78 protein-coding genes and 1 pseudogene (2 of these 79 cut by a window edge) are annotated in these 115343 nt (G+C 57.2%); 54 read left to right on the top strand and 25 right to left on the bottom strand.

What is annotated here, in order from left to right; translation table 11 throughout:
* Positions 1-48, top strand: partial view of a c-type cytochrome gene (locus GHO25_RS01730; protein WP_372240917.1) — the 3' end only. Its footprint begins 870 nt before the window's first position; only the last 48 of its 918 coding nucleotides appear in the window; its start codon lies off the left edge, out of view; it ends in the stop codon at positions 46-48.
* Between the two features lie 38 nt (positions 49-86).
* On the opposite strand, the gene GHO25_RS01725 is transcribed toward GHO25_RS01730, so the two are convergent.
* Positions 87-272: a hypothetical protein gene (locus tag GHO25_RS01725; RefSeq protein ID WP_082148795.1), complete on the bottom strand. Its 186-nt coding sequence runs from the start codon at positions 270-272 to the stop codon at positions 87-89.
* 283 nt (positions 273-555) lie between these two features.
* Here GHO25_RS01725 and galU point away from each other — a divergent pair, with 283 nt between their 5' ends.
* Entirely contained in the window at positions 556-1395 is an 840-nt protein-coding gene (gene galU, locus GHO25_RS01720) for a UTP--glucose-1-phosphate uridylyltransferase GalU (RefSeq protein ID WP_048373375.1), read from the top strand.
* Between the two features lie 135 nt (positions 1396-1530).
* Positions 1531-2889 (top strand): glutathione-disulfide reductase, encoded by a 1359-nt coding sequence (gene gorA / locus GHO25_RS01715; RefSeq protein WP_048373373.1) that lies wholly within the window; start codon positions 1531-1533, stop codon positions 2887-2889.
* Positions 2890-2974: 85 nt separating this feature from the next.
* Here gorA and metH read toward each other — a convergent pair whose 3' ends face one another.
* The gene (metH, locus tag GHO25_RS01710; RefSeq protein ID WP_153389701.1) at positions 2975-6685 is read right to left on the bottom strand and encodes a methionine synthase; all 3711 of its coding nucleotides are present in this window, start codon (positions 6683-6685) and stop codon (positions 2975-2977) included.
* A gap of 151 nt (positions 6686-6836) precedes the next feature.
* Between metH and GHO25_RS01705 the strand changes: the two genes are divergently transcribed.
* Complete coding sequence (locus GHO25_RS01705; protein WP_153373101.1) at positions 6837-9134, top strand: fatty acid cis/trans isomerase; 2298 nt, start codon at positions 6837-6839, stop codon at positions 9132-9134.
* 112 nt (positions 9135-9246) lie between these two features.
* Positions 9247-9831 carry a Fe-S biogenesis protein NfuA gene (nfuA, locus tag GHO25_RS01700; RefSeq protein ID WP_019409695.1) on the top strand — a complete coding sequence of 195 codons (585 nt, stop codon included), beginning with the start codon at positions 9247-9249 and terminating at the stop codon, positions 9829-9831.
* A gap of 156 nt (positions 9832-9987) precedes the next feature.
* On the opposite strand, the gene cobM is transcribed toward nfuA, so the two are convergent.
* The 3 genes from cobM to GHO25_RS01685 all read right to left on the bottom strand — a co-directional run bounded on the left by cobM (position 9988) and on the right by GHO25_RS01685 (position 11650).
* The gene (gene cobM, locus GHO25_RS01695) at positions 9988-10734 is read right to left on the bottom strand and encodes a precorrin-4 C(11)-methyltransferase (protein ID WP_153389700.1); all 747 of its coding nucleotides are present in this window, start codon (positions 10732-10734) and stop codon (positions 9988-9990) included.
* 63 nt (positions 10735-10797) lie between these two features.
* Positions 10798-11223: a cobalamin biosynthesis protein gene (locus tag GHO25_RS01690; RefSeq protein WP_153389699.1), complete on the bottom strand. Its 426-nt coding sequence runs from the start codon at positions 11221-11223 to the stop codon at positions 10798-10800.
* A 55-nt stretch (positions 11224-11278) separates the two neighbouring features.
* Positions 11279-11650 (bottom strand): response regulator, encoded by a 372-nt coding sequence (locus GHO25_RS01685; RefSeq protein ID WP_048389857.1) that lies wholly within the window; start codon positions 11648-11650, stop codon positions 11279-11281.
* Positions 11651-11838: 188 nt separating this feature from the next.
* Here GHO25_RS01685 and GHO25_RS01680 point away from each other — a divergent pair, with 188 nt between their 5' ends.
* The 5 genes from GHO25_RS01680 (at position 11839) to GHO25_RS01660 (ending at position 18366) form a co-directional block, all read left to right on the top strand.
* Positions 11839-15315 (top strand): response regulator, encoded by a 3477-nt coding sequence (locus GHO25_RS01680; protein ID WP_153389698.1) that lies wholly within the window; start codon positions 11839-11841, stop codon positions 15313-15315.
* Positions 15316-16131: a protein-glutamate O-methyltransferase CheR gene (locus GHO25_RS01675; RefSeq protein ID WP_178109939.1), complete on the top strand. Its 816-nt coding sequence runs from the start codon at positions 15316-15318 to the stop codon at positions 16129-16131. It abuts the gene before it with no gap.
* Positions 16128-16736 (top strand): chemotaxis protein CheB, encoded by a 609-nt coding sequence (locus GHO25_RS01670; RefSeq protein WP_048373359.1) that lies wholly within the window; start codon positions 16128-16130, stop codon positions 16734-16736. The genes GHO25_RS01675 and GHO25_RS01670 overlap by 4 nt, the downstream gene beginning before the upstream one ends.
* Positions 16727-17923 carry a hybrid sensor histidine kinase/response regulator gene (locus GHO25_RS01665; RefSeq protein WP_153389697.1) on the top strand — a complete coding sequence of 399 codons (1197 nt, stop codon included), beginning with the start codon at positions 16727-16729 and terminating at the stop codon, positions 17921-17923. The genes GHO25_RS01670 and GHO25_RS01665 overlap by 10 nt, the downstream gene beginning before the upstream one ends.
* 65 nt (positions 17924-17988) lie before the next feature.
* Positions 17989-18366 (top strand): response regulator, encoded by a 378-nt coding sequence (locus tag GHO25_RS01660; RefSeq protein ID WP_048373356.1) that lies wholly within the window; start codon positions 17989-17991, stop codon positions 18364-18366.
* 26 nt (positions 18367-18392) lie between these two features.
* Here GHO25_RS01660 and GHO25_RS01655 read toward each other — a convergent pair whose 3' ends face one another.
* The 4 genes from GHO25_RS01655 to mexE form a co-directional block, all read right to left on the bottom strand.
* Positions 18393-19451, bottom strand: a complete 1059-nt coding sequence (locus GHO25_RS01655) for a lipopolysaccharide assembly protein LapB (RefSeq protein WP_153389696.1) — start codon at positions 19449-19451, stop codon at positions 18393-18395.
* Between the two features lie 296 nt (positions 19452-19747).
* Positions 19748-21157: an efflux transporter outer membrane subunit gene (locus GHO25_RS01650; protein WP_048373352.1), complete on the bottom strand. Its 1410-nt coding sequence runs from the start codon at positions 21155-21157 to the stop codon at positions 19748-19750.
* Positions 21154-24333: an efflux RND transporter permease subunit gene (locus tag GHO25_RS01645; protein ID WP_048373350.1), complete on the bottom strand. Its 3180-nt coding sequence runs from the start codon at positions 24331-24333 to the stop codon at positions 21154-21156. Before GHO25_RS01645 ends, GHO25_RS01650 begins: the two co-directional genes overlap by 4 nt.
* 15 nt (positions 24334-24348) lie before the next feature.
* Complete coding sequence (gene mexE / locus GHO25_RS01640; RefSeq protein WP_048373348.1) at positions 24349-25593, bottom strand: multidrug efflux RND transporter periplasmic adaptor subunit MexE; 1245 nt, start codon at positions 25591-25593, stop codon at positions 24349-24351.
* A 371-nt stretch (positions 25594-25964) separates the two neighbouring features.
* Here mexE and GHO25_RS26445 point away from each other — a divergent pair, with 371 nt between their 5' ends.
* Both GHO25_RS26445 and GHO25_RS01635 read left to right on the top strand, forming a co-directional pair.
* Positions 25965-26768 carry a hypothetical protein gene (locus GHO25_RS26445; RefSeq protein WP_256677136.1) on the top strand — a complete coding sequence of 268 codons (804 nt, stop codon included), beginning with the start codon at positions 25965-25967 and terminating at the stop codon, positions 26766-26768.
* 126 nt (positions 26769-26894) lie between these two features.
* Positions 26895-28871, top strand: a complete 1977-nt coding sequence (locus tag GHO25_RS01635) for an RHS repeat-associated core domain-containing protein (RefSeq protein ID WP_372240914.1) — start codon at positions 26895-26897, stop codon at positions 28869-28871.
* Between the two features lie 85 nt (positions 28872-28956).
* Here the strand turns inward: GHO25_RS01635 and GHO25_RS01630 are convergent, their stop codons facing one another.
* From GHO25_RS01630 to GHO25_RS01620, 3 genes are read right to left on the bottom strand one after another with little or no spacing between them, the layout of a single operon-like run.
* A complete protein-coding gene (locus GHO25_RS01630; RefSeq protein WP_153389695.1) occupies positions 28957-33321 on the bottom strand; it encodes a SpvB/TcaC N-terminal domain-containing protein in 4365 nt (1454 codons plus the stop codon).
* Positions 33318-38132, bottom strand: coding sequence for a neuraminidase-like domain-containing protein (locus GHO25_RS01625; RefSeq protein WP_153389694.1), 4815 nt, complete (start codon positions 38130-38132; stop codon positions 33318-33320). The genes GHO25_RS01630 and GHO25_RS01625 overlap by 4 nt, the downstream gene beginning before the upstream one ends.
* A gap of 33 nt (positions 38133-38165) precedes the next feature.
* Positions 38166-41129 carry a Tc toxin subunit A gene (locus GHO25_RS01620; RefSeq protein ID WP_153389693.1) on the bottom strand — a complete coding sequence of 988 codons (2964 nt, stop codon included), beginning with the start codon at positions 41127-41129 and terminating at the stop codon, positions 38166-38168.
* A 341-nt stretch (positions 41130-41470) separates the two neighbouring features.
* Here GHO25_RS01620 and GHO25_RS01615 point away from each other — a divergent pair, with 341 nt between their 5' ends.
* Both GHO25_RS01615 and mtlD read left to right on the top strand, forming a co-directional pair.
* Positions 41471-42436, top strand: coding sequence for an alpha/beta fold hydrolase (locus tag GHO25_RS01615; RefSeq protein WP_256677144.1), 966 nt, complete (start codon positions 41471-41473; stop codon positions 42434-42436).
* 566 nt (positions 42437-43002) lie between these two features.
* Positions 43003-45129, top strand: coding sequence for a bifunctional mannitol-1-phosphate dehydrogenase/phosphatase (mtlD, locus tag GHO25_RS01610; RefSeq protein ID WP_153389691.1), 2127 nt, complete (start codon positions 43003-43005; stop codon positions 45127-45129).
* 132 nt (positions 45130-45261) lie between these two features.
* Here mtlD and GHO25_RS01605 read toward each other — a convergent pair whose 3' ends face one another.
* Both GHO25_RS01605 and GHO25_RS01600 read right to left on the bottom strand, forming a co-directional pair.
* Positions 45262-46650 (bottom strand): ATP-binding protein, encoded by a 1389-nt coding sequence (locus GHO25_RS01605; RefSeq protein WP_153389690.1) that lies wholly within the window; start codon positions 46648-46650, stop codon positions 45262-45264.
* On the bottom strand, positions 46647-47357 hold the full coding sequence (locus tag GHO25_RS01600) for a response regulator (protein ID WP_048371947.1): 711 nt from the start codon (positions 47355-47357) through the stop codon (positions 46647-46649). The genes GHO25_RS01605 and GHO25_RS01600 overlap by 4 nt, the downstream gene beginning before the upstream one ends.
* A gap of 189 nt (positions 47358-47546) precedes the next feature.
* Here GHO25_RS01600 and GHO25_RS01595 point away from each other — a divergent pair, with 189 nt between their 5' ends.
* Genes GHO25_RS01595 through GHO25_RS01575 form a run of 5 tightly spaced genes read left to right on the top strand, consistent with a single transcriptional unit; the run spans position 47547 to position 53597 of the window.
* Positions 47547-49925, top strand: a complete 2379-nt coding sequence (locus GHO25_RS01595; RefSeq protein WP_153389689.1) for a TonB-dependent siderophore receptor — start codon at positions 47547-47549, stop codon at positions 49923-49925.
* Positions 49926-49949: 24 nt separating this feature from the next.
* Entirely contained in the window at positions 49950-50630 is a 681-nt protein-coding gene (locus GHO25_RS01590) for a Fe2+-dependent dioxygenase (protein ID WP_153389688.1), read from the top strand.
* Positions 50631-50677: 47 nt separating this feature from the next.
* Positions 50678-51772, top strand: coding sequence for an ABC transporter substrate-binding protein (locus GHO25_RS01585; RefSeq protein WP_153389750.1), 1095 nt, complete (start codon positions 50678-50680; stop codon positions 51770-51772).
* Positions 51769-52830 (top strand): iron ABC transporter permease, encoded by a 1062-nt coding sequence (locus tag GHO25_RS01580; protein ID WP_153389687.1) that lies wholly within the window; start codon positions 51769-51771, stop codon positions 52828-52830. The genes GHO25_RS01585 and GHO25_RS01580 overlap by 4 nt, the downstream gene beginning before the upstream one ends.
* On the top strand, positions 52827-53597 hold the full coding sequence (locus GHO25_RS01575) for an ABC transporter ATP-binding protein (RefSeq protein WP_153389686.1): 771 nt from the start codon (positions 52827-52829) through the stop codon (positions 53595-53597). The genes GHO25_RS01580 and GHO25_RS01575 overlap by 4 nt, the downstream gene beginning before the upstream one ends.
* A 108-nt stretch (positions 53598-53705) precedes the next feature.
* Here GHO25_RS01575 and GHO25_RS01570 read toward each other — a convergent pair whose 3' ends face one another.
* A complete protein-coding gene (locus tag GHO25_RS01570) occupies positions 53706-54863 on the bottom strand; it encodes an MFS transporter (RefSeq protein WP_153389685.1) in 1158 nt (385 codons plus the stop codon).
* The gene (locus GHO25_RS01565; RefSeq protein WP_153389684.1) at positions 54860-55423 is read right to left on the bottom strand and encodes a serine hydrolase domain-containing protein; all 564 of its coding nucleotides are present in this window, start codon (positions 55421-55423) and stop codon (positions 54860-54862) included. Before GHO25_RS01565 ends, GHO25_RS01570 begins: the two co-directional genes overlap by 4 nt.
* 121 nt (positions 55424-55544) lie before the next feature.
* Between GHO25_RS01565 and GHO25_RS01560 the strand changes: the two genes are divergently transcribed.
* Positions 55545-56426, top strand: coding sequence for a LysR family transcriptional regulator (locus GHO25_RS01560; protein ID WP_153389683.1), 882 nt, complete (start codon positions 55545-55547; stop codon positions 56424-56426).
* Between the two features lie 248 nt (positions 56427-56674).
* On the opposite strand, the gene GHO25_RS01555 is transcribed toward GHO25_RS01560, so the two are convergent.
* Positions 56675-57451 (bottom strand): DeoR/GlpR family DNA-binding transcription regulator, encoded by a 777-nt coding sequence (locus GHO25_RS01555; RefSeq protein ID WP_256677135.1) that lies wholly within the window; start codon positions 57449-57451, stop codon positions 56675-56677.
* 119 nt (positions 57452-57570) lie between these two features.
* On the opposite strand from GHO25_RS01555, the gene GHO25_RS01550 reads away from it, so the two are divergent.
* The 18 genes and pseudogenes from GHO25_RS01550 to GHO25_RS01465 all read left to right on the top strand — a co-directional run bounded on the left by GHO25_RS01550 (position 57571) and on the right by GHO25_RS01465 (position 83342).
* A complete protein-coding gene (locus tag GHO25_RS01550; protein WP_153389682.1) occupies positions 57571-58590 on the top strand; it encodes a glycoside hydrolase family 3 N-terminal domain-containing protein in 1020 nt (339 codons plus the stop codon).
* A gap of 139 nt (positions 58591-58729) precedes the next feature.
* The gene (locus GHO25_RS01545; RefSeq protein WP_153389681.1) at positions 58730-64096 is read left to right on the top strand and encodes a dermonecrotic toxin domain-containing protein; all 5367 of its coding nucleotides are present in this window, start codon (positions 58730-58732) and stop codon (positions 64094-64096) included.
* Between the two features lie 283 nt (positions 64097-64379).
* Positions 64380-64889, top strand: a complete 510-nt coding sequence (locus tag GHO25_RS01540) for a sigma-70 family RNA polymerase sigma factor (RefSeq protein WP_123749284.1) — start codon at positions 64380-64382, stop codon at positions 64887-64889.
* 1 nt (position 64890) lies between these two features.
* A complete protein-coding gene (locus GHO25_RS01535; protein ID WP_153389680.1) occupies positions 64891-65850 on the top strand; it encodes a FecR domain-containing protein in 960 nt (319 codons plus the stop codon).
* 114 nt (positions 65851-65964) lie between these two features.
* On the top strand, positions 65965-68607 hold the full coding sequence (locus GHO25_RS01530; RefSeq protein ID WP_153389679.1) for a TonB-dependent receptor: 2643 nt from the start codon (positions 65965-65967) through the stop codon (positions 68605-68607).
* 318 nt (positions 68608-68925) lie between these two features.
* On the top strand, positions 68926-70224 hold the full coding sequence (locus GHO25_RS01525; RefSeq protein ID WP_178109938.1) for an FAD-binding oxidoreductase: 1299 nt from the start codon (positions 68926-68928) through the stop codon (positions 70222-70224).
* Between the two features lie 137 nt (positions 70225-70361).
* On the top strand, positions 70362-71393 hold the full coding sequence (locus GHO25_RS01520; RefSeq protein WP_123749281.1) for an ABC transporter substrate-binding protein: 1032 nt from the start codon (positions 70362-70364) through the stop codon (positions 71391-71393).
* Positions 71394-71406: 13 nt separating this feature from the next.
* Positions 71407-72441 (top strand): polyamine ABC transporter substrate-binding protein, encoded by a 1035-nt coding sequence (locus tag GHO25_RS01515; RefSeq protein ID WP_256677134.1) that lies wholly within the window; start codon positions 71407-71409, stop codon positions 72439-72441.
* A gap of 76 nt (positions 72442-72517) precedes the next feature.
* Complete coding sequence (locus GHO25_RS01510; protein WP_048371979.1) at positions 72518-73600, top strand: ABC transporter ATP-binding protein; 1083 nt, start codon at positions 72518-72520, stop codon at positions 73598-73600.
* Positions 73597-74478 (top strand): ABC transporter permease, encoded by an 882-nt coding sequence (locus GHO25_RS01505; RefSeq protein ID WP_048371981.1) that lies wholly within the window; start codon positions 73597-73599, stop codon positions 74476-74478. The genes GHO25_RS01510 and GHO25_RS01505 overlap by 4 nt, the downstream gene beginning before the upstream one ends.
* Before the next feature lie 4 nt (positions 74479-74482).
* On the top strand, positions 74483-75298 hold the full coding sequence (locus tag GHO25_RS01500; protein WP_048371983.1) for an ABC transporter permease: 816 nt from the start codon (positions 74483-74485) through the stop codon (positions 75296-75298).
* On the top strand, positions 75295-76776 hold the full coding sequence (locus GHO25_RS01495) for an FAD-dependent oxidoreductase (protein ID WP_153389677.1): 1482 nt from the start codon (positions 75295-75297) through the stop codon (positions 76774-76776). The genes GHO25_RS01500 and GHO25_RS01495 overlap by 4 nt, the downstream gene beginning before the upstream one ends.
* Positions 76773-77942, top strand: coding sequence for an FAD-binding oxidoreductase (locus tag GHO25_RS01490; RefSeq protein ID WP_153389676.1), 1170 nt, complete (start codon positions 76773-76775; stop codon positions 77940-77942). The genes GHO25_RS01495 and GHO25_RS01490 overlap by 4 nt, the downstream gene beginning before the upstream one ends.
* Before the next feature lie 81 nt (positions 77943-78023).
* Positions 78024-78815 carry an IclR family transcriptional regulator gene (locus GHO25_RS01485; protein ID WP_048371989.1) on the top strand — a complete coding sequence of 264 codons (792 nt, stop codon included), beginning with the start codon at positions 78024-78026 and terminating at the stop codon, positions 78813-78815.
* A gap of 103 nt (positions 78816-78918) precedes the next feature.
* Positions 78919-79953: pseudogene (locus GHO25_RS01480) on the top strand (zinc-dependent alcohol dehydrogenase).
* A 35-nt stretch (positions 79954-79988) separates the two neighbouring features.
* On the top strand, positions 79989-80348 hold the full coding sequence (locus GHO25_RS01475; RefSeq protein WP_048371995.1) for a RidA family protein: 360 nt from the start codon (positions 79989-79991) through the stop codon (positions 80346-80348).
* A gap of 52 nt (positions 80349-80400) precedes the next feature.
* Positions 80401-81900 (top strand): CoA-acylating methylmalonate-semialdehyde dehydrogenase, encoded by a 1500-nt coding sequence (locus tag GHO25_RS01470; RefSeq protein ID WP_123749276.1) that lies wholly within the window; start codon positions 80401-80403, stop codon positions 81898-81900.
* A 14-nt stretch (positions 81901-81914) separates the two neighbouring features.
* Positions 81915-83342: an aldehyde dehydrogenase family protein gene (locus tag GHO25_RS01465; RefSeq protein ID WP_153389675.1), complete on the top strand. Its 1428-nt coding sequence runs from the start codon at positions 81915-81917 to the stop codon at positions 83340-83342.
* A gap of 116 nt (positions 83343-83458) precedes the next feature.
* Here GHO25_RS01465 and GHO25_RS01460 read toward each other — a convergent pair whose 3' ends face one another.
* The 5 genes from GHO25_RS01460 to GHO25_RS01440 form a co-directional block, all read right to left on the bottom strand.
* Positions 83459-84082: a glutathione S-transferase family protein gene (locus tag GHO25_RS01460; RefSeq protein WP_153389674.1), complete on the bottom strand. Its 624-nt coding sequence runs from the start codon at positions 84080-84082 to the stop codon at positions 83459-83461.
* A gap of 604 nt (positions 84083-84686) precedes the next feature.
* Positions 84687-87083, bottom strand: a complete 2397-nt coding sequence (locus tag GHO25_RS01455; RefSeq protein ID WP_372240916.1) for a TonB-dependent siderophore receptor — start codon at positions 87081-87083, stop codon at positions 84687-84689.
* Between the two features lie 181 nt (positions 87084-87264).
* Positions 87265-88254 (bottom strand): FecR domain-containing protein, encoded by a 990-nt coding sequence (locus GHO25_RS01450; RefSeq protein WP_372240913.1) that lies wholly within the window; start codon positions 88252-88254, stop codon positions 87265-87267.
* Positions 88255-88259: 5 nt separating this feature from the next.
* Entirely contained in the window at positions 88260-88769 is a 510-nt protein-coding gene (locus tag GHO25_RS01445) for a sigma-70 family RNA polymerase sigma factor (RefSeq protein ID WP_153389672.1), read from the bottom strand.
* 127 nt (positions 88770-88896) lie between these two features.
* Complete coding sequence (locus tag GHO25_RS01440) at positions 88897-89838, bottom strand: LysR family transcriptional regulator (RefSeq protein WP_153389671.1); 942 nt, start codon at positions 89836-89838, stop codon at positions 88897-88899.
* Positions 89839-89937: 99 nt separating this feature from the next.
* On the opposite strand from GHO25_RS01440, the gene GHO25_RS01435 reads away from it, so the two are divergent.
* On the top strand, positions 89938-91122 hold the full coding sequence (locus GHO25_RS01435; protein WP_153389670.1) for an MFS transporter: 1185 nt from the start codon (positions 89938-89940) through the stop codon (positions 91120-91122).
* A gap of 66 nt (positions 91123-91188) precedes the next feature.
* On the opposite strand, the gene GHO25_RS01430 is transcribed toward GHO25_RS01435, so the two are convergent.
* Positions 91189-93849, bottom strand: a complete 2661-nt coding sequence (locus tag GHO25_RS01430; protein ID WP_153389669.1) for an RHS repeat domain-containing protein — start codon at positions 93847-93849, stop codon at positions 91189-91191.
* Between the two features lie 190 nt (positions 93850-94039).
* A complete protein-coding gene (locus GHO25_RS01425) occupies positions 94040-94684 on the bottom strand; it encodes a TetR/AcrR family transcriptional regulator (RefSeq protein ID WP_153389668.1) in 645 nt (214 codons plus the stop codon).
* A 190-nt stretch (positions 94685-94874) separates the two neighbouring features.
* Here GHO25_RS01425 and GHO25_RS01420 point away from each other — a divergent pair, with 190 nt between their 5' ends.
* The 9 genes from GHO25_RS01420 (at position 94875) to GHO25_RS01380 (ending at position 106235) form a co-directional block, all read left to right on the top strand.
* Positions 94875-96662, top strand: coding sequence for an ABC transporter ATP-binding protein (locus GHO25_RS01420; RefSeq protein WP_153389667.1), 1788 nt, complete (start codon positions 94875-94877; stop codon positions 96660-96662).
* Positions 96656-98422: an ABC transporter ATP-binding protein gene (locus GHO25_RS01415; RefSeq protein ID WP_153389666.1), complete on the top strand. Its 1767-nt coding sequence runs from the start codon at positions 96656-96658 to the stop codon at positions 98420-98422. Before GHO25_RS01420 ends, GHO25_RS01415 begins: the two co-directional genes overlap by 7 nt.
* On the top strand, positions 98422-99363 hold the full coding sequence (locus GHO25_RS01410) for an ABC transporter permease (protein WP_153389665.1): 942 nt from the start codon (positions 98422-98424) through the stop codon (positions 99361-99363). The genes GHO25_RS01415 and GHO25_RS01410 overlap by 1 nt, the downstream gene beginning before the upstream one ends.
* Positions 99360-100310, top strand: coding sequence for an iron chelate uptake ABC transporter family permease subunit (locus GHO25_RS01405; RefSeq protein ID WP_153389664.1), 951 nt, complete (start codon positions 99360-99362; stop codon positions 100308-100310). Before GHO25_RS01410 ends, GHO25_RS01405 begins: the two co-directional genes overlap by 4 nt.
* Positions 100307-101068, top strand: a complete 762-nt coding sequence (locus tag GHO25_RS01400; protein WP_153389663.1) for an ABC transporter ATP-binding protein — start codon at positions 100307-100309, stop codon at positions 101066-101068. Before GHO25_RS01405 ends, GHO25_RS01400 begins: the two co-directional genes overlap by 4 nt.
* Before the next feature lie 14 nt (positions 101069-101082).
* Positions 101083-102075 (top strand): siderophore ABC transporter substrate-binding protein, encoded by a 993-nt coding sequence (locus tag GHO25_RS01395; protein WP_153389662.1) that lies wholly within the window; start codon positions 101083-101085, stop codon positions 102073-102075.
* A 115-nt stretch (positions 102076-102190) separates the two neighbouring features.
* On the top strand, positions 102191-104407 hold the full coding sequence (locus GHO25_RS01390) for a TonB-dependent siderophore receptor (RefSeq protein ID WP_178109937.1): 2217 nt from the start codon (positions 102191-102193) through the stop codon (positions 104405-104407).
* Positions 104408-104665: 258 nt separating this feature from the next.
* Positions 104666-104983, top strand: a complete 318-nt coding sequence (locus GHO25_RS01385; protein WP_048372030.1) for a helix-turn-helix domain-containing protein — start codon at positions 104666-104668, stop codon at positions 104981-104983.
* On the top strand, positions 104976-106235 hold the full coding sequence (locus GHO25_RS01380; RefSeq protein WP_048372033.1) for a type II toxin-antitoxin system HipA family toxin: 1260 nt from the start codon (positions 104976-104978) through the stop codon (positions 106233-106235). Before GHO25_RS01385 ends, GHO25_RS01380 begins: the two co-directional genes overlap by 8 nt.
* A 56-nt stretch (positions 106236-106291) precedes the next feature.
* On the opposite strand, the gene GHO25_RS01375 is transcribed toward GHO25_RS01380, so the two are convergent.
* Entirely contained in the window at positions 106292-107206 is a 915-nt protein-coding gene (locus GHO25_RS01375; RefSeq protein ID WP_153355524.1) for a LysR family transcriptional regulator, read from the bottom strand.
* 289 nt (positions 107207-107495) lie between these two features.
* On the opposite strand from GHO25_RS01375, the gene GHO25_RS01370 reads away from it, so the two are divergent.
* The 6 genes from GHO25_RS01370 to GHO25_RS01345 all read left to right on the top strand — a co-directional run.
* Positions 107496-108512 (top strand): zinc-dependent alcohol dehydrogenase family protein, encoded by a 1017-nt coding sequence (locus tag GHO25_RS01370; protein ID WP_153389661.1) that lies wholly within the window; start codon positions 107496-107498, stop codon positions 108510-108512.
* A gap of 319 nt (positions 108513-108831) precedes the next feature.
* Entirely contained in the window at positions 108832-110274 is a 1443-nt protein-coding gene (locus GHO25_RS01365; RefSeq protein WP_153389660.1) for a hypothetical protein, read from the top strand.
* 156 nt (positions 110275-110430) lie between these two features.
* Entirely contained in the window at positions 110431-112080 is a 1650-nt protein-coding gene (locus GHO25_RS01360; RefSeq protein WP_178109944.1) for a VRR-NUC domain-containing protein, read from the top strand.
* Positions 112077-114329 (top strand): ATP-dependent DNA helicase, encoded by a 2253-nt coding sequence (locus GHO25_RS01355; protein WP_153389658.1) that lies wholly within the window; start codon positions 112077-112079, stop codon positions 114327-114329. Before GHO25_RS01360 ends, GHO25_RS01355 begins: the two co-directional genes overlap by 4 nt.
* A 51-nt stretch (positions 114330-114380) precedes the next feature.
* Positions 114381-114770, top strand: coding sequence for a RidA family protein (locus tag GHO25_RS01350; protein ID WP_048372043.1), 390 nt, complete (start codon positions 114381-114383; stop codon positions 114768-114770).
* Between the two features lie 16 nt (positions 114771-114786).
* A protein-coding gene (locus GHO25_RS01345; RefSeq protein WP_153389657.1) for an amino acid deaminase crosses the window boundary here: on the top strand, positions 114787-115343 show its start. It continues 655 nt past the right edge of the window; the window shows 557 of its 1212 coding nt (coding positions 1-557); its start codon is at positions 114787-114789; its stop codon lies off the right edge, out of view.

Below are 115343 nucleotides of genomic sequence, written 5' to 3'. Positions count from 1 at the left end.
TACGGGCAGACCCTTAATGGCGTGTTGATAGGTGTCGGTACCCAATAAACAAGGCTGCCGCCCTCAGGCGGCAGAAGCGTCTATGCTCAATCCTTGCTGCGCCCGCGAGGTGCTGGCCCAGCAAGGTCTTCAAAGACTTCGGCAACCTCGATTGCGGCTTTTTCCGAGGAAAATGGTCCCGCGACGTGTTCGCCTGATGGAGCGACCATCCACCATTCTTTTGAACTGACATTTTTTATCAGGTAACCGTTGACGCTTTTTGTGGCTGACATCGAAGCTGGGACCTTTAAGAATCGAAAACGGCGGCAATAATACCGCCAATCGAGGGCGTTGGCCTCGTGATATGGCGTTTGGCCGCAATCTGCCTGGAGCAGCTGCAGGCGTGTTAACCGCTTCACCCAGTCGATGAGTAGTTGAAAAATAAGTAATTAATGAACTTGTTGGCTAAAAATTCATCTAGGTTGGCATCAGTTTGCTATTCGGGGCATTGTAACGTCGATGCCGCCTGATTAGACTGCGCCAAAATTCGAACGTACAGCCCTTTTAAGGACTCATATGATCAAGAAATGCTTGTTCCCAGCAGCCGGTTACGGCACTCGCTTTTTGCCAGCGACCAAGGCCATGCCAAAAGAAATGCTGCCGGTGGTGAACAAGCCACTGATCCAGTACGGGGTTGAAGAAGCACTGGACGCTGGCTTGAATGAAATTTCTATCGTCACAGGACGTGGCAAACGCGCACTGGAAGACCACTTCGACATCAGCTATGAGCTGGAAAACCAGATCAAGGGCACTGACAAAGAAAAATACCTGGTAGGCATCCGTCGCCTGCTGGATCAGTGTTCGTTCTCGTACACCCGTCAAACCGAAATGAAAGGCCTGGGCCACGCCATTTTGACTGGCCGCCCGCTGATCGGCGACGAGCCGTTTGCCGTGGTACTGGCAGATGACCTGTGCGTAAACCTGGAAGGCGACGGCGTACTGACGCAGATGGTCAAACTGTACAACCAGTACCGTTGCACCATCATCGCGATCCAGGAAGTTGATCCGCAAGAAACCAACAAGTACGGCGTCATCGCTGGCGATCTGATTGGTGATGACCTGTACCGCGTGCGCAACATGGTTGAAAAACCAGCACCGGAAGACGCGCCATCGAACCTGGCCATCATCGGCCGCTACATCCTGACTCCGGACATCTTCGACCTGATCAAGCAGACCGAGCCGGGTAAAGGTGGCGAGATCCAGATCACCGACGCCCTGATGAAACAGGCGCAAAACGGTTGCGTGATTGCCTACAAATTCAAAGGCAAGCGTTTCGACTGCGGTGGTGCTGAAGGCTACATCGAAGCAACCAACTTCTGCTTCGAAAACTTCTACAAAACCGGCAAGGCTTACTAACAGAGCCTGCGTGTAGAACGTTGCAAGACAAAGCCACCTTCGGGTGGCTTTGTCGTTTATTTGCCTCGCGTTAACCGTCGGCGCTGGTCAATCGCGCTGGAGCGATTATGCTGATGGCCTGCCTAGGAGAGAGAAATGGCCTACGAATTTGATTTGTTTGTAATTGGTGCGGGTTCCGGTGGTGTGCGTGCTGCACGCTTTGCTGCGGGTTTTGGGGCCAAAGTGGCGGTAGCAGAAAGCCGTTATCTGGGCGGTACCTGCGTGAACGTGGGCTGCGTGCCGAAAAAGCTGCTGGTCTACGGTGCGCACTTCGCCGAAGACTTCGAGCAAGCGTCCGGCTTTGGCTGGAGCCTGGGTGAAGCGAATTTTGACTGGGCGACCCTGATCGCCAACAAAGATCGCGAAATCCACCGCCTCAACGGTATTTACCGCAACCTGCTGGTCAACAGTGGCGTCACCCTGATGGAAGGTCACGCAAAACTGACCGGACCGAATGAGGTTGAAGTCAATGGCCAGCGTCATACGGCCAAACATATCCTGATCGCAACGGGCGGCTGGCCGCAGATCCCGGAGATTCCGGGGCATGAGCTGGCAATCAGCTCCAACGAAGCGTTCTTCCTCAAAGAACTGCCCAAGCGCGTGCTGGTGGTGGGTGGCGGCTACATCGCCGTGGAGTTCGCCGGGATCTTCCACGGCCTGGGCGCCCAGACGTCGTTGTTGTACCGCGGTGACATGTTCCTGCGTGGCTTTGACGGCGCAGTGCGCAAACACCTGCATGAAGAGCTGACCAAGCGCGGCATGGACGTGCAGTTCAACGCAGACATTGCACGCATCGACAAGCAGGCAGATGGCAGCCTCAAGGCCACCCTTAAAGACGGCCGTGAGCTAGAAGCCGATTGCGTGTTCTACGCGACGGGGCGCCGTCCGATGCTCGACAACCTCGGGCTGGAAAATACCGGGGTCAAACTCGACAAGCGCGGCTTTGTGCAAGTCGATGACCTGTACCAGAGCACCGAACCGTCGATTCTGGCGATTGGTGACGTGATTGGCCGTGTGCAACTCACGCCAGTGGCTTTGGCCGAAGGCATGGCGGTTGCGCGTCGTCTGTTCAAGCCTGAGCAGTATCGCCCCGTGGATTACCGCATGATCCCGACGGCGGTGTTCAGCTTGCCGAACATCGGCACGGTGGGGCTGAGCGAAGAACAGGCCATTGAAGACGGGCACAAGGTGCAGATCTTCGAGAGCAGCTTCCGCCCAATGAAACTGACCCTGACCGAGTGTCAGGAGCGTACGTTGATGAAGCTGGTGGTCGATGCCGACACCGATAAAGTGCTGGGCTGCCACATGGTAGGGCCAGAGGCGGGGGAGATCGTGCAGGGATTGGCGATTGCCTTGAAAGCCGGTGCAACCAAACAGCATTTTGACGAAACCATCGGCGTCCACCCGACGGCGGCTGAAGAATTCGTCACCATGCGCACGCCAGTTAAACGGTAAATCCCTTTGTAGGCGCGAGCTTGCCTCGCGATCTTTTAAACACTCAAAAGATCGCGAGACAAGCTCGCTCCTACAGGGTTTTTACTTAGTTGTCGTAGCCAAGGTTAGGCGCCAGCCAGCGTTCGGTCACGTTCAGGTCCTGACCTTTACGCGCGGTGTAGCTGTCGATCTGGTCTTTATCGACTTTACCTACAGCAAAGTACTGCGCTTGCGGGTGCGCGAAGTACCAGCCGCTCACCGCAGCTGCCGGGAACATTGCGTAGTGCTCGGTCAGGAACACGCCGCTCTGGCCTGCACGCATTTCTTGTGCTTCTGGGTCCAGCAAGGCAAACAACGTCGCTTTTTCAGTGTGGTCCGGGCACGCCGGGTAGCCGGGAGCAGGGCGGATGCCGCTGTACTGCTCTTTGATCAACGCCTCGTTGTCCAGGTGCTCATCCTTGGCATAGCCCCAGTAGTTTGTCCGCACTTGTTGGTGCAGCCACTCGGCGCAAGCCTCGGCCAAACGGTCGGCCAGGGCCTTGACCATGATCGAGTTGTAGTCGTCGCCTGCATCCTGGTAGGCCTTGGCCACTTCTTCGGCGCCGATCCCCGCGGTGGTGATAAAGCCGCCCACGTAGTCGGTCACGCCGCTGTCTTTTGCCGCAACAAAGTCGGCCAGCGAGAAGTTTGGTTTGCCATCGGTCTTGATGATTTGTTGGCGCAGGTGATGCAGCTTGGCCAAAGGTTTGCCGTCGTCACCGTAGAGCTCCAGATCGTCATCGTTAACCTGGTTGGCAGGCCAGAAACCAAAGACCGCCCGCGCACTGATCAGCTTTTCATCAATCAGTTTTTTCAGCATCTCTTGCGCGTCGGCGTACAACGCTCTTGCCGCTTCGCCGACCACTTCGTCGTCGAGGATGCGCGGGAACTTGCCGGCCAGGTCCCAAGAGATAAAGAACGGCGTCCAGTCGATGTACTCAGCCAGCACCTTGAGGTCGATATTGTCCAGCACCTTGGCGCCCGTGAACGTCGGTTTGACGGGCTGGTAGGTGGCCCAGTCGAACTGCGGCTTCTTGGCAATCGATGCGGCATAGCTCAAGCGTTCGGTGCGGGCGCTGCGGTTTGCCGTGCGCTCGCGCACCTCAACGTACTCTTCGCGGGTTTTCTCGACAAAACCGGCCTTGAGTTCCTTGGACAGCAGCTGGGTAGCCACGCCCACGGCCCGCGAGGCGTCGGTGACGTAAACCACAGCATCATTTTGATACTTGGGTTCGATCTTGACCGCAGTGTGCGCCTTGGAAGTTGTGGCGCCGCCGATCATTAGCGGCAGATGGAAGTCCTGGCGCTGCATTTCACGGGCGACGTGCACCATTTCATCCAGTGACGGAGTAATCAGACCGGACAAGCCGATGATGTCGCATTTCTGTTCTTTGGCTACTTGCAGAATTTTTTCCGCAGGCACCATAACGCCCAGGTCAACGATGTCGTAGCCGTTACAACCCAGCACCACACCTACGATGTTCTTGCCGATGTCATGCACATCGCCTTTCACCGTGGCCATGAGGATCTTGCCTTTGGCTTCTGGCTTGTCGCCTTTTTCCAGTTCGATAAACGGGATCAGGTGGGCCACCGCCTGTTTCATCACGCGGGCGGACTTCACCACCTGCGGCAGGAACATTTTGCCCGCGCCAAACAGGTCGCCGACGATATTCATGCCCGACATCAGCGGGCCTTCAATCACCTCAATCGGGCGGCTGAAGGACAGGCGCGACTCTTCGGTGTCTTCGACGATATGGGTGGTGATGCCCTTGACCAGTGCGTGCTCCAGACGCTTGTTGACGTCCCAGCTGCGCCATTCTTCGGTCTCGGCCTCTTTGACGCTGCCATCGCCCTTGTACTTGTCGGCAATCGCCAACAGGTTGTCCGTGGCGTCCGGGGTGCGGTTGAGCACCACATCTTCGACGGCATCGCGCAGTTCAACCGGGATCTGGTCGTAGATTTCCAGTTGCCCGGCGTTAACGATACCCATGGTCAGGCCGCTGCGAATGGCGTACAGCAGGAACACCGAGTGGATCGCCTCACGCACCGGGTTGTTGCCACGGAACGAGAACGATACGTTGGACACACCGCCCGAGGTCAGGGCATACGGCAGTTCATCGCGGATGTAGGCGCAGGCGTTGATGAAGTCCACTGCATAGTTGTTGTGCTCTTCAATGCCGGTGGCCACGGCGAAGATGTTCGGGTCGAAGATGATGTCTTGCGGCGGGAAGCCGACTTCATTGACCAGAATGTCGTAGGAGCGTTTGCAGATCTCTTTTTTGCGTGCTTCGGTGTCAGCCTGGCCCGCTTCGTCAAATGCCATCACCACCACGGCAGCGCCATAGCGCTTGCACAGTTTGGCGTGGTGGATGAACTGCTCGACGCCTTCTTTCATGCTGATCGAGTTGACGATGCCTTTGCCCTGAATGCACTTGAGGCCCGCTTCAATCACGTCCCACTTGGAGGAGTCGATCATGATCGGTACGCGGGAGATATCCGGCTCGCCGGCAATCAGGTTGAGGAAGGTAATCATCGCCTTCTTCGAATCCAGCATGCCTTCGTCCATGTTGATGTCGATGATCTGCGCACCGGCTTCAACTTGTTGCAGGGCCACTTCGAGGGCTTCGGTGTAGTTGTCTTCACGGATCAGGCGGGCAAAGCGCGCAGAACCGGTGATGTTGGTACGTTCGCCGACGTTGACGAACAACGAACTGCGATCAATGGTGAACGGCTCAAGGCCCGACAGGCGGCAAGCCTTCGGGATGTCCGGGATCTGGCGCGGCGCGTAACCGGCCACGGCATTGGCGATGGCCTGGATGTGGCCCGGCGTGGTACCGCAGCAGCCGCCGACAATGTTCAAAAAACCGCTTTGGGCGAACTCTTCAATCACCTTGGCGGTTTGTGCAGGCAGTTCATCGTACTCGCCGAATTCGTTTGGCAAACCCGCGTTGGGGTGAGCCGAGACGTGGGTGTCGGCCTTGTTCGACAACTCTTCGAGGTAAGGACGCAGTTCGCTGGCGCCCAGTGCGCAGTTCAAACCCACCGAAATCGGCTTGGCATGGCTCACAGAGTTCCAGAACGCTTCGGTGGTCTGGCCCGACAGCGTGCGGCCGGAGGCGTCGGTGATGGTGCCGGAGATCATGATCGGCAACTCAAAGCCCAGCTCTTCGAACACGCCTTGCACGGCGAAGATCGCGGCCTTGGCATTCAAGGTGTCGAAAATGGTTTCGATCAGGATCAGGTCGGCGCCGCCTTCGATCAGGCCCTTGGTGGCCTCGGTGTAGTTTTCCACCAGTTCATCGAAGGTAACGTTGCGGTAGCCGGGGTTGTTGACGTCTGGCGACAGCGAACAGGTACGGCTGGTCGGACCGAGCACTCCCGCAACAAAACGCGGTTTGTCCGGGGTTTCAAGGGTCTTGGCGTCGGCCACCTTGCGCGCAAGGCGTGCGCCTTCTACGTTTAGCTCGTAGGCGAGGGCCTGCATGCCGTAGTCGGCCTGGGAAACTTGAGTGGCGTTAAAGGTGTTGGTTTCGAGAATGTCGGCACCGGCATCCAGGTAGGCTTTTTCAATCGAGCCAATGACATCCGGGCGGGTGATGACCAAAAGGTCGTTGTTGCCTTTGACATCGCTCGGCCAATCGGCAAAACGCGTGCCACGATAGTCGTGTTCCTCAAGGCGGTAGCTTTGGATCATAGTACCCATGCCGCCATCGAGAATCAGAATGCGCTCTTTGAGGGCTTGCTGAAGTGCTTGGATACGAGCGCTGCGGTCAGACATAGGACTACCTGTTAGAGCCATGCAAAAGATGGCAAATCATAACAAACCTGCGCCTAATTTGAGCGCCGGAAGATTTGCATGAATTCAGCTCATGTTGAAAGACGTGTAGCACGGGTAGAATCGCGACATTTCAATATCAGGACAATGGCACATGTTTTTTCGCCTACTCACCGGCGCCGTGACGCTGGTGGTGTGTAGTACAGCGCTGGGACAAGCCCCGCTGGCGAGTCCGGCTATATCCTACACACGGGACATACAGCCGATCCTTACCGAAAAATGCGTTGCTTGCCATGCGTGCAACGACGCCGCCTGCCAGCTCAATTTGGGCAGTGCCGAGGGCGCTACCCGTGGCGCCAGTAAAGTGCCTGTCTATAAAGGAGACCGCACTACACCGGTTGCACCCACGCGGATTTTCTACGATGCCAGCGGCCCGGATGAGTGGCGCCGCAAAGGTTTTTACTCGGTGCTCGATGCGCAAGGCGCGCAAGCGGCCTTGATGGAGCGGATGCTTGAGCTGGGCCATAACACCCCGCTGACGCCCAATGCCAAGTTGCCAGAAGAAATCGTCCTGGGGCTGAACCGAGATAACTCATGCCCCGCGCCGGGCGAGTTCGATGCCTACGCCCAAAAACACCCTAAAGAAGGCATGCCCCTGGCCGTCACCGGCCTCACCGACAAGCAATACCAAACCGTGCAGACCTGGCTCAAGCAAGGCGCACCGGTTGACCAGCATGCTATCAAGCCAAGCGCAGGTGAAGCGGCGCAGATTGCTGAATGGGAAGCGCTGCTCAATCGTCCGGGCTCAACAGAGGCGTTGGTCGGGCGCTGGCTGTTCGAACACTTGTTCCTCGCCCATACGTATTTTGACAACGGCGTGCCAGGGCATTTCTTCCAGTGGGTGCGTTCGCGCACGCCGAGCGGTCAGCCGATTGACCTGATCGCCACCCGCCGTCCAAATGATGATCCGGGCACCACGTTCTATTACCGGTTAATGCCGGTACAAGGCGTGATCGTGCACAAAACCCACATCACTTACCCGATGGGCAAGCAAAAACTTGAGCGGGTCAAGCAGCTGTTTTATAGCGGCGACTGGCATGCCACTTCGCTGCCGGGTTACGGGCCGCGCAGCCGCGCCAACCCGTTTGAAACCTTTGAAGCGATCCCGGCCGTGGCGCGTTATCAGTTCATGCTCGATAACGCCGAGTATTTTGTGCGCACCTTTATTCGCGGGCCGGTGTGCCGCGGGCAAATTGCCACGGACGTAATCCGTGACAACTTCTGGGCGCTGTTCCAGGAACCTGCCCACGACCGCTATATCACGGATGCCGCCTATCGGGGCGAAGCAACGCCATTGCTGGCGATGCCGGGGCAGAACGATGACGTCGGCAGTGTTCTTTCGCTGTGGCACAGCTTCCGTGACAAGCGCAATGAATACGTAAAACTGCGTCAAGATGCTTACGCCGACATGCCGCCTCCCAGCTGGGCAACTCTGTGGGCGGGCAATGACAATGCGCTGCTGACGATCTTTCGGCACTTTGACAGCGCCAGCGTCACCAAGGGCTTGATCGGTGAAGTGCCGCAGACGATGTGGCTGTTCGACTTTCCGTTGCTCGAGCGAACCTACTATCAGTTGGCGGTCAACTTTGATGTGTTCGGCAACGTTTCGCATCAGGCTCAGACGCGGTTGTACTTTGACTTGATCCGTAACGGTGCTGAGGCCAACTTTTTGCGCCTGATGCCGGCAGACTCGCGCGCCAGCATCCTCAGTGACTGGTACCAGAACAGCGGCAAGATCAAGATGTGGCTGGATTACGAAAAAATCGACACCAGCACGCCAACCGGCATGATCCTCGATCCGACTGATCCAAAGCGTGACTTTGCCCTCAAGTTAATTGACCGCGCTGGCACCTTGAATGCCAACCCGGATCCGATTAACCGTTGCACCGGCGCTTATTGCTCGCGACCTGATATTGCACAGGAGTTCCAGTTCGCCGAGCAATCACTCAGCCGTCTGACTGCGCGTCCGGCAGCGGGGCTGGCGGTCATCAATCAATTGCCGGAAGCGACCATGCTGCGCATTGAAGGCAACAACGGTGACCGCGAGATGTACAGCATGTTGCGCAACCGTGCCCACAGCAACGTGGCCTTTATGCTCGGCGAGGCCTACCGCCTGCAACCCGGGTTGGACACGCTGACTATTTTCCCGGGCGTGCTCAGCAGTTACCCGAACTTCATGTTCAACATTCCGGCGGCTGATGTTGAGGCGTTTGTCGAAGCGATGGAGCAATCCAAAGATCAGAAAAGCTTTGAGGCTATCGTCGAGCGGTGGGGCGTTCGCCGCAGCAACCCGCAGTTCTGGCAGTACTTCCATGATATTGGCGAGTACATCAATGAGACCGATCCGGTTGAAGCGGGTGTTTTGGACATGAATCGCTACGAAAACCTGTAATGCGGCCGGTAATAATTTAACAAGAGAGGGCAGATTGCCTGACAAAAACACTAGGACTTTGTCAGGCGCGCCGATTGGCGTAAACTGCCCCCCATGTCTGCGAGGAGATTCCATGAGCGCCATAACGATTACCGACGCCGCCCACGATTACCTGGCTGATCTGCTGTCCAAGCAGAACACCCCGGGTATCGGCATCCGCGTCTTTATCACCCAGCCGGGCACCCAGTACGCTGAAACTTGCATAGCCTACTGCAAGCCCAATGAAGTGAAGCCTGAAGATACTGCCATTGGCCTGAAGAGTTTCACGGCCTGGATCGATTCGTTCAGCGAAGCGTTCCTCGAAGATGCGGTGGTGGACTACGCCACAGACCGCATGGGTGGCCAGCTGACCATCAAGGCGCCGAACGCCAAAGTGCCAATGGTTAACGCTGATAGCCCGATCAACGAGCGTATCAACTACTACCTGCAAACCGAGATCAACCCCGGTTTGGCGAGCCACGGTGGTCAGGTCAGCCTGATTGAAGTGGTTGAAGACGGGATTGCCGTGCTCAAGTTCGGTGGTGGCTGCCAGGGCTGCGGCCAGGCAGACGTAACCCTGCGCGAAGGCATTGAGCGCACCTTGCTTGAGCGCGTGCCCGAGCTTAAGGGGGTGCGTGACGTGACCGACCACTCGCAGAAAGAAAACGCCTACTACTGAGTGATCAGTAACAGGGTGTTCGCTGCGATGTGAATAAAAAAACGGTGCCCCGTGAGCACCGTTTTTTATGCATTTTCTTTGTAGGAGCGAGCTTGCCTCGCGATCTGTTGATCTTAAAAGATCGCGAGGCAAGCTCGCTCCTACAGGTTTGGGTTCTTAGGGTCGATACAAATGCGCATGCCCGGCCCGGTATAGCGAGGACTCGGCAAAGCTGTCACTGGCCAGTACACGGCCGACCAAAATCAACGCGGTGCGCCTGAATCCCTTGGCCTGTACTTTGGCCTGAATGTCCTCAAGGGTGCCTTGTACCCAATCCTGGTCCGGCCAACTGGCGCGGTGAATCACGGCAATCGGGCAGTCGCTGCCGTAATGCGGCTGCAGTTCGCGAACGATGCTTTCAAGGTTTTTAACCCCCAGATGAATCGCCATGGTCGTGCCGTGCTGCGCCAGGCTGGCCAGTTCCTCACCGGGCGGCATTACGGTTTTTTCCGCGTAACGGGTCAGGATCACTGTTTGCGAGATGTCCGGCAGCGTCAGCTCGGCGCCCAGTATGGCTGCGCATGCTGCGGTGGCGGTCACGCCCGGAATGATTTCAAAGGCGATGCCCAGCTCACGCAGGCAGCGAATTTGCTCGCCAATGGCGCCATACAGGCTCGGATCACCCGAGTGCACGCGGGCCACGTCCTGACCTTTGGCGTCGGCGCTTTTTATCAGATCGATGATTTGCTCAAGGTGCAGTTCAGCGCTGTTGATGATCTGCTCAGCGCGATTGCCGTCCAGTACGGCAGTGGGCACCAGCGAGCCGGCATAAATAATCACCGGGCAGGTACGGATCAAACGCTGGCCTTTGACGGTAATCAGCTCTGGGTCGCCGGGCCCGGCACCGATGAAGTAAACAGTCATGGCAGTCTCTGAAAAGGTCGAAATAGAGCCGTTCGTGAAGAACGCTCATAGTGAGGCGGGGGATTATCGCGTTATTTGCCCTGTGCAGGCCAATGCAAAGGTTGCCACTGAGGACGCCTGGCGTGTCACAAGCAGTGTTGCGCCTGCGCCACCCAGCTGTTCGGCCAGTGCCAATGCGGCACTTTCGGCCACACCCCAGCACCCGGTTTGCTCGAAAACAACCTTGGAGCGCTGACTGAGCTGTGAGGCATAGGGGGCAAGCTGATCGGCGTTGAACACATTAAAAGGCAGGTTCAGCCGCCTGCAGAGTTCGATAAGTCCCGGTTCTTCTCGCTTGAGGTCGATGCTGGCGATGCCCTGGACAGCGCCTAATGTGAGCCCGGCCTTGTCGAGAGATTGCTCAACCAATGCCAATAAATCCTCGCAAGTGCACCCCTGGCGGCATCCCAGGCCAATAATCGCGCAAGCGGTGTGTGTGGCAGGCGGCATCACTGTTCCAGAGCCAAAACGAGGTGCGCAGTGTTGTTGAGGTGCGTTTAGCCTGTCAACTTTGCGTCTGGACCAACATGCTCTTTACCTTGACGCGCAACTGATCAATAGAGAAGGGCTTGCCAATGACGGCCATGCCCTCAGGCACAGTGAGGGTCTCGGCGTAGCCGCTGGCAAACAGAATCGGCAGTTGCTGGTACAGTTCACGGGCTTTGCAAGCCAGTGCATGGCCGTCCATGCCGGGTAGCCCGACATCGGTCATCATCAAGTCAATGCGCTGGCCTTTGTCTTCAAGAAACGCCATTGCGCACTCGCTGCCATCGGCTTCAAGCACGTTGAACTCCAACTCTTCAAGCACGTCAACGATCAGCATACGAACAATGGCGTCGTCTTCGACTACAAGAATGGTGGAGGGCGTTGCGGACATATTCATGATCTCGATAAAAATTTAAATCCAGGACCCTTCACACTGGCATCTGGCCGGTAAGAATAGCCTTGAGCACCAGCAAAGTACGGTTTTTTGTAAGAAAAATCCTACTAAGGTGCAAGAAAGCTGAACTATTTCGCGGTATTCCTTCAAACTCTCACTAATTTTTACGTCCACAGGCCAGACAAATGAACTCACCTGCATCCATTGACGAGCAAAGTTTTCGCAAACTGTTGAGTCGTAACGTTGGTTTGCCTTTGGCAGTCGGTGTGATGAGTGCAGTGCTGTTCGTGGTGATGATCAGCTATTTACTGTCAGTCCTTAAATGGGTCGAGCACAGCGATCGTGTCATCAGCAACACCAATGAAGCGATCAGGCTGACAGTTGATCTGGAAACCGGCATGCGCGGGTTTCTGATTACCGGCGATGAGCATTTTCTTGACCCTTACGCGGTGGCCAAACCGCAAGTACTTGCGCAGATCCAGGGGTTGCAAGAACTGGTCAGTGATAACCCCCAGCAAGTTGATCGTCTCAAGCGCATCGCGGCGCTGCAGAACGAATGGGCCTCTTATGCCCAGTCCATGGTCGATTTGCGCCGTCAGAGTGGCGATTATCGTGCAGCGGTGCAGTCTGGCAGGGGCAAAAGCCTGACTGACCAGATCCGTCAGGAATATGACGATTTCATCCAGCTGGAGCAACAGTTGAGGGTGGCTCGCAATAACGAAGCCAGTACGACTACCTTCGTCTGCGTCGGGCTTTATTTGCTGTTCGTGTTGGGCCTGAGCGGTTTTTTGGCATATGTCGGCCGAAGAGATTTACTCAATCTTTCAAAGAGTTACCAAAACAACTTCGAGTTGCAGGTTAAGGCTGCTGAGCGTCTTGAACGACAAGCCTGGCTGCGTAACGGGCAGACCGAACTGGCCGAGCAGGTGCTTGGCCGCCTCACGCTGAACATGCTGGGCCGCAATATCCTGCAGTTCTGCGCGCAGTACCTGGGCACGGTCGTTGCCGCAGTGTATGTGCGTGAAGATCACGGCGGCTTGCGCCGCATCGCCAGCTATGGATTCTCTCGTGAGCAAGAAGCGCGCAACGAGGTGATTCACAATGACGAAGGGATTGTCGGGCAAGCCGCGTTCCAGGATCAGTTGATCCGTCTGGACGATGTGCCGTCGGACTACTGCTTCAAAGTCAGCTCCGGGCTGGGTGAGGGCGCGCCTCGCAGTGTGCTGGTGGTGCCGACCAGCGACGATGACCGGGTTAACGGGGTGATTGAGCTGGGCTTTCTTCGCCCGCTGGAAGACCGTGACATCGAGCTGTTCGACTTGATCGCAGACAACATCGGCACCTCGATTGAGGCCGCGCGTTACCGTCAGCGCCTGCAAGAAGTGCTGGCAGAGACCCAGCAGCTCAATGAAGAACTGCAAGTGCAGCAAGAAGAACTCAAGACCGCCAACGAAGAGCTGGAAGAGCAGTCGCGCATTCTTAAAAAGTCGCAGACCAGCCTTGAGGCGCAGCAAGCAGAGCTCGAACAGACCAACGAGGCCCTGGCAGAGCAGCGTGATGCCATGGACCGCAAGAATACCGAGCTGAACCAGGCTCAGGAGCAGCTCGAAGAGCGTGCCGATGAGCTGATGCGTTCAAGCAAGTACAAGTCGGAATTCCTCGCCAACATGTCCCACGAGCTGCGCACACCGCTTAACAGCTCGCTGATTCTGGCCAAACTGTTGTCGGAGAACCCGCAGCAGAACCTCACGGGTGAGCAAGTCAAATTTGCCGAGTCGATCTATTCGGCAGGCAACGATTTGCTCAACCTGATCAATGACATTCTGGATATATCCAAGGTCGAGGCCGGCAAGCTTGAGGTGCGCCCCGAAAACACCAGCGTGGCGCGGATGCTCGATGGCATACGCGGGGTGTTCCAGCCGTTGGCCAGTGACAAGTCGCTGGAGTTGCGCGTCGACTTGCAGCCTGGCACCCCCGCGTTGATCTACACCGACAGCCAGCGCCTGGAGCAAATTCTCAAGAACCTGCTGTCCAACGCGGTCAAGTTCACCGAAAAAGGCCGGGTCAGCCTGACGGTGTCGCGTCATTCGGGCAATGCCATTGCATTTGCCGTTGAAGACTCCGGCATCGGCATTGCGGCCGAGCAGCAAGAGAGCATTTTTGAAGCGTTCCGTCAGGCAGATGGCACTACCAACCGCCGATATGGTGGCACCGGCCTTGGCTTGTCGATCTCGCGGGATCTGGCGACCTTGCTTGGCGGCTCTATCAGTGTCAGCAGCGAGCCGGGGCAGGGCAGCGTCTTCACCTTAATCATGCCCGTACAGTTCGTCGAAGACGCCGAACTGCCCGTAGAGGCTCCTGTCAATGCCCCGCGCGTGCCACAGACATTGCCTGCCAAGGCGTTGCCGGTACAGGCGCCGGATGTGCCGCTGAATATCCCGCGCTTCATGGACGACCGCGAACAAGCACCGTTCAGCACGCGCTGCATTCTGGTGATTGAAGATGAGCCTAATTTTGCGCACATCCTCTACGATCTGGCCCACGAACTGGGCTATCGCTGCCTGGTCGCCCACGGTGCTGACGAAGGCTTCAGCCTGGCGGCGCAGTTTATTCCCGACGCCATTCTGCTCGACATGCGCTTGCCCGATCACTCCGGGTTGACCGTACTGCAGCGCTTGAAAGCCCTGGCCGCCACCCGGCATATCCCGGTGCACGTGATCTCTGTCGAAGACCGGGTTGAAGCCGCCATGCACATGGGCGCCGTGGGCTACGCGGTCAAACCGACCACCCGCGAGGAACTCAAAGATGTCTTCGCCCGCCTTGAAGCCAAGCTCACGCAGAAGGTCAAACGGATATTGCTGGTCGAAGACGATGACCTGCAACGCGACAGTATTTCCCGCCTGATCGGCGACGATGACATTGAAATCACCGCCGTGGGTTTTGCTCAAGAGGCACTTGATCTGCTGCGCAGTAACATCTACGACTGCATGATCATCGACCTCAAGCTCCCGGACATGCTGGGCAACGACCTGCTCAAGCGTATGTCTACCGAAGACATCTGCTCGTTCCCGCCCGTCATTGTCTACACCGGGCGCAATCTGACCCGCGACGAAGAGGCCGAACTGCGCAAATACTCACGTTCGATCATCATCAAAGGCGCCCGTTCGCCTGAGCGTTTGCTGGACGAAGTGACATTATTTCTGCACAAAGTTGAATCTCAGTTGTCCCATGAGCGTCAAACGATGCTCAAGACGGCACGCAGCCGCGACAAAGTGTTCGAAGGGCGCAAGATTCTGCTGGTTGATGACGACGTGCGGAACATTTTCGCCCTCACCAGCGCGCTGGAGCACAAGGGCGCAATCGTCGTCATCGGGCGTAATGGCCGCGAGGCGATCGAGCGTTTGAATGAGGTCGACGACATCGACTTGGTGCTGATGGACGTGATGATGCCGGAGATGGATGGCTATGAGGCCACCATTGAAATTCGTAAGAACCCGCGCTGGCGCAAGCTGCCGATCATTGCGGTCACGGCCAAGGCGATGAAGGACGATCAGGAACGCTGCCTGCAAGCGGGTTCCAACGATTACCTGGCTAAACCGATTGATCTGGATCGACTGTTTTCGTTGATCCGGGTATGGCTACCGAAAATGGAACGACTCTAAGTGCTACGAAACACCGACATCGAGATACGGCTGCTGATTGAGGCGATCTACCTCAAGTACAGCTATGACTTTCGAGACTACTCCGGCGCATCGATCAAGCGCCGGGTGCTGCATGCAGTGCGCCAGTTCGACTGCAAGACCATCTCGGCCTTGCAGGAGCGGGTGCTGCATGACCCGGCCGTGTTCATGCAGTTGCTGCAACTGCTGACGATTCCGGTGAGTGAGATGTTTCGTGACCCTGAGCACTTTATGGCCATTCGCCAGGAGGTGGTGCCGATTCTCAAGACCTATCCGTCGCTGAAAATCTGGATCGCGGGGTGCAGTACCGGCGAAGAGGTGTACTCGATGGCGATCTTGCTGCGTGAGGAAGGGCTGCTCGATCGCACCATCATTTATGCCACTGACATCAACCCGCGCTCGCTTGAAAAAGCCAAGCAAGGGATCTTTTCCCTGGAAAACGTTCGTGCCTACACCCACAACTACCAAAAGGCCGGGGGGCAGCGCTCATTTGCCGATTACTACACGGCGGCTTATGACTACGCGATTTTTGACAAGAGCCTGCGTGAAAACGTGACCTTTGCTGATCACAGTCTGGCGACAGACAGTGTATTCTCAGAAACTAATTTAATTTCGTGTCGTAACGTATTGATTTACTTCAATAAAAATCTCCAAAACAGAGCCTTTGGTTTGTTCGCTGAGTCGCTCTGTCATCGGGGCTTCTTGATGCTGGGTAGCAAAGAAACCCTGGATTTTTCCGATTACAGCAAACAATTTTCGCCTTTGCTCAAGCAAGAACGGATCTATCGCAAGCTATGACAGTCCAAGACATCGCAATCACCGGACTGCGCCCTGTTCAGGCCATTGTTGTTGGGGCTTCTGCGGGGGGCGTCGAGGCGTTGCTGGCGATCTTTGCTGATTTGAAGCCCGGTTTCAGGCTACCGATCATCGTCGTCTTGCACATGCCCGACGAACGTCGCAGCCAGTTGGCTGCTGTGTTTGACCGACGTTTGGAGATACCGGTCAAGGAAGTAGAGGACAAAGAGCCGATTGCGTCGGGCACGTTGTATTTCGCGGCGCCGGGTTACCACGTGTCGGTGGAGCACGATCACAGTTTTTCATTGAGTCGAGAGGAGCGGGTGCATTATTCACGCCCCTCGATTGATTACCTTTTTGAATCCGCAGCCGATGTGTACCAAGACACCCTGGCTGCGATATTACTCACGGGCGCCAATCAGGATGGTGCGCAGGGGTTGGCCACAGTCAAACAGCTGGGCGGCCTGACGGTCGTCCAGGACCCTGAAGAAGCCTGGGTACCCACCATGCCGCTTGCGGCGCTGGAGCGTTGCCAACCGGACCGCATCCTGAGTTTGAAGGGTATTGCCCGTTTGCTTGTTGAGCTGGAACGAATCGAATGCCACTAAGTGATATTCAAGCCAAGCTGCTGATCGTCGACGATTTGCCAGAGAATCTGTTGGCGCTTGAAGCCTTGATCCAACGCGATGACCGAATCGTCTATAAAGCCTTGTCTGCGGACGAGGCGCTTTCGTTGTTGCTGCAACATGAGTTTGCAATGGCGATTCTGGACGTGCAGATGCCGGGCATGAACGGTTTTGAATTGGCCGAGATGATGCGCGGGACCGATCGCACCAAAAATATTCCGATTGTGTTCGTCAGTGCCGCCGGTCGGGAGATGAACTACGCGTTCAAGGGGTATGAGAGCGGGGCGGTCGACTTCTTGCATAAGCCTTTGGACATTCACGCGGTTAAAAGCAAGGTCAACGTATTTGTCGACCTGTACCGGCAAAGCAAAGCGGTGCAACGACAGGTCGAAGCGCTGGAGCGAAGCCGCCGCGAGCAAGAAGTGCTGCTCGCGCAATTGCAACAGACACAGGTTGAACTGGAGCATGCGGTGCGCATGCGTGACGACTTTATGTCGATTGTCTCCCATGAGGTCCGCACGCCGCTGAACGGGCTGATCCTCGAAACCCAGCTGCGCAAGATGCACCTGGCGCGGGACAACACGGCAGCGTTCACTAAGGACAAGCTGGCGGCCATGGTTGACCGCGACGAGCGGCAGATCCAAAGCCTGATCCGGCTGATTGAAGACATGCTGGACGTATCACGGATTCGCACAGGCAAGCTGTCAATCAGGCCGTCGGAATTCGATTTGTCACAGTTGGTTGCCAATTTGCTTGAGGTGTTTTCGCCCCAGATCAGTGCAGCGCAAGCGAGCATCAGCTTCAGTTCGGCGCAGCCGGTGGTGGGGCAGTGGGATGAATTCAGAATCGAGCAGGTGATTTCCAACTTGCTCACCAACGCCCTGCGTTATGGTGCACAGAAGCCAATTGATGTGGCGGTGTACCGCGAAGAGGGGTATGCCGTGGTGCAAGTACGTGATCAGGGTATTGGCATTAGCCAGGAGAATCAGCAGCGCATTTTCCAGCAGTTTGAACGGGTAGCTGGCAGCCATGTTGTTTCGGGCCTGGGGTTGGGCTTATTTATTTCGGAACAGATTGTTGCGGCCCACAGTGGCAAAATAGAAGTGAGCAGTGAGTTAGGTGAGGGCGCTTTGTTCAAAGTCTGCCTGCCGCTGGTACAAAAGACATAAATTGGTCGCAACCTATGGCCGTGGCTGCGGTCGTAATGGCAGCAAAGTTCGGATTAAGGTTTCCCATGAGTGAAGATGCGCAAGATGTTGTTTTGATTGTCGAGGACGATCCATCGATCCTGATGATCCTCAGTGCTTACCTGTCAGGCGAAGGCTACCGGGTATTGCAGGCCGAAAACGGCGAGCAGGCGTTTGCGATTTTAGCCACCAAACCGCACCTGGACCTTATGGTTACGGACTTCCGTTTGCCGGGCGGGATATCAGGCGTGCAGATTGCCGAGCCTGCAGTGAAGCTGCGACCGGACCTGAAGGTGATTTTTATCAGCGGTTATCCGGCAGAAATCCGTGACACCGGCAGCCCGATCACCCTCACTGCCCCGATTTTGGCCAAACCCTTCGACCTCGACACCTTGCAAGCACAAATCCAGAAACTGCTCGCCTAATTGCTTGCAGCTTGCGCGCAGCGCGCCTACAACCCTTGTTGCAGTGCTGGATCGTCAGGATTTAGCTGCTCCAGTTGCGCCAGCAGCACCTGTACATTCTGTAGTTGACCGGCCTCTTTCCAGTAGCGAATCAACAACAGACGCGCCTTGCGATTGGCGGGCTGGCGTTGCAGCAACTCTTCCAACTGACGCTGCGCCGGTTCCAGTTGCTCCAGCTCATGCAAGGCAATAGCGAGCTTATAGCGGTACTCGCTGTTGTCCGGCTCCAGCTCAACGGCTTTGGCCAGCCCCAACAACGCGTATTCGGTTTGCCCGTGATTAAGCAACCAAATCCCCAGTGCGTGTTGCAGATACGCCGAGTCGGGGTGGGCTTTAAGCTGATTGGCCAGCAGTTCACGGGCTTGATCGGTTTTGCCGCGTTTATCCAGCAGATCAATCTGCGCCACCACAGCCTTGAGATTCTCCGGGTCCAGCGCCAGGAATTTTTCCAGTGCTGCCTGCGCCTCGTCCAGTTGCCCTTCATGCAAATACAAACGTGCGAGCTGACCTTGGGCTTGCGGGTCGTCGGGTTGCGTCTTGAGCGTACGCTCGTACTCGTCGATGACTTGCTGCAGCGGGCCGAAATACAGACCTTGCTCATCAGGAGACAAGCCCAGCAGGGCGCTGGCGGCGGCAAAGCGAACGCTTTGCTCGGGGTCATCCAGCAGCGGGCCAAGCAGCAACGTGCGCTGAGCATTGGGCACCAGCCCCGAAATACTTTGTATCGCGGCCTTGCGCACCAGTGGTGACGGGTTTTGCAAGTCGGCATCGGCCAGCTTCAGTGCTTGCGGGCTCGGATAGTTAGGCAGCTCGGCATGCAGGCTGGCGCGGCGAATATCGGAAAGATCAGTGCGTGCCAGTTGCTGATACAGCACCCTGGCTGCCCCCGGCTGCCCGTTATGGGCTTGTTCCAGGGCGGACGAATAGCTGTGATTGATCGTGTTTGACGGCGCGGTGCCCGGAGCAGGGCGCATCCAATACCAAAGGCCCACTGCGATCAGAGCAGACAGGAGGCTTACAACCAGGTAACGGCGAGGCTGAGACATGCAAAATCCAGTAACAGTCGTGCGTATGAAGTGCAAGATTGGGACAGTAGAGGGCTTGAGTCAAACCAGAAGAGCAATTGACCTGAAAACTGTAGTCGCTGCCGCAGGCTGCGATAAGGTCCGCAGGAGCTTCGCTTTAGACTCAACAGCAGGGTCGCTGCGCAACCCATCGCAGCCTTCGTTCCTCGTCAGCTACTACAGTCAGGCGCACATGCAATACAAAAAAAAGCCCCGCGACCGAAAGAGCGCGGGGCTAAAAATTGGTTGGTTGCGGCCAACCAAAGGAGCTCTTTACTTCACTGCACGCTAGCGACGGTCTCGGCTTGCCAGCCACCGCCCAGGGCTTTGTAGATCGCCACTACACCGCGAAACTGATCAACTTCTGCCTGGGCCTGGCTGTCTTCAGCCGCCAGGCGCTCACGCTGGGCGTCCAGCAAGACCAGAAAATCCACCGTGCCTTCGCGGTAGCGAATCGCTGCCAGGTCGGCGGCGGTGCGGCTGGCTTCGCTTTGACGAATCAACGAGACCAAGCGCTGCTGACGTTTGCCGTAGTCACTGAACGCGTTTTCAGACTCTTCCAGAGCCAGCAACACTTGCTGCTCGTAGTTGGCCAGCGCGCCATCGGCCTCTGCGTTGGCACCACGCAAACGTGCCCGCACGCTGCCCAGGTTAAACGCAGGCCAGGTAATGCTCGGGCCCAAAGCCCAGGCATTGGCCGCCGCCGAACCGATCTGCGAACCACGCCCGGCGGTAAAGCCCAGGAAGCCGCTGAGGCTGACACGCGGGAACAAATCCGCCTTGGCCACGCCAATCCGGGCCGTAGCAGCTGCCAGCTTGCGTTCGGCGCTCAAAATGTCCGGGCGACGTTGCAGCAAGTCGCCGGGGTTGCCGATGTTCAAGGCCTTGGCGATGGCAGGCAGTTGCGCCGGGCTCAGATCAACGCTGAGGTTTTCAGGGCGCTCACCCAACAGCGTGGCGATACGGTTGCGCTCACGCACTTGTTCGGCCTGCAGTTGCGGCACGCTGGCCTCAACCGCCGCAAGCCGGGCATCGGCGCGCACCACGTCGAGTTCATCGCCGACGCCAGCATCACGCAGGCTGACAGTGATGGCCTTGGAGTCCTGCTGGTTTTTCAGGTTCTCCAGGGCGATATGTTCACGCAATTGTGCGCCGCGCAGTTCGCCGTAAGCGTCAACCAACTCGGCAATCATGGTCACTTGCAACTGATACAGGTCTGCTGCTGCGGCCTGTTCGTCGGCATCGCTGGCCTCCAGCTCACGCTGGATACGGCCAAACAGGTCGACTTCCCAGGCCATGTCCAGGCCCAAATCGTAGCGCTCACTGTTGACGCGCTTTTCAGTAGTGCCCGGCACTTGCCCCTTGCCTACATCGCTGCTGGCACGGCTGGTGATGGTCGGCATGGTTTCTGTGCTGACGTCATCACGAATGGCGCGGGCTGCCCGCAGACGGGCAAAGGCCACGCGCAACTCACGGTTGCCTGCCAGCGACTGAGCGACCAGCTTGTTCAGGGTCGGGTCGTCGAACTGCTGCCACCAGATCCCTTGAAAATGTGCCCGGTCAAAGCCCTTGAGGTTATCAGCGCTGATCTGTGCAGGCTCGGTGGCCGGGGTTTTGTAGTCCGGGCCAACGGCGCAAGCACTCAGGGCCAGCACCAGAAGGCTGGGAAGGAAAACTTTGAGGCTCATTGTTGCGACTCCAACTTGAGGTGCCGCGCCGCTTTGCGCGCTTCACTGCGCTCAACATAGTTGCGGATCAACACATAGAACACAGGTGTCAGCAGCAGGCCGAAGAAGGTCACACCGAGCATCCCGGAGAACACTGCAACACCCATCGCATGGCGCATTTCAGCACCCGCGCCAGTGGACAGCACCAGCGGCACCACACCCATGATGAAGGCGATGGAGGTCATCAGGATCGGACGCAGACGCAGACGGCAGGCTTCCAGCACCGCAGCCAGCGGGCTGAGGCCTTCGGCTTGTTTGTCCTTGGCAAATTCGACGATCAGAATCGCGTTTTTACACGCCAGGCCCACCAGTACGATCAAGCCGATCTGGGTAAAGATGTTGTTGTCACCCCCCGAGGCAATCACCCCGGTGATGGCCGACAGCAAGGTCATCGGTACGATCAGGATCACCGCCAGTGGCAGGCTCCAGCTTTCGTATTGAGCCGCCAGTACCAGGAAGGCCAGCAATACGCAGAGCGGGAACACGAACAGCGCGGTGTTGCCAGACAGGATCTGCTGATAGGTCAAGTCGGTCCATTCGTACGTCATGCCGTTCGGAAGTTCTTCCTTGAGCAGTTTGTCGATGGCTGCTTCAGCCTGACCCGAGCTGTAGCCTGGGGCCGCAGCACCGTTGATTTCGGCAGTGATAAAGCCGTTGTAGTGCATCACGCGGTCCGGGCCCGAGGTGTCGCTGACCTTGATGAAGGTCGCCAGCGGGATCATCTCGCCTTTGTTGTTACGCACTTTCAACTGGCCGATCTGGTCGGGTTCGAGGCGGAACTGTTGCTCGGCCTGAACGTTCACCTGATAGGTACGACCGAAGCGGTTGAAGTCGTTGGCATACAACGAACCCAGATACACCTGCAGGGTGTCGAAGATGTCGCTGACGGCCACGCCGTGGGTCTTGGCTTTATCACGATCGATTGCGGCGTCTACTTGCGGCACGTTCACGGTGTAGCTGGTGAACAGGCCGGCCAGTTCTGGCACGTTGTGGCTTTTGGCGATGACGTTCTGTACTTCTTTATAGAGCGCCTCATAGCCCAGACCACCACGGTCTTCGACTTGCAGACGGAAACCGCCAATGGTCCCCAGACCTTGCACAGGCGGCGGCGGGAAGATCGCAATGTAGGCTTCTTCAATGCCACCGAACTTGGCGTTCAGGGTTGCTGCAATGGCAGCAGCCGACTGGCTTGGGTCTTTGCGCTGGTCAAAGTCCTTGAGTGCCACGAACACGATGCCGCTGTTGGGGCTGTTGGTGAAACCGTTGATCGACAGACCCGGGAAGGCGATGGAGTTGGCAACGCCCGGTTCCTTGAGGGCAAAGTCGGACATGCGCTTGATCACATCTTCGGTACGGTCAAGGCTCGCCGCATCCGGCAGTTGAGCGAAGGCCACCAGGTACTGCTTGTCTTGCCCCGGCACGAAACCGGTCGGCGTATGGGCGAAGCCAAAGAAGGTCAGCACCATCAGCCCTGCGTACACCAGCAAGGCGATACCGCTGCTGCGGATAACCCGGGCAACAGTGCCAACATAGCCGTGGCTGGCACGTTCAAAGAACCGGTTGAACGGGCGGAACAACCAGCCACCGAATAGCTTGTCCAGAACCCGCGTGAAACGGTCTTTGGGCGCGTGATGGCCTTTAAGCAATACTGCTGCCAGTGCTGGCGACAGGGTCAGCGAGTTGAAGGCCGAGATGACCGTCGAGATGGCAATGGTCAACGCGAACTGTTTATAGAACTGCCCGGTCAGCCCGGAGATAAACGCAGCCGGAATAAACACGGCGCACAGTACCAGCGCTGTGGCGATGATCGGGCCGGTCACTTCGCGCATGGCGCGCTTGGTGGCTTCTACCGGTTCGAGCCCAAGCTCGATGTTTCGCTCCACGTTTTCCACCACCACAATGGCATCGTCGACCACGATACCGATGGCCAGTACCAAACCGAACAGCGACAGGGCATTCAGCGAGAAGCCGAACATGTGCATGACCGCAAAGGTACCGATCAACGACACCGGCACCGCCGCCAAGGGAATGATCGAGGCGCGCCAGGTCTGCAGGAACAGGATCACCACCAGCACCACGAGAATCAGTGCTTCGAACAGGGTGTGAATCACCGCCTCGATAGAACCACGAACGAAGATCGTCGGGTCATACACGATGCTGTAGTCCATGCCCTGCGGAAAGCTCTTCTTCAACTCGTCCATCTTCGCGCGAACTTCGTTCGAGATATCGATGGCGTTCGAGCCAGGACGCTGGAAAATCGGGATCGCGACTGCGGGCTGGTTATTGAGCAAGGAGCGCAAGGCGTACTGGCTTGAGCCCAATTCAACCCGGGCAATGTCCTTCAAACGAGTGATTTCACCGTCATCGCCTGCGCGAATGATGATGTTCTCAAACTCTTCCTCGGTCACCAGACGGCCTTGGGTGTTCACCGACAGCTGGAAGCTGGTGGCGTTCGGGGCAGGGGGCGCACCCAGTGCACCGGCTGCTACCTGGCGGTTCTGTTCGCGAATGGCGTTGACCACGTCAGTGGCGGTCAAATTGCGCGAAGCGGTTTTGTTCGGATCAAGCCACACACGCAACGAGTAATCGCCCATGCCGAACAACTGCACGTCACCCACACCGCCCAGACGGGCCAGCTCATCCTTGATGTTAAGGATCGCGTAGTTGGACAGGTAGAGCATGTCGTAGCGCTGATCCGGTGAGGTCAAGTGCACCACCATGGTCAGGTCGGGCGACGCTTTGTCTACCGTAATACCGATACGCGTCACTTCCTCGGGCAACTTGGGCTCGGTGCGGGTTACACGGTTTTGCACCTGCACCTGCGCGTTGTCCAGGTCAGTGCCCAGGGCGAAGGTAATGGTCAGCGTGAGTTTGCCGTCAGCGGTGGATTGCGAAGACATGTACAACATGTGTTCAACACCGGTGATGGCCTGCTCCAGTGGAGCCGCCACGGTCTCACCGATCACTTTAGGGTTGGCCCCCGGGAAGTTGGCGCGCACTACCACCGTTGGCGGTACGACCTCCGGGTATTCGCTGATCGGTAACTGGAACAGCGAAATGCCGCCCGCAATCAAAATCAACAGCGAAAGTACGGCAGCGAAAATCGGCCGTTGAATGAAGAACTGGGAAAAATTCATCGAAGTTGTCGTCCCTTAACCGCGAGGAGTCGCAACGCTGGCCAGCTTCGCCGCAGGGGTTGCGGGCGTTGCAGGTAACAGGTTGCTGGCTTCCAGGGCGTGTCGTTGTTGCGCCAGTGCGGCGAGGGTTTGTTCGTTGGCCATCGGGATGACTTCAGGGGTCACCGGCGAGCCAGGACGCACCCGTTGCAGGCCCTTGACGATAATGGTGTCGTCTTTGTTCAGACCGCTGCGGACAATGCGCAGGCCTTCGATTTTTGGCCCCAGGTCAATGGCCCGGTAGGTGGTGTTGTTATTACCGTCCATTACCAATACGAATTTTTTGCCCAAGTCGGTGCCGACTGCTTCGTCATTGATCAGCACGGCCTCGTAGGTGCCGCTACCGACCAGTTTGAGGCGCGCATACAGGCCCGGGGTGAAGCTGCCATCAGTGTTGTCGAACACCGCGCGACCACGAATGGTGCCGGTTTTAGGGTTGACCTGGTTGTCGACGAAGTTCATCTGACCCAAGTGCGGGTTACCTTCTTCGTTAGACAGCCCAAGATAAACCGGCGTGGTCTGGCCACGCTTGCCATCGCGTGCCAACTGGTTGTACTTGAGGAACACACGCTCGTCAGCATCGAAGTAGGCATACACCTTGTCGGTCGACACCACGCTAGTCAGTGGCGTCACATCCGCCGTGACGATGTTGCCGGCGGTGATGTCGGCACGGCTGACACGGCCAGTGATCGGCGAGGTGACGCGGGTAAAGCTCAGGTTGAGTTTGGCCAGATCCAGTTGCGCCTGGATAGCGGCGACGGCAGCGCGCGCGGCTTGGGAGGCGGTGCTGCGCGAGTCAGCCAGTTCAGCGGAAATCGCGTTGCTCTGACGCAGACGCTCGCCGCGCTGGGCTTCGTTTTCACTGCGGGTGGCATTGGCGCGAGCTTGCTGGAGTTCGGCTTCAAGTTGACGGACAGCCGCCTGGAACGGGCGCGGGTCGATCTGGAACAACAGATCGCCTTTTTTGACCAGGGCACCTTCAGTAAAGGCGACCTGATCAATTTGGCCCGACACACGCGGGCGGATTTCAACGGTTTCGGGTGCTTCCAGGCGACCGGTGAACTCGTCCCACTCGTTCACGGGTTGCTCTAGCACTTTGGCCACACTGACTTTTGCAGCAGGTGCAGGAGCAGTCGCTTGTGGAGTTTTACCGCATGCACTCATCACCACGATCGCCAGGGCCGCGAGTGGGAAGCGCAAATGTTTCAGTGACTGTTCCATGAGGGGGAGTCCGCCAATCTATTGAGATGGGCGGGATAATGCTGTCGCGCGCGCCGGGGCACGAATCGAACCCAGCGAAGGTTAATATCATTCAGAATGATACAAAGCTTATCCAAGCCCTCTAGCCTGCGCGTTTTATGAGTGAGCTATCAATTAAATTCGTATTGGAACAGGGTGAAAGTCCGCTGCATTACCGGAATGAGGATTGTTCGCTGTAGGCCAGCAGGGCTTTAACACGGTGCATTTGGTCGTGGCTCAGTAGCCAACATGACCGTAATCATTTAGACACATAAAGCTGGCTGTACGACCACCTTGGCACATGACCTGATCACTACGCTTTTTGAATCATTGTGTAAAACAGGTCATTTCTTATGTCTTCGTTACATCAGCACACACCGTCATTGACAGCCTTTGATCCCAGAGGTTTAACCCTGCGCACGGTGGCTTATCATCGCGCCCAAGCCCAGGATGAGCCCCAAGCGCGCGTGCATAGACAAACGTTTAGCGCCGGCGGCCAGTTGCAACAGCAGTGGGATGCGCGTTTGCACCGCCTGCATGAGACAGACCCTGCGGTGCAAGCCAATCAGCGCCTTCGGCACAGTTTGAGCGGGCGCGTCTTGCGCAGCCACAGTATCGATGCCGGGTGGCGTATTGCATTGAGCGGTATTGCGGGTCAGTTGTTATCGGTCTGGGATGCACGTGGCTCACTGCAGCGTTATGAATTTGACGCTGTTCTCAGGCCGGTTGCCGTGTATGAACAGGCCGACGATGACGCACGCGAGCGTTGCACCGAGCGGTTGGAATATGGCGCCATGAACACCCGGCATGCAGCGCGCAACCAGTGTGGCCGACTGATTCGTCACGATGATCCTGCCGGTAGCGTGTTGTACGAGCAATACGCGTTATCGGGAGCCATTGCCCAACAAGGCCGCCTGTTTTTACGGGCAGAGGAAGCGCTTGACTGGTCTGCGCAGCTCGATGTGCGCAAGGCGCAACTGGAGACTGAGTGTCATACCAGTGCGTGGCGCTACGATGCGTTGGGTGGTCTTGTGGAGCAAACGGATGCCAAGGGTAATCGCCAGCAATCGTTATACGGGCCTGAGGGCGAGTTTACCGGGGCCTCATTGGTGTTCAGCAGCGGCACGCGCAAGCGGTTGTTCGACTTGCGCACCTAGAACGCACAGGGCCAGGTTGAGTCAGAGTGTGCGGGCAACAATGTGCAGACCCTAGCCACCTACAGGCCCCACGATGGGCGTTTGCTAAGGCTGACAGCGCGCAAGCCGGGAAATACCCAGGCCATTGTGCAAGATCTGACCTACACCTATGACCGCGTCGGTAATGTGCTCAGTATCCGTGATGCGGCGCAACCCACGACGTGGGCCAGCAATACGAAAATCGACGCCACGGCCAGCTTTGAATACGACACGTTATACCAGTTGATCAAGGCGACAGGTCGCGAAAATGCGCAACATGCGATAGGTCCGGCGTTACCGGCCCTGGCGCAGTTTGGTTCAACCGATAGCAGCCTGATGCGTAACTACACCCGCCACTATCAGTACAACGAGGGCGGCAATCTTGTGCAGATGCAGCACGTGCCGTCCAGTGGCCAGGGCTACACCCAGCACATCAACACCGCCGCGCACAGTAATCACGGCGTACTCAATGGTTTGGATTCGGACGCTGACCCGCTCAAGGGTTTTGATAGAAACGGCAACCAGCAATTGCTCATGCGCGGCCAGGCCATGAGCTGGAATGCACGCAACCAACTGCAGCGGGTCACGCAAGTGGTTCGTGAGCAGGGGAGCAGTGACGACGAAATCTATGGCTATGATGGTGCAGGCCTGCGGGTATTCAAGAGGCGCTCAAGCCTGGCTAAAAACCGCCAGCACGTTGAGCAAGTGCGCTATTTGCCAGGCCTTGAGTTGCACAGTAATGAAGCCACAGGCGAGTCGTTCAATGTGCTGTCGATTGAGGCCGGATTCACACGCGTCAGGGCGTTGGTGTGGGAACACCAACGCCCTGCGGAGGTTGCAGACGAGCAACTGCGTTTCAGCCTTGTGGACGCGACAGCCAGCAGTACCCTTGAACTCGACGAGCAGGCGGCCTTGCTGAGCCAGGAAGGCTATTACCCGTTTGGCGGTACAGCCTGGTGGGCTGCAAAAAGTCAGGTCGAGGCCAGGTTCAAGACGGTGCGTTACTCTGGCAAAGAACGTGATGCAACCGGGCTTTACTATTACGGCTACCGGTATTACGCGCCTTGGCTGATGCGCTGGATCAGCCCCGACCCCGCAGGCGATGTAGGCAGCCTTAACCTGTATGCAATGGTCGGTAATAACCCCGTCACCTTCACTGACGCGGCGGGGCTGATGTCCAGTCAAGCTATTGGAAGAATAATAATTACAGGCGTACTGACCCTTATCGGGTATGCCTTGGGCTGGGCATCAGGCTATCCACGAGAGGGCGCAATGGTCGGTGCTGCGGTGGGTTTTGCGTTAGGTTTAATGAGTTGGCGCGCGGGTGGCACAGTTGAGCAATCGCAACCCACGGTTACAGGCGAGGAGAGATACGCCCAATTGGTCGCTGGTACCCTCCTGGAGTCTGCACAGCGAAGGGGGTTGAGCAGAGAAGAGACAAACAGGCTGGTTAATTTCATCTATACCCATCGTGTGGGTTACCAAGGGGAAGGGCTTGCTGTCGTTTACAGTCCTCCGGATAACGAAGGTATCTATGCGTATATTGGCTCCGCGTTGGCGATGCAAAATCTACAGGCACGTGATAGAGCGCGCGATCCTGCGCCAAGTGAATTAAGGCGAATGGGATTCAGGACTATTCAGCTTCGAGATTCGGAGCGTGCAAGCACTTCAGCGCCACCAGCCTCTCGTCCCTCGTCCGCTCAGGGCAGTGTCAGCCAGTTTGAAACTCAAGCGGCTACTCATCTGGCCAGAAAAAAACTGGGTAATAGACAGCAGCCAGCGCCCTCCGGTGAAAGCACTTCGCAAGAGACCGCAGCGTCTGAGCCCCGCTTTATTATTGACGAGTCGCAGATAACGCATTTAATGGAGGGCGCTGCAGGACGAAGCATTGGTATTACCCTGGGTCATTTGCAAGAGGGGCGTTTTGCAGCGGTTAACTGGCATCGTCATGCTGACAGACTGTGGTCTGCAGATTTACATGGTCATCCGGGGTCAACCAGGCGAGGCGCTGTACGGCTGATGCTTGAGCACACAGGTGGCCGTACTTACAGGGCAGTCGGTGTCCGCGATCCCCATCGGCGCTAATGAACCGAGCGGTATAATCCGCTGCCACGCGGGCTGCATAACCGTCGTACTGGTGGCTCACCCACCCAGTACGACGGGAACTCACCTAACTGTTTGAATCTGGCTCGTACGTATCGTTTTCGTCTTCGCTGATGGTGTACCAGGTGCAATAGGTCTGGCGGGTGAAATCACCGTTGGCATGCAGAGTCTTGATCACGCGCCCCAGTGGGTCGTAGAAGAGTTGGTCGCAGTAGCCGTTCGCGCGCAGTGACACGTCATTCAGGTAGCGGTACTGATCAGCAAAGTACGGTTGGTACTGACGGATAGCCTGACCTTTGTTGTTGTATTCGACCCGGCCGCTGACTCGCCAACGTTTGTCGCTTTGACTACTCACCGGTTTGTCGCTGCTGTCCAGTGTCAGAGCACCGTTCTTGTCGATTTGATAAGCAGGCCCTGGCACGGTCAGTTGTTTGTTTTGCAGAACCCGGCCGAACCCGTCGCTGCACGCCAGGCTGATACGGATGATCAGCTCAGCACTGTCCGCACTGGTGGGGTAGCGGTCGGCCTGCAGCACCGCAACATGCACGGGCTCACGGTTGTTCATCCAACTGAAGGGTTGGTAGAAACAGGCACTGGCAGCTTTCTGCAAAGCGCTGCCTGGATCGGCAATGGCGGCTTTCGGGCTGTCATCTTTGGGGCGGGCATATTTATCCAAGGGGTCAAACCCCACGGGCTTGCCGTCTTCTTCGCCGTAGAAGCTGGTGACCAGCAACTGACCAAATGCGTTATAGCGGGTCTCTTGCACGTTGTTTTGCGGGTCGGTGATCTTTATTGGTAGCAGGCAGCGATAGTCATGTTTAGCCTGGGTTGTGCAGCCATCCGGGGTTTTAACCGAGGTGACCAGGCAGTGGTAGCGGTCATGTTCAACCACAGTGACCCCATGGTCTTCTGTGGCGCGAAAATGATTGGCCCGGTAAAAATCGGCAAGACCGCTATAAATCGCAAAGCCTTGTTTGATTGCCCATAACGCGGTTTTGGCGGGTTTTTCAGACAGGTCTGGCTCTGGATCTGGCAGAAACGGAGTCATCGGGGTGTAGTGGGCTTCGGTCAGCGCCTTTTCCAGGTCGAAAGGTTCGGCTCCGGGCATGCGTGGTACGTCGTCATACACGGCTAATGCCTGTTCATCCAGTTCCGCATGTTCGCTGTGGTGCCCCAGCGCTTGAATAGAGGCCTGGCCTGCAGGCAGGTGGGTAGAACTTTGAGCAAGGCAGTAATAGTGCTCCGACATCCCCGCCAGCACGCGCTCGGCATTGACGCCTAGAGGGCTGTCAGGGGTCTCCGAAATGAAGTGCTCGTAGCTGATGCGTCCGTCGTCCAGGGTGTTTGCGCCTTTGCCTTTGGGTAACACTAATGCATTGCTGCGCTGACGATAGGGCAAGCCTAGACGCCAGCATTGAGGCTCGACCAAGTGAATGGCCTGGGCGCGGGCTTCTGTCAGGTAGTAGGCTTGTTGCGCTGAATCGTGGGTATCGCGCCACCATGTTTGCTGATGTGTGTCGGTGAACGGCGGCGTGTCGGTCGGGAGTTTACGCCGCGCGTAATTGATCGCCACACCGTGTTCCAGGCTACCGTACGCGTCTACACGCAGGTTAAGGGTATGGCTGCAGGCCGGATCAAGCGGCTCGCGCTCATAGCGCCAGGCAATCGACTCAATCGCCAGCAACAGGCACCCTGAGGGCTCCAGCATGCGGACCATGTAGCGTTGCTGGTTGACGGAGTAGGGCACTGCCGATTCTGCTGGATCGTTGGCGGCGTAGATCTCCTCGCGCAGCGCCGAGCCGCTGAGGGCCTTTTTCATTTCCCGGATCATCGAGTCCGAGCGAGTGGTGACCAGTGTGTCTTGAAGGCTGTCGGTGTCCAGACGGCTGAGCAACGTTAAACCTGGAGCTTCGGCGTTTTTGTCCTTGTCGTAGTAATCAGTGAGTGGCATGTCGATGTGTTTGCCGGTGTGAAACCACGACTTTCTCAGCAGTGCATCGCTATGTTCGGTACCTGAAGGTTCGCCGAGCAGGGTGGGCGTGTCAGTTTCAAGCAGTAAACCGTATCCCTGGAACGAGCGTTCCCGACTGTCATAAAACCCTTCCCGGTACTGGAACTGCTGGATCATCCGGTTGCCGCTGATCACGTCTTGTTGCTGCTGCTGGCTGACCAGATGCAACGGGAAAGGCAAACCGCTTACCAGGGGTTTGTTGGCTGCCTGACGTTCTTGTTTTTCATCCAGCCATTCCTGAGCGCTACTGCGATAGCTCAGGGTTGCCGTCGCACCCATATTGTTGCTGGCGCCGGTCAGCAAGTAGGGCTTACGACTGACAAAGTCATAGCGCCAATGACGGGGGGTGGGCTGCGTCGTCGTCAACACCAGGCTGGAGCAACCAATACCCTGCAAATCGGCAGTACTGACTTGGCAGAAGCGGTCATGACGAACGCCTTCAGGCCACTTTAAAAGGGTGGGTGACGATTGCAGGCCATTACCAAAACGGTTCATGAAAATCTGCACGTGATCGGTTTCTACATACAACAGATCGACCGCCCCGGAACCATCCAGGTCAGCGAGCAGAACCCGCGAAGGATCGAACGCTGTGTAACTGAAAGGCAGGTTGGCGAACACAAAACTTTTACCGAAGCGCCCGCGTCCCAGGTTTGGCCAGCAGGTGATCTGGTCATGGCGAATACGGATCAGATGCTGCTGACCACTGCCCAGCACATCACTGAACGCGACCAGTTCGCTGGCTGAGTTACCGGGTTGTGGCAGTGCGTCGGTGTCGGGATCATGGTCTATCTGCTGGGGTGCGGTAAACCCCGAGGTGCCCTGATTGATATACAGTCGAACACTTTGGCTACCGATCAGGGCAAGGTCCTGGATACCATTACCCATCAAATCGGCCAGTTGGCCCGCGGGGTGAAAAAACTCTTGGGGCAGTGCTGCGAACGGGGTAAAAGCTGACCAGCTTCTGTCGCCATTAAGGGTGAAAAAGCCGCTCATGCCGGGCTGTGCGAGCACCCAATCCAGTTGGCCATCGCCGTTTAGATCGCTCAGCGCTTGCAGGGTGGGTTGGCTCGAGTCCGCAACAGGCACACGAGGCAAAACGTGCGCCGGGCCATAGCTCACCGCGTCCTTGCCCTCGGACGGCGATGCTCTAAGCGGTTCCCGGTAAGTCCAGTTATGGTCGGAGCGGCTCAGCACCCCCGGCAGGCCATCGTTGTATAAATCCACTAGCTGATAGCCTGTCTGACTTAGGGGCACCTGCAAAGCGTCGAAAGGCCGGTAGTTTTCAGGTTCGGATTTCAACACAAAGGTGCTGTACCTCAACCTCAGCGGCGGCCATTCACCCGTGCTGTCTGATGCGTCATAGGCCTGGTTTTGCACCAAATGCAGCAAGTTGCAGCCCGTTTCAGTGAGCTGGTATTGCAACACCAGGCGCCGGACCAGCACTGGAGCCGTACCCATTTCCGGCTCATCAGGGAAGTAATGGAACATCAGGATTTGCTGACACAACCTTTGCGTGCCGAGTTCAAAGCCGTAGGTGTAATTGAAGAACGGATCCTGACGCTGTAACCAAGGTTTCTGTTCAGTGTAAGTGGGCTTTTCGGTCAGCCCGATTGCTCGTTCTCCATAGTCCAGTACCAGCTCAAAGTGCCACTGTATGTCTGCCGGAGCATGGCTATTCCACAGCACGAGATTCTTCAGTGCCTTGAGATTGGCATAGCAAACACGTACCAGATAACGCTGCGCCCGATAGTCATGGGGTTGGCTGGCATCTTGGGCGGCCGGCTCGCTTTTGTAGTCGTAGTAAATATGTTCGCCGTGGGGGCTCAAACTTTCTTCAAGCAGCCATTGCGCGACATGCTCGGGCGCATCGGGATCTGCACAGCGCGCCGCTTGGGTTTTGCCAAAAAAATGGATATTTCCATCGCCACTCTGTACCAACCAGAAACCCGACGTGTCTGCGCTGGTCGACCAATGTTCGATGCGGTCAAAAGTGCTTTCGATACGCGGAAAATAACGCACCACAGTGTGTGGCGCGCTGAGTTCTACACCGTTGTGCTCACTGACGGTGCTGGAGATGAGCGCCCCTTGTGCGGTTCGTTGGGCGAACATTTCCTCACCGCCAGCGCTGACAAAACCATCCTGCTCGGTGTAGGACGGTACGCCCTTGAGGGTATTACGAACAATGGCCCCGACCGATAAACCCCAGCCCATACCGAAAGGGCCATTGCCTAGCGTGCTGCGGTAACTGAGGCTCAGTGATGGGGCGAAAGCGCGACCGGGTGACAGCGGCAGCGGTATGTCAAACGATGCCTGCCCGGTCATGCCAACAGCGCCCCAACCGGTACCGATGCTCTGGATGGCACCCCCGCCCTTGGGCAGAGCAGGGGTGAGCACCTCATTATTGCCAGGTTGGCCGGTCATGCTCTGACTCCCGAATTTATTGCGGTGTAGCGCACGTGCACAATGATGTCGGTCAATGACCCCAGCAGGATGGCCTGATCTTTAGGGTTGGGAAATGCCAGTTGCCAGCGAGACACGGCGCCAGTGTATTCGAAGGGTAAGTAGCGCTCATCGTGATCGAAATTCAGAGTAAACAGGCCGTTGTCATTCAGGCCGGTAGAGAGGGCTATTTCTTCATGTACGTGCAGGTTTTCCTTGATGCTGTCTGGCGCTTCGGAAAACTGGATTTTGTTGTAAGTCTGGGTCAGGGTGGCCTTGATGTTCTCATAAGGCCCCAACGTTGCAGGAAGCGACACACTGATGCTTTTGATTCGGCGCAGATAGTGCCCCGGATAGTCAGCATCAAACAGTGCTTGAGTGAGTTCAAAGTCTACGGTGCCGTTGACCAGCAGATCAGTCTTAAGTGCGCTCCACTCTTGATTCAGCGTCGCATCGCTGTCTTTGCGGTGCAGTTGGCGCAGTGAAATGGTTTTACTGATTTCCAGCGCCCGCTGGTTGTGCTGCAGGTAGGCAGTGCTCATTTGCAGCAGATTGAGCTTAAGTGACTCGCCCGCTGCCAGGCCCCGGTATTGGTTGTTCCACAGGGTGTTCTGAATAAAGGTTCGGGTATAGTCAGCCTGCTCAAATTGCCAGCATGCTTGAGCGGCCAGGCACAGTGAATGAGCCATGTCATAGGCCTGGAAGTAAAACGTCGACAGTTGGTTGTTGAGCCACTGATAAAGTTGAACGCTGCAGAAGCGTTTGCTGAGTGTCTCGTAAGTCGCTTTGGCCTGTATCAGCGCCGTTTCAGTGTGTCTGAGTTGTAAGCGCGACACTCGGGTTTGTTCGGCATAAGTTTCAAGCTGGGCATCAATTTGACTGAGCTCAAGCTGGGCTTGCTCCAGTGCATAACCCCACTCTTGGTTGCGGCGGTTGAATTGCTCGGTGCGTTCAAGGTGCAGAGCGCTGGAGCGTTTTATGTGGGCTGCACTCTGGAGTGTTGCTTGTACTGCCTGCGCAGCGCCTTCGAATCGCATGCCACCATTTGAAGTGCCGAAAATATTTGGCAGTAACATGGCAATACCGGCAGCCGCCTGTGCGGCATAGGCGCCGATCTCCACCTTTGCACTTTCCTGATATTCCTGAGTGGCCCGGGTTTCACCCGGGTTGATACCTTCCAGCAATTGTTTTTCGAAGTACTTGGTGCGGGCTTCTACGACCCTGCGACCGGCGCGCAAAGCCAACTGATTTTTTTCATCAACGAGCAGTGCTTGAGCCTGCTGTTCTACAGCCACTGCGCTCAGGTCCCAAGCATGTGCATATTGCTGTGCGATCTGTTCTGTCTGCTCTTTTCGCTCGAGTAGCGACAGCAAGGTATTTCCAAATTGAATCAGGTTATCGACAGCCAGCATGGCCTGCGCATGCGTCACCTGGAAGCGATAATGGCCGGCCTGGATCTGCTGCTCGTGCAAGGCAGTGATGTGACTATTGCCTCCTTGAGCCGCTCTTGACAGTAGCGCATGAGGGGATAGCGGGCTGGCATACAAGGAAAGTTGCAACGGTTTACCCGCGAGGTCGAGATGGTGGCGCAAGTTATGCAGCCGACTGTCTATTTTGTCCCACCGTGCGGTCAAGGCCGGGTTCAAAGGTCGTAGAAAATGGGGTGTGTCTGCAGTGAGTGAGGACTGATTGTCGCGAGCGGGGCTATGACTTGGGGTCACTAATGCCACGTCTTTGAGGTTGACATTCGCTTCCGTTTTTCGCAGTTCACTGGACGTTGCCGCGCTGAAGTTTTTAAGAGTGATGTTTGTCCATGAGTCAACGGATGTGAGATCTGGACGTGGCCCGAGCAAACGTTTGGCGCGTACATACCAAAGTTTGGCTTCTGCCATGCTGTCGGCAGTCATTTGTCGGTAAGCGGCATCGCCTCGATTGATCAGAATAACCAAGTACAACTGATATAAGGCCTGACGAAAATGAACAGGCGCACTTAAAGCAATTTGATTTGGATCGTAAGGATTGTCGCGGGCATAACTGGGTTCGCTTATGGGGGCTGTGAGGACTTTAAGCCGCCAGACGCCGGAATTTTTATCCTCAGGGTTGGTTTTGCTACCAGGGTTGAAAAAATAATGCAGCCATTTTTGAGCCTCGGCATAGCGCTGTTCCATATTCAAGCGATAAGCAACCAGCCAAGGCAGATATAAAAAAAGCTCCCAGTAGTACTTGCCATGGGCACCATGAAAGTCAAGCGGCTGAGAGTTTCCATTTTCTGTTAATGGAGCTTCGAGCCATGAATCGGGAGGTAATGAGAAGAGCGCTTCGAGGCTGACATTAGCCGCTTTTGTCAATGTTTCGGCAAAACCGGTATTCATGCGAATAGGTTCACGGGGTTGTTTATTTTGTGACGAATCATTGAGTTCAATAATTGAACCGCTGAAGTCGATACATTCGGTTGTGCTATTGGTGTTTGATGTTATGCGTTTGAGTTTTGGAGCTAGGGGAATAATAGCTTTAGCGTTTTTGTCCAGCGTTACTGTCAGCGCCTTGAGTGCATACCCTAAAAGATAGGGTTGAGAGTACCTGACATTCACCTCAAGAATAGCGACACCGTGAAGGAAGGTGATTTCAGATTGCTCGGAGGGGATTGGTGATTGCGCTTTGTTTTCAGCATAGGGACGCAGAGAATCAACGTCGAGTCGTACTTGAGAGGTCGTTGACTGTTCCGACTTGAGTTCAATCGAGGTGGCTTTCAGGTAATGGCGAGGCTCATCATATTCCTCGCCAATAATTAGCGTGTTCAAGCGATTTATTTTTTGCGGCGTGGGTGTGTCTTTGTTTAGCGGGATAATGATGATCTGTTTGTAGGTGCGATTAAAAGCAGAGGTTGTTAAGTTATCAAAGGAAACAGTTTTATTAGGGGTTTCTATGTCGTCGGACACGATGTCAACACTGATTGAATACGACTCAGCGTTAGCGCTGTGCAATTGAGTAAATATATCTTTATCTATTTGAAAGCCTTTCAAGTCCAGTGTTACTTGGTTGTCTGCGGTGAGAAACTTGGCGAGTTTCTTTTCATCGGGAGAAGCAGAAAGTATGGAGGTTTTTTGGCGGTTTCTTGTATTGATGATGTCAATATTTTGTAAATGCTGTGCGGCGAACTCCTGTTGTTTAAAGGTGATCGAGGAACCGGGTTGCAGCTTTACACTGGGTTGCTCAATGTTGCTGAAGTCAACGACCAGTTCAAGCCACACCTCACTGGGGGTGTAATTGGAGATAAAGGACAATTTTTGATATTTTGGGAAATCTTTCTCGAGACCGGACTTGACTTCAAGAGCCCCTGTGGTGGCGTTGAATTGTAATTCGCTTTTATTTGAAATGTCTTTTATATATTCTTGTTTGTTTTCGAAATTCCAATGGTCTGAGGTCGTGTTGTGGCGTTCATTTTTATAGTGTTCGACTTCAATGATTTGACTGGAGGGGGCGTGAAAGTTGAAGTTGAGTTCGTTGTGGTCAGCGAAAATTGTTCCGTATTGTATGGCCACTTCACGGTGTTCCGGATAGGCAAAAAAGTCTAGCAGTGTCCCGGAAGAGTAAAGTGGCTTGATGCCGAACTGCAGGTCGAGTCTGACGGCTTGATAAAAGCCTTGAGCCAACTCTGTAGTTGTTTGATAGGTGCCGTTCTTCACGCCTTTAATGTGCAGTCCCAGAAACAGGGAAGGTGGGGAGGTTGTTGAATCCAGTGTAGCGATAGTGGTGGTCGCAGCATTAATACCCTCTGCACTTACCTTGAGGGTGTTGTACTCATCAATGCAAACTTGTGGCAGGCTCCAGCTGCCATCGTATTTCTGATATATAAAATTCAGGCTGATCTTTGAAAAGCGAGTTTTGAGGAAGGGTTCGGAGCGCGCTTTGTACTGTTGATAATCTTCGTCGGATTTCAAATCGGAAAGATGAGCAGGTTCACTGAGTGAGGGTGTGGGCTTTATCACCTGAGCCCAAATAATAAATAGCCGATTGTTGAAAAAAACCGGGCGTACACTTCTGTCCGGAATATTGTCTGATGCAGGTAGCGGAATTTTTTGCCAGTCCGACCAGGCAGAGGCTTCAGGTGTATCTTTTTTTCCCGTCCTTGTGCCGTCGTCGGATGGATGCATGGCACGTTTGGCCATGTCCAGTGACCGCCAATAATAGGTGTTCGCTGCTCTGGATTTTCCAACGAAGTAATAGGTGCTGTTGGCCATGTTAGTGATGTCGCCATCAATGTAGCCATTAAGGGTAGTCAGGTTGGCAATATCTTCGAAACGACCCAGATAACTTTGTACTGCAGACAAAACAGTATTTGATTGAATTCGACTTTGATTGATGTCGTTTTCAAGCTGCTGGAAGTTATCGGTTTTATTACTTCGTAACTCCGGGTTTAAAAAAGTAGAAGGGTAATACCGTAACTGCTGGTGGGCATGCCAAATTGAGTAGGTGTGCAGTGTGTCTTGCCAGGTTGTTAGTTGCGCTGGCGACATGCCCTCTGTTTCATAACCGGGCTCAAGACCCAGTGAAATTCCATTGATGTATTGCTGCAGGCTGGCAATGGCGCAAGCCACCCGACTGGTGGGTACGGCCTGACTGACAAGCACATCCAACAACCAGTGGGTATAAAGGTCTTCGGCTGTCTTGAGTGTTTGTGTCAGTCCAAGTTTTTTGAGTGCTGCGTCTTCGGGTAGTGCATGGGCTAAATAAAACGCAAGTTGTGCATCTCGCAATTTTTCATTGAGTTGCTGATCGAGAGTTTTAGGCATGGTCGTTCCTTGAGTTATTCGAAAAGAAAAACGTTATGGCTTATGCGCCGCGATGACGGCTTTGCCCACCAATTGCCATTCAGCACCGGAGATATGCGCGTTTAAATGGGTGGCTTCCAGCAGCAATTTGCTGGAAAGTCCAGTGATTGTGGCGATGTCATGACCACGCATCAGCCAGTCCAGTTCCTGCACTGAACGCACTCGCTTGTACCGCAAACGATTGACTAACCCTTCAATTTCTTTGGGGTCCCAATTGAGGATCGCTCCCAGTAATTTGTTGCAGCTTTGAGCCAGTTCGGCCGTATCACTTTTCACGGGTTCGGGGTTCGCGACCTCGAAATAATTCAGCAGGACGTCTTGCGTTACTGCGTAGGTGCTAATGCAGTGATTGAACTGTTGGAACAGATACAAAGTACTCAGCGTTAGCTTAAGCATTGATTTATGGTCGTTATTGTTGTCAAGCCAGTGCGGTTTTTGCAAAAACACCTGCAAGGCTTCCCGTGTTAGCGGTAGTTGCAGAGCACTGTCAGCATCGGGGAGTAGCAGTAACAAGTGCTTCAGACCATGACTATGTGGCCGTCCAATCGCGTTAACGAGCTGTCGGGTAGCGAATTTGAACCGCAGCTTTAGTAATAAGCTAGTGTCCGAGACATGCGAAGAATCCCTGAACAGCTGAGTAATGGGCTCCGCCACTGCTTGTAGACGCTGGTAGGCCGACAGTAGAAGGGGTTCAAGATCTTGTAAGACTTTGTCTCTCTGATGTTGATTGATTTTGATATCAGTATCGAACTCAACGTGATCAGAAATTACTTTCAAGAGACCTCGCTTAAGATCAGGAAGTCTGGGTACTGGCTCTAACTGTGGCTGGCCTCTCACTAACCCTAAGGCAATCAACTTGCTCCACGAGTGCGGCGCAAGCGTAACTTCGGGCTCAGGATTGGGTTTGGTCTTGGTATCGGTATCGGTATCGGTATCGGTATCGGATTTGGTTCTTGCCTTGGCCACGGGAAGGTTGAGCTCATCGATCTTTGTTTGTGGAATCAGTTGTTTCTGAATGTCATCACGTAATTCATTGAGTTTTTTCAACTGCTCGCTGATGAGCGAGTTTAGTGGTGTATGACTCAGAAGCAGTTGATGGCGCAATTGCTGCACAGTGCTGCCGTTACTCTTCAACCAATTGACGGCCCAGTCCATTTGCATAAGCACATCAAGAAAGTCCGCCGGCGTATTTGAACCTGACGCGCGCAAAACGGGTTTGACCCAGTGTTCAGAAGAGTTTGCAGCACCCAGCATATCGGCGAGATAAGCGCATTCCATAACGGTAAGCCCGAACAGGCTGGCAATCCGCGTTTGTCGGTAAAAAGCAGAAAGCGTTGTTAAGTCATTTTTTAGATCGCCGCTGATCTGTTGGGTACGTTTAGCCACAAAACCCAGCGACTCATCCGTATTGCTAAGGCCAAGTGCTGCACAAATCTGATACAGGGTGGTTTGTGTGGCTGCGTCTGTTGCATCCACGTTCAGAGGGCTGTCACCGAATTTCAGGGACTGTTCGTTTAATACCCCTCTGTTAAAAACTCGATCGAACAACGAATCACTGTTCCCCACTGCATGGACCGGCAGGCGGTACAGCAATGCTGAAAACTCTTCAGCCTGCAGGCCGTATCGACGGTTAAAGTAGCGGTAGACGCCTAATACACGCAGGGTGTTGTCATTAATAGCAAAAGTTTCTATCGGGCTGTCTTCACAACGCTTGGCGCTGAGAATCAGGGTATCCAGTTGTGTAAAAGATACTTCTAACCAGCGCTGCAAGCGGATCATGCGCTGCAGACGATCAAATTTTTCGGCCGTGGTGTTCAGCAGTTCAACCTGACCGTTAACATTGGTTTGAAGATCTAACCGTTTGCTTAAGTCGTCTTTTGTTGTGCCATTGACGAAGTAAGCGCCATAAAGACTGGCCATCGGTTCAGACAGCATATTTTTAGAGGGCCTAGGCAGGTACTTGCCTCGCGCTAGCAGTTGATCCATCTGTGCCGATGTCAGCCCGGTTTGCTGCATAAAATGAGCAAGCTTTTTCAGAGCTTTTTCATCGCTGCCATAGTGGGTATCGAAAGCGGATTTACTTTCTGTCCAAAACGGCTCGGTTAACAGGATTTGTTGTCCCGGACTTAACTCTGAAAGCAGTCGCTGGGCCACGAAGGCCTCTTGGAATACCTTGCCATAAGCGTTTGATGGCAATTGACCGAGCGGCAAACTCAGGCTCAATCGATAATTCAGCTCTCCCACCCCGGGCTTGTTACCGCTCAAGCCCAGCAAGCATTGTTGGTGCGCAAGGTCAAAAGGCAAATCAAAGGGATAGCGCGTAATCGCCAGCACCTCATTCACCGATTGGCTTCGGTATACTTCGCGGTTTTGGTCCAGGTGGTTTTGCAAATTCTCGTTCAAGGTTTCATTGACGATGGTCAGCATCGGTAGCTGCCTGAATACGCTTGAGTGGTCTATCTCCATTTTTTCAAGTGTGGGGCGTCGTATCGCGAGGGTATTTCGCTTGTCGATGTTTTTACCGGTTTTTTCGACCTGCTCAGCAAACAGGTATAAGGCCCGCAAGTAAGCTACTGGCGAGTCGAGTGCGGCGATTGATGATGCCTCGCAAAATGCACTCCAGTTTTCTTTAAACAAGGCTGCATAGGTCGGCCCGACTTGGGCTTCACTGTCAGGGCTGCGTTTGTGCCGGGTCTCGTCATCACCGAGCGACGCTTGCTCCCGGTGCAGGAACTCCAACTGCGCGGCGTACCCGCAGGCGTTGTCATAGGCCTGGCCGGCATCGTCATCGCAGTGTCGGGCCACTTGCTCGATAAATTCGGTTCTGGATAAGCGAATGATGTCGAAGACGGAGTGCAGATTGAGCACTGTCATGGTCTGTTTGAAGTCAAGCCTGCCATCGGCGGGTGGCGCTGAAGAATCGATTAACGAATGCAGCAGAGGGAGAGAATCGGGCATAGCAAGGCTACTCCTTAGGGCCAAATGGACGATCCTTTGGCCACCTCGAAGCTATCAAGGCACTCAGGTGTAGGCAGCCAGACCGGGCCCTTTGCAGGCTAGGAGATATCGCTTCTTGTTACAGATAAAGGCGTTTTGCTTGCCTGACTTAGGGGTGCGAATCAAAAGTCGAATGACGCATTAACTCTGGTTTAATCGCCCGGTGTGACGCTCCAGTGCCGTTGACGAGTGCGCGTTGCTTCTTTCAGCGTTGCGTCTGGCCCCAGCCCCATTAAGGAACCACTATGTCATTTATCAAGCGCTCATCCGCATGTCTGTTGGTCGCCTGCGCTTTACCGTTAATGGCCAATGCGGCGTCCGAACCCTCGACGCCAAGCTACGGTGAGGAGCTGCAAGGTTTTCAATACCCGTACCCGCTGCATCACTTTGCCTTCCACTCTCAGGGCCAAGCGCTACAGATGGGCTATATGGATGCAGCGCCGAGCGGCACCGCCAATGGCCATACGGCGGTGTTGCTGCATGGCAAAAACTTCTGCGCGGCGACCTGGGGTGACAGCATCAAAGCCTTGAGCGATGCGGGTTACCGGGTGGTGGCGCCGGACCAGATTGGTTTTTGCAGCTCAACTAAACCGGCAGACTACCAGTACAGTTTTCAACAGTTGTCAGCCAACACCCATGCTTTACTGGCCAGCCTTGGCATCGACAAAGCCGATGTGATCGGCCACTCCACCGGCGGTATGCTCGCCACGCGTTACGCGCTGATGTACGCGCCGCAGACCGAGAAGCTGGTGCTGGTCAACCCCATCGGTCTGGAAGACTGGAAGGCCCTGGGCGTGCCATGGCGCAGCGTTGATCAATGGTACGAGCGCGAATTGAAGCTGGACGCCAAAGGGATTCGTGCCTACGAACAGAACACCTACTATGCAGGGCAGTGGAAGCCTGAGTACGACCGCTGGGTCAATATGCTGGCCGGATTGAACAAAGGGCCGGGGCACAAGCGGGTAGCGTGGAACTCGGCGTTGATCTACGACATGATCTTTACCCAGCCGGTGTTCTATGAATTGCCCAACCTGAAAGTGCCGACGTTGTTGCTGATCGGTGATGCCGACACCACAGCCATCGGCAGTGATATTGCACCGCCCGAGGTCAAGGCCAGAATCGGGCATTACAAGGTCTTGGGCAAGCAAGCGGCCAAGCTGATCCCTGGCGCGCAACTCGTCGAGTTCCCCGGCATGGGCCATGCACCACAAATGGAAGATCCGGCGGGGTTCAATCGGGTGCTGATAGAGCGATTAAGCAGTTTGTAGTCGCTGCCGCAGGCTGCGATATTGCGGGCAAAAATCAAAAGATCGCAGCCTGCGGCAGCGACTACGGCGGGTTTATCTGCGTATCAAACCTTGATTTAGAGCGCTTACCTGCGTTATAGCTAAAAAGGTATTCAATAGTTTTACAGGAAATGACAAACACTTATGGACGGAAGCACACGTATCCATCGCCAGTTCGGCTCACATTTCGCCACCCTGATTGCGCAATGTGGGCCTCATCTAAAAGGCTGCGTTCGCGCAACCGCAGGGTGTCTCTCCCGCCTCCTGGCAAACCTCGCTTTACCCCACCTCAAACCCTGTTTTTCAGGGAGCAGCGCCAACTGGCGCCACTGTTACATCCCTCCGCCTGATTTTTTCTGATCGTTCGCCTAACCGGCGCGTTTACCGCACGTTTTTAACGGCGAGTACGGCTGCCCGGCTTTTTATCTGAACCTTTCATTGTTGACCTGCTGCGTCTACTGGACAGTGGTTTCAGGTCTCCATCAGCGCTTTGCTGGCCATCCAGAAACAGGCGGCCAAGCGCTCGCAGTACAAGGAACGACACCCCCATGATCTATTTCCAGGGCAAGAGAATCTTGAGCGCCATCTTTGATATGGATGGCACCATGTTTGACACCGAACGCCTGCGTTTCAAAACCCTCAAGCAAGCTGCCGTTGAGCTTCACGGCACGCCGCTGAGCGAAGAAACGCTTATTGGGTCATTAGGCTTGAGCGCGAAAAAGGCCGAAGCGCTGGCCAAGGCCAATCATGGCGAAGACTTCCCCTATGCCCAAGTGCGCAAGCGCGCGGATGAGCTGGAACTGGCCTATGTGCGTGACCATGGCGTACCGATCAAGGATGGCTTGCTCGAAGTGCTGGAACGCCTGCGCAAATACGGCCTGACCATGGCCGTTGCCACCTCCAGTCGGCGTGCGATTGCCGAGGAATACCTGATCAACGCTAATGTCCTGAAGTATTTCGATGTCACGGTGTGCGGTGACGAAGTGACCCAAGGCAAGCCACATCCAGAGATTTTCCTGACCGCAGCCAGTGCGCTGAATTGCCTGGCGCCGCATTGCCTGATGCTCGAAGACTCCGAAAATGGTTTGCTCTCGGCGATCCGCGCCGAAGGCCAGCCGATTCTCATCGAAGACATCAAAGCCCCCGCGCCCGAGGTCAAGGCCGGCGCTTTGAAGGCTTATCAGAACATGCACGAGTTTTTGGCTGACTTGAACGACTGCATGCCCGACCTGGGCACGCCGGAGCTGACCGAGAGCTTCCCGCAGGCGTTCAACCAGTTCAGCGTCGGGATTCATGGTTTTGGCGCCATGGGCGGCGGCTACCTGACGCAGATTTTCTCTCACTGGGATGGCTATACCCGGCCGTGTGAAATCATTGCCGCGACCCGCTCGCGGATGTTGCGCGACACCATCCAGGCATTTGGCCGCTACAGCGTGCGCTATGGCGCGACGTCATTCGACCAGACCATCGATAACCTGACCATGATCGACCTGGACGACGCCGAAGCTGTGATCCGCATGTACGACGTGGCGGAAATCATCGGGCTGAGCCTGCCCGAAACGGCCATTCGCAATCAGGCGCACGTGATTGCCAAGGGATTGATCCGCCGCTATGAGCGGCGCGGGCGTGAACTGACGATTTTGACGGTGCTGAATAAAGTGGGCGGGGCGGATTTTGTAAGGCGTCACGTGAAAACCCAGCTGGCTCAGCTAGTGTTGCCGGAGATTGCGCAAAAAATTCTTGATAACACCCATTTTGCAGAAACAGTGGTCAGTCGTATCGTCTCGAAAATTTCCAACGATGCACTGGTGCGGCAGTTACGCATCAAATCGAAGATTTTCCAGAACAGCCTGGACGAGCAGCCACAGCCCCGTAAAGCTTCACCCAAAGTGCCTGCACCAGAGTACGAGCGTTTGATCGCACGTTTTCGGCCCTTTGCCCAATCGAGCAATGCCCTTAGCCAGTTGCACCTTATTTTGTTTAACAGCGAATCGGACATGCCGCTGTATGCAGAGCGCAGCAGCAACTTGTTGGAACGTTTGCGTCAGGTCAAAACCGTGGAAGACATCAACCAGACTCAGGTCATGAAAAACCTGCTGTGGAACGGCCCGCACGCGATCATTGCCTGGTACGCCAGTGTGCTGGGTTACAACGTGTTGGGGCAGGGCATGGGCGATGCGCGGGTCAGCGCTCTGGCTGAGCGTTTGATTCACCAAGAGGTTGGCCCGGCACTGGTGGCTGAATACCCGCAGATGGCCGAGGCGGTGGCAGATTTTTCGAAAACCTTTTTGGAGCGCTGCAACACCTCGTTCAAAGACCCGTGTGCCCGCGTCGGGCGTGATCCGTTACGTAAACTGCAGCGCAACGAACGTATTTTTCGCAGCATTGATCTGGCCAGAAAGCACGGCATTGACAGCAGCGTCCTGGAGTTTGGCAGCGCACTGGCGTTGCATTACGCAGTGTATTGCGCCGACAGCAAAGACCCGGAAAGCCAGTTGATCCGCAGCGTGTATGAAGCGTCGGGGAACATTGAAGACGTACTGACCTACAGCGGCCCCTACAACGGCAAAGCTTATCCTGGGCTGGACCCGGTGGCAGATGCTGCGTTGGTGAAATCCATTAGCAAGCAGTTTGCTCGATTACACGAACAACTGCCTGCCGTCTGTGGCTTGTAGTCGCTGAGGAACGAAGCGAGGCTGCGATCGGTTGCGCAGCAGCCGTAAAATCCCATGACAGGGTATGCCTGAGACACCGCATTGCCCGCATTTACGACGACTGCGTCCTCGATCGCAGCCTCGCTCCGCTCGTCAGTGACTACAGATCTTTAACGTCAATACGGCATCCAGCCCGCCTTCGGGGCGGTTACGCAGCACCAACGTGCCGCCATGGGCAGTCGCTACGGTCTGGGCAATACTCAAACCCAGGCCGTAGCCGCCGGTGCTGCTGTTGCGTGAGGTGTCGAGGCGGTAAAAGGGCTCCAGCACTTGAGTCAGTTGCTCAGGCGCAATGCCGGGGCCGCTGTCGCGCACGGTAATGACTAATTGCTCAGGTTGCTCATCGACGATCACCTGCACGTCACGGGCGTAGCGCACGGCATTTTCCAGCAGGTTTTGCACACACCGCTTGAGGCTGCGGGCATAACCCGACACCGGGTGTTTGGCGCGGCCTGTCAGGGTGATGTGCTCGCCAATGTCTTGCAGGTCAGCCTGCAAGCTCTGCAACAAGGCGTTGATGTCGATGTTCTGCCGGGCTTCGTTGATTTCACCACTGCTGACAAACTCCAGCGTGGTCGACACCAACCCCTCCATGTCGGTCAGGTCTTTGCGAAAACGCTGCTTTTGTTGCTCGTCATCAAGCATTTCGGTGCGCAGGCGCAGGCGGGTGATTGGTGAACGCAGGTCATGGGACACCGCCGCCAAAAAACGTGTGCGTTCGGCCAGGCTGTGCAGCAGACGCTGTTGCATAAGATTGAAAGCCTCGGCGGCGCGGCGGACTTCCACCGGCCCTTCGACTTCCAGTGGCTTGCGGCGGATATCGTTGCCCAGCGCCTGGGCGGCCTGAGCCAGTTGGTTTAAAGGCCGAATGGCCAGGCGCACGGCAAACAGGGCGATGATCACCAGCACGATGATGCGCACCAGGTAGATACGCCAAAAGTAGTCGAGCATCACATCGGCAGGGGACAGGCTAGTCCAGCCTTGGTCTTCTTTGGCCTGCACCTGCAGCCAGCGCCCGTCGGGCAGTTGCAACTCAAGGGCGTATTGGCCCGCGACCGGGCTGGAGCCGAACAAGCTGTTGATCCCGGCTTTTTGGCCCTGTTGATCGATCAGGGTCAAGTTGAGTAAGCGCAGCGGTGTGCCGGTGCCGGTTTTTTCATTGATCAGATTTTTCAGCAGGTCTTCAGTTGCTTGATCTTGAGTCGACAGCCGCGAGCTGGCGGGGAGAGGAGCATCGCGCTCGGTCAACTGAAAATCCGGTGTATTCAAGGTACTCAGCAACAGGGCGGTGTTCTCGGGGCTGGACGCTGACACCCGCACGATATCGGCCAGGCGGCTGGCAATCAGCCGGGTCGGGATCTCCAGCACCTGGCTGTGACGCACGTCATACCAGATGCTGCTGGTGGCCACCTGGGCGCCGAGCATACCGGCCACCAGAATGATCACCAGTCGCCCATAAAGCGTGCGCGGTATCAGCTTCATGATTCGTAGGTCACCTTGCTCGAGGTCAGCATGTAGCCTTCGTTGCGCACGGTTTTGATCAGCTCGGGTGTCAGTTGCTGGCGCAGGCGGCTAACGCACACATCAATCGAGCGGTCGAAGGGCGTGCTGTCTTTCTCGAACACATGATTGAGCAAAAAATCCCGGCTCAGCGGGCGGTTAGGGTGCTGCAACAATAAGCGCAGCACGCGGTAGTCGGAATTGCCGAGGCTGATCACCAGTCCTTCGGGGGACAGCACCTGACGCGCGCGGGTGTCGAGGCGCCAGCCGTCGAAGTTCACATACGGCGCTTCGTCGACCCGTGCCCGCTCCGGAAAGCTCTGCGCCCGGCGCAAGACCACCTTGATCCGCACCAGCAATTCGCGCGGATCGAACGGCTTGGGCAGGTAATCATCCGCGCCAATTTCCAGCCCCACAATGCGGTCGATCAGGCTGCCGCGTGCGGTGAGCATGATCACCGGGATGTTGGAGGTCACCCGTAACGTGCGGCACAGGCTGAGGCCGTCTTCGCCGGGCAGCATCAGGTCGAGCACAATCAGGTCAATGACGTTCATCTCCAGACGGCGATGCATCTCCTTGCCGTCACAAGCCGTTGACGTCTGATAGCCGGCATCGCGCAGGTATTCGGCCAACAGTTGGCGGATTTCGGGGTCGTCATCGACGATTAATACGTGATCTAGCTTGGACATGGGAACTCGTCTGGGCCTTGGGAAAGGTGTGCAATAGCGGATTTTGCGTTGGCGAGGCCAGCGAAATGTAATGAAATGTTGTGGCGGCGATTTTCATGCGCCGCCAATACAAAGTCGGACAATTACCGGCAATGACCCTCTTTAGAATGGCGAATCTAAATGCGAGTCATTGTAATTAAGGAAGGTCCGATGCCATCGTCACCCGATGCGGCTGTTGTTCGCAATACCCCTTATGCCTTGAACGGCACGCTGGCGCCCTTTATCGGAGTGATGGCGCTCGGAGTCTTCAGCGTGCCAACCCGTGCTGCCGAGCAAGCTGACGCCGCCCTGACCTTGCCTGCCTTGAGTGTTCAGGGTAGCTACGATTCACCGTTCAAGGTGGACGAAGTGTCCTCGCGCAAAGTCATGACGCCGCTGCTGGACGCCCCGCAAAGTATCACCATCGTGCCCCAGCAAGTGCTCAAGGAACAAAACGCGCAGAGCCTGCAAGACATTCTGCGCAACGTACCGGGCATCACCTTTATGTCAGGGGAGGGCAACCTGGGCTGGGGCGACCTGTTTTCTATACGCGGGTTTTCGTCCGAGCAAAGCCTGACAGTCGATGGCGTGCGCGATGCGGGCATGTCGAGTCGCAATGACACCTTTAACCTGCAACAGGCTGAAGTCTTTAAAGGCACCGGCGCGATTGAGTCGGGCATTTCGGCGGTGGGCGGCAGCGTCAACCTGGTGAGCAAGGAAGCTCATTTGGGCGATGCCAACCGCATCTCTGCCGGTGTCGGCACCGACGGTTACCGTCGGGTGACCGCCGACATCAACCAGGAACTGACCGACACCAGCGCCGTGCGCATCAACCTGATGAAGCATGAAAGCCAGGTGGCCGACCGTGATGACGTCGATTACGACCGTTGGGGCATCGCCACCTCGCTGGCCTTGGGCTTGTCGACACCGACCCGTGCTTACCTCGATTTCTTCTATCAAAAGGACGACAACACCCCTGACGGCGGCTTGCCGATTTTGCGCGGCACTGATGGCAAACGCATGCCCGGTGTCAAACGCAACAATTGGTACGGCGACTCCAGTCTGTACACCCAACAGACCGAGACCACCTCGCTGACCGGGAAGCTGGAACATGACTTTGACAACGGTGCCTTGCTGACCAACCAGGTGCGCTGGCAGCAGACTGACAACTTTGCGGTCTTGTCCCCGGCACGGTTTTTTTCTGCCAACCCGGATGGCTCCAAGACCTGCACCGGCACCCGTTGCGCCACCCTGGGTTATGTCGGCGTGGGCCCTGTGTCGACGGTCAACGGGGTCAAGGTGTACACCGATTACACCAACAACGGCAGCACCGCCAACGGCGTGTTGCGCGGCAGCGATTTCGGCCTGTCCAAGCGCTACACCATCCTCGACAACCAGACCGACCTCAGCTTTGCCTTCGACACCGGCTTCATCAGCCACAAGGCCGTGACCGGGCTTGATCTGTACCACGAAACCTACGGCGGCCTGCACCGCAACGCCAAGGTCCCGGCGGCGAACATGACGTTCGACATGGGCGACCCGCAACACAGCTTTGATACGGTCTACACCACTAAAGGCTTTAACGAACCGCGCTCCAGTATCGACAACGCCGGGTTGTACGCGGCCGACACCCTGACCCTCAATCAGTGGTGGCAAGTGATGGGCTCACTGCGCTACGACCACTGGACCGCTGAAACCACCCAGAGCGGCCAGGCGAATATCAAAGACACCTCGGGCGCCTGGAGCGGCCGTGCCGGTGTGGTGTTCAAACCCCGGCCAAACGGCACTATTTACGCGTCATACAGCCAATCGGCGCAGCCTTCGGCGGTGGGGGCCTCGACCAACAACCAGATCTATGGCGCGGCGAGCACCAGCAGCTACAAGCCCGCCCAATCGAAAACCTATGAACTCGGCACCAAGTGGGACTTGCTGGATAAAGGCATCAGCGTGACGGCGGCGATTTTCCGTACCGAGCTGGAAAACTCCTGGGAATACACCGAAGGCGATGCTTCGCCGGTGCGCGCACTGCCGGCCAAACGGGTCGACGGCGTCGAGTTGGGCCTGCAAGGCAACATTACCGAGCGCTGGACGGCTTACAGCGGTTTCTCGGCGCTTAAAAGCGATCAGACCAAGGGCGTCAACAAAGGTGAAGAGGCCAAGAACGTTCCCGACCTGACCGCCAATCTCTGGACCACCTATGCCTTCACCGATGATCTGAGCTTCAGCTACGGTGCCAACTATGTCGGGCGTCGCCGTTACACCGACAACAAATACGTGGGCGGGCTGAACAATAACAGCAGCAACGCTGACGGCCCGTCCGGGGTGCTGCCGATCTATACCCGCGACAAAGAAAAGGCGCCGGGCTACTGGGTGCACTACGTAGCGGCGCAGTACAAGGTCAACCGCCAGACCACGGTCAACCTCAACGTCGACAACCTGTTCAACACCTTTTATTTCAGCCGTATCGGCGCCTCCCTGGATGGTTTCCAGCTGTATGGCGTACCGGGCGCCGGGCGCACGCTGACCGCCAGCATCGACTATGACTTTTAAGCCTGCCGGGCGCGGGAGCCGCGCATGCTGATCGAGATTGCCGACGTCTTCACCGCCGACGAAGTGGACGAGATGCGCACGCGGCTGCTGGCTGAACCGTGGGTGGATGGCAAAGTCACGGCCGGGCAGCGCTCGGCCCGTGACAAGTTCAACCGCCAATTGAACGAGGAATCTGCGTTGGGTGTGTTGTTTGGCCAGCGCATCCTCACGCGGTTGTCCGAGAACGCGTTGTTTATGTCGGCGGCGCTGCCCAAGCGGATTTATCCGCCCTTGTTCAATCGTTACAGCGGTGGCGAGGCGTTCGGCTTTCATATCGACAACGCCATTCGCGGCATCAAAGGTGTGCGCGAACGGGTGCGCACCGACCTGTCCGCCACCTTGTTTTTGACCGACCCGCAGACCTACGACGGCGGCGAACTGGTGATCCGCGACACCTTTGGCGAGCGCAGCGTCAAGTTACCGGCCGGGCATCTGGTGCTGTACCCCGGCACCAGCGTGCACAAGGTTAATCCCGTCACTCGTGGCGAGCGGGTGGCGGCATTTTTCTGGATCGAAAGCCTGGTCCGCGAAGACAGCCAGCGCAGCCTGTTGCTCGACATGGATGTGGCCATTCAGCGCCTGAACGCACAACAGGCCGACGACGAGTCGTTGCTGCAACTCAGCGGCGTGTACCACAACCTCTTGCGTCGCTGGAGCGACGTGTGAGCCCTTCATTTAGTGGGAGATTAATCGTGTCCAAATCGTTTTCACGCATGTGGTCATTGCTGGTGGTGTTAGTTGTTGGCGGGTTCGGCATGGTGTCGTCGGCCTGGGCCAAAGACGTCACCGACGTGTTGGGTCGGGTGGTTGACGTGCCTGAGCATGTGCAGCGGGTGGTGCTGGGCGAGGGTCGATTGATTTCGACGCTGGCCATTCTTGACCGCGATCAGCCTTTTAAGCGCGTCGTGGGCTGGCAGAACGACCTGCGCAAACTTGACCCTAATACCTACGCCGCTTACGTGGCGAAGTTTCCCGAGGTCAAAGACATTCCGCTGATTGGCCAGGCTTCGGAACAGAGCGTCAGCGCCGAGGAAATCCTCTCGCTAAAGCCGGACCTGGCGGTGTTCAGCATCTCCGGGCATGGCCCGACCGAGCACAGCCCGGTGGCCGATATCCTCGAAAAAGCAGGCATCCCGGTGCTGTTTGTGGATTTTCGGGTCAACCCGGTACAGGGCACCCATGACAGCATGACCGCATTGGGCAAGGCATTGGGGCGTGAAGCGCAAGCTCAAGCTTTCCTGGATTTCTACCAGCAGCACATTGACCACATTACCGAAACTTTGGGTGTTATTGACGACAGCAAACGCCCAAGCGTGTTTCTTGAACTGCTGGCCGGGGTCTGGGCCAACCCGGGGCATACCACGGGCAAAGGCGGCATGGGCGAACTGATCAAGCTGGTGGGCGGACGCAATATTGCCGCTGGCGTCGTGCCCGGTGCATTGGGCGATATCAGTGTTGAATATGCGCTCAAGGCTGATCCGGACATTTACATCCTTACCGGCAATCAAAAACCGGGCGTGATGATGGGCGCAGGCATTGACCAGGCCACGGCCCAGGCGTCGCTCAAGCAGGTGTTGAGCCGCCCTGAGTTTGCCCAACTGCGAGCGATACGCGAAGGCAATGTGCATGGCTTGTGGCATGACTTCTACAACTCGCCGTACAACATCCTGGCGATCGAGGCCATGGCCAAGTGGATTCACCCCGAGAAATTCGCCTCCCTTGACCCGCAGCACACGCTGGAGCAAATCAACCAGCAGTTCCTCGGCATGCCACTGGCAGGCCAATACTGGATCAGTGAACAGAAATGACCGCGCACCTGAACCCCGCCGTGGCCGCTGCCAGCCACGGCTACCGGCGTCTGTTGGCGCGACGGGTTGGCTTGTTAGTGGGCATCGGCATTGCTTTGGTCGCGGCGGTGTTGCTCGATTTGTCGACCGGCTCCTCGGGGATGACCCTTGGGGCTTTGGTCGACGGCCTGTTGCACCCGCAAAACCTGGCTGTGACCGACCGGGTGATCATCTGGAATGTGCGCTTGCCTTACGCGCTGATGGCGGTGCTGGTGGGCGCAGCTCTGTCACTGGCCGGTGCAGAAATGCAGGCCATCCTCAATAACCCGCTGGCCAGCCCCTTTACCCTCGGGGTGTCGTCGGCGGCGGCGTTGGGCGCCTCGCTGATCATTGTATTTCCGGTCAGCAGCGCTTTATTGAGCCGCGATTCTATCGTCGCGTTGTCCGCATTCGTGTTTGCCTGTGGCTCGATGTTTTTGCTGCATGGCATGTCGCGATTAAGGGGGGCAGGGGTCGAAACCCTGGTGCTGTTCGGCATTGCCCTGGTGTTCAGCTGTAACGCGCTGGTGGCGCTGTTGCAGTTGCTGGCCACTGAAGATGTGCTGCAACAATTGGTGTTCTGGAGCCTGGGCAGCGTCGCGCGGGCCAATTGGGACAAACTGAGCATTCTCGCTGTGGTGCTGGCGCTGATCTTGCCGTTTTCGCTGCACGCGTCTTCGCGCATGACCTTGTTGCGCATGGGCGAAGACCGCGCGCAAAGCTTTGGCGTTGACGTGCGTCGGCTGCGGTTTTTCTCGCTGCTGCGCATCAGCTTGCTGTCGGCGACGGCGGTGGCCTTTGTTGGGACCATTGGCTTTATCGGCCTGGTAGGCCCGCACATTGCGCGCATTTTGATTGGTGAAGACCAGCGCTTTCTATTCCCGGCCAGCGCGCTGGTGGGGGCACTCTTGCTGTCACTGTCCTCGGTGGTCAGCAAAATCATCATGCCGGGGGTGATCGTGCCGGTCGGCATTGTCACCGCTTTGGTGGGCGTGCCGATTTTTGTGGCGCTGGTGTTCAAGCGGGGTCGGCAGCTATGAGTGCTCAAGGCTTAGTGATCAGCCATGCTCAGGTGACTTATGGCCGTCGCGTGGTGATTGCAGATGCGTCATTGCCTGAGCTGCAACCCGGCACTCTCACCGCGTTGATCGGGCCCAATGGTGCCGGCAAATCCACGTTGCTACGCGGCCTGGCGGGGCTTGAACGCTTGCAGGGCACGGTCAGCTTGCAAGACCGGCAACTGACGACGATGTCGGTGTCGGAGCGAGCGCGACTCATCACTTACATGCCGCAACACCTGCCGCCGGGGCTGGGGCTCAGTGTGATCGAAAGCGTCATGGCGGCCTTGCGTGTCGGTGGCAGCGGCGGTGATTACCTGGAACAGGCCTATGCCGCCTTGCAGCGCATTGGCATTGAACACCTGGCGGATCGCATGCTCAATGCGCTCTCGGGCGGGCAGCGGCAACTGGTCAGCCTGGGGCAACTGATTGCGCGTCGTCCGAGCGTCATGCTGCTGGATGAGCCCACCAGCGCGCTAGACCTGAGCTACCAACTGCGGGTGATGGAATGCGTGCGCGACATGGTTCGCCAGCATCAATTGATCGCGGTGATCGTGATGCACGACATCAGCCTTGCGGCGCGTTATGCCGACACCATTGCGGTGTTGCGTGACGGGCGAATCATGGGCTTTGGCGCCGCAGAGGATGTACTGACCCCGCAATTGTTTGCCGATGTATACGGCGTCAAGGCACGGGTCGAGCGCTGCTCGCAACAGACCCTGCAAGTATTGGTGGATTGCCCTGTCTAATAAGTAACTTATTGATTGTAAAGGCCCTGTAGGAGCGAGCTTGCCTCGCGATCTTTTGATCTTTTAAAAGATCGCGAGACAAGCTCGCTCCTACAGTTTTCAGGGTAGTTATCTGCTCTTCAACACCACCCAAAAGCTCGCCACCAATAGCACCAGCACCACCGGGGCGAAGGCGCTGACACCCAGTTGCTCCAGCAATACGCCGCCGAGAATCCCGCCGCCTGCAATGGCGGTATTCCAGGCGGTTACCAGCATTGATTGGGCGACGTCTGTCGCGGGGGCAGCCGCCTTGGCCATGGCGGTTTGAAACAGGGTGGCGGCGCCACCGAAGGCCAAACCCCAAGCGCCCACCGCCAGGTAAACAATGCCCGGCACCTTGCCTGCAAGGCCCAATGCCAGGGCGGCAAGGGCAAAAACGGCAACGCTGGTGAGTGTCAGCATGCGCAGATGACGATCGATCAAGACACCGATAAGCCAAATGCCCAGCAGGGACGTCAAGCCAAACACCAACAGCACCAAGCCCGTACGCCCGGCCATGCCTGCCGCGCCCAAGTACGGCGCGATGTAGGTATAGAGAATGTTGTGCGCCAGGACAAAAGCCAGCACCACCAACAGCACCGAGCGTACGCCGGGTAACTGGAATACCTGACGCAACGGCAGACGCTTTTCTGATGTATGCCCGGCAAAATCCGGCACTTGTAAGCGCACCCAGAACATCAGCAGTACGGCCAGCCCGCTCATGATCGCGAAGCAGATACGCCAACCCACCAACGCCCCCAGGAACGTGCCCGCCGGAACACCCAGCGACAGGGCCAGCGGGGTGCCGACCATTGCTACTGCAATCGCCCGACCTTGTTGATGGGGCGGCACCATGCGTGCGGCATAACCCGCCAGCAATGCCCACAATAACCCCGCCGACATGCCTGCAAGAAAGCGCGCCAGCATTGTCAGCGCATAACTGGTAGACAGCGTCGTCACGGTGTTAGCCACCACAAAACCGGCAATCGCGATCAACAGCAATGGGCGCCGGCGCATGCCCTGCGTGGCGGCAGTCAACGGAATGGCTGCCAACAGCGAGCCGATGGCGTAGATCGTCACGGTCTGGCCCACCCACGCCTCGGAAACAGCCAGGCCTTCGGCCATTTGTGGTAGCAGCCCGGCGGGCAAGGCTTCGGTGAGGATGATGATAAAAGCGGTCATGGCCAGTGCCAGCAGCGGGGCCAATGGCAGGCGCTCAGTATCAGCCTGGCTTGCGCTGCGGCTCATGGACGCACCGCCAGACCACCGTAGACCGCATCGCGCAGATCGCTGACGAAGCGCCCGGACATGCCAGCGCCTGCTGAAGGGAAAGCGCCCGCATCGAAGATGAGCTCAGGGCTGTAATCAATGCCTGCGGTCCCTTCAACCACTGGCACACATTCACCCTCGCCAAGTCGATGCGGTGGTTGGCCATTGACGTAGGCGGCGGCTACTCGCTGTGGGGCATGTGCGGTAAAACCGGTTTCGAGCATGGCCAATGGCCCTGTCACCAATTGCTTGATAGCGTCGTCCAGCGGCACCCCTTGAATGCGCGCAACCAAGGCACCGAGGACATCGGTGGGCAGCGAATAGCGCCATTGAGTACCTGGCTCAAACAGCAATGGCACGCTGGCAATGCGGCGCAAGTTTTCTTCCAGGCTGATGCTCGAAGCGCCCATGCCGTAGGAGACGCCCGCCCGGGCATACAGCCGTTGGTCATCCAGCGCCTCCTGGACAACGGCCTGGATACGTTCAGATTGCTGCGCCGAAGTAACGCCTTGGGGCAGGGGATAGGTGAAAGCGGTCATGGTCACTCCTGGGCTAATAAGTCGTGGCCTGACAATAGAAAGGTCGAGATTAAAGAAAAAGCTGGATACAGTTCCTTGATGTGCGGACTTTAGTGTCCGCAATCAAACGACGAGGGATGCAATGGACAGCCTGAATGGCTTCGTGGTCTTTGTTCAGGTCGCTGAAACCCGCAGCTTCGTGGCGGCGGGGCGACTGTTGGGGGTGTCAGCCTCGGCAGTCGGTAAAAGCGTGGCGCGGCTCGAAGAAAAGCTCGGTGTGCGGCTTTTTCATCGCAGCACCCGCAGCGTGACGTTGACCGCGGAAGGTGCGTTGTTTCTGGAGCGCAGCCGACGCATCCTCGCTGAGATCGAAGCCGCCCAGCAGGAACTGTCGCAAGCTTCTGCTGCACCGCGCGGGCGCCTGCGGGTGAGCCTGCCGATGGTCAGCTCGCTGGTGTTGCCGGTGCTCGGCGAATTTATGCGCGCCTACCCCGAGATTGAGCTGGACCTGGATTTTACTGACCGCAGGGTTGACGTGATCGAAGAAGGTTTTGATGCCGTGGTGCGCATTGGCAATCCCGTCGATTCAAGATTGTCGGCCCGTCGCCTGGGCTCGTTTGCTATGCAGGTGGTGGCGTCGCCCGATTATTTGGCACTGCGGGGTACGCCACAGGTCCCGGCTGATCTGTTGCAGCACACCTGCATGCACTATCGCTGGCCCAATAGCGGCAAGCTCGAAACATGGGCGTTGCGCCAAGCCCCTGGCGAGCCCGAATTGCAACTGCCCACCTCGATGATCTGCAACAACGTCGAAACCCGCGTGTGTTTTGCGCTGCAAGGATTGGGCGTTACTTATCTGCCGGAATTCGCCATCCGCGAGCCCTTGGCCGATGGCCGCCTGCAACTGATTCTGGAAAATTATGTGGAGCACCGCGGGGTGTTTTATGTGCTCTGGCCCGCGAGCAAACACCCGTCGCCCAAGGTGCGGGCGCTGGTGGATTTTCTCTGTGCGCGGATAGATTGATAAAGGTCGCAGGCTGCGGCCCCTCTTATCAAAAAACAGAATAAGTTATTGATTCTAAAGGCCCTATAGGAGCGAGCTTGTCTCGCGATCTTTTGATCTTGATCTGACTTGTGATCTTGATCTAAGAGGCCCCGTTAAACCACGCTGGCCGATCGCAGCCTTCGTACCTCGTCAGCGACTACAGTGGCCTGTTTGCTGCGCGACAGCGCGGCGTTGAAGACGGGGCAGCTCCGCGCGATCTCTGGATCTCAGCTCGCGACCACAACTGTCGAGACCTTGGCCTGAATAGGCTCCAGCCGTTCTGCCGGGGCGTCATGTTCCACCACCAGCACACTCAACTCTTCGCAGGCGGCCACGTGGTAGTGGGCAATGCTGGACAGTTTTTCATTGGTCACGGCCACCACAATTTGCCCGCTTCGCGACACGACAGCACGCTTGAACTCTGCTTCGTCCATGTTGAACGCCGTCACGCCCTTGCTGGCATCAATGGCGCAGGCGCCTAAAAAGCACAGATCAAAATTGAAATGGGCCAATTGTTGAATCGCGCTCAGGCCATGGATGTTGCCTGAGGTTTTGTCCAGGCGCCCGCCCAGCAAGATCACCTCGGCCAACGGCAGCATGTCCAGTTGCAGGGCAATGGCGGGCGAATTGGTGGTGACGCAAACTGCAATATTGTGATCGATTGCGCTCGTTATGCAGGCGTTGGTGGTGCCGCCATCGATAAACACGTGCTGGCCCGCTTTGATCAGCGTCGCTGCCGCCTGGCCCAGCGAGCTTTTGCGCTCGATGTGTTGCGTTTGCCTGTCCTTCACAGGTCGCTCAGGCGCCAATGAAATGGCCCCTCCGTACACCCGTTTACACAGCCCTGCTTGCGCCAGCGCCGCGAGATCTCGACGGATTGAGTGCTCGGAAACGTTAAACTCCTGAGCCAGCTCCCCAGCCACCACCCGGCCGTGAGTCGCCAGCCGTTGGGCGATCAGGGTTTGCCGCTCTCCGGGGAAACTCTCATGAGTGAGCATTGACATCCCTTGAATCCTGTTTAAATTGAGCATAAACGAGCATTGATAATTGGTTTTGTGCTCGAAGGTGATCGATATCATGCGTGGCGGCTCGTCACGCGTCAAACAGCGGTTAAGGAGTCGTAATGTCAGGTGAACTGCTGCGGGCTGCGTATTCGGTATTGTTGCCCGCCATCGGCGATTTGAATCTGGATGAGCCTGTCCGTCGCCATTTAAGCCGTGGTGGCGTCTCGGTGTTGTTGGGCGAAACACGGGATGAGTACATCGGCAGGGCCATGACCCAGGCCCGTCGCGACGCCGAGACGCAAACCAAATTGGCCAGCCTCACTCAACACGTCGCGGCATTGGCCGGTGGGCCGGTATTGATCGCGGTGGATCAAGAACTCGGTGGCATCGAGCGCCTGCACCAATTGGTTCCGGCTATTCCTTCAAGGGCGCAACTCAAAGACCTGAGTGCAGAGGTTATTGAACAGCGCTGCTATGAAATGGCCACTGTGGCACGCCGGTTAGGCGTCAATATGTTCCTCGCGCCGATTGTCGATGTGGTGACTGGCATCAATCCCTGGTTGCTTAACCGGCATTTGGGTGATGACCCGGTGCAGGTCAGTCGAATTTCCTGTGCCTTTATCCGTGGGGTTCAGCGTGCCGGGGTCATTGCCACGGCTAAACATTTTCCGGGTCTCTACGCCACTGAGCATGACCCGGCCATTGCCTTGGCTGCCGTGCACGGCCCGCTGGAGTTGCTTGACGACAACCTCCAGGTGTTCCGACAAGTGATTGGAGCCGGTGTGCAAGCGGTGATGCCAGGCCCTGCGGTGTTCCCGGCCATTGACCCGGATCAGTCGGCCTCGACATCGGCCAAGGTCATTGCCTTGCTGCGTGACACGCTGGGGTTCGGCGGGCTGATCATTTCAGATGACCTGGACGCAGTGTCCATCCTGCGGGGTAATACCTTGACCGATACGGCCGTGGCTTCGCTGGCGGCGGGTGCGCATTTGTTGTTGGTGTCCAGCGAGTCAGGGCTCGATGCCATTGCCGAGGCGATTGTGAGCGCAGTGGATGAAGGAACGCTGGAGCGTCAGGTGTTGCTGGCGGCCTCTTTCAAAGTGCATCAGATGGCTTTAGCGCAGGCAGTCACTAACTGATTACCTCAGCACTTTCTCCGACTGGCAGGTATAGCAATATGTAGTCATTGTCGCCCCCATGTTCCGCGTACTGTCCCCACTCATAGGGGCTTGTGCCTTGCTATTCAGCAGGGCAGGCCCTCCTGACAAGGACGGACCTATGACCGATGCGTCAAACTATTACTATTCGGAAAATGCGATCAAAGAGCGTTTTCTGGCCCAAGTGAATGAGCAGTTTTTAGCCGGAACCTTAAGCCCGGATCAACGCAGTTGGTTAAATAAAGTGCTGCTTCAAACTGAAGATAGCCGCACCGGTCAGCCTGATCCGATGCATGTGTGCGAAGTTCTTTTTTATCGTGGCGCATCCAACACTCGCAAAGGGTATTTCAGAGGGGCCTTCACACTGTCCAAAGGGCTTAAAGACACGGATACCTACGTGTTGTTCTCGTTGGTCAACGGGCTGGAAACCTTTTCCAGTTGGCAGTCTCTGACTGAGACCTATCGTCAACACCTGAGCAACAGTAAAGCTCAAGTCATGCATTTTCTTCCAATGGATGCACGTCCGCATTTATTGAAAGCAGGTGATTTTAATGTTGTAAAACAACCGATATCGGGCTCTGTATTCGGGACCACCAGTTCTTTATTTGAGTCTGAGCGAACAATCGACCTGCAAAATGTCTTGGGTCTATTGTCGGGTGTGCCTTCTGCTCGAACAGTGGTAATTGAAAAACTTAATGCTCAGGCCAATGGGGCCCTGGAACCCAATGCCGCAGAAACCCAGAGCCGGGTGCACAACCCTGTAGCAGACCTAGTTTTTGAATTTTTTTTGAAGGGCAGTTTCTCCGGTCTACATGATTATGAGTTTTCTCGTTCTGCCAATAGCAGGGGCATAAAGGGGAAAAGTCGTGAAGTACTGGAGCTTGAGTTTCTACGTTCTATTGGACAGGTTTCTAACAATCTGGACAGACAACTTGAAGCATCGATTACCCAGTACTGGGATTCTCCCATCTATCCTGAGCTGAGTTTGCATGAGTGCACCAAACATGCCCTGCGAGATCGCTTTATGGATGCGCTGATGCAAGCCCGGCATGTCGGTTCAATGACCGAAAACGACTTCAACGCGGTGTATGAATGCGCGATGGGCATAGAGTCATCCAGCGTGAACTCGGCGACTCTGCACTTGGCGGGCGTAAAGGGTGATCCAATCCCTTTGGCGGGTTGGTATTGCTTTTTCATCGACAGTCACGAGCGCAGCTTACTGGTGATGGGGGATCAAGGCCTGAAGTTCTACAGAGACTGGTTCGATTTCACACGTGAGAACCTGCCTCGTTTTAAAGCCTTGCGATATGACACGTCCTTGAAAGAACTGCCTTTGTCTGAGGCCTCGTTAACCCGCTATATAAGTTTCAAGGACCGTGCCCGATTGGCAAAAGGCCTGCAACTGAATATTGAGTTTGGTTTACGGGCCATTGACTTGTTTGCGGTCTTGGCAAGCAGTGTACGCACACGAATGAGTGATGACATTAACGGGCTTACTTCCTTTCTGAAAAATACCGCCACTCAGATAAGTTCTTACACGTCCCAAGATTACGCCAGCTTTACACACTCTGTGCTGGACCAAGCGTCGGATATTCGTCTGCTGATAAATCCTGAACTGCTGGAGGGGGCTATTAATAATCGCTGGAGCTCACGTTTTTCCATCGGTGAAACTGCATTTGAAACCCCGACAGAAGCCATTGAACAATTAAAAGTGCCATTGTCCTTAGTCAGGGCGCGTCTTGAATCGTTACGTGATGATATAGGCTTTTTCCTTAAAGGTTTTCCAACAATTCGGACATGCGTCAAGGAACTCATGCAGGAGGATTGGGCGCTTATGGGCCGAGCGGGGCTGGTAGATGCTGAAGCCTTGAGGGTGATTGTATTTAGCGGTTCACAAGGCCTCAATCGGACGCCGCTCACCTCTCGCCCCATGATTGCCGTTTTTTTGGAAAACCTGACCGGTCATACATCATTGCCCGATGATAAAACACGGGTCACCTTTGAGCGTGTCGGCCAGGTCGATGGAAAAACCATCTCTCTGGATGCGGCAGAGTGTGCAGCCCTCCACCAACTGATGGCGGAAATTACCCGCGATTTCAGCCAAAAACTGGATCTCTATCTGAACTCGTTTTTCTATAGTCGATCGCCTGAGGTCGATATTTTTACGAAGGCAGATCGATTAGCTATTTTCAAATCCACGTTGATATGGGCAGGCGGCTATTACTTTTTCAGTTATAACGACTCGTTAGGCGTGCGCGAAGCCAGTTACATTGCGGGTGTTCAGACGCAACGAAAACGCGCTGAGCGAACTACCTTCTTTTACTTTGTTCCGGATGTCTACAGTGTGGTGCTGTACTCAGCGTCGGCTGGCATTAATGTTAATGTGGAAAACTGTTTTCTCATTACTGAGCGCGGAGGCCTGGAATCCGAATGTGCAGGGCATGTTATTTTTTGGTCGCCAGGTCATAAGTTTGAAGTGTTCGATACACTTGACGCCTGTCAGTCGGCATTAAATACGCGCCTGTTTGATAAAACAGATTGCATGACCCTATTGAATAACATCGAGAAAAACGCGCTGGGAAGCGTGTTCGGTCATCTGTCAGAGCTGTCAGGTGAGCAGGGCGCCTTGTTCAGTTTTTTCCTGATTGAAGATGACTATATGGATACCTTGTCACGCAGCTTTATTGATCAGCAAATCAGAGAGGTCGGTGTGGCTCTTATGGAGGGTGTCACAGCAAGATTGTCCAGTGAGGGCCTTGAAAATACCATTCAAAGCTACGTGGAGCGATTCCGCGAGAGTTTGGATGTGTCGACAATTATCCAGCAAGTTGATACCACACTATTTAAAAAGGCATTACCAATAACATTAGGTATGGCCACGGTTGACGAGCAAATTGAATATATACGTTTACTTGAACGTTACCGTGATGTGGTCAGAGACAATCATGATTATCTGTACGATATACCCGAGATCAATGCCTACGCCCTGGAGGCTCTCAAGGTTCAACTGGCTCTCGATTTTCCAGATCTCTCACTGACGCCAGATGAAATCACTATTACTCTGACACAAGTCATCAGCCCTGGTTGGTCAGCGGAAATAGCGGCCATGGGCTCTGCGGTTTCTCATGAGACGCAAACATTGACAGCATTTGCCCTGACCGGTTTCAGTCAATTGAAGGGCCACCTGAAAGCAAGCTCAACCGGTACGACACCCCTCCCGAGTGGCATTGATGAACACTATGTAAAGTCGCTTGTGCGCAAGTTGAACATTGGTGGCAAATACAGAACATTGCTGAAACAAAAACTTCACAATTCCGGCCGGGAGCGTGTTGGGCGCTGCGCACTATTTTACAAACAGCTGCCTCCTCACGCTCTGGAAGCAGCGTTCAGGGCAAAGCTGGAGCATACGTTAAGTGACAAAGCGTATAACTTTATAAAGCATGTTCTTGATATGCCAGATGCTGTTGCCCGCGAACCTCTCAACGGGACCCTCATCAGCATACGGCAGTTGAAATTGCTCGCCTCACCCGATTCAGAACCTGATCTTGTCAAGGGTATGTATTTAATTGCCCCCGTCTCATCAAGTGATGGCCCATTTATTTTGTGGACCTTGTATGCACAAGACTTTACGTTCAAGGAATATACGAACGAAGCCAGTTTTCTGATTGACCTGCGCTCGCGCGAAACTTTGCAGCAACGTGTTCTGAAACGACTGGACCCGCAGAACCGGAAAAAATATGACAACGGTGGCTTCAATGAACCGCACATTATTTACATTGGCCTGGATTTCTTTTCGTTTGATGTGTCCAGTACACCCGCTCCAGCGAGTATTTCAAACACACCCATTCAGAACAATCTGCTGTTGCAACTGTACGACGATAATTACGACCTGTTGATCGATTTGGCAGAACAGCAAGCGCTCTCCACAGAGGAGGCTGACTGGAAAACGTTCAAGGGCTTAATGTCTTTAGGCATTGATTCAGCAATGGGGCTTGTCGCACCTTTTTTACCGGCTGTGTTGAATATTCCCTTCTTTGTGGCACAAACACTTGGCCTGTTAAAGGCCGGGGGGAGGGCCGTGAGCAAACACCAGTGGGGCGAGGCGATCGAGACGTTTGTGACGGCATTTATGTTGTTGATTCCTGGCCCGAAAAGACAGCCAGACAATCGCTTGTTGCCCTTGCCTGAGTCACCTGTTCTCGAACAGGTTGACATTGACTCGCCGCTAACCCTGCCGCTACCCGAGCCAAGCCCGAAGGTCGATGACATCGTCATCCAAAAAAACATGTTTAATGCAAAACAGTTAGCGGCATTGGACGCCTACAGTGAGAACACTGTTTCACTGGATGCCATGGAGCATGAGGTTTCAACTCATCTGTATCACAGCAAGCCAAGAGGCCTGTATTACATCGTGTTGGCCGGCAAGGTATTTCGTGTCACTGAGTCTGAAAATCGCTGGAGAATATATTCAGGTGAAAACCGTGAAGGCCCTGCGGTCAAGTTGAATGCGTGGCAAAAATGGGAACTGGATCCCCGGGAACGTTTATTGGGCGGTGGTCCTGCTTATTCCAGGCATTCGAGTGGTCGTGATGTTCACGATTACACGATTCAGGCCCGAGGTATCAAGAGCATCCGACGGTTATCACCTGACAAAGCCTTGATGATTCAAATGGCTCATCAATTGGCCATGGAGTACCTGAGCGGAGCAAAGCAAACACTTACTGCGATGAAAGCACTGGATCCGCAAGCGCTTCAGTATCGTTTGTGGTTGGCTGATTACTTGAATATGCCGACGTTGACAGAGCGTCAGATTCTTACCGTGGATCTGGCTATCGACTTGATCTATACCCGCATGAGCAAGCCTTCCATGAACCCTGTCAATTCCGAGCGTTTCCTGCAGGTCAAGGCTAAAAGGCCGGACGATGGCGTTGTCGCGTTTATTGACCCGAATGACACACATAAATACGTGTACCTGACAGATTTTTTCTTCAATACCCCGTTTGACAACTTGAACGCGAGTGATCATGAATGGCTGGAAGCCACCTTGCCACCCTTTGACTTTAACAATCACTACCGGGCAGTCACATTGATCCATGAGTTGTCTCATCAAAAGTTCTTCACGGAAGATATTCAATACATGAACGTGGCCTATCCGTTTGTTGAGCTCTTGAAAAACAACCCCGCCTTTGGTGCTGTTTCCAAACAAAGAATAAGTGATCTTCAGCGCAATACCCTTTCCCTGACCACACCACGCGACAAATTGTTCTCCCGGGACGGCTCTGAGCCCCCGCTCGAAGCAAGCGCAGTAGAGCGTATTCTGTTCGTTACGGGCACCACGCGGTTGGACGATGCACGTGATGTGTTCTTGGCCGACCCGGTAAAACGAGCCAGCGTTATCCTTTCCAATGCCGACTCAATAACGCTCATCATCAGCCGTTTGGGCGGAAAATTAGATACCTATTTACCGGTGCAGGCTCCGACGCCTTGATTGCAATGCAAGTGGCATGGGGGGCAGAGTTCCTGCCCCCGTTTTTTTTTAAAAAAAACTGCAAGAAAAGACCCCCTCGCGTCACATACCCATAGAGCAGAGTTTTGCTTGTATTGCGGGCAGGCATTTACCCTGCCCGTGGTAGTGGCAGAGATGCCGCTGATCAATACAAAAAGTTATATAAAAATACATTTTAAGTATTATTAGCGAATAACGCCTTTTGATAGCATTTCCCCGCCGGTACACCGGACACACAGCGCATCTCACCCTGATTGGAGTCTCCATGTCCGGCGCCGACACTTCTCACAGTGAATACGTGGGCGGATTATTCCGCAGCCATTACCAATGGCTGTGCACACGCTTGCGCCGCCATCTCGATTCCAGCGCCCACGCTGAAGACATTGCCGCCGATACGTTTGTGCAGTTGCTGACTTCGCCCGGCGTAGTACCCATTCGCCAACCACGGGCGCTGCTGACCACCATTGCCCAGCGTTTGATGTACCAGCTGTGGCGCCGTCGCGATCTGGAGCGGGCTTATCTCGATGCCTTGCAACTGGATGACGTGTACGAAGCGCCTTCGCCCGAAGACCTGGCGCAGATGATTGAGGCGCTGCAATGCATTGACCAGTTGCTCGATGGCTTGCCGGCCAAGGTCAAGGCCACCTTTTTGCTGTCTCAGGTCAATGGCCTGACTTACCCTGAAATTGCCGCTGAATTGGGCATTTCCCAACGCTCGGTCAGTGACTACATGACCAAGGCAGTCAATCGCTGCCTGCGGGCTTGCCTGGAATGACATGAACATCGAAAACCAACACGACGACGTGATCGACAACGCGACTCGCTGGATTGTATTGCTGCGTTCAGGCCATGCCAGCGAGGCTGATTGGCAGGCTTACCGGCAGTGGCGCGCGCAAGACCCGCGGCATGAACAACTCTGTGCGCAACTGGAAACCCGTCTGGGGGTTTTTAAGGTACCGATTGCCCAAGGGGTCAGCGGCAAGGTGCTGCAACAGGCCCTGACTACCCCTGGCACCAGCCGCCGCAAACTATTACAAGGCGCGCTGGCCTGTACCGGTGTGGCGTTGGGTGCCAGCCTGTTGGTCAGCCAGCGCACCGCGCTGGGTGAGTTGACCGCAGACGTTTCAACCGGAACCGCTGAACGGCGTACGGTGAGCTTGCCCGATGGCAGCGAACTGTTTTTGAACGCCAAAAGCGCGGTTGATCTGGATTTCAGCGGCCCGCACCGGATCGTCCGATTGCTCGACGGGGAACTGCGGGTCAAGGTCGCCGTCAATCCGGCCACGCCTTTTCAACTGGTGACGCCGCAGGCGTTGGTCCACGTGTTGGGCAGTGATCTGACCGTACGTGAACGCGAAGGGCAGGGGCTGGTGGTGGCGCTCAAAGGCGCGCTGCAGATCGCTCGCCAGGGGCTGGAAACCCTGCAACTGCAAAGCGGGCATGAAGTCTCTTATGACCGCTACGGGTTTAGCCATGTACGCGTGATGAGCCTAGGTGCCGCCGCGTGGGTCGATGGTTTGCTCGAAGTGCGGGATGTACCGCTGGCGCAGATTATCGAGGCCTTGCGGCCTTATCGCGGCGGTGTGCTGCGTATCGACCCTGCGGTTGCCGAGTTGCGCGTCAGCGGCATGTTTCGGCTGGATAAAACCGAACAGGTGCTCGACACATTGGCGCGAACCTTGCCGATCCAGGTGCTGCGTCGCAGTGATTATTGGGTCACCGTCACCTCCGCTTAAGCGCAGTTCTAAGGACATAACCAAACGATCTGCAAGTTTTCTCGGCGCCAAACCACACCTCTCCCGTAAGCGCTGCGGGGAGCAGCGTTGTTCAGAGATTTAGGGAGAGTCACCTTGAGCGCGTCCAACACCTTTTCACATCGCCAGCTACGGGCTTTTGCCATAGGGCCTCTGGCGAGCCTGTTCCTGACCTGCGCCTATGCGGCCGAAGAAGCCCGCCAGGTCTACCACATTGCCTCCGGCCCGCTGGATGAAGTACTGCTGAACATCAGCCGTCAGAGCGGACAAGTCATTTCGTTTACCCCGCAACTGAGCCGTTATTCATCGGCGGCGATCAATGGCTCGTTGTCGGCGGAGCAGGCCGTTGGCGAGGCCCTGCGCGGCACCGGTTTGCAGCTGCAAGTCAGCCCGGACGGGGCGTTTATCATCAAAGAGGGCGCGGCCAGCGCTAACAAGGCCGGGACCCAAGCCCAGGACGCTGCGCCCACCACAGCCCTGGACCGGGTGGTCGCCATAGGCACCCGGCGCGCCAACGCCACGGCGTTGAGCAGCAGCGCCCCCGTGGATGTGATCAACAGCAAAGAGCTGGTGCAGACCGGCGCCGTGACCCTCAACCAGGCGCTGTTTCAGTTGCTGCCCTCGTTCAACTTTCCGCAAAACCAGAGCGCAACCCGTGGCCAAGACCCTAAAGGCGCTTCTTTGCGCGGCCTGTCCCCGGACGAAACACTGGTGTTGATCAACGGCAAGCGTCGGCATGCTTCGGCAGTGGTGAACTTGTCGGGCGGTGTGCCATTTATTGGTGCGCAGTCAGTCGACCTGGACATGATCCCGATCAGCGCCATCGACCACGTCGAAGTGCTGCGTGACGGCGCTTCTGCACAATACGGTTCGGATGCGATTGCCGGGGTGATTAACATCGTGCTCAAAGAGCGCGACAGCGGCGGGCAAATCAACACGCAATTGGGCAAATTTTCTCAGGGTGACGGCTTCAGCAAAACTGCTGATGGCTGGTACGGCCTGGGACTCCCTGGGGACGGCTTTCTAACCGTCAGCTTTAACGCGCTGAACAACAAACCGGACGATATCGGCGACAAGTATTTCGCTGATGGCCAAGTGCAAGACCCGCGCTGGGGTGGTGCAGGGCGTGACAAATACAACCTGGCGGCGAATGCCGAAATCGGCCTAAACGATCAATGGCGCCTCTACAGCTTCGCCACGTTCGGTCAGGACAAATCGGTCAACAACACGCCAAAGCTGCTGGCCAACAACCCGAACAACGTCACCGAGATCTACCCCAACGGGACTATCCCGAAATACCGCTACCGCTATGAAGATGGCGCACTGACGGTCGGCACCCGGTATGAAGACGACACCCTGGGCCGCTTCGACCTGAGCGCTACTTATGGCCGCGACGAACATGACGAACTGGCCTACAACACCCTCAACCCCAGTTTTGGCATCGCCAGCCCGACCAAATTCCAGATTGCGACGCTGATCAACGAACAAACCAACGTGGGTCTGGACTACGTCAAAGACTTGCCCGTGAACTGGCTGACCAACCCGCTGAACATCTCGGCCGGGATCGCCTACCGCAACGAGCGTTATCGCCTGGAGTCGGGTGATTCCGACTCCTATTCGTTTGGCGGAATCGACGGTGTGCAAGTGGGGGGCGTACAGGCCTCAGGTTTGACCCCGGACGATGCCGGAACCTACTCGCGGGATGTTGCCGGGGTGTATTTCGGTCTGGAAAACCAGTTAACAGAGAAGCTGCAACTGGGCCTGGCGGCGCGGACCGAGCATTATTCGGACTTCGGTTCGGCCACCACGGGCAAACTGTCGGCGCGGTATGACTTCACGCCCAAGGTCGGGTTACGTGCCACCGTCAACAACGCTTATCGCGCGCCAACCCTGGGCCAGATCGGCACCTCCTGGACCACCACCACCAACGTCGATGCCAATGGCAACCCGGTACTGACACGCATTTTGCCGTCCGACAACCCGGCGGCCCGCGCCTTGGGCGCTGAACAACTCAAGCCTGAGAAGTCGACCAACTACTCGCTGGGTCTGGTGCTGCGTCCTGTTGACCAAGCCTCTGTGACCATCGATGCGTACCAGATCTCCATCCGTGATCGGCTGCTGTTCAGCGGCGGTATTTCCGGGCCTGACGCCGAGCGCATTCTCACAGAGGCAGGCTACGGCCAGTACACCTGGGCGCAGTTTATGACCAACGCGGTCGACACCCGTACCCGCGGCGTCGACATCGTCGGCAAGTACAACTTTGACCTGCAACAGTACGGTTCGCTGGCACTGAGCGCGGGTTACACCCGTGCTAAAACCACCATTGAGAAGGTCCACGAGAACGCCAACGGTTTTGAAACCGTGACCCGTGAAAGCCGTGGTTACCTGGAGTATGGCTACCCTAAAGACAAGTTCGTGTTGGGTGCGATTCACCGCTACGGCCCATGGACCGTGGCCTTGAACGAAACCCGTTATGGCGAATACCGCAAGTTCGCCGCACAGGCCAGCGACTCGCAATACGATCAAACCTTCGGCGCTCAATGGACCACAGACCTGGACGTCAACTACGCCTTCACCAAGCAACTGCGCGTGTCGGTGGGCGCCAACAACCTGTTCAACAGCAAACCGGATGACTTTGACAGCCACCTGCGTCAAACCCCAAGCCAGAAGTACAGCTACCTGTCACCGGCGGCACCCGAAGGGACGTTTTACTACACCCGCTTGAGCTACGAGTTCTGATACGCGGTGGCGGGGCAACCCGCCACCACTTCAACCTTCGGTTTTCCCCGTCCTTCCTCCCTCTGTGTAACGTCCCGCTCATCGGCGGGGTTATGCGTCTGTACATTCAAAAATAAACATATATTTCAAATAGATAGCGCTTTTCAGCGCTCCTTTTCGCTGTCTTCACGATTATTTACTGCTTTTAAAATCAATGAATGCAATTGACAGGTGTATTTATTTGATCGAGCATTGCAATTAAATGATTTATAGATATCGCACAGCGATACGGAGATTAAATTGTACGATCCACTGGTCAATGCTCACCCAGGTGTCGGAGTGCCACATTCGTCTTCTTACTGGGTGGATACGGCAGGTACAGCGCCGCCAGATGACGGCCCGCTCAAGGGAGACATTGAGGTCGACGTTGCGATTATTGGCGCCGGTTACACAGGCCTGAGTTGTGCGTTGCACCTGGCCCGCGAGCACGGCATTCGCGCCGTGGTCCTGGAAGCCAATCAGGTGGCCTGGGGGTGCAGTGGGCGTAATGGCAGCTTTGCCCGTATCTCCGGCGGGCGAGTGCCGCTGGCGCAGTTGATCAGTCGCTACGGCGAGCACACCGCGAAACAGTATTTCGCCGAGATGACTGCCGGGCTGAACACCGTGCGTGGGCTGATCCGTGAAGGCCAGATTGATTGCGACGCGCAGCCGGACGGCGTGTACAAGGTCGCCAGCAACGCCAAGCATGTTGAATCGCTCAAGCGCGAAGTGGGGCTGTATCACGATGTACTGGGTTATGGCGCGCAACTGGTCAGCGCCGACCAGGTGCAAGTGGTGCATCGCGGTGCTGAGTCATTTGGCGCGCTGTACATGCCCGACGGTTTTTCAATGCACCCGTTGAAACTGGCCTGGGGCGTTCATCGCCTGGCCCGTGAGGCGGGGGCCACCGTGCACGTGGGTTCGCCGGTGGTCGACTGGACCAGCGCCAATGGCAGTCACCGGCTGGTGACGCCGGGCGGCGTGGTGACGGCGCGCAAGGTGGTGGTCGCCACCAATGGCTACACCTCCACGGCGCTTAATCGTGCAACCGCGGGGCGTGTGTTACCGGTTCACTCGCAAATTATCGTGACGCGCCCCCTCAGCGCTGAAGAAAAGCGCCAGACGCTGCCCGGCAGCGAGTGCATGTTCGATACCCGCCATCTGCTGTCTTACTATCGGCGTTTGCCTGACGACCGCATTTTGTTTGGCGGCCGCAGCGCCATTACCGGGCGCGAAGCCGAAAGCCCGAAGCACCGGCAAAACCTGCAGGACGCTTTGTCACGCAAGTTCCCGATGCTCGAAGGTATCCAGGTCGATTACAACTGGGGCGGCTGGGTCGCCGTCAGTGAAAGCTCGCTGCCATTTGTTTGCCAAGTGCCAGAGCTGGACAACGTGTTCGCCGGCGGCGGCTATGCCGGCAGCGGTGTTTCATTTTCACTGCAGGTGGGCAAGCGTCTTGCACAGATGGTCACCGGCGATCCGCATCCCACCGAGGTGGACTTTCTTCATCAATGCCCCAAGCGCTTCCCGTTCCAACCGTTTTTGCGCATGGGCCAGCGTATGGCCTATGCCTGGTATCGATTCAAAGACGCTTCATAACGACCACGGTTCCAGCGAAAAAGAAGCAACCCGTGCAGGTGTGACATTGCCTGCGCTCATTATAAAAAGAGTGATTCGGGCCAACACGGCCGGCGTTTTATTCAACTGTCTAATTACAACAAACTCAGGAGTTGAAAATGCGATTAATCAACACACCCATGGCCAGTCTTGCGCTGGCCATTACCTTCGGTGCAAGCGTGCACGCACAGGCGGCAGATACCGTCACCTTTGCGGGTTGGGGAGGGGCGCTACAGGATGCCGAGCGTACGGCGTATCTGAAGCCCGCGGAAAAAGCACTGGGCATCACCATCAAAGAAGACAACATGGACGGCCTTGCGGCGGTGCGCGCCCAAGTGATGTCGGGCAAGCCCAAGTGGGATGTTGTCGAACTGGCGTCCAATGATTGCGTGCTGGCCCAAGAGCAGGGGCTGACCGAGCCACTGGACTATTCAGTGATCAGTACCGATGGCGTGGCCTCGAACTTCTACGGCAAAAACTGGATCGCCAGTAACGCCTATTCCACCGTACTGGCCTGGGCAAAAGATGCCACAGGCCCGACCCCGAAGAACTGGCAAGAGTTCTTTGACCCGTCAATCAAGGCTTCGCGCTCCTTGTACCGCCAGCCTTACACCACGCTGGAACTGGCGTTAATCGCCGATGGTGTTTCACCCAAACAACTCTACCCGCTGGATATAGACCGGGCGTTCAAGGTGCTGGAGCGCATCAAGCCACAAGTGGTCAATTGGTGGCGCAGCGGCACCGACTCTGCACAACTGTTGCGCAGCCGCGAAGTGGACGCGCTGTCCATCTGGGCGTCGCGGGTTGATGAGTTGAAAAAGTCCGGTGAGAACGTGGACTACACCTATGACCATGCCTTGCTGGATTACGACTGCGTCGTGGTGCCAAAAGGTGCACCGAACAAAGCTCTGGCGATGAAACTGATCGCCGAAATCATGAAACCCGAAAGCCAGGCAACCCTGGTCACCGTGATCCCCAACCCGCCGATCAACGTCAAGGCCTACGACACCGGCATTATTCCTGCAGACATGGCGGCCACGTTGCCGACGGCTCCGGCCAATATCGACAAGGTGGTGTTCTTCGATCCGGTCTGGTGGCAAGCCCACCAAGCTGAGGTTCAACGTCGCTACGACCTGTTCATCCAGAATTGAGAAGGCCGTGACCATGATCAGTTTCAAGAAAAGCCTGTTGTGCGGGGCGGTCATCGCTTCTTTGGGCTGGGGCGCCAGCTTTGCCGTCCTCGCTGACACCCTGACCTTTGCTGGTTGGGGCGGAGCCTTGCAGGACGCCGAGCGCAAAGCCTACCTCGAACCCGCCGCCAAGGCCTTGGGCGTGACTATCCGCGAAGACAACATGGATGGCCTCGCGGCGGTGCGTGCCCAGGTGATGTCAGGCAAGCCCAAATGGGACGTGGTGGAACTGGGCAGCACCGAGAGCGCCCAGGCTCAGCTGGAGGGGCTGGCCGAGCCGCTGGATTACAGCGTGATTGATGCCACCCATGTCGATAAGTCCGTGGTCAGCAGCCACTGGATTGCCAGCCATGCCTACGCCACCGTGGTGGCCTGGGCTGAAGACACCGGCGCGCCGGTAGCGAAAAACTGGCAACAGTTCTTCGACCCGCAGTTCAAGGGGGCAAGGGCCTTGTACCGCCAGCCGTGGCTGACCATGGAAGCGGCCTTGTTGGGCGACGGGGTTGCGCCCAAGGACTTGTACCCGCTGGACGTGGAACGGGCGATCAAGGTGCTCAACCGGATCAAGCCGCAGGTGGTTAACTGGTGGAGCGCGGGCGCGGATTCGGCGCAGTTGTTGCGCAGCCGTGAAGTCGATTTTCTGGCTATCTGGAATGGCCGGGTCAACGAGGTCAAGGCCAGCGGTGAGAAGGTCAACTACAGCTTCGATGGCGCGCTGTTGAGCCATGACTGCCTGATCATCCCCAAAGGCGCGGCGAACAAGGCGCAGGCCATGAAACTCATCGCCCACATCATGCAGCCCGAAAGCCAGGCCACGCTGGCCACGTTGATTCCGTACTCCCCGGTCAATAGCAAGGCGTATGACTTGCCGATCATTACTGACGAACTGGCCGCGCGGTTGCCGACCTCGCCTCAGAACATCGACAAAGTGGTCACCGTGTCGCCCGAATGGTGGGTTAAGAACCAGGCGGCGGTTCGCCAGCGGTTCGCCCTGTTCCTCGCCAACTAAGCAGTGGGGTGGGACGCCGCTGGCGTCCCGTCTACGAAACAAGGGCGCCTGACGTCCGTATGTGCCGAGTGTGAATATGTCCGAAGAACACAAACTTTCGATGTCGATCGATATCGAAAAGCTGACCAAGACCTATGACAGTTTTGCCGCGCTGGATGATGTTTCGCTATCGATCAAAAGCGGTGAGTTTCTGTCGTTGCTGGGCTCCTCCGGCTCTGGCAAGACCACGCTGCTGATGGCCTTGGCCGGGTTCGTTCGCCCGGATGCAGGGAGTATCCGTTTTGGCGGGCGCGAGATGATCTTCGAGCCACCGCACAAGCGTGATGTGGGCATGATGTTCCAAAGCTACGCGTTGTTTCCGCACATGAACGTGTTTCAAAACGTCGCCTACCCGCTGAAGTTGCGCGGTTACAAACGTGCCGACATCCGTCAGCGGGTCGAGCAGGCGTTGGCCACTGTGGAGCTGGACCACTTGATCGAGCGCGGCATTACCGAAATGTCGGGCGGCCAGCGCCAACGCATCGCGCTGGCCCGGGCGATTGTTTTCGAGCCAAAAATCCTGCTGATGGACGAGCCGCTGTCGGCCCTGGACAAACGCCTGCGCGAAACCATGCAACTGGAGCTGCGCCGTCTGCACGAGCGCCTGGGCATGACCGTGGTGTACGTTACCCATGACCAGCGTGAAGCGCTGACCATGTCTGACCGGATCGCGGTCATGAGTAAAGGGCGGATCCGCCAGATCGACACTCCGGTCAATCTCTATGAGCGCCCGGCCAACCGCTTTATTGCGGAGTTTGTCGGGGAGTCGTCGTGTTTGCCGATCACCTTGCAGGGCGGCCAGGCACTGTTTCAGGGCCGGGCTTTGCGCGGCGCCAACGCTGCCGGTGGTTTAAAGAACCCGAGCCTGGTGGTGCGTCCGGAAAAACTGCAGTTCGTCCCGGCCGAGGCCAGCGATTACAACCTGTTGCGCGGTCATGTGGCCGACGTGATTTTCCAGGGTGAAAGCCAGTTGGTGCAGATTGATCTGGGGGAGGGCATGTCGGTGGCGATTCGTCGGCCCACCAACAGTTCCGAAGGCAACCGCCTGCCAGCCCGCGGCGATGCCGTGGTGCTGGGCCTGCACGTACAGGACACGCTGCTGGTTGGAGATGATCAATGAGCAGCGACCTTTTCGATGCGCTCAACGCGCGCGACCTGCGCAAGGCGCAAAGACGTGAGCGCTGGTACTTGTTCGGCTCCGGGCTGCCGGCCTTGCTTTTGGTGCTGCTGACGTTTGTGCTGCCGATTGGCTGGCTGTTCTGGCTGTCACTGTTCAATGCCGACGGGCAATTATCCATAGAGAACTACACCCGGCTGCTGGAACCGATCTATGTGCTGACGTTTGTGCAGACCTTCAAGACCGGGATCATTGTGACCATCGCCTGCGTGCTGATCGGTTATCCCTACGCGTACTTCATGATCAAGGGGCCGCGCTGGCTGGCTAATGTGGCCATGGCGCTGTTGCTGGTGTCGCTGTGGACGTCGTTGCTGGTGCGCACCTATGCCTGGCTGATCATTTTGCAGCGGCGCGGCATCGCCAATGACTTATTGATGAGCCTGGGCATTACCGATGCGCCGCTGCCGCTGGTGTACAACCTGACCGGCACGGTGATTGGCATGGTCCACATCATGTTGCCGTTCATGATTTTGCCGCTGTATGCCGCCATGAAAAGCATCGATCCGATCTACAGCCAGGCCGCCGCCGCGTTTGGCGCGTCACCGTCGCGGGCCTTCCGTGATGTGTTTCTGCCGCTGTCGGGGCCGGGGCTGGCCGCCGGTGCCACTTTGGTGTTTGTGATCACCCTGGGGTTCTACGTCACACCGGCGTTGTTGGGTGGCGGCAAGGTGCAGATGATCTCGATGCGGATCGAAAGTGACGTCTCCATGTACGCCAACTGGGGTGCGGCGTCGTCCCTGGGTGTGGTGCTGCTGTTGGCCACGTTGCTGATCCTGTTCATTGTCAAAAAGAGCGCGGGCCTCGGCCGGCGCAGCGAGTGAAATCATGGTCCGACTAAAACAAAACCTGATGGCAGCGGTGCGCGGCTCCTGGCTCTATGTACTGGTGTTGGCGACCATGATTTTCCTGGTGCTGCCCACCTTGATCGTGATCCCGATGTCGTTCTCGGATGCGCGCTACCTGAGCTTTCCGCCCAAGTCGTTCAGCATTGAGCCGTTCTTCAAGTATTTCGCTTCGCTGGAATGGCGCAGCGCAACCCAGGTCTCGCTGATTACGGCATCACTGGTGATGGTGCTGGCGACCACCTTGGGCACCGCGGCGGCGTATTCGCTGCACGTGACCCAGTCGAAAGTCTCGGGGGTGCTGCGTGGCTTGTTGATGGCGCCGATGATTGTGCCGACCATTTTCATCGCCATTGGCCTGTTCTTTGTCTATGCCAAGTTTGACCTGAACAACACCATTCCCGGCCTGGTGCTGGGGCATACATTGCTGGCGCTGCCTTACGTGGTGATCAACGTCAGCGCCGGGTTGCGCAGCTACGACATGACCCAAGAACAGGCCGCCTGCATTCTCGGCGCTACCCGGCTACGGGCGTTCTTTGACGTGACGTTGCCGCAAATCCGCTTTTCCGTGATTGCCGCTGCGATGTTTGCCTTTGCCATTTCCCTGGACGAAGCGGTGATCTCGCTGTTTATCAGTGGCGGCGACACGTCGACCTTGACCAAGCGGATGTTCAGTTCGCTGCGTTCCGAGATCGATCCCTTGATCGCGGTGGTGGCGACCTTGATGACATTCTTGTCGATCATCATGCTGTGCATCAGCATCATGGCCAAGCGCAAGGCCGGGAGGGCCGTTGAATGAGTGAGGTCAATCTGCGCCTGCGCCATGCCAGCAGCGAGTGTGTCGAGTTCTTCTGGAATGGCCGTTCCCTGCAAGGGCGCAAGGGCGAGAGCCTGGCGGCTGCGCTGCTGGCTAACGGTGTTCAGACACTCGCCTGGACGCGTAAATCCCATCGGCCGCTGGGTTACTCGGGCAGCTACGTGGCCGGGGTGCTGGCCAGGGTCGACGGGGTACCCAATGTGCGGCTGGATCTGCTGGCGGTCACTGCCGGGGTGCAGGTTGAGATGCAAAATTGCTGGCCGGGCCCGGCGTTCGACGTGCTGCGCCTGTCAAGGCTGATTCCTGACCGTTGGCTTCAGGGCGGCTTTGAGCACACCAATCTGGTGCCCAGCGGTTCGCCGCTGTTTCAGCGCTGGGAAGCGCTCTTGGCGTTCCTCGCCGGAGTCGCCAAACCGGCCGAGCGAACAGCTGAAGTGGCTGTGCCCCAAGGCCAGTATGTGAGCAGTGACGTTTTGGTCATCGGTGGCGGGCCTGCGGGCTGTGCCGCCGCCAATGAAGCGGCACGGGCCGGGCGCAGCGTGGTGTTGGTGACCCGTGCCCATCAACTAGGCCGTTATGCGCAAAGCGCCGGGCAGCCAATACCGCAACTGGATGAGCGAGTGCAACGAGTGACCGGGGTTGAGGTGTTTGGGGCTTACCGGGAAGGGCAATTGTTACTCGGTGCGCCCCACGACCCGGCGCAAGGCGCCTTGGCCTTCGAAGCCGATGACGTGGTACTGGCCACCGGGCGGCGTGCTTGCCCGCCGGTGATCCCCAATATGTGGCTGCCCGGCGTCATGGATGCGCGCACCGCGTTGATCATGGCCCACGAACAGGCAGTGGCACCCGGTGCGCGTGTAGTGGTGGTCGGTAATGGCGATCAAACCGCCCATGCCAATCGTTTGCGTGAGCTGGGGGTCAATGTGGTGGCGGTCAAAGCCATTAGCGAATTGCGCCGTGTGCTGGGGCGCAACGCGGTGTCGGCGGCACTGTTCGAGCAACCGGTCGCCTGCGACGCGCTGGTCCACGCCGGGCCGTGGCTGGTTGATGCCAGCCTGACGTTCCAGAGCCGCGCCGAAGGGCTGCTGCAATTGCGTGAGCAGCGCCAAAGCCGCCTGCGCACGGTTGGCTCGGCGGCTGAACCTGATCAACCGCTGCCGGTGGCAGCAAGTACGCGCTACAAGGCGTTGTTGTGTCCGTGTTTTGATGTGTCCTGCCACGAGGTCGAGGCCTTGATCGAGCAGGGCATCACCGACCTTGAGGTGATCAAACGCCTGACCTCCTGCGGCATGGGGCCGTGTCAGGGCCAACCTTGCTGGGACTTGCTGCGCGCTCTGGTCAGCGCCCGCAGCGGGATCCCGTTGCACACCTTGCCAAGGCCGACCCTGCGCCCGCCACGGCGTGCCCTGAGTGTCGCGCAAGCGGCCGGTCTGGCCGATGTTGTGGAGCCTCTGCAATGACCCCTACTCACCCTTTGCCTGCACAGGCGTCGATCATCATTGTTGGCGCAGGGATCCAGGGCCTGTCGCTGGCCTTCAATCTGGCTGAACTGGGCGTGCGCGATGTGCTCGTGCTTGACGCCGGTTATTGGCAGGGCGGCGCCTCGGGTCGCAACGGGACGTTGATTCGCGGGGCGTTCAGTTCACCGGAATGGACGCGCTTCTTCGCCCATTCGTGTCACTTGTGGCAAGGCTTGTCCAAGCGCCTGGGCGAGAACGTCATGTACTCGCGCCGTGGCTACAGCATGATCGGCGAGCGCAGCAGCACGGCCGCCATGCTTGACCGCACCCTTGAGGTGCACAAAGCCTGCGGCATCAACTCAAGTCTGTTGAACGCTGCGCAACTGCGTGAAGTGCTGCCGGCGCTGGCACACCAGCGGGTCAGCGCGGCATTGCACCTGCCCGACAGCGGGGTCGCGCCGCACCATGCCGCCATGTACGCCTATCGCCAGGCCTGCGAGGCGCGTGGCGTGAGCATTCGTTACCGCACCGAGGTCAGCGCCATCGACCGCAGCGCCGGGCGGGTGACCGGCGTTCGTGTGGGTGAACAGCGCATTGCCACCGACACCCTGGTGCTGGCTGGCGGTGCCGAAAGCAACCGGTTGGCGCAATTGGCCGGGGTGCCGCTGGACGGCTACCCGATGCGCCTGGAAGCCATGGCGCTGGAGCCGATGCGGCCCTTGATAGGCCCTGCCGTGGCATTGCTGGACCGGCTTTGTTACATGCACCAGACCGCACGCGGCGAAGTGGTGGGCGGCGCAGAAGTTGCCGAACGCCCGCAAAACACCTTGAATGCCGACGTGCCGGTGATGGCCGCGACTGCCAAAGCGTATCTGGAGATGTTTCCTCAACTGGGGCATGCCCGTATCTTGCGGCAATGGGCCGGGCTGGTGCATATATCCAAAGATTTTGGCCCGCTACTGGGCGCGCACAATGCCTTGCCGGGTTTGTTTATCAGCGCTGGCTGGTGCTACGGTCACGCCGGCGCACCGGCCGCCGGTGAATTTCTGGCCAAGGCCATCGTCAAGGGCGTGGTGGATGAGCGTATGCGCCCGTTTGCCGTCGACCGTTTTGAGCGTAACCAAGCCGTGGTAGAGCCCGGTATTGTATTGAGTCATTTTGAATAACCAACCGTGCTTGAGCCCCAAGCCGGCTCTCGAATTTACGCACCGTGATCGACATGCCTCGCGGCACACAAGGAAACAACCATGAGTTCTCTGGAAGACTCGCCACTCTTCATTACCGCCTTGTCCAAAGGTCTGTCTTTGCTGACCGCCTTTCGCGCCGGGCGCCCCAGCATGAGCCTGATTGAACTGGCAGAAGCGACCGGGCTGAACAAAAGCGCCGTGCAGCGTTCGGCGTTCACCCTTGAGGCGCTGGGCTATCTGTACAAGGACCCGGTCACCAAGCGCTTTCGCCTGGCCCCCAAATCCCTTGACCTGGGCACCGGCTACCTGCAAACCAGTGAGCTGATCGAACGCGCCAACCCGTACCTGCATGAGCTCAACCGGGATGTCGAAGAGAGCTGCAACCTGCTCGAACCCTGCGGCCTGGACATGCTCTATGTGGCGCGTTTTCCCAGCCACAAACAGATTGCCATTCACATCCCGCTGGGTCGCCACCTGCCCATGTACTGCACCTCGGCAGGCCGGGCTTATCTGGCGGCGCTGCCGGAGCATGAGGCTGACGCGATCCTGGTCGCCTCCGAACGCAAGGGCTACACCCCCAACACTGTCACCGACCTTGATCAACTGCGCGCCATCGTCGCCGAGGCCCGTCACGACGGCTACGCCTACGCCCTCGAAGAGTATTACGCCGGGGATATCAGCGTGGCCGCGGCGGTGGTCAATGCCGATGGTTACCCGCTGGGGGCCGTGAACATTTCGGTGCCGTTCAGCCGCTGGAACCTGGACGACGCCCGAAAACAACTGGCCCCCAAAGTGATCAACACCGCCCGGTCCATCGCCAGCGCGACACGCAGTTTGCGCCCGGCGGGCTAACCCCCAGGGCAATCCTTTTACCTGACACGCACTGCTGCGGGCCTGGCCCGCGGTATAGGTGCCGCTTTGCCCGGCCTCAGGGCCCAACTACAAGGAGACAGCGATGAGTCAAACCATGAAGGCTGCCGTACTGCACGCCGTGGGTGAGCCACTGCGGATCGAACAGGTGACAATCCCGACCCCGGGGCCCGGTGAAATCCTGATTCGCATCGTTGCCTGTGGCGTCTGCCACAGCGACCTGCATGCCATGGACGGTGACTGGTCGGATTTGCCCACCTTGCCGCTGGTCCCGGGCCATGAAATCACCGGCCATGTCGCCGCCCACGGCGCCGGCGTGACTGAGCCCGCCATCGGCACAGCGGTCGGCATGCCCTGGATGTACAGCGCCTGCGGTACCTGCGAGTTTTGCCTGGGCGGCATGGAAACCATCTGTGAGCAGCGGGAATCCACGGGCTACAGCAAGCAGGGCGGATATGCCGAATACATGATTGCCCCGGCGGCATTCGTCGCCAGCATCCCCTCCGGTGCCGACCTGTACGCCCTGGCGCCGATTCTGTGCGCGGGTGTCACCACTTATCGCGGCCTGATGCGCTCGCGGGCCCGGCCGGGGCAATGGGTGGCTGTCATGGGCATCGGTGGCCTGGGCCACGTTGCTGTGCAGTACGCCATCGCCATGGGCTTGCGTGTGGCGGCCATTGATGTGTCGGCCGACAAGCTCGAACTGGCCCGCAGTTATGGCGCCGAGTGCCTGATCAATGCCCTCGACAACCCGGTGGCAACACTTAAGTAACAGATCCCCGGTGGCGTGCACGCGGTATTGGTGACCGCCACGGCCAATGCCGCTTTTGAGCAGTCGATCAAGATGCTGCGCCCCGGTGGTACAGCGGTGTTTATCGGCTTGCCTGGGGGCGATGCCGACACGGTTCGCGCTTCCATTTCCAGCATCAGCGGCTGGGAGCTGTCGATCACCGGCTCCAATATCGGCACCCGCCAGGACCTTAACGAGGCGGTGGCGTTTGCCGCCCGTGGCCAGGTCAAGGCACAGATCAGCCTTGAGCGCCTGGAAGACATCAACGACATCTTTGAACGCATGCGCCGGGGCCAACTGGTCGGGCGCACGGTCCTGAAAATCGCCTGACCTGAACCTTTAATCCTCAACAGGAGTTAGCACCCATGACCATTACTCGCCTGCAACCCAATCCGGGCCTGCTCAGCCATGCGCTGGTGCACAACGGTATTGTCTACATCACCGGCCAGGTCCCGGCCGACCGCACTCAAGACGTCGCCGGGCAGACCGCGCAGGTTCTGGCGCGGATCGACGCCTTGCTCGCCGAAGCCGGCTCGGACAAGTCACACATTCTGTTCGCACAGATCTGGCTCAAGCATGCGGTTCAGGATTTTGCTGCCATGAATGCCGTCTGGCGTGAGTGGATTCCGCAGGATGCATTACCGGCACGCGCCACAGTCGAGGCCAATATGGCTGCCGACAACATTTTGGTTGAAATCGCCTTGCAGGCAGCCGTCAAGGCCTGAGCCATTTAATACGGCCGGGCAAGGGCTGCTTGCCCGGCATGGGAGAGTCGTAATGGGCAGTATCGTTCCTCATTTGATCAACGGTGTGCGGGTCCAGGGCACTGGCCGCACCGCCGACGTTTACAACCCGTCCACGGGCGCGGTGAGCAAGCAAGTGGCCCTGGCCGACGCGGCAACCTTGCAGCAGGCCATCGAGGCCGCCAAGGCGGCGTTTCCGGCCTGGCGCAACACGCCACCGGCCAAACGCGCGCAGGTGATGTACCGCTTCAAGCAGTTGCTTGAGGAACACGAAGCGGCGATTGCCCTGATGATCAGCGAAGAGCACGGCAAAACCCTCGAAGACGCGGCGGGTGAACTCAAACGCGGGATTGAAAACGTCGAATTCGCCTGTGGCGCGCCGCAACTGCTAAAGGGCGATTACAGCCGCAACGTTGGCCCTGGCATCGATGCCTGGAGCGACCTGCAACCGCTTGGGGTGGTGGCGGGCATTACGCCGTTCAACTTCCCGGCCATGGTGCCGTTGTGGATGTACCCGCTGGCGATCGTCTGCGGGAACTGCTTCATCCTCAAACCCTCGGAGCGCGATCCGAGTTCGACCTTGTATATCGCTGAATTGCTGATTCAGGCGGGCTTGCCCAACGGCGTGTTGAGCGTGGTGCATGGCGACAAGGAAGCGGTAGATGGCCTGATCGAGTCTGTGCATGTCAAAGCCCTGAGTTTTGTCGGTTCCACGCCGATTGCGCAATACATCTACAGCGAGGGTACCCAGCGCGGCAAACGCGTCCAGGCATTGGGCGGGGCAAAAAACCATTGCGTGGTGATGCCCGACGCGGATCTGGACAATACCGTCGGCGCCTTGATGGGCGCAGCCTATGGCTCTTGCGGTGAGCGCTGCATGGCCCTGTCGGTGGCGGTGTGTGTGGGCGACGCAGTTGCCGATGCGCTGGTAGCAAAACTGCTGCCTCAGATCCGTGGACTGAAAATTGGTGCGGGCACTTCCAGCGGCCTCGACATGGGGCCGTTGGTCACCGCTGCGGCGCGGGACAAGGTCAAGGGCTACATTGATGCGGGCGTTGCCCAAGGTGCTGAGCTGGTGGTGGATGGCCGTGACTTGCAGGTGCAAGGGCACGAAAACGGCTTCTTTGTCGGCGGTACGCTGTTCGACCGGGTGACCGCGCAGATGAGCATCTATACCGATGAAATCTTCGGCCCGGTATTGTGTATCGTCCGCGTGGGCAGCCTCGAAGCCGCCATGCAACTGATCAATGAACACGAATACGGTAACGGCACGTGCATCTTCACCCGCGACGGTGAAGCGGCCCGGTTGTTCTGCGATGAAATCGAAGTGGGCATGGTCGGGGTTAACGTCCCGCTGCCCGTGCCAGTGAGCTACCACAGCTTTGGCGGCTGGAAGCGCTCACTGTTTGGCGATCTGCACGCCTATGGCCCGGACGGGGTACGTTTCTATACCCGGAAAAAAGCCATTACCCAACGTTGGCCGCGCCGTGCCAGCCACGAAGCGGCGCAGTTTGCCTTCCCCAGTAACCATTGAGCCGAGTGAACACAATGAACAATGCACTGAAGTTTTATATCGAGGGCCAATGGCTTGAGGCCGAGTCTGGAGAGACGCTTGAGGTGGTTGATCCCTCAACCGAACAGGCCTTTATCAAGATCGCCGTGGGCAATGCCGAGGATGTGAACAAAGCTGTGGCAGCGGCCCGCAAGGCTTTCCCGGCGTTTTCGGTGAGCAACGTTGGTGAGCGTTTGGCACTGCTGGAAGAGATTTTGCGGGTCTACAACCTGCGCTATGACGACCTGGTCCAGGCCGTCAGCCAGGAAATGGGCGCGCCGCTGCATTTTGCCCGCGACGCGCAGGTCTGGAGCGGTCGTGCGCACCTTGAGTCGACCATCAGCGCGCTGAAGTCGTTCACGTTCAGCGAACAGCACGGCACCACCCGTGTGGTGCGTGAAGCCATCGGCGTGTGTGCGCTGATCACGCCGTGGAACTGGCCGCTCAACCAAATCGTCTGCAAAGTCGCTCCGGCCATTGCCGCGGGCTGCACCGTGGTGCTCAAACCGAGTGAAATCGCACCGTTGACCGGCATCATCTTTGCCGAAATTTTGCATGAGGCGGGCGTGCCGGCCGGGGTATTCAACCTGGTCAATGGCACCGGGCCGGATGTCGGCCAACCCATGAGCAGCCATCCGCAGGTCGACATGGTTTCGTTCACCGGCTCTACGCGTGCAGGCATCATGGTCGCCAAGTCGGCAGCCGATACGGTCAAGCGTGTGGCTCAGGAACTGGGCGGCAAGTCGGCGAATATCCTGCTGGAAGACGCTGACTTTGAGGTCGCTGTTGCCAAGGGCGTGCAGGGCTGTTTCTCCAACTCGGGGCAATCGTGCGACGCGCCGACGCGCATGCTGGTCCCGGCGGCGCAGCATGCCCAGGCGTTGGAAATTGCCAAACGTACAGCGCAGCAACTGGTCACCGGCAGTCCGCGTGATGCCAACACCAACCTGGGCCCGGTGATCAGCGCGGCGCAGTTCGACAAGATTCAGGGTTTGATCCAGGCCGGGATCGAGGAGGGCGCCACTCTGGTGGCCGGTGGCCTGGGCCGCCCGGAAGGGTTGGACAAGGGCTATTACGTGCGTCCCACAATTTTCGGTAACGTACAGCCGAGCATGACCATCGCCCGCGAAGAGATATTCGGGCCGGTGCTGTCGATTCTGCCTTACGACAGCGAAGAGCAAGCCATCGAAATCGCCAACGATACCGTTTACGGCCTGGCCGCCTATGTGCAATCCACCCATCTAGAACACGCCCGCGCCGTGGCCGGGCGCATGCGTGCAGGTTCGGTGTACCTGAACTACCCGGACTGGGACACCTTTGCGCCGTTTGGTGGCTACAAACAGTCGGGTAATGGCCGCGAATATGCGGGCTGGGGCATCCACGACTTCCTGGAAATCAAGGGCGTGGTGGGCTGGGGCAACTAAGCACTTGGCTTAACCCGGTGGGAGCGGGCTTGCCCGCATCGCGAGCAAGCCCGCTCCCACATCAAGGTGCCACTTGATACATGGACAGGAACTGATGCTATTCATGCCTTGCTGGTTCATGGCGTGCCATTTCTTCCGTGCAGGAGGTAGCCTGATCGCTGACTCAAACGTTCGTAATAGTCGCTGACGGCCGGGAAGTCCGGGTGTGCAAGCGGCGTTTCGAACCAACGATTAACCGACAGGCCGATGGGGATGTCTGCAAGGGAAAATTCGTTGCCTGCAACGTAGGCCCCGGTTGATGCAAGCTGCCTGTTGAGAATCTCCATGTGCCTGGACCAGTCATTGCACGCGGCAGCCAGCGCCTGGCTGTCCTGATGCTCTGGCGAATGCCTGACCAGCGACATAAAGGCATAACTCCACGACTTGTTGAGATCCGACGCTTGCCAATCGATCCATTGGTCCACGCGGGCTCTGGCTTTCGCTTCGTGGGGGTAAAGGTTGCTGGCGTTGGAGCGGGCAGCCAGGTAGCGAATGATCGAGTTTGATTCCCACAGAATGAAATCGTCATCCTGAATGACCGGCACCATGGCATTGGGATTCAGTGCCAAAAACTCAGCGGTGCGCGTCGATTTGTAGCCAGTCCCCCAATCCTCCCGTTCAAAGGGTATTTCCATCTCGGCGCAGGCCCAGAGTACTTTGCGTACATTGATCGATGATGCCCTACCCATTATGCGTATCATTCCAGGCCCTTCTCGTTGGAGGCTATTGGTGTCGACACTTCGGTATATTCCACATTGGCCCGATTGCTTCAAGCCAAATCACTGTGGTTGGTGGGATTGATACGAAACCCGGGCTCCCTCTTTTCAAACATAAAATAAATGATTGATTCCTAAGGCCCTGTAGGAGCGAGCTTGCTCGCGATCTTTTGAACTTGATCTGGCTTGTGACCTTGATCTAAGAGGCCCCGTTAAACCACGCTGGCCGATCGCAGGTGTTGCGCAGTTGCTAAGCCGCAGCAATGGATATGTACCCAAGAATACCGAGGTGGATGGTTTCACGGCTGCACGCAGCCGATCGCAGCCTTCGTACCTCGTCAGCGACTACAGTGTCCTGTTTGCTGCGCGACAGCGCGGCGTCGTAGACGGGGCGGCAACTCCTATCAAACACAAAATAAGTGATTGATTAAAAGGTCCTGTAGGAGCGAGCTTGCTCGCGATCTTTTGATCTTTGCCGCCAGACTCTACGGCTGCCGCGCAGCCGGACGTAGCCTCGCAAGACTCGTCAACTGCTACAAGAACCAGGCAACCCTGTGGCTGTTGATCCAAGGAACAATTCCCACGGTATTTAGAAGCTGTACTTTGCCGTGATGCTGAAGTTACGCGGGTCGCCGTAAACGTCGTAGGGGCTCCAGGTGCTGTTGCTGGCGATACCCTGGTAGTACTTTTTGTCGAACAGGTTGTTGATGTTCAAGCGGGTATCCAGGTGCTGGTTCACCTTGTAGCCCGCCATCAGCCCAACCAATGCATAGGTTCTTTGCTCGATGTGATATTGGCCGAACGTTGAGTTGCTGCCTTTGTTGAAAATGCTGCTCTGGCTATACAGGTTGGCCCCGACGCGCCATTGGTTGAGCTCACCCGGCAGGGTGTAAACCGTATTGAGCTTGAACAGGTGGCGCGGCACGTCGGTATCGAACAGTCGGCCTTCCTTGTTGTGATCAGCATCCTTGCGGTACTTGGCTTGGGCAAAGGTGTAGCCTGCGCCGATTTGCCAGTCCGGGGTCAAGGCGCCGATCAACTCCAGGTCAATGCCCTGGCTGCGGACTTTGCCTGCGGCTTCGTAGCAATACACGCCGTCATCGCTGCGGGCGCATTGGGACTGGTTGTCGAGCAAGGCCGCCCGGTTCTCCTGATCAATCTGGAAGAAGGCCGCGCTGACGTTCAGAGCACCATCGAAGTATTCGCCCTTGATCCCGATTTCGTAGTTCTTGCCAACGATAGGCTTGATGACAGAGTTGTCATTGGCCACTTCGCTTTGCGGCATGAAGATGTCGGTGTAGCTGGCGTAGACCGAATGGTTGGCGTCCAGTTCATAGATCACTCCGGCATAGCGGGTCAGGTTGCGCGTGACCTTGTAATTGCTGTTGGTGTAGTAATCGTCGTTCAACTGATCGTAGATCGACGTGGTGTCGTACCAGTCCAGACGAGCGCCGAGGATCACTTTTAACGGGTCGCTGATACTCCAGCGGGTGGTCACGTAGAGGCCTTCCTGGTCGATGTTTTCGCTCAGGTTGTAACTGTCAGGCACATAGGGTTTGGGCACGCTGTGGGGGTCGAAGTTGATGATGTCGGCCACCGGAATAAACATATTTCCGCCCTTGCCGGAGGTCTTCAGCTGGCGCTTGCTGGCACCGATTACCAGTTCGTGCTGGCGGTCAAACAGGTTGAAAGGCCCGCTGACATAGGCGTCGTAGGTGGACTGGTCGTAGTTGCGCTTCTGGTTGAAGACCCGCTGTTGGTAGGTGGCGTAATGCTCCAGCACAGCGCCGGTCAGCTTGAAGTCCGACCAGTTTTTAGAGGCCGAGACATGGCCGCGCCAGTCATTGGCGAAGCGATGGTCCAGCTCGGCAAACACGGTCTTGTTGTCAATGTCCTGGTGGCTCCAGGTGTAACCGAAGGTCTTGGAGCGGGAGAAGTTGACGTGGCTGCCGTCCGGGTTGACCGGCAAGCCGCCCCAGTTGATGTTGTTGTTATCGTTTTGATCCGAGGCCCCGACGGTCAGGGTGGTGGAGTCGTTCAGATCGAACTCGCTGATGCCGTAAAACACCCCGCGCTCACGTCCGGCATAGTCCTGGAAACCGTCCTTGTCCTGGTAGGCACCGACAAAGCGTCCGCGCAGGCTGCCCGAGTCGTTCAATGGGCCCGATACGTCCAGTTCGGAACGGTAGTTGTCCCAGCTTCCGGCCCCTGCGCTAATGCTGCCTTGAAAGTCATGGGTTGGGCGTTTGCGCACCATGTTGATGGCGGCAGACGGGTTGCCGGCGCCTTGCATCAAGCCGGTGGCGCCACGCACGATTTCTACGCGGTCGTACGGCGCCATGTCTGCAGCGGCTACCCAGTCGGCGTTGTAGGTGGTGGGCAAGCCATCGAACATCAGGTTGGTTATGGGAAAGCCCCGGGAAAAATATTCGCTGTTGGCGGGACGTGCAGCCGCCATGCGCAAGCCCGGAGTGGCTTGCACCACGTCATCCAGATTGCGCATGTCTTGGTCGTCCATGCGCTGGCGGGTGATGACGGTGACCGCTTGCGGGGTCTCGCGCTGGCTCATCGACAGTTTGGTCGCTGTCTGCATGGCACCGGTGGCGTAGGATCCGGTGTTCTCTGTGGTGCTGCCCAATGCCGAAGCGTTGATACTGGTGGCGCCAAGCTCCAGCGCACCGGCGACCTGCGGCACCAGCAAATAGGCGCCATTGGCCTGCTGCACGGCGGAGTAACCGCTGCCTGCCAGAATGTGTGCCAGCCCTTCGGCCACGCTGTACTGACCCTTAAGGCCCTGGCTGGTTTTGCCTGCGGTCAGGCTGGCATTGGTCGACAGGGCAATGGCGGCTTGGCGGCCAAACTGGCCGAGCGCTTGATCCAGAGGGCCGGGATTGACTGAAAACTGAATCTGCCGATCCGCTGCCTGTGCCTGAACCTGGGGCACCAGCAAGCCTTCGGTAACGACCAGTCCGCCGAGCAGCAGCATGCTGACGGCTGATACACAGCTGCGTTTACGTACAGGCGATCGAGGGATAGAGCGGTCTTTCATGGCGGGTTTCCGACGTCAGGAGAGGGGGCTGCCCGCTATCGCAATCAGCGGGATTTGCCCATAAGCCAAATGAGAATCAAAAACCTGCCGATTTTTTTGATTTATTTTGAAGACGTGCTCAGCGAGAGGTGAGGGTTGTCCAATAACGGGTCCGACGCTGCACTGTCACCGGCAAACTTTGCTCCAACATCGAGAAGATTTGTTCGGGGTCTTGCAACGGGTACGACCCTGTCAGCCGCAGGTCCGCGACAGCGGGATCGCAGCGCAACAGGCCGGGCACATGGCGCGACAGTTCCTGTATGAAGTCCCCCAGGCGCATGCGCTCGGCGACAATAAAACCGTCGATCCAGGCTGTATCGGCGAGATTGGCGGGTTGTGCAGGGTACACCTGGCTACTGCTGATCCAGGCTTGTGTGTGGGCTTGCACCACCCGTGAGTCGCCACCGCTCTTCAGGCTGGCAGCCACTTTGCCGCTACTGACCGCCAACAGGGTGCCGCGCCCATCCTCCTCGCGACGCACGCTGAAACGCGTACCCAGCGGTTGCAAGCGCGCCTCGGCGGTATAGACCAGCAGCGGTCGCCCGCCAGGGTCGATGGCGGTAAGTACATCTATTTCACCCTGACGCAAGGTCAGACGCCGTACCTGAGCGTCGTAGTGCACATCCAGCAGGGTGCGCGTGTTAAGCCAGATCTGCGTACCGTCTGCCAACGTGTAGTGGCTGCGTTCGCCGGTGCCGGTGTGATAATCGGCAAGCGTGCTTTGCAGCCAGAAGCTGTCACTGGCTTGCCAGGTAGTGCCGCCCAGAAGCCCGGCACCGAGTAGAATCTTGAGCACTTGGCGACGGTCGCGTTCCTGTGCAGGGGTGTTCTTTAAGGTCTGCCGGGCCAAGGGATTGGCCAGTTGGCTGGAACGACACTGCAACTGCTGGCGAATGCTGTTGAAGCGTTGCCATGCTTGCTCGTGTTGCACATGTGCATTGCGCCATTGTTGGAGCGCCAACGCTTGCGCCGAATTCATTTCGCCCGATTGCGCCAGGGTAAACCATGCCAGGGCCTGGTCACGGATGGCTTCGGGCAGAGGCGTGGACGGGTTTTCAGGTACTGACACGCGACTCACTCGAACTGGCTGGCGTAGCACATGGCGAATGCTTTGCTCATGGACTTTTGGACTTTATCGACACTCATCCCCAGTTGGCTGCCGATCTGTTTGTAGGTCAGGCCGTCCAGTTGCGAGAGCAAGAAAATTTCTCGCATGGACGGCGGCATCCCGTTGAGCAATTCATCGATCTCTACCAGGGTTTCAATCAGCAGGGATTTGTCTTCCGGGGACATTTGCAGTGCTTGTGGCTGCTCGGCCAACGCTTGCAGGTAAGCGCGCTCCACCGCCTGACGGCGCCAGCGATTGATCAGCAGGCTATTGGCAATTGTCGCCAGATAGGCCAAGGGCTGGCGCAAGTCATCGACCGGGCGCCGCGACCGCATGATGCGTACAAACGTATCCTGCGTCAGGTCATCGGCATCGGCGTTTTCCTGCAAGCGTTTGCGCAACCAGTTCTTCAGCCAACCACTGTGTTGCAGGTAGAGGTGCTCGACATCCTGTTCGAAACTGCGGTGGTTGGTCATGATGATGAAAATCAGTTAGTGATTGATAAGTATTCTCAACTTTAGCGTGGGCGCTGGAGGGATGCAATCTGCCAGTACCGGGCCCAGTGTGTTCACAGGGATGGCAGGAGAGTGAATAACCCGCTGTTTAGTGCGTAGCATCCTTGGTATCGAGCAACAAATCATGGGTTGCCCGATTGAAACGCTCGATAAGGAAGTCCAGCAATACCCGCACCCGAGGGCTTCGGTAGCGGTTACTGTGTAAAACGGCATAGACACCTGCTTCGCGGATGCAAAAGTCCGGGAGCACGACTTTCAGTCGGCCTGCCCGTATATCCGTGGCGGCATCCCAGATGGTTTTTCGGGCGATGCCGTGACCAGCCAATGCCCACTCCCTGGCCAGCGCACCGTCGTTGGTTTCCCAGGCCTCGTTCATAGGGACGACGTGATCCCACGGCTGCCCTTCAACCACAAAGTGGAAGGTATTCAGGGGCCCGGCCGACGTGACCAGGACGATAAACGTGTGTCTGGCGAGATCAGCAGGGGTTTCAGGCTCACCATGGCGTGCCAGGTATTCAGGTGACGCACACAGTACCCGCCAGTTGGGAGCCAGTTGGCGGGCGATCAGCGAGCTGTCTTGGGGCAGGCCAAAACGGATGGCTAGGTCGAGATCGTCCTGCAGCAGATTTGACACCGAATCCGACAAGCTCAGCGCGATTTTCAAGTCCGGGTATAAGGCGCTGAAGTCTTGCAGCCAGTCGTTGAACAGATTGCGGCCAAAATCGGCCGAGGCGGATATCCGCACTTTGCCACGTACTTTTTCACCGCTGGCTTGAAGCCCGGCTTCGGCTTCATCAATTGCGCGCAAGGCGACCCAGCATTGTTGTAAGTAAAAGCGGCCTTCTTCGGTCAGGCGTAACTGGCGCGTGGTGCGATCAAACAAACGGGTGCGCAGCGTCGCCTCCAGTTTGATCAGTCGTGCGCTGGCCGCCGCGGGCGACAAGCCCAGTTTGCGACCCGCAGCCGACAAACTGCCAAGCGCTGCCGCCTCGACAAATAAACGCATATCACCCAAGCGGTCAGTGGCCATATTCAATCTGGATTTGAAGGTTCATCAAATGCTAGGCCAATTATCAAGGATCTGGCAATTGCGCAGACTTAGGCCTTCTATCGCTACTGAGCACAGGCCATGACCGCTGAAACACTTTCTTCTTTATCGAGACCCCAAGAGCGTCTTCCGTTGGCGGCGCTATTGGCGCTGACCATGGCCAGCTTTATCGCCACCGCAAATGAAACCGTACCCGCCGGGCTTTTGCCGCAAATTGCCGAAACGTTTGGTGTGTCGCAAGCCTGGACTGGCCAACTGGTGACCCTGTGCGCGCTGGGTTCAGGGTTGGCGGCTATTCCTCTGACCTTGGCGCTGCAAGGTTGGCGCCGGCGCGTATTGCTGATGCTGGCGGCAGGGGTGTTTTGTGTCGGCAATGCCGTGACCGCGTTCTCACCGTGGTTTTGCCTGACCTTGGCTGCGCGCCTTTTTGTCGGGATAGCAACCGGTCTGGCCTGGAGCCTGCTGGCAGGCTACGCCAGACGCATGGTTGCTCCTGAACTGCAAGGCCGCGCCATGGCGATTGCGATGCTGGGTATACCTTTAGCGCTGGCTTTGGGCGTACCGCTTGGGGCCTGGCTGGGTGTGTTATTGGGCTGGCGCTGGGTATTTGCAGCGCTTTCAGGGCTTAGTCTGCTGGTTATGCTGTGGATCCATCAGCAAATCCCTGATTATCCCGGGCTGCGTTCCGCTGGGCGTTTGCCGTTGCGCAACGTGCTGCAAACGCCCGGTGTACGACCTGTGCTGGTAGTGGTCATGCTCTGGATTCTGGCCCATTACACGCTTTACACGTATATCGCCGCGTTTATGGCGTCTGTTGGATTGGCCCTGCAGGTCGATCGGGGCCTGCTGGCATTTGGGATCGCCGCGATGATTGGGTTGTGGGGCACCGGCGTTTTAATCGACGGCAGGCTCAAGCGTTTGATCCTGATCAACCTGACCACCTTTGTACTGATAGCGCTTGCTTTGGGTGTGGGGCGCTTGAATGACAGTGCACTGTATTTCTGTCTTGTACTGTGGGGGCTGAGTTTTGGCGGAGCGCCGACGTTGCTGCAAACAGCATTGGCCGAGGTGGCGGGTGAGGGCGCTGACATCGCTCAATCAATGCTGGTGACGGTCTTTAATCTGGCGTTTGCAGGCAGTGGCGTACTCGGCGCAGCTGTGCTGACAGGCTGGGGGCCGCAAGCCATACCGTGGCTGGTGCTGGGGTTGTTACTGCCAGCGCTGTTTATCGCGTGGGCAGTTAAGCACCAGCAAATCAGGCGTTAGGCCTGGTACGAAAGGCAGGCTGGCAAACACCCCGTGGCAGAGGCCAATACTGGCCTCTGCCACGGATTAGCGTAATGCACGTCGGGAAGCGTTCGGCAGCATGCCCCGTTTGACTATTCGCCAGGCACTGTGCGCTGCACGCGAAACAGGATTACGCATGCCCTGCTTTACGGTCCACTCGAATTCCTTCGCTATGCGCAATCTTTTCTGTATTGCGGGATCAGGTTTGACATGTATAGCAATGACGTCGATATCCACCCCTTTGAAGGCATCACGAACTACTTGCCTGTCGATCGCCGTTGGCAGCAGACCGAATGCATCCATGAATCTTTGGGTAGAGCGGCCATTACCTGCACTGTTGAGGAAATTCACAAGCATTCCTTCGTTCTTATCGGTAGCGCTTAACGCCTCTTTATTGATGACTTCCCAGCGCACAATGACTTTCGGTAATACACCGTAGAAATTGTTCTGCTTTGAAACCAGTTCATATTGATGCCACGTCACATCAGTTGCGTACGGTCCATCGCCGGGTGCACGGAAGTTTTCGATCATTTTCCAACGCCCCGGTAAATACTCGTTTTTGAAACGGTAACTTTCGGATATGGAAGAGTCCGAGTAGGTCGATCTAATCGTATTTATGCCAGATGCCTTATGAGTCAGGTCAGTCTCAACAGCCGTTCGGCGAGCCGCCGACTCTTGTTCAGTCACGTCCCGACGCCAGAATGTTTTCAGATCTTGTTGATCGCCCGGAAAGTGTGCGCTGGGGGAATTGTCTGAGTAGTTATCATCATTCTCTTCAGGCTGTCTGCCATCGCCATCGTAAAAGCGCACTGGGTTATTCCTGACCATTCGAAACAGGTTCAACCCATCCACATCCCCCGCCGGGTCCGGATTTATCCAGCGCTGTAACCACGGTGCGTAATAACGGAAGCCGTAGTAATACAACCCGGTTGCATCCCGTTCTTTACCCGAATAACGAATCACTTTGTAGCGGGCTTCCAGTGCACTTTTAGCCGCCCACCAGGCCGTCCCGCCGTAGGGGTAGTAACTTTCCTGGCTTAAGACTTCTCCGCTTTGATCCAGCTCCAGCGTGCTGCTGCCCAAGTGGTCGTTCACGCTGTAACGGTGTTGATGCTGGCCATTTTCCCGGTTCAACAAACGCACGGCATTACGCCCCGCTTGGGCAAGCACCACGTGCAATTGCTCGCCTGTCGTTCGGCTGCGAATCTCCAGCCCCGGCAAGTAGCGCACTTCGCTGATATGCTCGCCACCCCGGGTTTTGGCGCGGCGCACTTTACGCACGCGCTGGCCGCCGCCGTCATAGACGTAGGTTTCTGTGTCGTCGTCCTGGCCATCTGGATCTTCGCGCTGCACCTGCGTTACGAGCTGCAACTGATTGCGGCTGTCCCACTGCATGACCTGGCCCGGTGCCAGGGCCTGTTTATTGCCGTTGGCATCAAACGCCTTGGCAAAATCTATCGGCGAACCGTCCTTGAACAGGCTGCGGTTGCTGAGTGCGTCGACGACCATTTCGCGGGTATAGCTGTTGCCAGCCCCGGCAGCGTGCTTGAGCCGGGTCAGGTTGCCGCCGCTGTCGTAGCTGTAGGTCTGGCTGTAAGTGCGCCAACGGCTGTCATCTACCGGGCCGAAGATCTCCAGCCGCGGCAGGCTCGGGCCGATGGTTTGGCTGGCGTTTTCGCGACCGGTAGCGCTGATCAATTGATAGAGCGTGTCATAGGTGAAGGTACTGACTGCCTGAATTCGCTGTCTGGCAAACCATTGCACCGGCTGGGCAAGGTCTTCGATACGGGTGATGTTGCCTACCGGATCGTATTGGTAGTGCAGGTCCTGTAGCGTTTTACCGTCTGACCTTTTGGCCTTCAGACTGGACAGCAGGCCGTCCCGCGCCGAGTAATAGGCCGTGGTCGTCACATCGTTGCCTGCCTGCTCAATTTCTACCTGGCCCAAGGCGTTGTAGGTCGTGATTTTGAGCAAGGCAACGTTGTTCAGCCAGGACGCAAAAGGTTGCCCGGCCACATCAAATTCAAAACGCTGCACATGCCCAAGCGCGTCGGTCTGCTCGATAACAGCACCCAGCGCATCGTGTCGCCAGCGTGTGGTGTAAACCGCGTCTTCAAGATCGGCTTCAGATGCGGGCCACTGGGGCGGCGTCAGTGCGGTGCAGAATTGCCGCGCCTCGCTCAGCGGCTGCCCGGTGAGGGCAAATGCGTCATGCCACAGACTGCCCGCCTGATCATCGTGGCGGAGCAATTGCCCGCAGCGGTTGTGGTGGGCGTCTTCTTCGTCGGCACCCGCGTAGGTAAAACGCTCCACGCACAGCGGCGGCTCGTGTTCGAACACATTCACTGGCCGCATCAGTTCATCGTAGGTAAAGCGCCGATGGGTGTCGCGTCCGTCCCAGCTATCACGCAACTGCCCGGCAGCGTCATGACAGGCAAGCCGCCAGCCGGCATCCACGCTCGTGGTCAGCAGCACTTGGCCGCTGAGGCTATAGCGCGTGGACTGGTTTGCAAGATCGCTCAGCACAAATAAACGCGGGTCCCATTGCTGGCACAGGTGCCCGTTGGCATTGAATACCTGACGCTGGACCCGCTCAGCAATGGGCTCCTCAACTTCCTGTCGATGGTGAGCAATGCTGCGTACAACCAAACCACGTGGATCGGTGACAGTCAGCAAAGGCGTGTGCTGATGCAGGGAGCTTGGCATAAGCAATTCTCAACGTATCAGCCACGGACTCAGTTGTAGAAGCCGCTTGAATTTAAACGGTAGCAGGCGGTTATGGAATGAGCCAATTCACCTGGAACGCCGGGCTGAGAAAGGAAGACATCTGGATCAATTTGATCGATGTCAAACGCGGCGAGCCGCTGTTGCCTCACAACCTGCTTGCCCGTGGGGTTTAGGGCATTGCAGGTTTAGCCTGGTCCTCTTTTTCAGCGTCTTGCTCCAGCAGCACCAGTGCACCGACGATTAGCGCGTGCATACCTTGTTCAAGCTCGGCTTCCATCTCGGCTTCTTCTGCCGCGCGCTCCGCCTCCAGTACCGGTTCCCGACCGGTCACCGAATACACCGTATCGGCCACGGCGATACCGTGAAACGCGACGGTCGCCAGTAGCCAGCGCGCGCGCTCTTTTGAAAGGCCATAGGCCTGGGCGATATGGCTCTGATGGTCGTCGATTTTGGCGAGCATCGGCTGGGTCGCCGCCAGCCTGCGGATGACGTAAGGCGTCAGCCCGGGATGCGCCTTGACGAACACCCGCACCGAGGTGGCAAACACCATCATGTAGTCCTTCAGCCCGTTGTATTGATCAGCCTCGGCCTGGGGTATCTGCCAACGGGTGAAGATCTCCTCGGCGACCATGCTCTTGAGGGCTTCGAGATTCGCCACGTGCTTATAAAGCGCCATATGGCTGACGCCCAGCGCCGCAGCTACGCCGACAAAGGTAATGCTCGGCAAGCCCATCTTGATACCTGCTTCGACGATGCGTTCCCGGGTGATGGTGCGGGGGCGCCCTCGGGTTGCGGGCGATTGTGGCGGGGTCATAACAAATCCTTGAACGTGGGTGACAGTCTTGTAGCCGTCTTGTCAGGATTTCGCAAATTAGTTTATAGTCATGCAACTAATTAAGATTGGCGTTTACAGTGGCGTTTCTAATGCCCTGACGACGCTTGTATCCCTGCGAAGGAAAGCGTGAGCTTTCCAGCTCTCCTGAAATTCCGGACGTTTGAATTCCATGGAAACTCCTGACCCGGCCTCGGCCAAACGAAAGGTGCGTGGCCCGATCAGCCATCTACTGAAGCCAGTTCGTGGGCGATTGATCCTTGCCGCCATGCTTGCGGCATTAGGTGCGATGTTGACGCTGGTCCCGCTGGCGGTGATTGCGCACATCGCCCGGCTTGCCCTGAGCGATGCCGACATGGCGCAAACCCAGGTGGGGTGGGCCGTGACGGTCGGGCTGGTGAGCCTGTGTGCAGGTTTGTTGTTGATCGCTGCCTCTGAGCTGCTCGCGCATTTGGCTGACAACCGCCTCACCCATCATTTGCGAGTGGCGATTGCGCAACGCCTGAGTCGGGTACCGTTGGGCTGGTTCACCAGCCGGGCCTCGGGCGAGGTCAAGCAGGCAATGCAGGACGACATCAATACGCTGCACAGCCTGACGGCGCATTTCTACACGACACTGGGCCGTGCAGGCGGGGCCATTTTGATCGCGCTGATCTATCTGTTTGCGCTGGATTGGCGGCTGGCTATTGTCTCGCTTCTGCCACTTGGGGGGTTCTTCCTGTTCTTCGCCAGGGCCATGAAAGCCAGTGAAGCGAACATGCAGGAGTTCACGGCCGGCATGGGGCGCATCGACAACGCGGTCGTGGAATTCGTCAACGGTATTGCCGTGGTCAAGTCGTTTAGTGGCACCGCCAGGGCTCCCCGCAACTACCGCGATGCGGTGGATGCCTTCGCCGAGGCTTTTGTCGGCTTCACCCGGCCACTGGTGGCGCCGATGGCTAATGCCAATGCGCTGATAGCGCCGGTTACGGTACTGGGCATGGTGCTGGTCTTTGGCACTGTATTCGTTGGCCTGGGCTGGATGGAACCTCTCGATGTGCTGCCATTTGCCCTGGTGGCCCCGGGGCTTTGCGGCCCCTTGCTGTTGTTGCACTACATCACCCATGACCTGAATCACGCGACTGGCGCCGCCCGGCGTGTGCAGACCTTGCTGGATACACCGGTGCTGGAGCAGCTGAGTCCGAGCGAACAGACATCGCCCAATGGCAACGAGATCCGCTTTGAGCATGTGGGTTACGCCTATGACGCTGAGCGCCGTGTGCTTGCAGACGTCAACTTGACGCTGAAACCGGGTACCACCACGGCCATCGTCGGTTACTCCGGTGCGGGCAAATCGACACTGGCGCGACTGCTGCTGCGCTTCTTTGACCCCACCGAGGGGCGCATCACGCTGGGCGGTGTGGACATTCGCTACATCGAGTCCTCCAGTCTGTACCGGCACATCGGTTTTGTCTTGCAGGAGGTGCGCCTGATCCACGCCAGCGTGCGCGACAACATTGCCCTGGGCAGGCCGTCGGCCACCCGGCAAGAGGTCGAGGAGGCAGCGCGAACCGCCAATATCCACGAGCGAATCCTCGCGTTGCCACGCGGCTATGACGCCGTGATCGGCGAGGACGCACAGCTCTCCGGCGGCGAGCAGCAGCGTTTGAGCATCGCCCGGGCCGTGTTGCTTGATCCGCCCGTGTTGGTGCTCGACGAAGCCACGGCCGCCGCCGACGCCGAAAGCGAAGTGGCGATCCAGGAAGCCCTTTCACGCTTTGCCGAAGGCCGCACGCTGCTGGTGATTGCTCATCGCCTCGACACGGTGATGCATGCCGACCAGATCATCGTGCTCGACAACGGCACGGTGCATGAACAGGGCTCGCACCAGCAACTGCTGGCATGCAAGGGGCTCTATGCGCGCTTGTGGGCGCAGGGTGGTTACACGCATTCAGAACAACAGGCGGTGCCGTCATGCTAAAACCCTTTGCTCAATTATTGGGCGATGACGCGCCCGTCTTGCGACGCTACCTGTGCATGGCCGTAGCCTATGGCCTGCTCTGCGGGCTGAGCCTTATCACCCTGGTCCCCGTGTTACAGCATTTATTGGCCAACGATGTGCGGGGCGCCGGGTTATGGCTGGGCCTGACGCTGGCGGGCGTGGTGGTGTGCTGGGCTTGGCGACGTCAGGTAGACAAGGCCGGTGTGGCCGTGGGCGTGGCGATATTGCAGGGCGCCCGGCAACGTATCGGTGATCATGTCGCGAGCCTGCCGCTGGGCTGGTTCACCGCGCAAAATACCAGTCGCCTTGGGCATGTGATTACCCACGGCGTGATGGCGGTTGCGCAATTACCGGCGCATGTCTTTACGCCGCTCATCACTGGCGCTGTCACGCCGCTGGTAATGGTCGCTGCGCTGTTTGCGCTGCACTGGCCGCTGGGCCTGATCGCACTGCTGGGGCTGCCGCTGCTGGTGCTCGCGCTGCGGTTAACAGGACGGCTGGGGCGACACTCCGGCCGGGCTTACCAGCAACACTTTGCCGATGCCAGCCAGCGCATGGTTGAGTTCGCCCAGGCACAGTCGGTGCTGCGCGCCTTTAACGGCGAAGGCGGCGGGACGCAGTTGCTGGAGCACGCCATCGACCGGCAGCGCCGCTCCGGCATGCGCCTGATCTTGCAGTCCACGCTCTCGGTGGTGCTCAACGCCTGGGTGGTGCAGGCCATCTTTGCGCTATTGCTGATAGCGGCTGTGGGCTGGCTCAACGCTCAAGTGGGCATTGCCCAGGACACCGGCTCGGTGATTGCTGTTGTGGTCGCGCTGGTGTTGGCCAGTCGCTACATCGACCCGCTACTCGATGTGGCCAGCTACGCCGAAACCGTGCGTGGTGCCTACGGTCAGCTTGAGCAAGTGCAAAGTATTTTTGCCGTTGCGCCATTGCCTGAACCCGCTCAGCCACAGACCCCGGTAGATGCTTCGATCGAGTTGCGCGGGGTCAGCATGCGTTATGCACCCGATCAGCCGGAAGTGTTGCACGGCGTCAGCCTGCGCATTGCGCCGGGCAGCATGACGGCACTGATTGGTGCTTCCGGCTCCGGCAAGACCACGCTGGTGCGCTTGCTCGCGCGGTTCTTCGATGCCAGCCAGGGCAGCGTACTGATTGGCGGGGTGGACGTGCGGCAGATGTCCAGCGCGCAACTGGCCAGCCAGATCAGTCAGATTTTTCAGGACACTTATCTGTTTCAGGGCAGCATTGCCGACAACATCCGTATCGGCAGACCTGCCGCCAGCCTGGCCGAAATTCTAGATGCGGCGCAGCAGGCAGGGGTCAGCGAACTGATCGAACGTTTGCCTCAGGGCATCGATACGCCGGTGGGTGAGGGTGGTGCGCAATTGTCCGGCGGTGAGCGTCAACGCATCGCGATTGCCCGGGCGCTGATCAAAAACGCCCCCATTCTGCTGGTCGATGAAGCCACTGCTGCCCTGGATGCCGAGAACCAACAGGTGATCGCCCAGACACTCGCCAGGCTGCGCGGTCGGCACACGCTGGTGGTGATCGCACACCAACTGTCCACGGTGGCCATGGCGGATCAGATTCTTGTGCTCGATAAGGGCCAATTGGTTGAGCAAGGCTCCCCGGCAGCATTGCGCGCCAGCAACGGCCGTTATGCGCAGTTTTTGGAGCAGCGCCGGGCGGCCAAGGGCTGGCGTATCGCTGTGCCCACGAACGGCGAGCAAGCCTGATGCGTGCACGATGGACTGTGCTGTTTGCCTTGCTCTGCCTGACGTCGCTGTTGGTCGGGGCGCGGCAGTTGCAGTGGTCGCAGCTGTTCTCTGCGTCGGGCGATGCCTGGCTGACGATCACGGCCAGCCGCCTGCCGCGGCTTGCCGCATTGGTGCTAACCGGGGTTGGCCTGGCGGTCTGCGGGGTGATTCTTCAACATATTGTGCGTAACAAATTCGTCGAGCCGGGCACCACGGGCGGGCTGGATGCGGCCAAGCTCGGCATCCTCGTGTCATTGGCGCTGGCGCCCGCTGCCGGGGCGCCTGCACGAATGCTGTTCGCCTTGGTGTTCTGTTTCGCTGCCGGCCTGATCTTTGTCTTGCTGATCCGCCGCATCCAGTTCAAAAGCACGGTATTGGTCCCGGTTATCGGCCTGATGTACGGCGGCGTACTGAGCGCCTTTGCCGAGTTTTATGCCTATCGCAATAACATCATGCAAAGCATGCAGGGCTGGCTACTGGGGGACTTTTCCCGGGTGGTGCAGGGCAGCTACGAAATCATCTATTTGATCCTGCCGTTTGTTGCCTTGACCTACCTGTATGCCCACCGTTTCACCGTGGTGGGCATGGGGGAAGGCATGGCCACCAGCTTGGGGCTCAACTATTCGGCAACCGTGGTGCTGGGCTTGCTGCTGGTGGCAGTCACCGTATCCGCCACGGTGATTACGGTCGGCGCGATTCCCTTTGTCGGCCTGGTCATCCCCAATCTGGTCGCGCTGCGTTATGGCGACAACCTGGCGCGCACGCTGCCCATCGTGGCACTGGGTGGCGCGTGCTTGCTGCTGGTCTGCGACATTCTTGGGCGCCTGATTATTTATCCGTTCGAAGTGCCCATCGGTTTGACTGCGGGCAGCGTAGGCGGGGTGTTGTTCCTCGCGCTGATCATCTGGAGGCACCGATGAACCGCGTGCTGCCCCGATATGCCGTGTGGGGCGTGGTCGTTCTGTTGGCGCTGGTGTTTGTGCTCATGCGCTCGGGCCTGGACGTTGACTATGTGATCCCCAAGCGGCTCGCCCGGCTCGCAGCCATGATAATCGGCGGGGTGGCGATTGCCTGGTCGTCGATCACCTTCCAGACCCTTACCGGCAACCGCATATTGACCCCCGCAATCATGGGCTACGAGGCGGTGTATCTGCTCTTGCAGGCCTTGCTGGTGTTGTTTCTCGGCACTTACAGCGCGGTTCTGCTGGGTGTTTCCGGTAACTTTTTGCTGTCCGTACTGCTGATGCTTGCCTATTCGTGGTGCATCCATCGCGGGTTGTTCCGGGACGGCAAGAACAACGTGTATTTCCTGCTGTTGGTCGGCCTGGTACTGACCATGGTGATCAGTACTTTTACCCAGTTCGTCCAGCTCAAGGTCAGCCCCGGTGAGTTCTCTGTGTTGCAGGGCTTTAGCCAGGCTTCTTTTAATCGGGCACAGCCTGCGCAGTTGCTGTTTTGCGGGGCGCTGGTGGCGGCGGTTTGCCTGATGGGCCTGAAGGCCTTACCCACCCTGGATGTACTCGCCCTTGGGCGCGATCAGGCCATTTCGCTAGGGGTTGATTACCGGCGCAACGTGCGCCTTCACCTGGGCTTGATTGCGGCGCTGGTGGCGATTTCCACCAGCTTGCTCGGGCCCACAGCCTTTATGGGCGTATTTGTCGCAAACATTACGTATGCGCTGGCCCGCACCTTCAGGCACCGGGTCACCCTGGCGCTGGGCAGCGCGATTGCGGTCGGTATGTTTATCGCCGCCCAACTCTTGGTCGAGCATGTTTTCAACTACAAGACCACTGTCGGCATCCTCGTCAATCTGGTGTGCGGCGGGTACTTCCTGGTGTTGATGGTGCGTACCCGAGGAACCCCATGATTACTGTCCATGACATCCATAAGGCCTATGGCGCCAAGACTGTACTGAACAACGTTAATGCCTGTTTCCCGAGAGGCGGGCTGACCTCGCTGATCGGCCCAAACGGCGCTGGCAAGACCACGTTGCTGATGATGATCGCGCGGCTGATGGCGCCGGGGCGTGGCGAAGTGCGCCTCGAAGGCCGCCCGGTCACGGGCTTGCCAATCAATGAGTACGCCAAGCGGGTGGCGACGTTGCGCCAGTCGCCAGACTTCAACTTGCGCTTGACGGTGGGGGAGTTGGTCGCGTTTGGGCGCTTTCCGTTTAGCCGTGGGGCGTTGACCGCCGAAGACCGGCGGCTGATTGGCGAGGCAATCGAATTTCTGTCTCTGCAACCGTTACGTCACGCCTACCTCGACGAACTCAGCGGTGGGCAGCGGCAAATGGCCTTTTTGGCGATGACGATTGCCCAGCAGACCGACTACCTGTTGCTCGATGAGCCGCTCAACAACCTCGATATCAAGCACGCCGTGCAGATCATGCGTGCGCTGCGCCGACTCTGCGACGAGTTCGGCCGCACGGTGATTCTGGTGGTGCATGACATCAACTTTGCCGCCAGCTATTCCGATCACATCGTGGCGATGAAGGCGGGTGCGGTGCAGTGCGCCGGGAGCGTTGAACAGGTGATTACTCAAACCCGGCTCAGCGAACTGTACGGGCTGGACTTCGACATCAGCCAGGGCCCGCGCGGGCTTCTGTGCAACTACTTCAATCCCTAGAGAGAACCTTGAACATGGCGCATCACACCCAGCGTTTGTGGCCGTTGGCCCTGCTGATAGCCGCAGCTTTTGCGCTGCAGGGCTGCAACGACAAACCGGCAACACCGACCAAGGCCAGCTCTTCCGCGCAGACGGGGCAGGGCGCTTACGCACCGGTCAGCGTGCAGCATCAATTGGGCACAACGGTGATCGAGCACGCCCCGCAACGGGTGGTCGCCCTTGACATGAACGAGGTCGATTTTCTTGACCAGCTCGGCGTGCCGGTGGTGGGAATGCCAAAGGATTTTGTCCCGCATTTTCTCGCCCGCTACAAGGATGCCGCGAGTGTCGAAGACGTCGGCGCCATTGTGCAGCCCAATCTTGAGCGGGTGTATGCGGCCAAGCCGGACCTGATCCTCATCACCTCGTTACAGGCCAATCACTATCAAGAGCTGAGCGAAATGGCCCCGACGGTCCATTTCGATGTCGACTATCGCGACAGCGAAGCGCGGCATATCGACGTCATCAAGGATCACTTGCTGACCCTGGGGCAGATTTTCGACAAGCAGGCGCTGGCCCGCCAGAAGGTTGATGAGCTGGATGCCAAAGTCGAAGAGGTCAGGCATCTCACAGAAGGAAGGCCCGAAAAAGCCCTGGTGGTGCTTCACAACAATGGCGCTTTCAGTTCATTCGGCGTGCAGTCGCGCTACGGCTTTATCTTCAATGCCTTGGGGGTGAAACCCGCTAGCGCGACAGCCGAAGCGGGTCTGCATGGTCAGCCGATTTCCAGCGAATTCATTCAGCAGGCCAACCCCGACATCATTTATGTGGTGGACCGCACGGCGGTGATGGAGCGTCGCCCGGTGATGGACGCCCAAAGCATGGGCAACCCGTTGCTGCAGCAGACCAAAGCTTGGAAGAACGGCAAGGTGATTTTTGCCGATGCCCAGGCCTGGTACGTGACCGGCGCGAGTCCCACCTCGCTGAAATTGATGATTGAGGACGTTGAAAAAGGCTATCAGCGCTAAGCCGCGGCAGGCCTTGGCCAATCATTAATTGGCTATTTAACGATTCTCATTAAAAACACCCTTTTGATTTAGATAAACAACAACCAGCAACTTCCCAGTTGAATGGAGCCTTAGCGTGCGTAAAAATCACTTTTCAACCCGCATTGCGCAACCTTGCGCAGACTTTGCCTTGAGCCGCACCGCCAATGCCGTACAGCGCGTGCTATTGGGCATGACCTTGGCCGTGGCCGGCTTGCCAGCCTATGCCGACACCTTGAACACCGAAGAAAAGGCTGTCTCGACACTGCCTGAAACGAGGGTGGAGGGTGAAATGGACTTGCCTTCCGAATTGCCCCCCAGCTACGCGGGAGGGCAGGTTGCCTACGGCAGCCGGGTTGGCCTGCTGGGCAATAAAGACTTTATGGAAACGCCGTTCAGTACCGTCAGTTACACCGAAAAATACATTGCTGACCGCCAGGCGCAAAACATTACCCAAGTGATCGCCGCCACGGACCCGGCAGTGTTCAGCAACGGGTTGACCGGCACCTTCAGCGAGAACTACTCCATTCGTGGTTTTGCCAGCAACATCAGCGACGTGACCATCGGCGGGTTGTATGGCGTCGCCCCTTACTACCGGATTTCGCCGGAAATGTACGAGCGCATCGAGGTGCTCAAAGGCCCGTCCGCACTGCTCAACGGCATGCCGCCGGGAGGTTCGGTCGGAGGTGCCGTCAACCTGGTGCCCAAGCGCGCAGGCAACGAGCCGTCAACGCGCTTCACCGGCACTTATATGTCCGATGCGCAATTTGGCGGGCACCTGGACGTGGGGCGGCGCTTTGGTGAAGACCAGCAGTTCGGTGTGCGCTTTAACGGGGTGTACCGGGATGGCGACGGTGCAGTGGATCATCAAAAGCTCAAAGCTGAACTGACCTCGCTCGGTCTGGACTGGCGTGGCGAGCGCGCGCGTCTGTCGGCCGACCTGTATGAGAGTGAAGACCGTGTTCGCGGGCAGAACCGCGGTATCAACCTGGCCTCCGGCGTTGCGGTGCCCAAGCCACCCAAGTCCGATACCTTGCTCAACCCTGACTGGGCCTATGTGCAGACCAAGGATCACGGCGCCATCGTGCGCGGTGAGTACGACTTGACAGACGATCTGATGGCTTATGCGGCGTTTGGCACCAGCGAAACCCGCTACGTTTACAGCGGCACCATGTTGGCCACGGTCTTTAACGAGGCGGGCGACTTCAAGACCAGCATGGGCCAACTGAAAATGGAGCTGGAGAAAACCTCAGGCGAAGCGGGCTTGAAAGGCAACTTCCAGACAGCGGCGATCAAGCACCAATGGTCGATCAACGCCACGCACTACGGCGACACCCAGAAGGACTACGGCCGCAGGCAGGTGCCCGGAGCAGACTGGATCACCAACATCTACAACCCGGTGTGGGGCCCGGCAGCGGATAAAAGCTTTCCGTACATTGCCCACAGTGAAACCCGCCTGACCAGTTACGGCGTGGCAGACACCTTATCGGTGCTTGAAGACCAGGTGCAATTAACCCTGGGGGTACGTCGTCAGCAAGTCCTGACCGACACCTTCAGCGTGAGCACCGGCGCACGAACCGGCCGCTATGACGAAGCCGCCACCACACCCGCAGCGGCATTGCTGGTCAAGCTCACCGACAATATATCCGTGTATGCCAACTACATAGAAGGCCTGAGCAAAGGCGCCACTGCGCCGATGACAGCCGCGAATGCCGGGGATGTGTTCGCGCCCTACAAATCCAAGCAAAAAGAAGTCGGCCTCAAGCTGGACCTCGGCGACTTCACCCATACCCTGAGCCTCTATGAAATCAAGCGCCCCAGCAGCTATACCGACCCGGACACCAACGTTTTCTCGTTTGGCGGCGAACAACGCAACCGCGGGATTGAATGGGGCTTCTTCGGCTCGCCGCTGAACGACGTGCGGCTCATGGGCGGCGTGGCCCATGTTGACCCCAAACTCACCAAGACTGCTGGCGGCATCAACCAGGGCAAAACAGCCACCGGCTTGCCCAAATTACAAGGCAAGCTGGGCGCGGAATGGGACACCCCGGTGATCGAAGGCCTGACCCTCACCGCCAACGCAACCTCAGTGTCCAAGCAATACATCAATGCTGACAACTCGCAATCGATCCCTGGCTACACCATCTTTGACGTTGGCACCCGCTACACCACCCACCTGGCCAGCCGCCCGATCACCTTGCGCGGCAGCGTGACCAACGTCGCCAACAAGGCCTATTGGGGGACGCCACTCCTGTCCAGCCTGGGGCTGGGCGCGCCACGGACGGTGGAGCTTTCGGCTTCGGTGGATTTTTGAGCTAGTAGGGGAAAAGGTCTGGCGGCAGGGGCCGCCAGATTTTGGTTGGGGGGAGGGTCAAACCTTCATCCACGCTACGACTCATGGCGGCTTCAAGTCTGCGCATAGGCTTCAAGATATATAAATCCAATAAATTGTGGCTAAAGTCAGTAAATTGGCTTTAACTCACAAATACAGGGAATTAAGCCGTTTATAGGATTAGGTGCTAATTCGAGAGTTTTGCGAATTAACTGATATTTCACCGACTTGGTACACGCTATGTTGGATTTAAGCTTCAGCAAACCCGGCGAGATCGTTAAGCGCCTTTGCGAACGCTTGCGCACAGAGCGCCTGGCGCTGGGCATGACACAAACCGAATTGGCCGGGCGTGCCGGTATAGCTGCTAACACGGTGTCCAACCTTGAGGCCGGACGTAATGTCGGGTTCGAAAATGTGGTCCGGGTGGCGATGGCCTTGGGTCGAGCCAAGGAACTCGACAGTCTGTTCCTGCCAAAGCTGGAAAGCATTGAGGATATTCGGCGCTACGAAAGCACTGCCAATCGTCAGCGATCAAAGAGGAAATCCAGCAATGCATGAGCAGGTGAACGTCTTCTATGAGGGCTGGGGTGAACGATGGCTATGGGGCACGCTGGTCTCCACGACTGCGCTGACCGGTCGCCCGCTGATTGTATTCGAGTACAGCAACGAAGCGCGGCAAAGGCGCCTGGAACTGTCCTCCTACACACTGCCGTTAGAGGGGGCTCAGTTGCGCCGAGATTTTCCTGGCCACCAACTGCACTTGCCCGGGCCTGTTTACGACTCGCTGCCGGACGGCTGGGGGCTGTTGCTGATGGACCGCATGTTCAGACAGCGCGGGCTTACCACGGCGCGCATAGGTGCTCTGGAACGGCTGGCCTATATCGGTAGCAATGCGATGGGGGCCATGACATTTCAACCCGTCGCCCCCGAAGGGCAGGAATCTGACGTGCACGTCCCGCTGCAACAGCTTGCCGCCCAAGTGCAGGAAGTGCTTCATGGTCACGGTGGCGAGTTTTTGCAGACATTACTGCTGGTGGGCGGCTCGCCTCAAGGAGCAAGGCCTAAAGCCCTCGTTTATCGCGACCCCGAAACTGGCGGGTTTACTACGGCTGTCACGCCGGGCTTTGAAGCCTGGTTAGTCAAGTTCCCGGCAAGAGATGAGCATGTCGAGGTATGTGCTATCGAAATGGTCTACGCCGCGTGTCTGCGCAAGTGCGGCATCGACACCCCTGATACGCAGTATTTCAGCCTGCCTGACGGATTGGCGGCGTTTGCCAGCAAACGCTTTGACCGCCAAGAGGGGCTGCGCATACCTATGCAGAGTCTCGCGGCCTTTACCGGAGCCGATTACAGATCACCTGGGGTACTGGATTACGTCAACTTCTTGCGGGCAACGCAGATGTGTACCAACGACGTGCGAGAAATGGCAGTGGCCTTCGAGCGGGCCGTCTTCAATGTTGCGTTCAACAACAGAGATGACCATCCGAAGAACTTCGCCTACCTCATGTCGCAAAACGGAAAGTGGCGACTGGCGCCGGCTTATGACGTGACCTTCTGCGAAGGTCCCGGTGGGTATCACCAAATGGACGTACTGGGTGAAGCCCTGTCGATTTCTCGCGCGCAAATGCTCCGTCTCGCCGATGAAGCCGAGGTGCCTCAGGACGTTGCAGGTAGAGTGATTGACGGCATTTGTAATGTGGCGAGCCAGTTTGCAGCTATCGCTGAGGATCTCTACCCAGGGGCTATTACTCGAGACACCGTGCACACGATCCAAAGCCGCATTGAGCAAAATGTGGCGCTGCTGTCTTGAGGGGGCCGGATTTTTGTTGGAAAGCTGGGGCCTGACGAGACATTTCTTGGCTGTAGTTAAAGACTCTCCGGATCCCCAAAAAACATCTGAATCCTCGACCGCAACCACCGTTCTCCCGGGTCGTTGTCCTGTGCCCCGCGCCAGGCCATGTGCAGTTCAAAGCTTTCTATCTCAAGCGGCGGGTCTTCGGCGCGCACGCCGCCGGCGGCGGTGAGGGCTTCGGCGGTGTAGTCGGGGACCATGGCGACGATGTCGGTGCCCGCCAGCAGTGTGCTTAAACCATTGAATTGCGGCACCGCGAGCACCACATGGCGCTTGCGCCCGATTTTTTCCAGTTCGGTGTCGATGTAGCCACTCAAGTCGCCGGCAAATGAGACCAGTGCGTGGGGCCGCGCGCAGAAGTCGTCCAGGCTCATGGCGCCGGGCATGGTGTCGGCACGCAGTAGTTTTGATCGGCTGCGGCGCAAGACTTTGCGCTTGGCATTGGCGGGCAGGTCGGTGGTGTAGCTGACGCCTACCGAAATCTCTCCCGACGCCAACAGCGGTGGCATGAGGATGTAGTTGACTCGCCGCACCACGAGGACGATGCCCGGGGCTTCAGCGCGCAAGCGCTTGAGCAGCATCGGCAGCAGGGCAAATTCAACGTCATCCGACAAGCCAATACGAAACACCGAGGTGCTGGTGGCCGGGTCGAATTCTGAAGCACGGCTGACGGCGGTGGAGATGGAGTCGAGTGCCGGTGACAGCAGCGCGAAAATCTCTATCGCCCGCGCTGTGGGCTCCATGCTGCGGCCGGTACGCACGAACAAGGGGTCGTCAAACAAATTGCGCAGGCGTGACAAAGCCGCACTGATGGCCGGCTGCCCCAGAAAAAGTTTTTCGGCGGCACGGGTCACACTGCGTTCATGCATCAGGGTTTCGAAGACGATCAGCAAGTTCAGATCGACGCGACGCAAGTCGTTACGGTTCATCTGGCGGGATTCACTGAAGGGTCAACGGAAAGTCAGGTAATGGATCTTACTGGCAAAGGTCATAAATCGTCACTCGGTAGATTGCCTTTCTTGGATTGAGAAGGGGTGTTTCAGGGCTTGTAGGCGGCAATTTCAAGATTTTTTGCGGCGCAGTTCACGGCTTTTCACGGCTAAAAAAACGCGCCGGATCAATGTCAGGCATGTCGACTATTAATGCTGTCTGTTAGTCTTGCGCACAAAGCCCGGATAAAGTCCCGTGGTATTAGCGATTAATAAGGCGAGGTTTGTGATGTCGCGCACGATCCGTTTTCACAAGTTTGGGTCAGCCGAGGTGCTCAAGTGCGAAGAGCACGAGGTCGCTGCGCCTGCGCCTGGCGAAGTGCAGGTGCGTGTCGAGGCGATAGGTATCAGTTGGTATGACGTTCTATGGCGCCAGAACCTGGCACCAAGCCCGGCGCATTTGCCGGCGGGCATTGGCCATGAAATGGCTGGCATTGTCACCGCTGTGGGTGCTGGCGTTGATGATTTGGCGGTAGGCGACAAGGTGGCGAGCTTCCCGGCCGAGAGCGCCAACGCGTATCCAACCTACGGCGAGCTGATCCTGATGCCGCGCTCAGCACTCACCCGTTATCCGGATATTCTGACCCCGGTACAGGCCAGCACCCATTACACCCCGCTGTTGATTGCTTATTTCGCTTATGTCGATCTGGCGCGTATCAAGCCGGGTCAATCGGTATTGATCACCGATGCCAGCCACTGCGCTGGCCCTTCATTTGTGCAGTTGGGCAAAGCGTTGGGGGCGAAAGTCATCGCCGCGACCAAAGAAGGTGAGGAGCGCCAATACCTGCTGGGCCTGGGTGCCGAACACGTCATCGTGACCGAGGAGCAGGACCTGCTGATGCAGGTCAACAAGATTACCGACAGCCGAGGCGTGGACGCCGTTTTCGATGGTCTGGGTGGCCCGCAAATGTCAGTGCTGGGTGACGTGTTGGCGCCTCGCGGCAGCCTGGTGCTCTACGGTCTGCAAGGCGGCAACCAGACGCGTCTGCCAGCCTGTGCCTGTTTTCAGAAGAATATTCAGTTTTTTGTGCATTGCATCGGTAACTTCACTGGCAAGCCGGAGTTGGGCATTGACCAGGACGTAGAGGCCATCCAGCGCGCCCTGCGTGAAATCAACCAGTTGACCGCCGACAGGGTGTTGCTGCCTCTGGATGTAAAAGTGTTCCCCTTCGATAAGTTCGTTGAAGCCCATCGCTACATGGACGATTGCCCATGCCGCGGACGTGTGGCACTGGAGCTGGGGTAATTTTTAAACCCACAGACTGACTGCAGTTGCAAACAGCCTGCCCTTGAACCTTGAGTTCAAGGGCATTTTTGTTGCGCATGAATAAACATGGGCCTGCTTTTGTTTATTGAATAGTGATGCTGGCAGTTTTTAATGATCGGGGATCAATTCGTTTAGATTTTTCCAAACTGGAAAAATATTCTTTTGTGTGTGTTTTATGTGTAGGTGAATTCCTATGCATATGTGGGTCGCATCTGTTATGAGGTGAACCCATTAGGTAACGGTGTGCTTGGCGCTGAGGGCTGTCGATAATACAGCGGTCGAACTGGAGGAATAGCCCATGAGCAACTTTCATGAACAAGCCATGCATTTTGTTTATCAACAAGTTCTACACCGGCTGCTGGGGTTTTTTAGTCGTCCCGAACGCATTGCGTTGCAACTGTTGGTTCAACGCATATTAGTCGCCGCAGGAGGGCTGGAACGGATTGGAAGTTATCGGGTCATGGTGATCCATGAAGGCGGCAAAGAATGCGCTTACACCTTGGCTTTTTTACGTGCAGCCCAACTGAGTATTGCCGGTCGTACCCCCGAAACATTTACTTTGCGTATTGCCGTATTGCGTCAGCCTCGTGTCACGACCAATGTCATGGCGCGAATACAGACACAATGCAATGAGTTGTTTGTGTATGACGATCCAACAGTGGAACTGCTGCTGGTGGATGAGACGCAAGTCAGGCGGTTGGACAAACACATACCGGTAGCCTTTGAGCGCTTGGCGTCGGTCATGGATCGCACACAAATACTGATGGCAGGGCATCTCTCGGAAGCTGCGCCCCGAGCGACGTTCTTTTATGCCGATCTGCTGTCACGGGCCAAGCTTTACCGGCGCGCCTGCGAATGGGGTGGGCACGTTGATGCGTTAATTGATCGCCGCCCGCCTGAACACTTGGGTGAATACACTCAATGGATACGGCAGGTAGCGCTTAAACAGGGGCATGCGGCTAATGCTCTGTATGCCCAAGACTTTGAAAGTGCAGTTAAATTATGTTCAAAACTGGATGATGACTTTAAACACTGGTTGCGTCTTCCTGTGCCGTTGAATCTGTTGGGGGCGCACAGCGCAGACAGCGAAATTAATATTATCAACGTGTTTGATTGCCTCTCTTATGAAGTCGATATGCTGCATTCGCAAGTGCTGATGTTTGTAGAAGGCTCTTGGAATGTAAAGGTGTTGGATGTTGAGGAACCCCAGGCTGCTGTTGTTTTATTGTCGGCGCACATACAGGGCATTCGTGGTGTCTGTCACTGCGGGGATGAGTACCATGTTGGAGTACAAGACTTTTTGCGCAAGGCCAGCGCCGACAATCAAGCTAACGAACGCTACAAAGGGCAGGTGATCAAAAAGCTGGGTGGCAGTTTTAATACCCCAAAGCGCATAGAAAGACTACGACAAACCGTTACTCACTATCTGGCCGAACTTCATGGCATGACCGATGAACATCTGATCTGCGCTCTGTATTCACCGTTTGTGGATCAGGCAAGCGGCCTCGAAGTGTTTTTACAACAACGTCATCCCGAAAAACTCCATGTACGCAATGACATGAGACAGACCCTGATGGAGGAAAATGCCGCGTCAGAAGCTGATGTAAAGTGGCTTGAATCGGTCAGCGGGCTACCTGTGTCAGCACTTCGTGTGCTGTTCGGTATGTCAAAAACAGACTTCTCAGCCGGTAAGTCCTTGATTGCCGCACTGTGGATGTATGACCCTGACAAGCAGCTCTGAGGTTCAACCGTAATCTGAAGCCGCTGCCTGGTCCCGGGTCAGCGGCTACCACACGGGAACTTCCCGGCCGCTCATCCAATAGGGTTTGCCAGCCGGGTAGGCGAACTGCTATCTGTATGCATAACCAGTAACCAAAGCCAGTGGTTTGTTGTGCCTGTGATTTCTGATCCCCTACAAGACCCGTTTTACTACCTCAAAAACTTTCAGCATGTACTCGCCTGGGTTGCAGCCCGGTATGAGGATGTCCTGAGCCCTGAAGAACAGCAATTTATCGCCGGTTTTGGCCAGTTGCCAACGCCCTCACAAGCACTGTGGGTGCGTATGGTGATGCGCAAAGGCGCGCATTTTCGCGCGAGCAAGCTCAGTTATGCAGAAATAGGTGATATCCGCTCTGCTGCGCGGCCTTTGGTGGAGGGCGGCTGGGCGAATGATCAGGCGCCCTTGGTACTGGCCGAGGTGTTTGAGGTCTTGACCAAGCCCGAGATCCTTGGCTGTTTCAGTGCGCACATCACCCAGCCCAAGGGTAAAAAGACCGCGTGGCTGGAGGATCTTGCAGCCGATTTCCCTCATCAACAAAGCTTCAATAAATGGCATCCCGCACTGGATGAACAGCTCTACACCCTCAATTACCGGGACTTGAGCGATCGTTTGCGGCTGATGTTCTTTGGCAACCTGAGCCAGGGCTGGCCGGACCTGGTACTGGCTGACCTGGGGCTGTTTAACTACGAAACCGTGGCGTTCAGCCAGGAATCACGCGCCTTGCGCTGCCGGGCTGATATTGACGGCTACTTGCACCTCTACGCCTGCCGTGAGGCGTTTGAAGCGGGCAGCGATGTGCTGGATGTACAGGCCAGGGTACTGGAATACCACAGCGACAACCGCTGGCTGCAACGCCGTCGGGCGCGTTTGTTGTTTCAAATCGGCCAGTTCCACGAACGGGCAGGGGCGTTGGCTCAGGCTTTACGGGTCTACCGTGACAGCCAACACCCCGAGGCGCGTTTGCGCATGGTTCGGGTGCTTGAGCTGCTGGGTGAGTTTGAACAGGCCATGGCGTTGACCGAGCCCAGTGCGGATGTGCCTTTTACCGACGCTGAGCAACAGCAATTGCTGCGCATGCTGCCCCGTTTGCGCCGCAAGCTGGGTCTGGCTGCGCTGGAACGACCCAAGGCGCAGCCGATCGAGCGTCTGGATCTGAGCCTTGATCGCGATGAACCCCTGTCGGTTGAGTTCAAAGTGGTCAAGCACCTGCAAGCGCCTGAAGCACCGGTTTACTACGTCGAAAATACCTTGATCAACGGTCTGTTCGGCTTGCTGTGCTGGCCGGCGATTTTCGCACCGCTGCCGGGGGCGTTTTTTCATCCTTATCAAAGCGGCCCGGCCGATTTGCTCGATCAAGATTTCTTTTCCAGGCGTGCAGACTTGTTCGACGCCTGCCTGGCGCAGTTGGACAGCCTGCAATACCAACACACCATTCGCGCCACCTACGCCGCCAAATTCGGCGTGCAGTCACCTTTTGTGGCCTGGGAGTATGTGAGCGAAAGCCTGCTGGACGATGCCTTGCTGTGCTTGCCGCCTGAACACTTGAAAGTCTGGTTCAAGCGTTTGTTGCAAGACATCAAAACCAATCGTGCCGGCATGCCTGACCTGATTCAGTTCTGGCCCGCGCAAAAGACCTACCGCATGATCGAAGTCAAAGGCCCCGGTGACCGCCTGCAAGACAACCAACTGCGCTGGCTCGCGCTGTGCGAGCAACATCAGATGCCGGTCACAGTGTGTTACGTGCAATGGCAGGACCTGAGCCCTTGAGTTATCGCGTGGCAGTGCGCGCCTTGTGCGAGTTCACGGCCAAGGTCGGCGACCTTGACTTGCGCTTTACCCCGTCGCCCACGGCCCAGCAGGGTATTGCCGGGCATCGTACGGTGGCTTCACGGCGCAGTGCCGGGTATCAAACCGAGGTGAGCCTTGAAGGCCAGTACCAGAGCTTGACCGTGCGCGGTCGTGCCGACGGTTACGACCCGCAAGGTAATGTGCTTGAAGAGGTAAAAACCTTTCGCGGCGACTTTGCCTCGATCCCCGTCAACCATCGGCAATTGCACTGGGCTCAGGCCCGGGTGTATGGCTGGCTGCTGTGTCAAAGCCTGCAACTGCCCCAGGTGAATCTGGCGCTGGTGTACTTCGATATCGTTAGCGAGAAAGAAACACGAGTCGAAGAAACCTGGAAGGCCGCCGACCTCGAACAGTTCTTTAATCAGCAATGCTCGCTGTTCCTGAACTGGGCCGAGCAGGAAATGCGCCACCGTCAGGCCCGTGATGAGGCGGCGCTGCAGTTGGCTTTCCCCCATGCGCAATTTCGTACCGGGCAACGCAGCCTGGCCGAGGCCGTGTATAAAACCGCCAGTGGCGGTCGTTGCCTGATGGCCCAGGCACCCACCGGCATCGGCAAAACCATAGGCACCTTGTTCCCCTTGATCAAGGCCATGCCCAAGCAACAACTCGACACACTGATGTTCCTGACCGCCAAGACGCCCGGCCGCAAATTGGCGCTGGATGCCGCACAAGTGCTGTACCCGGCAGGTTCGCAGAGCCCGTTTCGCGTGCTGGAACTGGTGGCGCGGGACAAGGCCTGTGAATACCCCGAAAACGCCTGTAATGGCGATGCCTGCCCGTTGGCCAAGGGTTTTTATGATCGCCTGCCCGCTGCGCGTCAGGCGGCTGTTACCCAGTCACCGCTGGACCAGCAGACATTACGTAGCGTCGCCCTGGACCATCAGGTGTGCCCGTACTACCTGAGTCAGGAAATGGCCCGCTGGGCTGATCTGGTGATTGCCGATTACAACTACTATTTCGACTTTACGGCCTTGCTCTACGGTCTGGCCCAAGCCAATCAATGGCGGGTCGCGACGCTGGTCGACGAAGCCCATAACCTGGTGGAGCGGGCGCGCCAGATGTACAGCGCCAGCCTCGATCAACACACCCTCAACAGCGTTCGGCAAAACGCCCCGGCGGCGCTCGACAAGCCGTTCAAGCGCCTCAATCGTGAATGGAATGCGCTGCACAAGGAACAAAACGGGGCTTATCAAGTGCATCCGCAACTGCCGGCTAAATGGCTCAGCGCGTTGTCGGGCTGTATAACGGCAATCGGTGACTACCTCAACGATCATCCGCAAGGGCTGACCGGCAACCTGCAAGCCTTCTATTTCGAAGCCCTGCAGTTCAACCGGGTCGCAGAGCTGTTTGACCAGCACTTTTTGTTCGACGTCAGCGTACGCGATGCTGGCCGGCGGCGTGTGTCACAGCTCAACCTGCGCAACATTGTCCCGGCGGGATTCATCGGCCCACGGCTGTCCAGCGCGCAAAGTAACGTTTTGTTTTCGGCCACCCTGAGCCCGCGCCCTTATTACGCCAACCTGCTGGGGTTGCCTGCCGATACGGTCTGGATCGACGTCGAATCGCCGTTCAGTGCACAGCAACTGAAAGTGCAGGTGGTCAGCCAGATCTCGACCCGCTATGTGCACCGCGAAGCGTCCCTGGCGCCCATCGTCGAATTGATCGCTGCCCAGTTCGCGCAGCGCCCCGGCAACTATCTGGCGTTTTTCAGCAGTTTTGATTACCTGCAACAGGTTGCACAATTGCTCGCCGAACGCCATCCGCAGGTGCCGCAGTGGTTGCAATCACGACGCATGGACGAAGCCGCGCGCCAAGGCTTTCTTGATCAATTCACCCTGGCCAGCCAAGGGGTAGGTTTCGCGGTGCTGGGCGGTGCGTTTGGCGAGGGCATCGACTTGCCGGGCGCGCGGCTGATCGGTGCATTTGTCGCCACCCTCGGGCTGGCGCAATTGAACCCGGTCAATGAGCAAATCAAGCTGCGCATGGCCGGGCTGTTCGGCGCGGGGTATGACTACACATACCTCTATCCAGGCCTGCAAAAAGTCGTCCAGGCCGCCGGGCGCGTGATCCGTACCCAAAGCGACCAAGGCACGCTGTTCTTGATCGATGACCGCTTTGCCGAACCCAAGGTGCAACAACTGCTGCCCGGTTGGTGGCAATTGGGCTGATGGCGTGGCGTGTGACACACTGCCAGCCTGTTCACTAACCGAGCCCTGCTTATGAGCATCAAACGTTACGGTACTGGCGCTGTGGGCGCCGGTGGTCAACCCTTGCCATTTGCCCGCGCTGTCGAGGCCGATGGCTGGCTGCACGTGTCGGGTCAGGTGGCCATGGAAAACGGTGAAATCATCAACGGCGGGATTGTTGAGCAAACCCACAAGACCATGCAAAACCTCATCGCGATTCTCGAAGAAGCCGGTTATGGCCTTGAAGATGTGGTGCGTGCCGGCGTCTGGCTGCAAGATCCGCGTGATTTCTGGAGTTTCAACAAGGTCTTTGCGTCGTATTTCAAAAGCGAACATGCCCCGGCCCGCGCCTGCGTTCAAGCCATGATGATGGTCGATTGCAAGGTCGAGATCGATTGCATCGCCTACAAAGCCAAGGTCTGACACACGAGGTATACCGATGCCACTCAACACTGCGCTGGTGCCCAAGGGCGCTGGCAAACGTGCCGACAATCTGGTGCGTGACGTCAGCTTGCCTGCACTGGTGATCCACCGTGCAGCGCTGGAACATAACATTCGCTGGATGCAAGACTTCGTGACCCGCAGCGGCGCAGTCTTGGCCCCCCACGGCAAAACCAGCATGGCCCCGGCCTTGTTTCGCCGCCAACTGGAGCAGGGCGCCTGGGGCATGACCTTGGGCACTGCGGTGCAAACCCGTGCGGCCTATGCCGCCGGCGTGCGCCGCGTGCTGATGGCCAACCAGTTGGTGGGGCAGCCGAACATGGCACTGATAGCCGAGCTGCAAACGGACCCCGCGTTCGAGTTCTACTGCATGGTGGATCACCCGGACAACGTCGCGGCCTTGGGCGCGTTCTTTGCCGAGCGCGGCCAGCGTCTCAATGTGATGATCGAGTACGGCGTGGTAGGCGGGCGTTGCGGCTGTCGCACAGAGGAGCAAGTGCTGGCTTTGGCGGCGGCGATCAACGCCCAGCCAGCCCTGGCGTTGACGGGCATCGA

Origin of the sequence: Pseudomonas sp. FSL R10-1350, from assembly GCF_009600525.1 — a bacterium.
In the GTDB taxonomy this organism is placed as follows: Bacteria; Pseudomonadota; Gammaproteobacteria; order Pseudomonadales; family Pseudomonadaceae; genus Aquipseudomonas; species Aquipseudomonas helleri.
Note: the sequence above shows the minus strand (reverse complement) of the source record. Positions and strands in the feature narration are given on the sequence as shown.

What these genes read in the sequence shown, in the direction of transcription:
- GHO25_RS01660 (WP_048373356.1), top strand. Translation starts at nt 17,989, where the DNA reads ATGAGTGAAGATGCGCAAGATGTTGTTTTGATTGTCGAGGACGATCCA.
- GHO25_RS01395 (WP_153389662.1), top strand. Translation starts at nt 101,083, where the DNA reads ATGGCGCATCACACCCAGCGTTTGTGGCCGTTGGCCCTGCTGATAGCC.
- GHO25_RS01365 (WP_153389660.1), top strand. Translation starts at nt 108,832, where the DNA reads ATGAGCAACTTTCATGAACAAGCCATGCATTTTGTTTATCAACAAGTT.
- GHO25_RS01535 (WP_153389680.1), top strand. Translation starts at nt 64,891, where the DNA reads ATGAACATCGAAAACCAACACGACGACGTGATCGACAACGCGACTCGC.
- GHO25_RS01445 (WP_153389672.1), bottom strand. Translation starts at nt 88,769, where the DNA reads ATGACCAACCACCGCAGTTTCGAACAGGATGTCGAGCACCTCTACCTG.
- GHO25_RS01460 (WP_153389674.1), bottom strand. Translation starts at nt 84,082, where the DNA reads ATGATACGCATAATGGGTAGGGCATCATCGATCAATGTACGCAAAGTA.
- GHO25_RS01500 (WP_048371983.1), top strand. Translation starts at nt 74,483, where the DNA reads ATGGTCCGACTAAAACAAAACCTGATGGCAGCGGTGCGCGGCTCCTGG.
- GHO25_RS01410 (WP_153389665.1), top strand. Translation starts at nt 98,422, where the DNA reads ATGCGTGCACGATGGACTGTGCTGTTTGCCTTGCTCTGCCTGACGTCG.
- GHO25_RS01585 (WP_153389750.1), top strand. Translation starts at nt 50,678, where the DNA reads ATGTGGTCATTGCTGGTGGTGTTAGTTGTTGGCGGGTTCGGCATGGTG.
- GHO25_RS01385 (WP_048372030.1), top strand. Translation starts at nt 104,666, where the DNA reads ATGTTGGATTTAAGCTTCAGCAAACCCGGCGAGATCGTTAAGCGCCTT.
- GHO25_RS01690 (WP_153389699.1), bottom strand. Translation starts at nt 11,223, where the DNA reads ATGCCGCCTGCCACACACACCGCTTGCGCGATTATTGGCCTGGGATGC.
- GHO25_RS01570 (WP_153389685.1), bottom strand. Translation starts at nt 54,863, where the DNA reads ATGAGCCGCAGCGCAAGCCAGGCTGATACTGAGCGCCTGCCATTGGCC.
- GHO25_RS01430 (WP_153389669.1), bottom strand. Translation starts at nt 93,849, where the DNA reads ATGCCAAGCTCCCTGCATCAGCACACGCCTTTGCTGACTGTCACCGAT.
- GHO25_RS01665 (WP_153389697.1), top strand. Translation starts at nt 16,727, where the DNA reads ATGCCACTAAGTGATATTCAAGCCAAGCTGCTGATCGTCGACGATTTG.
- GHO25_RS01415 (WP_153389666.1), top strand. Translation starts at nt 96,656, where the DNA reads ATGCTAAAACCCTTTGCTCAATTATTGGGCGATGACGCGCCCGTCTTG.
- GHO25_RS01465 (WP_153389675.1), top strand. Translation starts at nt 81,915, where the DNA reads ATGAACAATGCACTGAAGTTTTATATCGAGGGCCAATGGCTTGAGGCC.
- GHO25_RS01605 (WP_153389690.1), bottom strand. Translation starts at nt 46,650, where the DNA reads ATGAAGCTGATACCGCGCACGCTTTATGGGCGACTGGTGATCATTCTG.
- GHO25_RS01595 (WP_153389689.1), top strand. Translation starts at nt 47,547, where the DNA reads ATGCCATCGTCACCCGATGCGGCTGTTGTTCGCAATACCCCTTATGCC.
- GHO25_RS01485 (WP_048371989.1), top strand. Translation starts at nt 78,024, where the DNA reads ATGAGTTCTCTGGAAGACTCGCCACTCTTCATTACCGCCTTGTCCAAA.
- GHO25_RS01470 (WP_123749276.1), top strand. Translation starts at nt 80,401, where the DNA reads ATGGGCAGTATCGTTCCTCATTTGATCAACGGTGTGCGGGTCCAGGGC.
- GHO25_RS01620 (WP_153389693.1), bottom strand. Translation starts at nt 41,129, where the DNA reads ATGCCCGATTCTCTCCCTCTGCTGCATTCGTTAATCGATTCTTCAGCG.
- GHO25_RS01590 (WP_153389688.1), top strand. Translation starts at nt 49,950, where the DNA reads ATGCTGATCGAGATTGCCGACGTCTTCACCGCCGACGAAGTGGACGAG.
- GHO25_RS01440 (WP_153389671.1), bottom strand. Translation starts at nt 89,838, where the DNA reads ATGGCCACTGACCGCTTGGGTGATATGCGTTTATTTGTCGAGGCGGCA.
- GHO25_RS01680 (WP_153389698.1), top strand. Translation starts at nt 11,839, where the DNA reads ATGAACTCACCTGCATCCATTGACGAGCAAAGTTTTCGCAAACTGTTG.
- GHO25_RS26445 (WP_256677136.1), top strand. Translation starts at nt 25,965, where the DNA reads ATGTCTTCGTTACATCAGCACACACCGTCATTGACAGCCTTTGATCCC.
- GHO25_RS01490 (WP_153389676.1), top strand. Translation starts at nt 76,773, where the DNA reads ATGACCCCTACTCACCCTTTGCCTGCACAGGCGTCGATCATCATTGTT.
- GHO25_RS01545 (WP_153389681.1), top strand. Translation starts at nt 58,730, where the DNA reads ATGACCGATGCGTCAAACTATTACTATTCGGAAAATGCGATCAAAGAG.
- GHO25_RS01370 (WP_153389661.1), top strand. Translation starts at nt 107,496, where the DNA reads ATGTCGCGCACGATCCGTTTTCACAAGTTTGGGTCAGCCGAGGTGCTC.
- GHO25_RS01520 (WP_123749281.1), top strand. Translation starts at nt 70,362, where the DNA reads ATGCGATTAATCAACACACCCATGGCCAGTCTTGCGCTGGCCATTACC.
- GHO25_RS01540 (WP_123749284.1), top strand. Translation starts at nt 64,380, where the DNA reads ATGTCCGGCGCCGACACTTCTCACAGTGAATACGTGGGCGGATTATTC.
- GHO25_RS01510 (WP_048371979.1), top strand. Translation starts at nt 72,518, where the DNA reads ATGTCCGAAGAACACAAACTTTCGATGTCGATCGATATCGAAAAGCTG.
- GHO25_RS01475 (WP_048371995.1), top strand. Translation starts at nt 79,989, where the DNA reads ATGACCATTACTCGCCTGCAACCCAATCCGGGCCTGCTCAGCCATGCG.
- GHO25_RS01555 (WP_256677135.1), bottom strand. Translation starts at nt 57,451, where the DNA reads ATGTCAATGCTCACTCATGAGAGTTTCCCCGGAGAGCGGCAAACCCTG.
- GHO25_RS01400 (WP_153389663.1), top strand. Translation starts at nt 100,307, where the DNA reads ATGATTACTGTCCATGACATCCATAAGGCCTATGGCGCCAAGACTGTA.
- gorA (WP_048373373.1), top strand. Translation starts at nt 1,531, where the DNA reads ATGGCCTACGAATTTGATTTGTTTGTAATTGGTGCGGGTTCCGGTGGT.
- GHO25_RS01455 (WP_372240916.1), bottom strand. Translation starts at nt 87,083, where the DNA reads ATGCTGCTGCTCGGCGGACTGGTCGTTACCGAAGGCTTGCTGGTGCCC.
- GHO25_RS01435 (WP_153389670.1), top strand. Translation starts at nt 89,938, where the DNA reads ATGACCGCTGAAACACTTTCTTCTTTATCGAGACCCCAAGAGCGTCTT.
- GHO25_RS01615 (WP_256677144.1), top strand. Translation starts at nt 41,471, where the DNA reads ATGGCCAATGCGGCGTCCGAACCCTCGACGCCAAGCTACGGTGAGGAG.
- galU (WP_048373375.1), top strand. Translation starts at nt 556, where the DNA reads ATGATCAAGAAATGCTTGTTCCCAGCAGCCGGTTACGGCACTCGCTTT.
- GHO25_RS01550 (WP_153389682.1), top strand. Translation starts at nt 57,571, where the DNA reads ATGTCAGGTGAACTGCTGCGGGCTGCGTATTCGGTATTGTTGCCCGCC.
- GHO25_RS01505 (WP_048371981.1), top strand. Translation starts at nt 73,597, where the DNA reads ATGAGCAGCGACCTTTTCGATGCGCTCAACGCGCGCGACCTGCGCAAG.
- GHO25_RS01670 (WP_048373359.1), top strand. Translation starts at nt 16,128, where the DNA reads ATGACAGTCCAAGACATCGCAATCACCGGACTGCGCCCTGTTCAGGCC.
- GHO25_RS01655 (WP_153389696.1), bottom strand. Translation starts at nt 19,451, where the DNA reads ATGTCTCAGCCTCGCCGTTACCTGGTTGTAAGCCTCCTGTCTGCTCTG.
- GHO25_RS01630 (WP_153389695.1), bottom strand. Translation starts at nt 33,321, where the DNA reads ATGACCGGCCAACCTGGCAATAATGAGGTGCTCACCCCTGCTCTGCCC.
- GHO25_RS01685 (WP_048389857.1), bottom strand. Translation starts at nt 11,650, where the DNA reads ATGTCCGCAACGCCCTCCACCATTCTTGTAGTCGAAGACGACGCCATT.
- GHO25_RS01625 (WP_153389694.1), bottom strand. Translation starts at nt 38,132, where the DNA reads ATGCCTAAAACTCTCGATCAGCAACTCAATGAAAAATTGCGAGATGCA.
- GHO25_RS01575 (WP_153389686.1), top strand. Translation starts at nt 52,827, where the DNA reads ATGAGTGCTCAAGGCTTAGTGATCAGCCATGCTCAGGTGACTTATGGC.
- GHO25_RS01495 (WP_153389677.1), top strand. Translation starts at nt 75,295, where the DNA reads ATGAGTGAGGTCAATCTGCGCCTGCGCCATGCCAGCAGCGAGTGTGTC.
- GHO25_RS01405 (WP_153389664.1), top strand. Translation starts at nt 99,360, where the DNA reads ATGAACCGCGTGCTGCCCCGATATGCCGTGTGGGGCGTGGTCGTTCTG.
- GHO25_RS01380 (WP_048372033.1), top strand. Translation starts at nt 104,976, where the DNA reads ATGCATGAGCAGGTGAACGTCTTCTATGAGGGCTGGGGTGAACGATGG.
- GHO25_RS01725 (WP_082148795.1), bottom strand. Translation starts at nt 272, where the DNA reads ATGTCAGCCACAAAAAGCGTCAACGGTTACCTGATAAAAAATGTCAGT.
- GHO25_RS01705 (WP_153373101.1), top strand. Translation starts at nt 6,837, where the DNA reads ATGTTTTTTCGCCTACTCACCGGCGCCGTGACGCTGGTGGTGTGTAGT.
- GHO25_RS01375 (WP_153355524.1), bottom strand. Translation starts at nt 107,206, where the DNA reads ATGAACCGTAACGACTTGCGTCGCGTCGATCTGAACTTGCTGATCGTC.
- GHO25_RS01425 (WP_153389668.1), bottom strand. Translation starts at nt 94,684, where the DNA reads ATGACCCCGCCACAATCGCCCGCAACCCGAGGGCGCCCCCGCACCATC.
- GHO25_RS01580 (WP_153389687.1), top strand. Translation starts at nt 51,769, where the DNA reads ATGACCGCGCACCTGAACCCCGCCGTGGCCGCTGCCAGCCACGGCTAC.
- GHO25_RS01350 (WP_048372043.1), top strand. Translation starts at nt 114,381, where the DNA reads ATGAGCATCAAACGTTACGGTACTGGCGCTGTGGGCGCCGGTGGTCAA.
- GHO25_RS01420 (WP_153389667.1), top strand. Translation starts at nt 94,875, where the DNA reads ATGGAAACTCCTGACCCGGCCTCGGCCAAACGAAAGGTGCGTGGCCCG.
- nfuA (WP_019409695.1), top strand. Translation starts at nt 9,247, where the DNA reads ATGAGCGCCATAACGATTACCGACGCCGCCCACGATTACCTGGCTGAT.
- GHO25_RS01560 (WP_153389683.1), top strand. Translation starts at nt 55,545, where the DNA reads ATGGACAGCCTGAATGGCTTCGTGGTCTTTGTTCAGGTCGCTGAAACC.
- mtlD (WP_153389691.1), top strand. Translation starts at nt 43,003, where the DNA reads ATGATCTATTTCCAGGGCAAGAGAATCTTGAGCGCCATCTTTGATATG.
- GHO25_RS01645 (WP_048373350.1), bottom strand. Translation starts at nt 24,333, where the DNA reads ATGAATTTTTCCCAGTTCTTCATTCAACGGCCGATTTTCGCTGCCGTA.
- GHO25_RS01565 (WP_153389684.1), bottom strand. Translation starts at nt 55,423, where the DNA reads ATGACCGCTTTCACCTATCCCCTGCCCCAAGGCGTTACTTCGGCGCAG.
- mexE (WP_048373348.1), bottom strand. Translation starts at nt 25,593, where the DNA reads ATGGAACAGTCACTGAAACATTTGCGCTTCCCACTCGCGGCCCTGGCG.
- GHO25_RS01515 (WP_256677134.1), top strand. Translation starts at nt 71,407, where the DNA reads ATGATCAGTTTCAAGAAAAGCCTGTTGTGCGGGGCGGTCATCGCTTCT.
- metH (WP_153389701.1), bottom strand. Translation starts at nt 6,685, where the DNA reads ATGTCTGACCGCAGCGCTCGTATCCAAGCACTTCAGCAAGCCCTCAAA.
- GHO25_RS01600 (WP_048371947.1), bottom strand. Translation starts at nt 47,357, where the DNA reads ATGTCCAAGCTAGATCACGTATTAATCGTCGATGACGACCCCGAAATC.
- cobM (WP_153389700.1), bottom strand. Translation starts at nt 10,734, where the DNA reads ATGACTGTTTACTTCATCGGTGCCGGGCCCGGCGACCCAGAGCTGATT.
- GHO25_RS01650 (WP_048373352.1), bottom strand. Translation starts at nt 21,157, where the DNA reads ATGAGCCTCAAAGTTTTCCTTCCCAGCCTTCTGGTGCTGGCCCTGAGT.